This is a genomic window from Streptomyces sp. NEAU-174 (assembly GCF_052665095.1).
On the sequence record NZ_JBQTCE010000030.1, the window covers coordinates 1 to 83,006 of the forward strand.

80 protein-coding genes and 7 pseudogenes are annotated in these 83,006 nt (G+C 70.3%); 53 read left to right on the forward strand and 34 right to left on the reverse strand.

Features of this window, described 5'->3' with window-relative positions:
• Positions 1 to 331: 331 nt before the first annotated feature.
• A complete protein-coding gene (locus ACT2CW_RS47110) occupies positions 332 to 1,489 on the reverse strand; it encodes an FAD-dependent oxidoreductase (RefSeq protein ID WP_445518577.1) in 1,158 nt (385 codons plus the stop codon).
• A gap of 217 nt (positions 1,490 to 1,706) precedes the next feature.
• Entirely contained in the window at positions 1,707 to 2,504 is a 798-nt protein-coding gene (locus ACT2CW_RS47115) for a siderophore-interacting protein (protein ID WP_445518578.1), read from the reverse strand.
• Positions 2,505 to 2,717: 213 nt separating this feature from the next.
• Here ACT2CW_RS47115 and ACT2CW_RS47120 point away from each other — a divergent pair, with 213 nt between their 5' ends.
• Entirely contained in the window at positions 2,718 to 3,473 is a 756-nt protein-coding gene (locus ACT2CW_RS47120) for a helix-turn-helix transcriptional regulator (protein WP_182470154.1), read from the forward strand.
• Positions 3,474 to 3,653: 180 nt separating this feature from the next.
• Here the strand turns inward: ACT2CW_RS47120 and ACT2CW_RS47125 are convergent, their stop codons facing one another.
• Together ACT2CW_RS47125 and ACT2CW_RS47130 are read right to left on the reverse strand one after the other, a co-directional pair.
• On the reverse strand, positions 3,654 to 4,439 hold the full coding sequence (locus tag ACT2CW_RS47125; protein ID WP_445521100.1) for an ISAs1 family transposase: 786 nt from the start codon (positions 4,437 to 4,439) through the stop codon (positions 3,654 to 3,656).
• 97 nt (positions 4,440 to 4,536) lie between these two features.
• Positions 4,537 to 4,668 (reverse strand): annotated as a pseudogene (locus ACT2CW_RS47130) (hypothetical protein); the annotation flags it as partial.
• A 1,050-nt stretch (positions 4,669 to 5,718) separates the two neighbouring features.
• Between ACT2CW_RS47130 and ACT2CW_RS47135 the strand changes: the two are divergent.
• The 3 genes and pseudogenes from ACT2CW_RS47135 to ACT2CW_RS47145 all read left to right on the forward strand — a co-directional run.
• Complete coding sequence (locus ACT2CW_RS47135) at positions 5,719 to 7,077, forward strand: MFS transporter (RefSeq protein WP_445521046.1); 1,359 nt, start codon at positions 5,719 to 5,721, stop codon at positions 7,075 to 7,077.
• Between the two features lie 43 nt (positions 7,078 to 7,120).
• Positions 7,121 to 7,675 (forward strand): annotated as a pseudogene (locus tag ACT2CW_RS47140) (SDR family oxidoreductase); the annotation flags it as partial.
• An 81-nt stretch (positions 7,676 to 7,756) separates the two neighbouring features.
• Positions 7,757 to 8,446, forward strand: a pseudogene (locus ACT2CW_RS47145) (GAF domain-containing protein); the annotation flags it as partial.
• A gap of 42 nt (positions 8,447 to 8,488) precedes the next feature.
• Here ACT2CW_RS47145 and ACT2CW_RS47150 read toward each other — a convergent pair.
• Positions 8,489 to 8,747, reverse strand: a pseudogene (locus tag ACT2CW_RS47150) (IS21 family transposase); the annotation flags it as partial.
• 313 nt (positions 8,748 to 9,060) lie between these two features.
• On the opposite strand from ACT2CW_RS47150, the gene ACT2CW_RS47155 reads away from it, so the two are divergent.
• On the forward strand, positions 9,061 to 9,864 hold the full coding sequence (locus tag ACT2CW_RS47155) for an SDR family oxidoreductase (RefSeq protein ID WP_445521047.1): 804 nt from the start codon (positions 9,061 to 9,063) through the stop codon (positions 9,862 to 9,864).
• A gap of 15 nt (positions 9,865 to 9,879) precedes the next feature.
• Here ACT2CW_RS47155 and ACT2CW_RS47160 read toward each other — a convergent pair.
• Both ACT2CW_RS47160 and ACT2CW_RS47165 read right to left on the reverse strand, forming a co-directional pair.
• Positions 9,880 to 10,678, reverse strand: a pseudogene (locus ACT2CW_RS47160) (IS5 family transposase).
• A gap of 15 nt (positions 10,679 to 10,693) precedes the next feature.
• Positions 10,694 to 11,950 (reverse strand): alpha/beta fold hydrolase, encoded by a 1,257-nt coding sequence (locus tag ACT2CW_RS47165; protein ID WP_445521048.1) that lies wholly within the window; start codon positions 11,948 to 11,950, stop codon positions 10,694 to 10,696.
• A 41-nt stretch (positions 11,951 to 11,991) separates the two neighbouring features.
• Between ACT2CW_RS47165 and ACT2CW_RS47170 the strand changes: the two genes are divergently transcribed.
• Entirely contained in the window at positions 11,992 to 12,573 is a 582-nt protein-coding gene (locus ACT2CW_RS47170) for a helix-turn-helix domain-containing protein (RefSeq protein WP_445521049.1), read from the forward strand.
• A gap of 350 nt (positions 12,574 to 12,923) precedes the next feature.
• Here ACT2CW_RS47170 and ACT2CW_RS47175 read toward each other — a convergent pair whose 3' ends face one another.
• Positions 12,924 to 13,916: an aldo/keto reductase gene (locus tag ACT2CW_RS47175; RefSeq protein WP_445521050.1), complete on the reverse strand. Its 993-nt coding sequence runs from the start codon at positions 13,914 to 13,916 to the stop codon at positions 12,924 to 12,926.
• 279 nt (positions 13,917 to 14,195) lie between these two features.
• Here ACT2CW_RS47175 and ACT2CW_RS47180 point away from each other — a divergent pair, with 279 nt between their 5' ends.
• From ACT2CW_RS47180 to ACT2CW_RS47190, 3 genes are all read left to right on the forward strand, one after another.
• Positions 14,196 to 15,077 (forward strand): helix-turn-helix transcriptional regulator, encoded by an 882-nt coding sequence (locus tag ACT2CW_RS47180; RefSeq protein ID WP_445521101.1) that lies wholly within the window; start codon positions 14,196 to 14,198, stop codon positions 15,075 to 15,077.
• A 616-nt stretch (positions 15,078 to 15,693) separates the two neighbouring features.
• On the forward strand, positions 15,694 to 16,185 hold the full coding sequence (locus ACT2CW_RS47185) for a DUF2975 domain-containing protein (protein WP_445521051.1): 492 nt from the start codon (positions 15,694 to 15,696) through the stop codon (positions 16,183 to 16,185).
• Positions 16,185 to 16,406 carry a helix-turn-helix domain-containing protein gene (locus tag ACT2CW_RS47190; RefSeq protein WP_414084951.1) on the forward strand — a complete coding sequence of 74 codons (222 nt, stop codon included), beginning with the start codon at positions 16,185 to 16,187 and terminating at the stop codon, positions 16,404 to 16,406. Before ACT2CW_RS47185 ends, ACT2CW_RS47190 begins: the two co-directional genes overlap by 1 nt.
• A 23-nt stretch (positions 16,407 to 16,429) precedes the next feature.
• Here the strand turns inward: ACT2CW_RS47190 and ACT2CW_RS47195 are convergent, their stop codons facing one another.
• The 3 genes from ACT2CW_RS47195 to ACT2CW_RS47205 form a co-directional block, all read right to left on the reverse strand.
• A complete protein-coding gene (locus ACT2CW_RS47195) occupies positions 16,430 to 17,473 on the reverse strand; it encodes an LLM class flavin-dependent oxidoreductase (RefSeq protein ID WP_445521052.1) in 1,044 nt (347 codons plus the stop codon).
• Between the two features lie 80 nt (positions 17,474 to 17,553).
• Positions 17,554 to 17,964: a (R)-mandelonitrile lyase gene (locus ACT2CW_RS47200; protein WP_445521053.1), complete on the reverse strand. Its 411-nt coding sequence runs from the start codon at positions 17,962 to 17,964 to the stop codon at positions 17,554 to 17,556.
• A 49-nt stretch (positions 17,965 to 18,013) separates the two neighbouring features.
• A complete protein-coding gene (locus ACT2CW_RS47205; RefSeq protein ID WP_445521054.1) occupies positions 18,014 to 19,030 on the reverse strand; it encodes a zinc-dependent alcohol dehydrogenase family protein in 1,017 nt (338 codons plus the stop codon).
• Positions 19,031 to 19,292: 262 nt separating this feature from the next.
• On the opposite strand from ACT2CW_RS47205, the gene ACT2CW_RS47210 reads away from it, so the two are divergent.
• From ACT2CW_RS47210 to ACT2CW_RS47220, 3 genes are all read left to right on the forward strand, one after another.
• Complete coding sequence (locus ACT2CW_RS47210) at positions 19,293 to 20,237, forward strand: helix-turn-helix transcriptional regulator (RefSeq protein WP_445521055.1); 945 nt, start codon at positions 19,293 to 19,295, stop codon at positions 20,235 to 20,237.
• A 548-nt stretch (positions 20,238 to 20,785) separates the two neighbouring features.
• Positions 20,786 to 21,178, forward strand: coding sequence for a helix-turn-helix domain-containing protein (locus tag ACT2CW_RS47215; protein ID WP_037961167.1), 393 nt, complete (start codon positions 20,786 to 20,788; stop codon positions 21,176 to 21,178).
• Positions 21,179 to 21,282: 104 nt separating this feature from the next.
• Positions 21,283 to 21,693 (forward strand): VOC family protein, encoded by a 411-nt coding sequence (locus tag ACT2CW_RS47220; RefSeq protein ID WP_138913134.1) that lies wholly within the window; start codon positions 21,283 to 21,285, stop codon positions 21,691 to 21,693.
• 134 nt (positions 21,694 to 21,827) lie between these two features.
• On the opposite strand, the gene ACT2CW_RS47225 is transcribed toward ACT2CW_RS47220, so the two are convergent.
• Together ACT2CW_RS47225 and ACT2CW_RS47230 are read right to left on the reverse strand one after the other, a co-directional pair.
• Complete coding sequence (locus tag ACT2CW_RS47225) at positions 21,828 to 22,835, reverse strand: MFS transporter (protein ID WP_445521056.1); 1,008 nt, start codon at positions 22,833 to 22,835, stop codon at positions 21,828 to 21,830.
• A gap of 356 nt (positions 22,836 to 23,191) precedes the next feature.
• Positions 23,192 to 23,617, reverse strand: a complete 426-nt coding sequence (locus tag ACT2CW_RS47230; protein ID WP_138913728.1) for a MarR family winged helix-turn-helix transcriptional regulator — start codon at positions 23,615 to 23,617, stop codon at positions 23,192 to 23,194.
• Positions 23,618 to 23,862: 245 nt separating this feature from the next.
• On the opposite strand from ACT2CW_RS47230, the gene ACT2CW_RS47235 reads away from it, so the two are divergent.
• Genes ACT2CW_RS47235 through ACT2CW_RS47250 form a run of 4 tightly spaced genes read left to right on the forward strand, consistent with a single transcriptional unit; the run spans position 23,863 to position 27,644 of the window.
• Positions 23,863 to 24,780 (forward strand): SDR family NAD(P)-dependent oxidoreductase, encoded by a 918-nt coding sequence (locus ACT2CW_RS47235; RefSeq protein ID WP_164426051.1) that lies wholly within the window; start codon positions 23,863 to 23,865, stop codon positions 24,778 to 24,780.
• Positions 24,780 to 25,655, forward strand: coding sequence for an amidohydrolase family protein (locus ACT2CW_RS47240; RefSeq protein ID WP_445521057.1), 876 nt, complete (start codon positions 24,780 to 24,782; stop codon positions 25,653 to 25,655). The genes ACT2CW_RS47235 and ACT2CW_RS47240 overlap by 1 nt, the downstream gene beginning before the upstream one ends.
• A gap of 10 nt (positions 25,656 to 25,665) precedes the next feature.
• Positions 25,666 to 27,192, forward strand: a complete 1,527-nt coding sequence (menE, locus tag ACT2CW_RS47245) for an o-succinylbenzoate--CoA ligase (RefSeq protein ID WP_164426055.1) — start codon at positions 25,666 to 25,668, stop codon at positions 27,190 to 27,192.
• Positions 27,189 to 27,644 (forward strand): MaoC family dehydratase, encoded by a 456-nt coding sequence (locus tag ACT2CW_RS47250; RefSeq protein WP_086880758.1) that lies wholly within the window; start codon positions 27,189 to 27,191, stop codon positions 27,642 to 27,644. The genes menE and ACT2CW_RS47250 overlap by 4 nt, the downstream gene beginning before the upstream one ends.
• A gap of 25 nt (positions 27,645 to 27,669) precedes the next feature.
• Here the strand turns inward: ACT2CW_RS47250 and ACT2CW_RS47255 are convergent, their stop codons facing one another.
• The 3 genes from ACT2CW_RS47255 to ACT2CW_RS47265 all read right to left on the reverse strand — a co-directional run bounded on the left by ACT2CW_RS47255 (position 27,670) and on the right by ACT2CW_RS47265 (position 30,083).
• Positions 27,670 to 28,041, reverse strand: a complete 372-nt coding sequence (locus tag ACT2CW_RS47255; RefSeq protein WP_164426057.1) for a hypothetical protein — start codon at positions 28,039 to 28,041, stop codon at positions 27,670 to 27,672.
• Positions 28,042 to 28,216: 175 nt separating this feature from the next.
• Positions 28,217 to 28,870, reverse strand: coding sequence for a response regulator transcription factor (locus ACT2CW_RS47260; protein WP_445521058.1), 654 nt, complete (start codon positions 28,868 to 28,870; stop codon positions 28,217 to 28,219).
• Between the two features lie 4 nt (positions 28,871 to 28,874).
• Positions 28,875 to 30,083 carry a sensor histidine kinase gene (locus tag ACT2CW_RS47265; protein ID WP_445521059.1) on the reverse strand — a complete coding sequence of 403 codons (1,209 nt, stop codon included), beginning with the start codon at positions 30,081 to 30,083 and terminating at the stop codon, positions 28,875 to 28,877.
• A gap of 166 nt (positions 30,084 to 30,249) precedes the next feature.
• On the opposite strand from ACT2CW_RS47265, the gene ACT2CW_RS47270 reads away from it, so the two are divergent.
• Both ACT2CW_RS47270 and ACT2CW_RS47275 read left to right on the forward strand, forming a co-directional pair.
• A complete protein-coding gene (locus ACT2CW_RS47270; RefSeq protein WP_445521060.1) occupies positions 30,250 to 31,416 on the forward strand; it encodes an abortive phage infection protein in 1,167 nt (388 codons plus the stop codon).
• 39 nt (positions 31,417 to 31,455) lie between these two features.
• Positions 31,456 to 31,746: pseudogene (locus ACT2CW_RS47275) on the forward strand (ATP-binding protein); the annotation flags it as partial.
• Here the strand turns inward: ACT2CW_RS47275 and ACT2CW_RS47280 are convergent.
• Complete coding sequence (locus ACT2CW_RS47280; protein ID WP_164426259.1) at positions 31,736 to 32,485, reverse strand: CPBP family intramembrane glutamic endopeptidase; 750 nt, start codon at positions 32,483 to 32,485, stop codon at positions 31,736 to 31,738. The pseudogene ACT2CW_RS47275 and the gene ACT2CW_RS47280 overlap by 11 nt on opposite strands.
• A gap of 112 nt (positions 32,486 to 32,597) precedes the next feature.
• Positions 32,598 to 33,500: a TetR/AcrR family transcriptional regulator gene (locus ACT2CW_RS47285; RefSeq protein WP_445521061.1), complete on the reverse strand. Its 903-nt coding sequence runs from the start codon at positions 33,498 to 33,500 to the stop codon at positions 32,598 to 32,600.
• 72 nt (positions 33,501 to 33,572) lie between these two features.
• Here ACT2CW_RS47285 and ACT2CW_RS47290 point away from each other — a divergent pair, with 72 nt between their 5' ends.
• Positions 33,573 to 35,741 (forward strand): alpha-L-rhamnosidase C-terminal domain-containing protein, encoded by a 2,169-nt coding sequence (locus tag ACT2CW_RS47290; protein WP_445521062.1) that lies wholly within the window; start codon positions 33,573 to 33,575, stop codon positions 35,739 to 35,741.
• Positions 35,742 to 35,780: 39 nt separating this feature from the next.
• Positions 35,781 to 36,333 (forward strand): annotated as a pseudogene (locus ACT2CW_RS47295) (alpha/beta hydrolase family protein).
• 105 nt (positions 36,334 to 36,438) lie between these two features.
• Here the strand turns inward: ACT2CW_RS47295 and ACT2CW_RS47300 are convergent.
• Positions 36,439 to 37,266 (reverse strand): oxidoreductase, encoded by an 828-nt coding sequence (locus ACT2CW_RS47300; RefSeq protein WP_445521063.1) that lies wholly within the window; start codon positions 37,264 to 37,266, stop codon positions 36,439 to 36,441.
• A gap of 96 nt (positions 37,267 to 37,362) precedes the next feature.
• Here ACT2CW_RS47300 and ACT2CW_RS47305 point away from each other — a divergent pair, with 96 nt between their 5' ends.
• From ACT2CW_RS47305 to ACT2CW_RS47345, 9 genes are all read left to right on the forward strand, one after another.
• Positions 37,363 to 38,307 carry a LysR family transcriptional regulator gene (locus tag ACT2CW_RS47305; RefSeq protein ID WP_445521102.1) on the forward strand — a complete coding sequence of 315 codons (945 nt, stop codon included), beginning with the start codon at positions 37,363 to 37,365 and terminating at the stop codon, positions 38,305 to 38,307.
• Between the two features lie 118 nt (positions 38,308 to 38,425).
• Complete coding sequence (locus ACT2CW_RS47310; RefSeq protein ID WP_445521064.1) at positions 38,426 to 39,319, forward strand: helix-turn-helix domain-containing protein; 894 nt, start codon at positions 38,426 to 38,428, stop codon at positions 39,317 to 39,319.
• Between the two features lie 156 nt (positions 39,320 to 39,475).
• The gene (locus ACT2CW_RS47315) at positions 39,476 to 39,679 is read left to right on the forward strand and encodes a hypothetical protein (protein ID WP_164426075.1); all 204 of its coding nucleotides are present in this window, start codon (positions 39,476 to 39,478) and stop codon (positions 39,677 to 39,679) included.
• Positions 39,680 to 39,853: 174 nt separating this feature from the next.
• Positions 39,854 to 40,615, forward strand: coding sequence for a MauE/DoxX family redox-associated membrane protein (locus ACT2CW_RS47320; RefSeq protein WP_445521103.1), 762 nt, complete (start codon positions 39,854 to 39,856; stop codon positions 40,613 to 40,615).
• Complete coding sequence (locus ACT2CW_RS47325) at positions 40,506 to 40,997, forward strand: TlpA disulfide reductase family protein (RefSeq protein WP_375792256.1); 492 nt, start codon at positions 40,506 to 40,508, stop codon at positions 40,995 to 40,997. Before ACT2CW_RS47320 ends, ACT2CW_RS47325 begins: the two co-directional genes overlap by 110 nt.
• A gap of 190 nt (positions 40,998 to 41,187) precedes the next feature.
• A complete protein-coding gene (locus ACT2CW_RS47330) occupies positions 41,188 to 42,969 on the forward strand; it encodes an ABC transporter ATP-binding protein (RefSeq protein ID WP_445521065.1) in 1,782 nt (593 codons plus the stop codon).
• Positions 42,969 to 43,457 carry a S26 family signal peptidase gene (locus ACT2CW_RS47335; RefSeq protein ID WP_445521066.1) on the forward strand — a complete coding sequence of 163 codons (489 nt, stop codon included), beginning with the start codon at positions 42,969 to 42,971 and terminating at the stop codon, positions 43,455 to 43,457. The genes ACT2CW_RS47330 and ACT2CW_RS47335 overlap by 1 nt, the downstream gene beginning before the upstream one ends.
• A gap of 70 nt (positions 43,458 to 43,527) precedes the next feature.
• On the forward strand, positions 43,528 to 43,905 hold the full coding sequence (locus ACT2CW_RS47340; RefSeq protein WP_262698471.1) for a signal peptidase I: 378 nt from the start codon (positions 43,528 to 43,530) through the stop codon (positions 43,903 to 43,905).
• A 21-nt stretch (positions 43,906 to 43,926) separates the two neighbouring features.
• Positions 43,927 to 44,901 (forward strand): phosphotransferase family protein, encoded by a 975-nt coding sequence (locus tag ACT2CW_RS47345; RefSeq protein ID WP_445521067.1) that lies wholly within the window; start codon positions 43,927 to 43,929, stop codon positions 44,899 to 44,901.
• Positions 44,902 to 44,955: 54 nt separating this feature from the next.
• On the opposite strand, the gene ACT2CW_RS47350 is transcribed toward ACT2CW_RS47345, so the two are convergent.
• Positions 44,956 to 46,104, reverse strand: a complete 1,149-nt coding sequence (locus ACT2CW_RS47350) for an NAD(P)/FAD-dependent oxidoreductase (protein ID WP_445521068.1) — start codon at positions 46,102 to 46,104, stop codon at positions 44,956 to 44,958.
• A 54-nt stretch (positions 46,105 to 46,158) separates the two neighbouring features.
• The gene (locus ACT2CW_RS47355; RefSeq protein ID WP_445521069.1) at positions 46,159 to 47,559 is read right to left on the reverse strand and encodes an MFS transporter; all 1,401 of its coding nucleotides are present in this window, start codon (positions 47,557 to 47,559) and stop codon (positions 46,159 to 46,161) included.
• A gap of 131 nt (positions 47,560 to 47,690) precedes the next feature.
• Between ACT2CW_RS47355 and ACT2CW_RS47360 the strand changes: the two genes are divergently transcribed.
• Complete coding sequence (locus ACT2CW_RS47360) at positions 47,691 to 48,569, forward strand: LysR family transcriptional regulator (RefSeq protein WP_445521070.1); 879 nt, start codon at positions 47,691 to 47,693, stop codon at positions 48,567 to 48,569.
• A gap of 16 nt (positions 48,570 to 48,585) precedes the next feature.
• Here ACT2CW_RS47360 and ACT2CW_RS47365 read toward each other — a convergent pair whose 3' ends face one another.
• Genes ACT2CW_RS47365 through ilvN form a run of 4 tightly spaced genes read right to left on the reverse strand, consistent with a single transcriptional unit; the run spans position 48,586 to position 52,545 of the window.
• On the reverse strand, positions 48,586 to 49,944 hold the full coding sequence (locus tag ACT2CW_RS47365; RefSeq protein WP_445521071.1) for a dihydrolipoamide acetyltransferase family protein: 1,359 nt from the start codon (positions 49,942 to 49,944) through the stop codon (positions 48,586 to 48,588).
• Positions 49,941 to 50,948, reverse strand: coding sequence for an alpha-ketoacid dehydrogenase subunit beta (locus ACT2CW_RS47370; RefSeq protein WP_445521072.1), 1,008 nt, complete (start codon positions 50,946 to 50,948; stop codon positions 49,941 to 49,943). The genes ACT2CW_RS47365 and ACT2CW_RS47370 overlap by 4 nt, the downstream gene beginning before the upstream one ends.
• Positions 50,945 to 52,036 (reverse strand): thiamine pyrophosphate-dependent enzyme, encoded by a 1,092-nt coding sequence (locus ACT2CW_RS47375; protein WP_445521073.1) that lies wholly within the window; start codon positions 52,034 to 52,036, stop codon positions 50,945 to 50,947. Before ACT2CW_RS47375 ends, ACT2CW_RS47370 begins: the two co-directional genes overlap by 4 nt.
• Positions 52,033 to 52,545 (reverse strand): acetolactate synthase small subunit, encoded by a 513-nt coding sequence (ilvN, locus tag ACT2CW_RS47380; RefSeq protein ID WP_445521074.1) that lies wholly within the window; start codon positions 52,543 to 52,545, stop codon positions 52,033 to 52,035. Before ilvN ends, ACT2CW_RS47375 begins: the two co-directional genes overlap by 4 nt.
• A gap of 209 nt (positions 52,546 to 52,754) precedes the next feature.
• On the opposite strand from ilvN, the gene ACT2CW_RS47385 reads away from it, so the two are divergent.
• From ACT2CW_RS47385 to ACT2CW_RS47400, 4 genes are all read left to right on the forward strand, one after another.
• Positions 52,755 to 53,216 (forward strand): Lrp/AsnC family transcriptional regulator, encoded by a 462-nt coding sequence (locus ACT2CW_RS47385; RefSeq protein ID WP_182472916.1) that lies wholly within the window; start codon positions 52,755 to 52,757, stop codon positions 53,214 to 53,216.
• A gap of 106 nt (positions 53,217 to 53,322) precedes the next feature.
• Positions 53,323 to 54,645 (forward strand): MFS transporter, encoded by a 1,323-nt coding sequence (locus tag ACT2CW_RS47390; RefSeq protein ID WP_445521075.1) that lies wholly within the window; start codon positions 53,323 to 53,325, stop codon positions 54,643 to 54,645.
• On the forward strand, positions 54,642 to 55,412 hold the full coding sequence (locus ACT2CW_RS47395) for an SDR family NAD(P)-dependent oxidoreductase (protein ID WP_445521076.1): 771 nt from the start codon (positions 54,642 to 54,644) through the stop codon (positions 55,410 to 55,412). The genes ACT2CW_RS47390 and ACT2CW_RS47395 overlap by 4 nt, the downstream gene beginning before the upstream one ends.
• Positions 55,413 to 55,474: 62 nt before the next feature.
• Positions 55,475 to 56,905 (forward strand): amidase, encoded by a 1,431-nt coding sequence (locus tag ACT2CW_RS47400; RefSeq protein ID WP_445521077.1) that lies wholly within the window; start codon positions 55,475 to 55,477, stop codon positions 56,903 to 56,905.
• Between the two features lie 7 nt (positions 56,906 to 56,912).
• Here ACT2CW_RS47400 and ACT2CW_RS47405 read toward each other — a convergent pair whose 3' ends face one another.
• Positions 56,913 to 57,701: a FadR/GntR family transcriptional regulator gene (locus ACT2CW_RS47405; protein WP_164426098.1), complete on the reverse strand. Its 789-nt coding sequence runs from the start codon at positions 57,699 to 57,701 to the stop codon at positions 56,913 to 56,915.
• A 125-nt stretch (positions 57,702 to 57,826) separates the two neighbouring features.
• On the opposite strand from ACT2CW_RS47405, the gene ACT2CW_RS47410 reads away from it, so the two are divergent.
• A complete protein-coding gene (locus ACT2CW_RS47410) occupies positions 57,827 to 58,642 on the forward strand; it encodes a polysaccharide deacetylase family protein (RefSeq protein ID WP_445521078.1) in 816 nt (271 codons plus the stop codon).
• A complete protein-coding gene (locus tag ACT2CW_RS47415; protein ID WP_445521079.1) occupies positions 58,639 to 59,358 on the forward strand; it encodes an SDR family NAD(P)-dependent oxidoreductase in 720 nt (239 codons plus the stop codon). Before ACT2CW_RS47410 ends, ACT2CW_RS47415 begins: the two co-directional genes overlap by 4 nt.
• A 39-nt stretch (positions 59,359 to 59,397) precedes the next feature.
• Here the strand turns inward: ACT2CW_RS47415 and ACT2CW_RS47420 are convergent, their stop codons facing one another.
• Entirely contained in the window at positions 59,398 to 60,165 is a 768-nt protein-coding gene (locus tag ACT2CW_RS47420) for a FadR/GntR family transcriptional regulator (RefSeq protein WP_445521080.1), read from the reverse strand.
• Entirely contained in the window at positions 60,162 to 61,622 is a 1,461-nt protein-coding gene (locus tag ACT2CW_RS47425) for an amidase (RefSeq protein ID WP_445521081.1), read from the reverse strand. The genes ACT2CW_RS47420 and ACT2CW_RS47425 overlap by 4 nt, the downstream gene beginning before the upstream one ends.
• A gap of 153 nt (positions 61,623 to 61,775) precedes the next feature.
• Between ACT2CW_RS47425 and ACT2CW_RS47430 the strand changes: the two genes are divergently transcribed.
• From ACT2CW_RS47430 to ACT2CW_RS47465, 8 genes are read left to right on the forward strand one after another with little or no spacing between them, the layout of a single operon-like run.
• Positions 61,776 to 62,849, forward strand: a complete 1,074-nt coding sequence (locus ACT2CW_RS47430) for an isocitrate/isopropylmalate dehydrogenase family protein (protein ID WP_445521082.1) — start codon at positions 61,776 to 61,778, stop codon at positions 62,847 to 62,849.
• 5 nt (positions 62,850 to 62,854) lie between these two features.
• Entirely contained in the window at positions 62,855 to 64,381 is a 1,527-nt protein-coding gene (locus tag ACT2CW_RS47435; protein ID WP_445521083.1) for an ABC transporter substrate-binding protein, read from the forward strand.
• Positions 64,382 to 64,397: 16 nt separating this feature from the next.
• On the forward strand, positions 64,398 to 65,348 hold the full coding sequence (locus ACT2CW_RS47440) for an ABC transporter permease (protein WP_445521084.1): 951 nt from the start codon (positions 64,398 to 64,400) through the stop codon (positions 65,346 to 65,348).
• Complete coding sequence (locus ACT2CW_RS47445) at positions 65,345 to 66,223, forward strand: ABC transporter permease (protein WP_198549071.1); 879 nt, start codon at positions 65,345 to 65,347, stop codon at positions 66,221 to 66,223. The genes ACT2CW_RS47440 and ACT2CW_RS47445 overlap by 4 nt, the downstream gene beginning before the upstream one ends.
• The gene (locus ACT2CW_RS47450; RefSeq protein WP_445521085.1) at positions 66,220 to 67,272 is read left to right on the forward strand and encodes an ABC transporter ATP-binding protein; all 1,053 of its coding nucleotides are present in this window, start codon (positions 66,220 to 66,222) and stop codon (positions 67,270 to 67,272) included. The genes ACT2CW_RS47445 and ACT2CW_RS47450 overlap by 4 nt, the downstream gene beginning before the upstream one ends.
• The gene (locus ACT2CW_RS47455) at positions 67,265 to 68,146 is read left to right on the forward strand and encodes an ATP-binding cassette domain-containing protein (RefSeq protein WP_086880790.1); all 882 of its coding nucleotides are present in this window, start codon (positions 67,265 to 67,267) and stop codon (positions 68,144 to 68,146) included. The genes ACT2CW_RS47450 and ACT2CW_RS47455 overlap by 8 nt, the downstream gene beginning before the upstream one ends.
• A complete protein-coding gene (locus ACT2CW_RS47460; RefSeq protein WP_445521086.1) occupies positions 68,143 to 69,636 on the forward strand; it encodes an aldehyde dehydrogenase family protein in 1,494 nt (497 codons plus the stop codon). Before ACT2CW_RS47455 ends, ACT2CW_RS47460 begins: the two co-directional genes overlap by 4 nt.
• A 5-nt stretch (positions 69,637 to 69,641) precedes the next feature.
• Complete coding sequence (locus ACT2CW_RS47465; RefSeq protein ID WP_414081386.1) at positions 69,642 to 70,439, forward strand: SDR family NAD(P)-dependent oxidoreductase; 798 nt, start codon at positions 69,642 to 69,644, stop codon at positions 70,437 to 70,439.
• 89 nt (positions 70,440 to 70,528) lie between these two features.
• Here ACT2CW_RS47465 and ACT2CW_RS47470 read toward each other — a convergent pair whose 3' ends face one another.
• Both ACT2CW_RS47470 and ACT2CW_RS47475 read right to left on the reverse strand, forming a co-directional pair.
• Complete coding sequence (locus ACT2CW_RS47470; protein WP_445521087.1) at positions 70,529 to 72,796, reverse strand: arylsulfatase; 2,268 nt, start codon at positions 72,794 to 72,796, stop codon at positions 70,529 to 70,531.
• A 115-nt stretch (positions 72,797 to 72,911) separates the two neighbouring features.
• Complete coding sequence (locus tag ACT2CW_RS47475) at positions 72,912 to 73,892, reverse strand: formylglycine-generating enzyme family protein (protein WP_445521088.1); 981 nt, start codon at positions 73,890 to 73,892, stop codon at positions 72,912 to 72,914.
• Between the two features lie 224 nt (positions 73,893 to 74,116).
• Between ACT2CW_RS47475 and ACT2CW_RS47480 the strand changes: the two genes are divergently transcribed.
• From ACT2CW_RS47480 to ACT2CW_RS47510, 7 genes are all read left to right on the forward strand, one after another.
• Positions 74,117 to 74,674 carry a UTRA domain-containing protein gene (locus ACT2CW_RS47480; protein ID WP_445521089.1) on the forward strand — a complete coding sequence of 186 codons (558 nt, stop codon included), beginning with the start codon at positions 74,117 to 74,119 and terminating at the stop codon, positions 74,672 to 74,674.
• A gap of 77 nt (positions 74,675 to 74,751) precedes the next feature.
• On the forward strand, positions 74,752 to 75,174 hold the full coding sequence (locus ACT2CW_RS47485) for a phosphonate C-P lyase system protein PhnG (protein WP_445521090.1): 423 nt from the start codon (positions 74,752 to 74,754) through the stop codon (positions 75,172 to 75,174).
• A complete protein-coding gene (gene phnH, locus ACT2CW_RS47490; protein ID WP_445521091.1) occupies positions 75,171 to 75,944 on the forward strand; it encodes a phosphonate C-P lyase system protein PhnH in 774 nt (257 codons plus the stop codon). Before ACT2CW_RS47485 ends, phnH begins: the two co-directional genes overlap by 4 nt.
• On the forward strand, positions 75,941 to 77,290 hold the full coding sequence (locus ACT2CW_RS47495; RefSeq protein WP_445521092.1) for an alpha-D-ribose 1-methylphosphonate 5-triphosphate diphosphatase: 1,350 nt from the start codon (positions 75,941 to 75,943) through the stop codon (positions 77,288 to 77,290). The genes phnH and ACT2CW_RS47495 overlap by 4 nt, the downstream gene beginning before the upstream one ends.
• The gene (locus tag ACT2CW_RS47500) at positions 77,287 to 78,117 is read left to right on the forward strand and encodes an inositol monophosphatase family protein (RefSeq protein ID WP_445521093.1); all 831 of its coding nucleotides are present in this window, start codon (positions 77,287 to 77,289) and stop codon (positions 78,115 to 78,117) included. The genes ACT2CW_RS47495 and ACT2CW_RS47500 overlap by 4 nt, the downstream gene beginning before the upstream one ends.
• A complete protein-coding gene (locus ACT2CW_RS47505) occupies positions 78,114 to 78,677 on the forward strand; it encodes an HD domain-containing protein (RefSeq protein WP_445521094.1) in 564 nt (187 codons plus the stop codon). Before ACT2CW_RS47500 ends, ACT2CW_RS47505 begins: the two co-directional genes overlap by 4 nt.
• A gap of 252 nt (positions 78,678 to 78,929) precedes the next feature.
• Positions 78,930 to 79,889 (forward strand): alpha/beta hydrolase family protein, encoded by a 960-nt coding sequence (locus tag ACT2CW_RS47510; protein WP_445521095.1) that lies wholly within the window; start codon positions 78,930 to 78,932, stop codon positions 79,887 to 79,889.
• Between the two features lie 58 nt (positions 79,890 to 79,947).
• Here the strand turns inward: ACT2CW_RS47510 and ACT2CW_RS47515 are convergent, their stop codons facing one another.
• From ACT2CW_RS47515 to ACT2CW_RS47525, 3 genes are all read right to left on the reverse strand, one after another.
• Positions 79,948 to 80,238, reverse strand: a complete 291-nt coding sequence (locus ACT2CW_RS47515; protein ID WP_445521096.1) for a hypothetical protein — start codon at positions 80,236 to 80,238, stop codon at positions 79,948 to 79,950.
• Positions 80,235 to 80,519, reverse strand: a complete 285-nt coding sequence (locus ACT2CW_RS47520) for a hypothetical protein (RefSeq protein WP_445521097.1) — start codon at positions 80,517 to 80,519, stop codon at positions 80,235 to 80,237. Before ACT2CW_RS47520 ends, ACT2CW_RS47515 begins: the two co-directional genes overlap by 4 nt.
• Positions 80,520 to 80,761: 242 nt before the next feature.
• Positions 80,762 to 81,178, reverse strand: a complete 417-nt coding sequence (locus tag ACT2CW_RS47525; protein WP_445521098.1) for a nuclear transport factor 2 family protein — start codon at positions 81,176 to 81,178, stop codon at positions 80,762 to 80,764.
• Between the two features lie 100 nt (positions 81,179 to 81,278).
• On the opposite strand from ACT2CW_RS47525, the gene ACT2CW_RS47530 reads away from it, so the two are divergent.
• Both ACT2CW_RS47530 and ACT2CW_RS47535 read left to right on the forward strand, forming a co-directional pair.
• The gene (locus tag ACT2CW_RS47530; protein WP_445521099.1) at positions 81,279 to 81,725 is read left to right on the forward strand and encodes a MarR family winged helix-turn-helix transcriptional regulator; all 447 of its coding nucleotides are present in this window, start codon (positions 81,279 to 81,281) and stop codon (positions 81,723 to 81,725) included.
• A 53-nt stretch (positions 81,726 to 81,778) separates the two neighbouring features.
• Positions 81,779 to 82,009, forward strand: coding sequence for an e9imm peptide (locus ACT2CW_RS47535; RefSeq protein ID WP_445516656.1), 231 nt, complete (start codon positions 81,779 to 81,781; stop codon positions 82,007 to 82,009).
• 9 nt (positions 82,010 to 82,018) lie between these two features.
• Here the strand turns inward: ACT2CW_RS47535 and ACT2CW_RS47540 are convergent.
• Positions 82,019 to 82,950, reverse strand: a protein-coding gene (locus ACT2CW_RS47540) for an IS5 family transposase (RefSeq protein WP_445516655.1) whose coding sequence is annotated in 2 segments (ribosomal slippage) — positions 82,019 to 82,570 and positions 82,573 to 82,950 — 930 coding nt in all. Because the reading frame shifts where the segments join, the coding sequence is not laid out codon by codon here.
• Positions 82,951 to 83,006 lie beyond the last annotated feature (56 nt).

Below are 83,006 nucleotides of genomic sequence, written 5' to 3' on the forward strand. Positions count from 1 at the left end.
GGGTTGTCGGGGTGGGGGTAGGTGATCAACTGAAGGAAGCGGTTCGTGTGATGACGGAGGTGTCTGACGCCTCATCACAACGAACCGCTTCCGGATGCCATCGTCGCTGATTGCCGCTGTGTCCCGCCACCTCGACCACGATGCGGGCTCCCCGACGACCCCGACCGCCTGCTGGAACTTGCCGACGTCCTCGACATGCTGCCCGATCCGCGCCGTCGACAGGGCCGCCGTTACCGGCTCGGCCGCCCAGCGCTGTGGCCCGCCTCACCGGCTGGACCAACACCGCCCACCCCAGCGACCAAACGCCCTCTCACACCGCCCTCTTAGCGTTTTACTTGGCGAGTGAGTTGGCCACAATGGTGGCCAGTTTCCGTGCGGAGGAATCGGCGGACAGCAGCTGTTCGGTGCCATGTTCGATGGCCTGGGCCGTCTCGATGGAGCGGGGGAGCATGGTCTTCTCGTAGACGCGGATGGCGTCGTCGACAGTGGCCGCGTTCGCGAGGGCGAGGGCGAGTTCGCCGGCGTCAAGCATGGCGAGGTTGACGCCGGTGCCGAGCGGGGGCATGAGGTGGGCGGCGTCGCCGAGCAGGGTCACCGTCGGGTTGTGGTCCCAGGTGTGCGGGACAGGGAGCACGAAGATCGGGCGGTGGATGTAGAGGCCGTCGTTTTCGCTGATCATCTGGCGCATGCGGGGCGACCAGTGCGCGTACTCGTCGCGCAGCACGGCGCGGATGCCATCGGTGTCCTCGGCGGTCAGCCCCTTGGCGCTGATCCAGTCGACCGGAAGGCGTTGGATGATGTAGACGCGGATCTGGTTTCCGCTGTTGCGCTGGGCGACCAGGCTACGTTCGCCATCGGCTGCGTGGGCGATGCCCAAGCCGACCAGCTCGGCGATCTCGGGGTGTCGGTCGTCGACGTCGGAGAACCATGCTTCCAGGAAGCTGATCCCGGTGTACTCGGGGATGGCGGTGGACACGGCCGGACGTACCCGGGAGAAGGCGCCGTCGGCGCCGATGACCAGATCGGTCTCGACGCTCGTGCCGTCGGCGAAGTGCAATTGCCGCGGCCCATCGGTGGGTCCGCTGATCGTGTCGAGGGAGCGGCCCCAGCGCACAGTTCCCGTCTCCAGGGAGTCGAGCAGCAGGTTGCGCAGCTCACCGCGGTCGATTTCCGGCTTTAAGAGTTCGTCGGCCGCCGGGACTTGGTGGGACGTGATCGCGCCGGTCGGGTCCATCTGTCGCATTTCCTGCCCTTCGGGACGGGCGAGAGCGAAGAACTCGTCGAGCAGGCCGGCTTCGCGCAGGGCGACCTGGGCGTTGTCAGCATGCAGGTCGAGGGTGCCGCCTTGGTTGCGGGAGTCGCGGCCCGGGTCGCGGTCGTAGACGGTGGCCGCGATGCCGCGCTGCTGGAGGATGCGTGCGCAGGTCAGTCCGCCGGGTCCGGCGCCGATGATGCTGATCCTGGCGTTAGCGGGTTCTGGGGACTTCATGGAAGTTCCTTTCTGTCGGAGAAGATGGAGTCACCGGGCGAACAGGGCGGGGCGGCGGCACTCAGAGGTCGCCTCGGTCATGGAGGTGCCTCGTGAACAAAACCAACCCGCGGAGGGCACGTCGCTGGGCGACGATGGGCGACAGAGCGAGATCTGCCACCGGAGTGGGGTGAAAAGGGCGGTCCACGCGGGCGGCCTCGACCGAACGCACCGGCCGTCATCCCGGAGTCGCCCTGCCGTGCCGCCAGTAACCGACGAAAGTGATGTCGGACTTGTCGACGCCACGCTCATGGACGAGGTGCCGCCGCAGTGTCGTGGGCAGGTGATTCTCACCCGCCACGAAGGTGGCGAAGCGCCCGGCCGGCAGGGCGGCCTTCATCACGGTGTCGAGAGCGTAGCGCCCCGGAAGTCCGGGGCGGCCGTCGCGCGGAAGCCAGTGCACGCTGACGTTCTGTGGCGTGTTCAACTGCTGGATGTCCGCGCTGCTGGGTACCTCGAGGAACACTTCGCTGGGCAACGCGCCCTCGTCGGAGTCCAGGATGGACAGGATGGCCGGCACCGCGGTCTCGTCCCCTACGAGCAGTTGCCATTCCACGCCATGGGGCGGACTGTAGGTGGCTCCCTCGTCGAGGATGCCGACCGGTTCGCCGGAGCGGGCGCCCCGCGCCCAGGTGGAGGCCGGACTGTCCCCTTCGTGGAGCACGAACTCGATGTCCAGTTCGGTGCGGTCGGGCCAGAAGTGCCGGGCCGTGTAGAAACGGACGTAGGGGCGTACCGCCTTGCCCGTCATCATGTATTGCGCCATCCATGTGGCGTCGGACCGGGAGGGCAGCCAGAGCCGGCCCTGGCCGGGCCGCCGGAACAGGAGCCTGAAGGCCTGGTCGACTCCGATCGGCCGGAAGTCCTTGAGGTCCTCTCCGCCCACGGTCACCAGCAGGAAGTTTCCCGGCCTCCACTCCTTGCGCACGACTTCGACCGACAGCATCCGACGGCTGACGGGCTTAATCCGGTTCATGGTGACGTCCTCTTCCCATGCATCGACGCCGCAACGGGAGATGGGTACGCACCACGCCCGGGCATCAAGTCAGGCATGCCTAACCGTAGAATGACGCTTGTGCGCATGGTGGCCATGCGATACCCCGGAACGGCCAGACCGTGATCGGAGCACGGGGCGAACGGGACTGCTGGGCTGGGACGGGACGGATCGGCGGATGGAGAGATGAGCGTCATGGCCCAGGCGACAGCTCTGGACGAGGGAGCCGCCTCTCCGATCCTGAGCATCGATCACCAGCATGCGCATCCGCCCCTCCAGGTGGCACCCCATACCCATTCGGAGCCGATGCTGCTGTGGGCGTCGACCACTTCCGTCACCCTGCGCACGCTCTCGCACGACTGGCTGGTGCCTCCGGGGCACGGCCTGTGGATTCCCGGCCGTGTCGAGCACACGGGGACGACACGGCACGCCGGTGAACTGTGCGTCATCCGGTTCATGGCCACGCACTGCCCCATCGACTGGACGCAGCCCACCGGCGTCGCCGTCGGGCCGCTGCTTCGTGAGCTCATCCGATACCTGCGGGCCGAGCCGGACGCGGCGAGCCGCCGGCATGCCGAAGCTCTCCTCTTCGAGGTCCTCATGCCGCTGCCGACCCACTCGATCCAGGTGCCCATTCCCGCCGAACCGCGCTTGCGTACGATCACCGAGCGACTCATTGACTCGCCCGGAGATCAGCGAGAACTGGCGATGTGGGCGGCGGAGGTGCACAGCGGGGTGCGTACTCTGTCACGGCTCTTCCTCGCCGAGACGGGGCTGACCTTCTCGCAGTGGAGGACTCGGGTCCGTGTCCGCGCCGCAGTAGGCCATCTGGCGACCGGCGCGTCCGTCAAGGCCACCGCGCGGGCCGTGGGATACCGAAAGCCCAGCGCCTTCATCGCCGCCTTTCAGCGCGTGACTGGGCAGACGCCCGGTACCTACGGGGGCGAGTAGGAGCCATGCAGCGAGTGCGGTTTGGTGTCACATGATGTGACGCTCGGGTTGAGCGGGTTGTCAGCTGTGCTGGGCTTGGTCCCCTTTGACGGACATCATCCTTCTGGAGCGGCAGCCACTGATCTTCGATGTCCGCCAAACGGGATCAAGTCCAGGTGTGGGCCCAAGGCGCCTGCGTGCTCACCTGCCGGGTTGGATGAGGTCGAGTGCATGGTCGGGGTGTGACGTGTAGTAGTCGGTGGCGTGGGCGGTGTTGGTCCAGCCGGTGAGGCGGGCCAGGGCGATCGCGATGTTACGGAAAGTGGGCATTGCGCGGGGCGTGTTCCCGGTCCGGATCTTGGAGGCGTCCTCGGCGAGGGTGGTGTCCCGGACGTGGTGATGGGCTTCGACGTGCCAGTGCTCGCGCACCGCTCGGGCGAGCTGAGCGTCGGTCGCGGAGAACGCGTCGTGGCTGGTGACGGCATAGACGTGCTCGATCTGGATCTTCCCGCTGTGCAGGTCGCGTCGGCGGCGGGTTACCTTGATCGCCTGGGCGGCGTGCGGGAGCCGCAGCCGGCGCGAGACCCGGACGGCTTTGAGGCGGCGGATCTCATCACGGCCGTGCCCCTTCTCCCGGGTGGCGTGGCCGAGGGGGACCTGGTTCCAGGGCAGCGACTTGAGGAAGTCGTGCAGCTTGGGATGGTTGTCCTTCACGATCGCGATGTAGTCGGCCTTCTTCTCCTCGACGAGGAACTGCGCGTGAGCGTGCTGGGTGTGCAGGGCGTCGAACGTGACGGTGCGGCCGACCAGGTCGAGCGGAGCGAGAAGAGGCTTGAACTCGCTGTTCTCGCCCTTCTTCCCGGCGACCTGCCGCTGGTTCAGCGTCGCGCGTTCGCCGTGGGTGACGGCTGCCAGTAAATGCACCGCCTTCGTCGCCGCAGTGCGCGATCCGCGCAGGCTCTTGCCGTCGACGGCGATCGCGCACAGTCCTTCGTCCTAGTCGGGGCGGGTTGCAGTGTTCTGCAAGCCACGCACCCACCGCCGCGTCCACCGCGTCGCCGTCCAGACGTGCCAGGAGTCGGCCGAACGTGGTCGCCCGCGGTGCGGCCCGCAGCCCCAGGCGGTGACGGACCTCGTCGGGCAGGTAGGCGGCATGCCTTGCGATGGCAGCGAGGGTGGTGGCGCCGGCGAGTACGGCGATCGTGCACAGTGCCAGGACCGGGCCGAGCCGGTAACGGCGGCCCTGTCAACGGCGCGGATCGGGCAGCACGTCGAGGACGTCGGCAAGTTCCAGCAGGCGGTCAGGGTCGTCGGGGATGGAGCCCGCATCGTGGTCGAGGTGGCGGGACACAGCGGTAATCAGCGACGATGGCATCCGGAAGCGGTTCGTTGTGATGAGGCGTCAGACACCTCCATCATCACACGAACCGCTTCCTTCAGTTGATCACCTACCCCCACCCCGACAACCCGCCCTCACCCGGCAGTTCAGGGCATCTCACCGCCCGAGAGCGCACGAGCCCTGACCTGTCGATAGGGGGAAGAGATCGCTTGCGTGTCCCTGGGTATGTCTCCGAGACCTCCGCAGATCGCACCCGGAGGCCGCTCAAAATTGGTAGCAGGCGGCCGTGGAATCGGCCAACAGCAGGGCATTGGATTCGGCCTGATGGCTCATCAGCTCTCGTCCTCACAGGAAATCCGCAGGTCACGGGAGGGTCATGGGCACAGGCATGGCGGGGCGCGGGGCGTGGCGGCGACCTCGCTGCCGCGCCGGGAGTGGGCACCTGCGTGCCACCGCCCCGTGCCACACGCATATGACGGGCGATGAACTGGGCTTTGCCGTACGAGTGGCGGACGCGCGACGACACGCCACCGGGCGGCAGAGCGCACGGGAGCCCGGCGAGCGAGCGGGCCGGGACCGCGTCGGTGATGGCCGAACACCTCACCTGGCGTCCGTATCGGCTTCCGCGCCTGCCGGAACGAGTTGGCAAGCGGTTCGGTGTCGGTTACGGTGAGTTCCTCAGCCGCCCGGTGAGCGGCGGCCCGCGTTGCCCGCCCCATGCGATGCGGCGTTCTGCGGCATTTCCACGGACGTCTCCACTTCTCCGGGTCCCGCATCCCCCTCCTCAAGCAGCGGCGCCCCCCTGCCCAGGGGCGCCCTCTGGCTGCGCCTTTCCCCTCCGCCAACAGCACCGCAACCGCCGCACAGCCGTACGGATGTTCCCAACCACGCTGCCACCGCAGCGTGCGGAAGGAGGCCGGGGTCGCAGTGACATCGACACCCACCACCAGACGATGGGCCCTGCTGGCCATGTCCGTGGGCGTGTTCTGCATCCAGCTCGACGCGTTCGCCCTGAACCTGGCCCTGCCGCAGATCGGCCGCGACCTCCACGCGGGAGGCGCCGGCCTGCAATGGGTGACCAGCGCGTATCTGCTGTCCACCGGGACCCTCATGCTGGGTGCCGGACGCCTCGGCGACCTGTTCGGACGGCGACGGCTGCTGATCCTGGGCCTCGCCGTCTTCGGCGCGTCGTCCCTGGTCTGCGCGCTCGCCCCGGCGCTACACGTCCTGGTCGGCGCCCGGGTGGTCCAGGGGGCGGGGGCCGCGATGATCACGCCGGTGGGTCTGTCCCTGCTGACGAACGTCTACCCGAGCGAGCTGCGGGGCCGCGCCACCGGCCGGGCGCTGGGCATCGGCGGAATCGCCACCGCCTGCGGCCCGTTCATCGGCAGTGCCCTCACCGACGCGGTGTCCTGGAGGGCGGTGTTCTGGCTCAACGTCCCCCTCGCCGCGCTCGGCGCGGCATGGGCCTCGCGTACCGCCGAGAGCTATGACACCAGCGTGCCCCGAAGGGTCGACTGGCGCGGGCTTGCCACCGCGACAGCCGCGCTCGTCACCCTTGCCGTCGTCGTCGATCGCGGCCGCCACTGGCAGTGGCCCGTCATCCTGGCCGGCCTGGCCGCCGCGGCGGCCATGCTGGCCTGGTTCGTACGGCTTGAACGGGTGGCGGCGAGCCCGCTGGTCGAGCTCACGCTGTTCCGCAACGGGCCCTACGTGGCGCTGACGCTCGCCGGGGCCGTCGCCAATACCGCGACCGTCATGTTCCTGTTCGTCGTACCCCTGACGCTCCAGGGGCAGTGGGACCTGTCCGTCGCCGTGGCGGGCATCGCCTTCCTCGCCCCGGCACTGGCCATGGCAATCGCCGGTCCGATCGCCGGCCGTATGCCCCCACCCGCCGCGGTGCGCGTGATGACCGTCTGCCTGGGCGCGGGAGCCCTCGTCCTCGCCTGCCTTGCCCGGGCCTCATCGCTCGATGCGTATCTGATCGCGGCCGCTGCGGGCGGTGCGGTTCTCGGAACGGCCAACTCGCTGACCCTCGTCGCCACTCAGGGGGTGATCAGACCGGAGCGGGCCGGGGAGGCGTCCGGAGTCACCAAGACGGTCATCACGGTGGCGGCGGGCCTCGGCGTTGCCCTGGCCGGGGCTGTCGCCGACCAGAAACGCGGCGTGGGTTCCGAAGCGGCCTCCGACACCGCGTTGCAGATCACCGCCCTGGGGTGCGTGGCCACCTGTGTGATCCTCGCCGTGTGGCTCGGGGCCCATGAGCGACAGCGGCAGAACGCGTGAGCCGAGCGGGGCAGTGTGGTGAAAGCCTTGGACAGTGTGAGACATCGACGGCCTCCCCACCACCAACGACATCGTCGTCAACAATGCCGGGCTCCAGCACATCGCGCCGCTGCACGAGTTCCCACCGGACCGCTTCGCCCTCATCCAGAAGATCATGGTCGAGGCGCCGTTCCATATCATCCGGCGCGCCCTTCCCCACATGTACGCGCGGGGGTGGGGCCGCATCGTGAACCTCTCCTCCGTACACGGCCTGCGCGCCTCGGCCTTCAAAGGCGCCTACGTGACGGCCAAGCACGCGATGGAAGGGCTGAGCAAGGTCGCCGCCCTGGAGGGGGCGCCGCATGGTGTGACGTCGAACTGTGTGAATCCCGGATACGTCCGCACCCCCTTGGTCGAGGCCCAGCTCGCCGACCAGGCCCGCTCGCACGGCATCGCGGAGTCGGAAGTACTGGAGAAGATCATGCTGGAGCGCAGCGCCATCAAACGCCTCATCGAGCCGGAGGAGGTCGCCTCCGCGGTGCTGTGGCTGTGTTCCGAGAACGCCGGTTTCGTCACCGGCGCCTCGCTGCCGCTGGACGGTGGCTGGACCGCGCGCTGACCGTCCCATGACCCGAATCGTCATACCCGCGGGTGCGCGCACATCGAGCCGCGCGCATCCGCCCTCCCCGAGGTTCGTTCCATGTCACAGACCACTTTTTCTTACACCGCCGCCCTACGACGCCTGATGGAGTTGCTGGCCACGGACGCCTCCGCCGAAGTTAACAGCGGTGGCCACGCGCGCCCGCGCCGACGGCATCGACGACCACGAACTGAAGGAGATCGACCGGGCCGTCTCCACCGCCCTCGGGGTCCGGCAGGTGCTCCATCGCCAGCGCCGCCGCGAAGGCGAACTCACAGCGCTGTTCGACACCGCCGGCGACCTGGCCGCCCTGCGTGACCTCGACGCGGTACTGCACTCGATCGTGCGGCGCGCGCCAGAACCCTGTTGGGGACGGACACCGCCTACCTCACCCTGGTGGACGAGGCCGCCCAGGACACCTTTATGCGGGTCACCGACGGCTCGGTCTCGCTGGCCTTTCAACAGCTCAGGCTCAAGCTGGGCGAGGGCCTGGGCGGGCTGGTGGCCCAGACCATGCGTCCCTACGCGTCCCCGGACTACCGCAGAGACGAACGGTTCCAGCACACCCAGACCATCGACCATGGAGTCCTGGACGAAGGTCTCGTCGCCATCCTCGGCGTGCCGCTGCTCCTCGGCTCGGGCACGGCCGGCGATCACCATGTCATCGGTGTTCTGTTCGCGGCCGACCGCGACCCCCGCGGCTTCTCCCCGGACGAGGTGGCCCTGCTCAGCTCGCTCGCCGCGCACGCCGGCGGACGGGCGTCGTGGTGAACTACGCCTCTGTCGTTCTTTGCGGACGGTCGCCTCGCTTCCGCCCTTCGTCTCGGGATCCGCCGGCAGACAGGTGCGGATGGTCATGCCGTAGTGTCGCCCGACCTCGACGATGTCCGGGTTGCGGACCGCGATGTTCGTGATGTCCTCGGTCGTGACGGTCTTCTCGTTGTCCGTGAGCGCGTAGGTGGGGACGCCGTACGTCGTCCGCCGATGCGCGGGCCCTCGCCCCAGCCCAGTGCAGCCAGAGCGCCGGTTCGGCGATCCAGGACCGGCAGACGGGGAATATCCACTGGCCGCCGTCAACCAGGCAAGGGGGCTCTCACAGTACCTGGATCACCAGGGTCTCCCAGACGTCCAGGACGCCTGTCAACCTGCTTGAGTCGGTTCCCAGCTACACAGAGGAGAAGTAATGGATCCACGGGAGGCGCGCACGGCGGCCGCCCGAGAACCCGTCCCAGGGGCCCTGAACGAAAGCGCCGACAACACTCCATGGACACGCGCTGGAGCTTTACCCCCATCAGTTCAATTCCGCTGCACCGGACGCGCGACCGTGTCAGCACATGCTTCCACGACAGAAGGAACGAAGACCAATGGCGGACAGCCAGTTCACCACTCACGCAGACCTTTTCGATCTGAGTGGGAAGTACGCACTTGTCACTGGCGGCACCAGGGGCATTGGGATGATGATAGCGCGCGGCCTTCTCCAGGCGGGCGCCCGCGTCATTATCAGCTCACGTAAGGCAGACACGTGCGCGGAGGCACAGCATCTACTGTCCGAATTCGGCGACGTTCAAGCAATCCCCGCCGACCTGTCCAGGTACGACGAGTGTCAGCGCCTCGCTGATCTCGTCAAGGTCGACTCGGAACGCCTGGACATCCTCGTCAACAACGCGGGAGCGATGTGGCGCGAGCCGCTGGAGACGTTCCCGGACGAGGCCTGGGACGCGGTGATCGACCTCAACCTCAAGTCTCCGTTCTGGCTGGTGCAGGCGCTGCTCCCCGCACTTCGCAGGGCGGGCACCGCCGATGATCCCGCGCGGATCATCAACATCGGCAGTATCGCCGCCATCCACGTCGCCGAGTCGCCCAACTACTCGTACGCCAGCAGCAAAGCGGCACTCCACCAACTCACCAGAGTGCTTGCCAGGGAACTGGGCCCACAGCATGTCACGGTGAACGCGGTAGCCCCAGGACCGTTCCCGTCGCAGATGATGGCGTCCACGCTCGATGCCATCGGCGACACGATCGCGGCGAAGGCCCCTCTGCGCCGGATCGGCCGCGACGACGACATGGCAGGTATCGCCGTGTTTCTCGCCAGCCGGGCCGGGTCCTACCTCACGGGCACCATCATCCCGATCGACGGCGGCATCGCCACGACCGCATCAGGTACCTAGGAGCTGTCCGGCCGATCACGTGCGGAGCCAGATGACCAGGGCGGCTGCGGTGACTGTGCCAAGGAAGACGTAGCCGCGCTTGTCATAGCGGGTGGCGACTGCCCGGGAGTTCTTCAGCCTGTTGACGGCCCGCTCGACGGTGTTGCGTTTCTTGTAGCGGTCCTTGTCGAAGCCTGGCGGCCGTCCGCCTTGTGATCCTTTGCGCAGGCGAGTGGCCTTACTGTCGGTCTTCTCCGGGATCGTGTGCCGGATTCCTCGTTGTCGCAAGTACTGGCGGCAGGGACCGTTGCTGTAAGCCTTGTCCGCCCTGACGCTGTCGGGCTTCTTGCGGGGCCTGCCCGCTCCGGGGCGGGGCACCCTGATCCTTTCCAGCACCGATGTGAACTGGGTGCAGTCCGCCCGTTGTCCCGCAGTGACTATCAGGGACAGCGGGCGGCAGAGGCCGTCGGCACTCAGATGGATCTTGCTGGTAAAGCCGCCGCGCGAGCGGCCCAGGCCCTCATTTCGTTCGCCACCAGTGCCAGCCGACCCACCAGACTTCGCCATGGCCTCTCGATCTGGTGTTCTACCTCCTCAAGCGTTCCCTGGTGCCGTCCGCCGACCATAACCGGTGCCAGTCATAGATCGTCTTCCACGGCCCGAACCGCTCGGGCAGATCGCGCCATGGCACCCCGGTCCGCACCCGGTGAAGGATCCCGTCGATCACCTGTCGGTGATCTCGCCAACGCCCGCACCGCCTGTTGCTCACCGGCAGGTGCAGCCTGAGGCGTTCCCACTCGGCATCCGTCAGATCGCCGCGTTCATGCCGTCCCATAGGGCATGCCCTCCCCTACCGTCGCGCCAGCCAGGTCGCGATCTCCTCCACCACCGCGGGGTCAACATGTCCTGGCCGCGCGTACTCGGCCGGCGTGGGTTGGCCGGTGCCGGGAAAGAAGAGGTGGTTGGCCTCCTCGTGGATCCTGATTGTCACCTCGGGCCGGTGCTCCAGGGCACGCTGCCAGCCTGTCAGGTCGTCGGCGACGGTCACTTGGTAGTCCCGCCCGCCCTGAAGGATCAGCATCGGGCAGACCAGTTGAGCTGCCGTGGCCACCGGGTCGTAGGCGCGCAGATCGAGCCAGTAGGCGGCGGAGAGGCCAAGCGGCAGCAGGCTTGACGGCGTGGCAGGCGTAAGTTCCGGGTCCGCCACCGACGCGGCCTGCTGGACCAGTGCCGACACCGCCTCCTCCGCGCTCGGGCCGGGGGCGAGCTCCGCGAGATAGCGGGCCACCCGGACGGCCGCCTCATGCATCGGCTGCGTGTCCGCGGCGAGCAGCACCAGGCCCGCGATCGATGGGTCGGCGGCCGCGATCCGGGGCGCCACCTTGCCGCCCATGCTGTGCCCGAGCAGGTGGATCCGCTCCGGTGCCACCTCGGGCTGCTGCTGGAGCAGCCGGACGGCAGCGAGTGCCTGGGGCAGGTACTCGTCGGCCATGGTGAAGTCCGATGGCAGACGATCCGGGTGCACGAAGGTCACCTTGTCGAAGCGCAACACGGCCACCTGCCGGGAGGCGAGCCCCCAGGCGAGGTCCTTCAGCGGCTTGTTCGGGCCGCTGCTTTCGTCCCGGTCGAAGGCGCCGCCACCGCTGAGCAGCACCACGGCGGGCCACGGTCCGGAGCCGACGGGCAGGCTGAGCGTGCCGGGGACCGCGAGCGGCCCGGTACCGAGCAGGACGTCCCGCTCGGTGAACCGGTCAGCATCCGCGTAGTGCGGCGGCTGCCACTCGGCGCCACCGTGCGGATCGAGTCTCAATCCGTGCAACAGACCGTCGTCGCCCACCGACGTGACCACGGTGAAGCTGCCGTTGGCGCAGGTCACCGGGATGCGTACGCGCGCCAGGCCAGCCTCACCAGCCTCGGTCACCGGCTCCTCAATCACTTTGACCCCGCCCTGTCCGGCAGCCTCGGCCGTCCACGCGAGCCGCAGCGCCTCGACGGAGACCGCGGCCCTCAGTGGGGGCGCGAACAGCCCTACGATTTCGCCGAACCGCTCCGCCCGCAGCAGCGTGGCAACGCCTCGCGCTGCCTCCAGTACCCCACCCTCAGTCATTCTCATATTTGAGAAAGGTAGCAGTCGTGAGAAAGTTGGGCATGAACTCTCTGGATCTGCTCGCCCACCCCATCCGGCTGCGGATCGTGCATGCGATGGGCGGAGGAAGGCTGCTGACCACCGCCCAGCTCTGCGCACGCATCCCAGAAGCCTCCAAAGCCACCGTCTACCGGCACATCGATCTGCTGGTGGGCGGCGGGGTCCTGGAGGTGGCTGAGGAGCGCAGGGTGCGCGGCGCGGTGGAACGGCACTACCGGCTGCGACAGGACCGGGCTGTGATCGGCTCTGAGGTGGTCCGCACGCTAACCGCCGAGGACCACCGGCAGGCATTCGCCACCGCAATGACCGCCCTGCTGGCCGAGTTCACCGCCTATCTCGACCGCGACAGAGCTGATCCTGTGGCCGATCGGGTGGGTTATCGGCAGCATGCACTCTGGCTCAGCCCGGCGGAACTGGAGGAACTGATCGGCGAGCTGCGTGCGGCCATCGCTCCAAAGCTTGCCAACCAGCCGAGCCCCGAACGAGCGCAATACCTGCTCAGCCCCATCCACTTCCCGCTAGAAGCCCCTCAGGCGGAACCCGAGCGGCCGACGGCAGAAGCCGAGCAGGAGACAGACACATGATCGGCCGGACAGCTCCTAGGCGTCGGCGCGAGGCTTTGCCGGCGGCCGACGGGCCCTCGTGAACACCTCCAAGTCGGGTCTCAACGCAGGCGTCGGGGTACCCAACGACCGGGAGCATACCTGCGAGTCTGGCTCGAGACCCAGGACCTGTTCCACGTACGGGCCACCCGCCGCGACGACGACATCAGCACGACCGACGCCGGCACCCGGCGCGCGGACGAGGTCATCGCCGAGCTCCCGGCGCGGTCGTGGCGGCGGCTCTCGGTGGGTGCGGGCTCCCATGGCCCGCGGGAGTACGCCTGAGCCCGGGTCCCGATCCGCATCTGCTGGGCGTAAGCGCCGTTGCGGTATTAGCGGCCGAACACCGACTTCAACCGTTCGGGGACGCGCTCACCCTGGATCTGGATTTGGGCCGCGGCCGCCTCGATGCGTTGCAGGTCGCCGAACGTCAATTCGACATCGAGCGCTCCCAGGTTCTCTTCCAAGCGATGCAGTTTGGTTGTGCCGGGGATCGGCACGAACCACGGCTTCTGCGCCAGCACCCAGGCGAGAGCGATCTGGGCTGGTGTGGCTCCCTTGTCGTCGGCGATCTGTTGCAGCAAGTCGACCAGTGTTTGATTGGCCTGCCGCGCTTCAGGAGTGAAACGCGGCAGCATACGGCGGAGGTCGTTGTCGGCCAGCGATGTACGGGAGTCGATGGTGCCGGTCAGATAGCCCTTGCCCAGCGGGCTGTACGGCACTAGACCGATGCCCAGCTTCTCCAAGGTCGGAATGATCTCGGCTTCGTGGTCTCGCGTCCAGAGCGAGTATTCACTTTGCAGCGCCGCCACAGGCTGCACGCGGTGGGCTCGGCTAATCGTCGCCGCACCGGCCTCCGACAAACCGAAGTGCTTGACCTTACCTTCGGTGATCAGCTCCTTGACCGTGCCTGCTACGTCTTCGATGGGCACGTCGGGATCGACGCGGTGTTGGTAAAGAAGGTCAATGCAATCCGTTTGCAGACGCTGGAGCGAGGCCTCGGTCACTCGACGGATCTGCTCGGGCCGGCTATCGAGCCCCGACGCCGGGGTCGGCCCGTGCTCTCCGTGCTTGAGACCGAACTTGGTGGCAATCACCACCTGGTCGCGGACCGGCGCCAGCGCCTGACCGACCAGCTCTTCATTGGTAAAAGGGCCATAGACTTCGGCAGTGTCGAAGAACGTCACGCCGCGGTCAACCGCAGCCCGCAGCAGCCTCGTCATCTCGGCCGGGCCCGGGGGCGGACCGTAGAAGAAGCTCATGCCCATGCAACCGAGTCCCAGGGCTGAGACTTCGAGGTGCTGTCCAAGCTTGCGTTTCTGCACTGGAAAATGCTCCTTCGGTACAGGTCATCTGACCCATTGCTCCCGCTGTTCAGCCGGAACCGGTCACAGCAGGTTAGGCCCGCCTTGCGGGCGGCGGGGAGGCCCGCCTGGTACAGGTACTGTCGATGCCACCCTTGTCCGGCGGGCTGACACTCTGTCCAATCCGTGTTCCTCGCCAGTCGGGCCGGGTCCTGCCTGACGGGCACCAGGTAGCCTTCGGGGTACCAGCAGAACCTCCCTTCGCCTGCGGACAGGGCCTATGGTGAAGGGGTGGCCAAGATCGATCTACGCACTGAGATCAAGGAATTCCTGAGCTCGCGTCGCGCGCGGATCGCGCCCGAGCGGGCCGGACTGCCCGCCTACGGCGGCAACCGCCGGGTCAAAGGTCTGCGTCGCGAAGAGGTAGCTCTACTAGCAGGGGTCTCGGTCGACTACTACGTGCGTATGGAGCGCGGCAGCCTCACCGGCGCCTCCGACGGGGTGCTCGACGCGTTGGCCTCTGCCCTGCAACTTGACGAGGCCGAGCGCGATCACCTATTCCACCTTGCGCGGCAGTCCAGGGCGCCCAGCGGTCCACGCCGCCGGCGACCCGCCGTGACGGTGCGTCCGGCGCTTCAGCAGGTGCTCGACGCCATCACCGATGCGCCGGCTTGGATTTGCAACGGCCGTTATGACGTGCTGGCCATGAATCAACTTGCCCGCGCGCTGTATTCACCGGTGCTGGCCGACACGCGACGGCCGGCGAACACCGCGCGGTTCGTGTATCTGGACCCCGAAGCGGCAAAAACGTTCTTCATCGACTATGACCGAATCGCCCGCGATGTGGCCGCGAAGCTACGCATGGAAGCCGGCCGCAATCCGCACGACGAGGAGCTGATCGCCCTAGTCGGTGAACTATCAACACGCAGTGAACTATTTCGGCAGCGGTGGGCATCTCAGGACGTTCGGCTCCACCGGTCCGGACGCAAGCGTGTGCACCATCCGGTAGCGGGCCGGCTCGACCTCGACGTCGAGTCGATGGAGATGCCTGCCGAACCCGGCCTGCTTCTGAACGTCTACACCGCGCCCGCCGGCACGGCGACCGCGGACGGTCTGGCCCTATTGGCGTCGTGGGCGGCTAGCCAGGAGAGGCTGGCGACCGAGATTCAAGCACTCAGCTGATATTCCAACTTTTCAGTCCGTCTGAGTCAGCGCTGAATGATCGGTCCAGGCGGGCGGGCCACCCATCTGGATCGGTGGTGTCGGCGAGGCCGCGATGCGCCGGGTCGGTCGCAGCGGGGTCGGCCGGCTCGGGTTCGACGGGCTGCCGGCCGCTGCGTCGATCAACGGTCGGGGCGAGGGCGCCGACCGCCTGTGGTCGATCGCGCGCCCAGCGGCATAGGACGCCGGCCGATGGATGAGTCATCCCAACTTCCAGGACGATTGGGATAGTTCATCCACCAGTAATTCGAGGTTGGTTCACACGCCATCCCAGGCTCCGAGTCTGTCACAGCCAGCGCAGGTCAGCGGCAGCTCGAACGGCCCTGAGCCTGGCTCAGCCCGAGCGCCGCGGCAAGATCCTGCGTGGAGCAGGTACGGACCGCGGCCAAGTGGTCGAGCATGGCCAGACCGCGATCCAGGGCCCCGGAACCCGGCCCGAGAGCGGATGTGGTGGTGACGGGCGAGGTCATACAGCCTCCGCAGGTGAAACTCGGTATCAGTCATTGAGACTGCCAACCCTTGATGTATCTATCGATACTCGATAGATTTCCATCGCAAGTCGATGGAAGGATGAGGCATGGGACAGCTGGCAGTGCGTGCGCTTCGCGCCGTGCTCGTGGCGGTGCTCGCCGGCACCGTGTTCGTGCAGGCATTGATGGTGTGGGTGTTGGTCAGCGGGAGCGATCCGGAGGACGGGTCGCTCCCGCTGACCCCGCTGCGCGTGATCACGGTCCTGGGCATGGGCTCGGCCCAGGTCGCCCTGGTCAGCGTATGGCGACTGGTGACGATGGTGCGACGCGGAACCGTGTTCTCCCATGCCGCCTTCCGGTACGTGGACGCCGTGATCGGCGCGATCCTGGCGGCTGCCCTCCTGTGGTTCACGGTCACCGCCATCAACGCGCCGGGCCAGCGGGACGACCCGGGCGTCACCGTCATCATGAGCGGGGTCGGCGTGGCCATCCTGGGGGTCGCACTCATCGTCCTCGTGCTGCGGATGCTGCTCGCCCAGGCCGTCGCGCGCGACGCCGAAGCGGCAGAGATGCGGGCCGAGTTGGACGAGGTGATCTGATGCCGATCGTCGTCGACATCGACGTGATGCTGGCCAGGCGGAAGATGTCCGTGGGCGACCTCGCGGACCGCGTGGGGATCACGCCCGCCAACCTGGCGGTGCTCAAGAACGGCCGCGCCAAGGCGGTGCGTTTCACGACGCTCGCCGCGCTCTGCGAGGTGCTCAAGTGCCAGCCGGGCGACCTGCTGCGCTGGGAGGCCGAGGACGCCGCGAGCGAATGACGTCCCCGGGCGGGCGGGGCCGCTCAGGCGAGGAGTTTCACGAGCTGGGCCATCTCGGTGGGCGGGTCGATCACCGGCTGGATGAGGAGTTCGTCGATTCCGGCCTGTTCCAGGGCGGTGATGCGGGTGAGGAGGTCGTCGCGGGTGCCGACCAGGGCCAGGGTGTTCATCAGCGAGGGCAGGATCAAGTCGCGGTCCTGCGGTGCGATGCGTCCGAGGTAGTTGGGGTAGAGCTTGGTGTGGCGGTCCGGTGCGATGGGGCTGGTGCCGCGCCGGTCGAGGAGCCGCCGCACCGCCTCGCCTTCCTCAGGGCCGAGTTGCTCGGCGAAGGCGGGTGTGTCGGCGGCGAAGGCCAGCAGCGACATGACGAGGTGGCCTGTGGCGTCCCGGGCCGGGGCGCCGTGGGGGTCCTCGTCCTCGTCGAGGAGGTGGAGCGAGGTGATCACGTAGGAGTCGGGGTCGTGGGGTGTGCCTTGGGCGGCGTTGCGGCGGGCGGCGTGCAGCGCGTGCCAGGCGGTGGGGTCCAGCAGGCCGAAGGAGATGAGGCCGGTGCCGCGGCGGCCGGCGACGGCGGCGGCCTTCGGCCCTTGCAGCGCGGCCACGACGAACTCGATCGGGTCGGCGGTGTTCACATGCGCCCCGCTGTGCAGGAACCGGATGTCGCGGACCCGGTCACCTTCGCGGTACTCGGTCGAGCGTCCGGCGCACAGGTCCTGCAACGCGGTGGTGAAGTTCTCCAGCCTGGCCGCCGTGGCCGGTCGCATGCCCAGGGTGCGCCGGGCGGTGTTTCCGGTGCCGACCCCGCAGATGATCCGGCCCGGTGCCAGGGCGTTGAGGCTGGCCAGCCCGCTCGCGGCGGCCGGGGCCGAGCGCAGCGCCGGTGAGGTCACACCGATGCCGAGCCTGATGCGGCGGGTGGCCTTCGCACACAGGCTCAAGGCGACGAAGGGGTCACCGTGGACCATCGGGGTGTCGTAGGCCCAGAAGCTGTGCAAGCCCAACTCCTCGGCCCGCACGGCGAGGTCCTCCACACCCGGGTGCGCGGCGACAATGACACCCGTACGCATCAAGACCTCCAAGGTCGATGTGCCGTCAGTCTGCCACGCCCTGTCTACGGCGGGACTCGCACAGCGCCAATCGGCCGGTGTCAGTCGGTGGGCGGAGCCGCGGCGTACTCGTCGTCCGTGACGGGGGTCAGCCAGTGCACGACATCGTGGTCGGCATCGGCTTCGTTGATGGCCAGGTGGACCATCAGCCGGTTCGGCGCGGCACCGTGCCAATGCTCCTCGTCGGCCTCGAACAGGACGCGGTCGCCGGGGCGGATGACCTCGATGGGTCCACCGCGGCGCCGGCACAGACCGATCCCCTCGGTGACGAAGACGGTCTGGCTCAGCGGGTGGCGGTGCCAGTGGGTGCGGGCCCCGGGCATGAAGTGCACCAGGGCGGCGCTGACCCGGGACGGGGCGGGGGCCGCGGCGACGGCGTCGATGTAGACCTCGCCGGTGAACCAGTCGGCGGGCCCCTTGACGGTGTTGATCGAGCTTCGGGTGATCTGCAAGGTCGTTTCCTTGTCCGGTCAGTGTCGGGCTTGCGGTGTCGGGCTTGAGTCAGGGTTTGAGGAGGGTCTTGATGGCGCGGCGTTCGTCCATGGCCCGGTAGCCCTCGGCGACCTGTTCCAGGGGCAGGGTGAGGTCGAAGACCTTGCCCGGGTCGATCCGGCCGGTCAGGACGCGCTCGATCAGGTCGGGCAGATAGCGGCGCACGGGGGCGGGGCCGCCGCGCAGGCCGACGTGGGAGAAGAACAGCTCCTGGCCGTCGACGGCCACCTCGTGCGGGACGCCGACGAAGCCGACATTGCCGCCGGGCCGGGCCGAGTGCAGGGCCTGCCGCATGGCCTGGGCGGTGCCCACGCACTCCAGGACCGAGTCCGCGCCGATCCCGTTCGTCAGCTCCTTGATCCGGGCCGCGCCCTCCTCGCCGCGCTCCGTCACGATGTCGGTGGCGCCGAACTCGCGGGCGAGCCGCTGCCGGGGCTCGTGGCGCGACATGGCGATGATCCGCTCCGCGCCCATCTCCTTGGCCGCGATCACCGCGCACAGGCCGACCGCGCCGTCGCCGACGACGACGGCGGTGGAGCCGGGCCCGACCTCGGCGGCGTCGGCGGCCCACCAGCCGGTGCCCATGACGTCGGAGACGGCCAGCAGGCCGGGCCAGTACTCCTCGCCCGGCACCTCGTCGGTGGCGACCAGGGTGCCCTGGGCGTTGGGTATGCGCACGTACTCGGCCTGGCAGGTGCTCATGAACTCGCGGTTCAGGCAGCTCGACTGGAAGCCGTTACGGCAGTTCGCGCAGGTGTTGTCCGAGGTGGCGAACGAACCGACGACGAACTGACCCGGCTCGACCGCGGTGACCTCGGCTCCTGCCGCTTCCACGAAGCCGACGTACTCGTGCCCCATGGGGTGCGGATGCCCGGTCGGCTCCGCGCCGCGATACGGCCACAGGTCCGAGCCGCACACACAGGTGACGGCGGTGCGGATGATCGCGTCGGTCGGCTTGAGGATCTTCGCGTCGTCCACGGTCTCGAAGCGCACGTCGCCGGGGGCGTGGATCACTGCTCCGCGCATGAAGGAGGCTCCTTACCTGCTGAGGTGTCCGGTACCGGGGTGTACCGGAACCGGACACCGCTGTGCGATGGCCGCCCCGGTGCGGCGGCGAAGCTGCCGCCCGCGGCCCGGGACCGAGCGCTGTGCCCGCCCGCTCTCACGGGCCGACGTCAAGCGCCACGTCACCCAGGAAAACCCCATCCCGCGCGGGCAACGAGGCACCAGTGAGAGGTGTACTGCTGGTACATCGCTCCGGTGGCGTACACGTCGTACGGTCGGAGGCATGGACCACCGTGCGGAGGCCCGCGAGTTCCTGACCTCGCGGCGAGTGAAGATCACCCCGGAGCAGGCCGGCCTGCCCACCGGGTCCCGGCGGCGCGTGCCGGGGCTGCGCAGGAGCGAGGTCGCCGCGCTGGCCGACATGAGCGTCGAGTACTACGCGAAACTGGAGCGCGGCAGCCTCGCCGGCGCCTCCCCGGCCGTCCTCGAAGCCGTCGCCCGCGCGCTTCAACTGGACGACGCCGAACGCGCCCATCTCCTGCACCTGGCCCAGGCCGCCGACGGCTCCGACGCCCTCACCCGCCCCCGGCGCCGCACCGCCCGGCAGTGGACCTTGCACCGCAGCCTGCAATGGACGCTGGACGCGATCACGGCGGGGCCCGCCATCGTGAGCAACGGCCGGATGGACATCCTGGCCGCCAACCCCCTCGCCCGCGCCTTCTACACCGATCTCTTCGCCAACGCGGACAACCAGCGGAATCTGGCCCGATTCAACTTCCTCGACCCGGCCTCCCGCCGGTTCTACCCCGACTGGGAGCTGTTCGGGGACATGGCGGTGGCCATCCTGCGCCGTGAGGCCGGCCGCGACGCCCACGACAAGGGCCTGCAAGACCTCGTCGGGGAGCTGTCCACCCGCAGCGAGGACTTCCGCATCCGCTGGGGCGCCCACGATGTCCGACGCCACGGGACCGGCACCAAGCGGTTCCGCCACCCCGCGGTCGGCGATCTCACCCTCGCCTACGAGGCCTTGGACCTGGCCGCCGAGCCCGGACTCAGCATGACCATCTACACCGCCGAACCCGGCTCCTCCTCGGAAGAAGGACTGCGCCTGCTCGCCTCCTGGGCCGCTACCGAAGGCGTCAGCCCGCCGGCGGAGCACCCCGCGGCTGAAGCCGCCGCCGAACTCCATTACAGCGCACTACTCTTCTTGGAGAGGATCCATACGTAGTACCACTTTCCGCTCTTCATCACGTGAGGGCTGTTTTCAACCCTGCCGTAATGGCTCCCCAGAAGGTCCCTGCGGTGGTGAATCCCTGCACCTGGTCTTCGATCTCCAGACGTAGTTTGGTCAGCTACGAAACCCTCTGTATGAGTCGAACTCCCCTGTAGTGATCTTACTGAAGTCTTTGAGGGTGACACCGTCAATGAACGGCAGGTCGATCTCCAGGACAGGGCGGATGAGCCGATCCTTGACCGGGTTCGACTCCGATGGGTCGATCAGCCTTCATCCCGGACCCTCCGCAGCTGTGCGTCGAAGAGTCTTTTCCCGTAAATCTCGGCTACCCTTACTGGGTCTTTACGGACACTCGAAGGAAGTAGGCGGAAAACCTTCCGCATTCGACGTGCGACGGCTGCGTCGCCAACTGCCTGTCCGTAGTTCAGCACTCGCCCAAGTGTGGCCGCGTCCGGCTTTCAGTACAAGGCAAGTGTGCCGCCGGAGCGGGGCATGGCCGAGCCGTCGGTGTCGGTGTCGGTGGACCGTGATGTGATGACACCGTGAGCCGCGCCGCTGAAGAGACCAACCGCCGCATGCTGCGGGCCCGGGACGCCATGGACCGCGACTACGCGCGGCCGCTGGACGTCCCGGCCCTGGCCCGGATCGCGCACGTGTCCGAGGCGCACTTCACCCGTACCTTCCGGGCCACGTTCGGTGAAACACCGCACCGCTATCTCCAGCGCCGTCGTGTGGAGCGAGCGATGTTCCTGCTGCGGGAGACCGACCGCAGTGTGACGGACATCTGCTTCGACGTCGGCTTCGGCAGTCCGGGCACCTTCAGCCGTACGTTCCGCGACATCGTCGGCCGATCGCCGCGGGCCTACCGCAAGGAAGCGGTGGCCACGGGCGTGCCGACGTGCTTCACGATGGCGTGGACACGACCGAGCGACTGACGACCATCGGCCGTATCCGTACCGTCCCGTCCCGGTGTCAGCCGCCCGCCGACTGAGCAGTTTCGGATAAGTTTCCGTCCGGTCCGCTCGGTAGCGTGAGGCCCATGTTCAACGCCATCACACATTCGCAGATTTACGTCCTCGACCAGGACGAGGCCCTCGATTTCTACGTCGGCAAGCTCGGCCTGGAGGTCGCCGCGGACGTCAACTTGGGCTTCATGCGCTGGCTCGCCGTCAGCGTTCCCGGTCATCCCGAGCGGCAGATCCTGCTGGAGAAGCCGGGCGCTCCGGCGATGTCGGAGGAGACGGCCGAGCAGGTCCGTGAGCTGGTGACCAAGGGGGTGATGGGCGGCTGGCTCATCTTGACCACCCCCGACTGCCGCAAGACCTACGAGACCCTGCTGGCGCAGGGCGTGGAATTCACCGAGGAGCCCACCGAGCGCCCGTACGGGATCGACTGCGGCCTGCGTGACCCGTTCGGCAACCGCCTCCGCTTCACTCAACCGGCGGCCTGAGACCCTCCGGCGGGCCATGGCTGATTCACGGCCACGCCGGATTCCGAGGTGTCCCGTGGGATGCTCCCCCCGCACCCGAGGGCCGCACCCGAGGACCGTGCCCTGGGACGTTGATGACGACGGCGGTTGCCCGCTCACGGGCTGGGTGCGGGATGGGCCGTGCGGGCGGCGGGCGTGACGAAGGACGCGGCCACCACGAGTATCAGGACCACCAACAGCGCGTTCCGGAGTCCGAACTGCTCGCCGAGATGGCCGAGCGAGGGCGGTCCCACGAGGAAGGCGACGTAGCCGACGGTGGCGGCGAGGGAGACCCTTGCGGCCGAGTTGTCGCCGGAGTCGCCGACCGCGGAGAGCGCGACGGGAAAGCCCAGGGACGCGCCGACGCCCCACAGGACGGCGGCTGCCGCCGCGACAGCCTGATTGTCGACCAGGATCACGAGTGCGATGCCGACCGCGCCGACGACCGCGCTGGCGCACAGGGCGGCCGCGCGTCCGTAGCGGTCGACGAACCGGCCGCCCACGAAGCGGCCGACAGTCATCGAGGCCGCGAAGACCGCGTACACGGCCGATCCGAGCGCGGGGTCGAAGCCATGGCCGTCGACCATGACCAGCGGGAGCCAGTCGTTCGCCGTTCCCTCGGCCATGGCGAGGGCGAGGATGATGCCGCCGAGGAGCAGCAGTCTCGGCTCCCTCCACACCGCGGGGCGCGCGGAGGCCCGCGCGTGCGTGCCGTCGCCGCTGCCGGTTCGTCGGCCCACCCCGGCGGGAACGCATCGGATCATCGGCACCAGTACGGCCATCACCACCACGGTGACGACGGCGAGATGCCACAGGACGGGGAACGAGACGGCGGTCAGAGCCATGCCGGCGACCGCGCCGACCACCGTACCGAAGCTGTAGAAGCCGTGCATCGCGGAGAGGGTGGACCGGCCGAGCAGCCGTTCCACCTCCGCGCCTTCGACGTCGAGGGCCACCTCGCCACCGCCCATCCCGAGGCCGATGAGCCCGAGCCCGAGGGCCACGACCACGTCCGCGCCCGCCGCCGCGCCGAGGCCGATGACGCCGGGCCCGCGGCGGTCGCCAGCGTTCCGGCCGCGATGAGGGGCCGGGCGCCCCAGCGGGCCACCAGCGGTCCCGAGCACAGGATGCCGACCATGGATCCGACCGAGAGTCCGAACAGCACCAGGCCCATGCGTCCGGTGGAGGCTCCGAGCAGGTCGCGCACGTCGGGGGTGCGCGTCACCCAGGACGCCATGGCCAGGCCGGGCAGGAAGAACAGGGCGAATACGGCGGTCCGACGTCGGCCGAGGCTGACGGTCGTCTTCACCCGCGTCGAACAGGTCCGTCAGCTGGGACCGTGCCTGTGACGGCGTGCCCGCCACCGCGAGCTGACGTGCCCACGCGTCCGGCAGGGTCCGGACGAATCCCTGCGGGCTGTCGCAGCGCGAGCGCAGGGAAACGAGTTCGTCGCGGAAGGGCCCGTTCGCCGAGTGAAGCGTCAGGCGAGCCCGTTCCCGGCGACGCGCGCCAGGAGCGTGTGCAGCGCCTCCCGTTCGGCGGGGGCGAGCGGGGTGAGCAGTTCGTCGGTCACCCGCCGGCCCGCCTGATCCGTGTCGCGGAGGAACGCGCGGCCGTCCTCGGTGAGGACGACGATCCGGCTGCGGCGGTCGTCGGGGGCGGGGCGGCGCTCGGCGAAGCCGAGCTTCTCCAGGTCGTCCACCAGGCCGACGATCGCGCTGGGGTCATAGCCGAGCCGCGCGCTGAGCTCTCGCTGCAACGCGCCCTCGCAGGTGGCGAGATAGCGCAGCACGGCGTAGTGCCGCAGCCGCAGCCCCGACTCCTGGAGGAAGGTGTTGAACAGCTGACCGGAGCGCAGACCGAGGCGGTACAGCAGATAGCCCGTGTCCGCGTGCAGCTCCCGCATCCACGGTTCGTCCGCGTCGATGGGGGGCGGGGTGTCGGTGTGCCGGCGGGCGATGGCGGGCTCCCTGGTCTCGGCCCCGGGGCGCCGGTCTCGGCTCCCGGAGGGGTGGGTCTCGTGTGCAGAGTCCAGCATGACGCACCCGAGGTCGACAACAACTGTTGACGACAACAATTATTGCGCTTAGCTTCGATCTCGCCGCCGCACCCGGCGCGGCACAGACGCACCCCATGCGAAGGGACCCGCTCGTGCCCACCATCGATCTGACCGGCAAGGCCGCCGTCGTCACCGGCAGCGGCCGGGGTCTCGGCCTCGCCTACGCACACGCCCTCGCCGCCCACGGCGCGTCCGTGGTCGTCAACGACGTCGACGAAGCCGTGGCCGAACGGGCCGTCAAGTCCATCACCGAGGCCGGTGGCACCGCCGTGGCCGAGGTGGTCCCGGTCGGCTCCGCGGAGGCCGCGGACCGGCTGGTGAGCCGTGCCGTCGAGGAGTTCGGCCGGCTCGACGTCCTGGTCACCAACGCGGGCATCCTGCGCGACAAGGTGCTGTGGAAGATGACCGACGAGGACTTCGACGCGGTCATCACGACCCATCTGCGCGCCACCTTCACCTGCGGACGCGCCGCCGCCGTGCGCATGCGCGAGCAGGGTGAAGGCGGCACACTCGTCCTCGTCGGCTCCCCGGCCGGGCAGCGCGGCAACTTCGGCCAGACCAACTACGCGGCCGCCAAGGCCGGAATCGCCGCCATGGCCCGCACCTGGTCCATGGAGCTGTCCCGCGCGAACATCACCGTCAACGCGATCGTGCCGGTCGCCGCCACCGCGATGACCGAGACCATTCCCGCCTTCGCCCCGTATGTGGAGGCCCTGAGGAACGGTGAACCGCTGCCGGACTTCCTGCGCAAGGGCGAGGGATTCGGGACCCCGGAGGACTGCGCCGCCCTCGTCCCCTTCCTGGCCTCCGACGCCGCCCGCGGCATCACCGGCCAGTGCGTCGGCATCGGCGGCGACAAGGTGGCGCTCTGGTCGCATCCGCAGGAGATCCGGGCCGCCTACGCCGACGGCGGCTGGACCCCCGAAGCCCTCGCCGCCGCCTGGCCCACATCGGTCGGCGCCGAGCCGCAGACGGTGGGCATCCCCGCGCCGAAGACCCCGGAGGCGTGATGGACCTGGAAAATCTGGTCGCCATCGACGTCCACACCCACGCGGAGGTGTCCTCCAAGGGCCACTCCTCCCTGGCCGACGATCTGCACGACGCCTCCGCCGGCTACTTCAAGGTCGAGGGCAACCGGAAGCCCACCCTCGAGGAGACGGCCGCCTACTACCGCGAGCGGCGGATGGCCGCCGTCATCTTCACGGTGGACGCCGAGTCCGCCACCGGTACCGAGCCCGTCCCGAACGAGGAGGTGGCCGAGGCCGCCGCCGCCAACGCGGACGTGCTCATCCCCTTCGCCTCCATCGACCCCTTCCGGGGGAAGGCGGGTGTGAAGCGGGCCCGGCGGCTGGTCGAGGAGTACGGTGTGAAGGGCTTCAAGTTCCACCCCAGCATCCAGGGCTTCTTCCCCGACGACCGCTCGGTGGCGTACGGCCTGTACGAGGTGATCGAGGAGACCGGCACCATCGCTCTCTTCCACACCGGCCAGACCGGCATCGGCGCCGGTGTGCCCGGCGGGGGCGGGATCCGCCTCAAGTACTCCAACCCGCTCCATGTGGACGACGTGGCCGCCGACTTCCCGCATCTGAAGATCATCCTGGCGCATCCGTCGTTCCCCTGGCAGGACGAGGCGCTGGCGGTGGCGACCCACAAGCCCGGCGTGCACATCGACCTGTCCGGCTGGTCGCCGAAGTACTTCCCGCCGCAGCTTGTGCAGTACGCCAACACGCTGCTGAAGGACAAGGTCCTGTTCGGTTCGGACTTCCCGGTGCTCACCCCGGACCGATGGCTGGCCGACTTCGACAAGCTCTCCATCAAGGACGCGGTCAGGCCGAAGATCCTCAAGGAGAACGCGGCCCGGCTGCTCGGGCTGACCACACCGTAAGGGGTGCCAGATGCGCAACGAGGGACTGGGGTCATGGCCCGCACGCCGGGCCCGTAAGACCCCGCACCGCACCGCCCTGATCCACGGCGAGCAGTCGACCGACTACCGCACCCTGCACACCCGCACCACCCGCCTCGCCCACGCCCTGCGCGCCCGGGGCGTCAGGCGCGGCGACCGCATCGCCCATCTCGGCCCCAACCACCCCGCCTATCTGGAGACCCTGTTCGCCGCCGGTCTCCTCGGCGCCGTCTTCGTCCCCCTCAACACCCGGCTCACCGGCCCCGAGATCGCCTACCAGCTCGCCGATTCCGGCGCCAAGGCCCTCATCCACGGCGCCGCACACGCCGGGCTCGTCGCCGGACTGCCGGCCGGCACCGATGTACGGATCCGCGTCGAGATCGGCGACGCATACGAACAGATCCTGGCAGCCGCGCCGACCGAGCCGATCGACGAGCCGGTCTCCCCCGACGACACCTGCCTCATCATGTACACATCGGGGACGACCGGCCGCCCCAAGGGCGCGATGCTCAGCCACGCCAACATCGTCTGGAACGCCGTCAATGTGCTGGTCGACCACGATCTGTTCGCCGATGAGCGCGCCCTGGTGTCCGCCCCGCTGTTCCACACCGCCGGCCTGAACATGATCACCTTGCCGGTGCTGCTCAAGGGCGGCACCTGCGTCCTGGTGGAGTCCTTCGACCCGGGGACGACCCTCGATCTGATCGAACGGCATCGCATCACCTTCATGTTCGGAGTGCCGACGATGTTCGGCCAGGTGGCCCGGCATCCCCGCTGGGCGAACGCCGATCTGTCCTCGCTCCGCATCCTCACCTGCGGCGGATCGCCCGTGCCGACCCCGCTCATCGCCACCTACCAGGAGCGCGGGCTCACCTTCCTCCAGGGCTACGGCATGACCGAGGCCGCGCCCGGCGCCCTCTTCCTGGACGCCGAGCACGCCGCCGACAAGGCGGGCTCGGCGGGCGTACCGCACTTCTTCAGCGACGTACGGGTCGTACGGCCCGACCTCACCCCGGTCGGCATCGGCGAGACCGGCGAAGTGGTGGTGCGCGGGCCACATGTGATGTCCGGCTACTGGGGGCTGCCCGAGGAGACGGAGGCCGCCTTCGCGGGCGGCTGGTTCCGCAGCGGGGACGCGGCGCGGGTCGACGAAGACGGCTATGTGTACATCGTCGACCGGATCAAGGACATGATCATCTCCGGTGGCGAGAACGTCTACCCCGCCGAGATCGAGGACCTCCTGCTCGCCCACCCGGACATCGCCGAGTGCGCGGTGATCGGTGTCCCGGACGACAGATGGGGCGAGGTGCCCCGCGCGGTCGTCGTCCCGGCGGCGGGCGCCGAACTCGACCCGGAGCAGGTGCTGGCATCGCTGTCCGGGCGGCTCGCCAAATACAAGATCCCCAAGTCGGTGGTGGTGGCGGACGAACTTCCGCGCACCGCCTCCGGCAAGCTCCTCAAGTCCCGGGTGCGCGACCGCTACGGCACCCCCGCCCCTGAACAGGAAGCCGATTCATGACCATCACCGTCAACGGCCTGGACGAACTGAAGAAGCTCGCCGACGCGGACCTCGGCACCAGCGAGTGGATCGAGGTCACCCAGGACCGCATCGACACCTTCGCCGATGCCACCGGCGATCACCAGTGGATCCACACCGACCCTGAGCGTGCGGCCCAGGGCCCCTTCGGCGCGCCGATCGCACATGGCTATCTCACGTTGTCCCTGTTCATCCCCCTCTTCACCCAACTGCTGGACGTACGGGGTGTGACCACCAAGGTCAACTACGGTCTGGACAAGGTGCGCTTCCCCGCACCGGTGAAGGCCGGATCCCGCATACGGCTCGTGGCCCGGCTCACCTCGGTCGAGGACGTACCCGGCGGCGTCCAGATCACCGTCGACGGCACGATCGAGGTGGAGGGCGGCACGAAGCCCGCGGCCGTGGTGCGGAGCCTTTCCCGCTTCTACGTCTGACTCCGGCCGCCGCTCTACGTCCGACTCAGGCGGCGAGCACCTGTGCCACCGCCCTCGCGGGCAGACGCGACGCCGGGATGCGTACCGGCGCGACCGGGCCATGCGCGGGCCATACGCGGTAGGTGGTCTTGGCCGGATCCACCAGGGGCTCACCGAGGGTGATCCGCCCCTGGGAGTACAGCCTGTCGCATACCGGGGTGGGCAGCGCGACATAGCAGCCGCCCCTGTTGGTGACGGAGTCGTACGGCTGCCAGTAGCCGTACCGGCGTCGGCCGCTCGCGTGCACGGTACAGAACACCGGAGTGCGGGAGTCGGACATGACGCGGAGAACACCGGCGTCGGCAGCCTCGAACGGGACCTCGGAACGGGAGCGGGACGAGTAGAGGACCGGGGACATCAAGGCTGCCTTTCCGAGGGGCCGGGGCTCAAGATCAGCTACCCAATTAAAGCAGTTATTGGATCTCGATGGCACAACTCCCGTTCAAGCGGCGGGGCTTGCCGCCGCCACCCTCGGCGCACCGGCGGACGCCGCCGGTGGCGCAGCCCGGCGGTCGGATCCGTACGCCCTCGGGTCAGGGTCGCGGATGGGCGTCGTGGGTGAGGAGGGCGAGCTGGACACGGTTCTCGAGGTCCAGTTTGGCCAGGGCGCTGGAGAGGTGGGCCTTGACCGTGCCGAGGGAAAGGTGCAGGCGGGTGCCGATCTCGGTGTTGGACAGGCCCTCGGCGACCGCCTCGGCCACCTCGCGCTCGCGTTCGGTGAGCAACGCCAGCCGCTGCCGGGCGAGTTCGGCGCGGTCGTCCGGCCCGACCGCCGCGTGCCGGATGAGGGCACGCGCGGCGGACGGCGACAGCGCGGGCTCGCCGCAGGCGGCCCGCCGTACCGCCTCGACGATTTCCTCGGGCACGGCGTGCTTGACGAGGTACCCGGCGGCGCCGGAACGCATCGCCTCCAGCACCAGGCCGTGCTCGTCGAAGGTGGTCAGCACGATCACCTGGGGTGCCTGGGCACCGCGCCGGGTGAGCTCGCGGGTGGCCGCGAGGCCGTCCATGACCGGCATCCGGATGTCCATCAGGACCACGTCGGGCGCGTGTTCGCAGACGGCGGCGGCCACCTCGGCGCCGTCCGACGCCTCCCCCACGACCTCGATACCGCCCGCCCCGCGCAGCATCATCTTCAGCCCGGTCCGCACCAGGGGGTCGTCGTCGGCCAGCAGCACTCGGATCATGGCGTCACCTCGCGGGCCACGGTAGCCGGGCGCGCAGCGTGAAGGCGCCGTCGGTGGCGGTGTGGTCGAGGGTGCCGCCGTCGAGACGGACCCGTTCGGCGAGCCCGGTCAGACCGCCGCCGGTGCCCGGGACCGCCCCCTCGGCGCGTGGCGCGGCGGGCAGCCCGTTGCGGACCTCCACCGTGAGCCCGCCTCCGGGCCCTCCGGTCAGACGTAGGCTGACGGGCGTGCCAGGCGCGTGCTTGCGGGCGTTGGTCAGGCCCTCCTGCGCCACGCGGTAGACGGTCCGGTGCATTTGTCCCCGCAGGTCGCGGACGGCGTCGGCGGCCAGCTCGGTACGGAAGTCCACCGGCTGGCCCGTGGCACGGGCATCCGCGACCAGACCGTCGATGTCCGCGATCCGTGGCAGCAGCGAGACCGGCTCTCCGTCGCCCTCCGCCCGCAGCAGGTGCAGCACCTCCTGCAACTCCTCCACGGCCTGGTGCGCGTTTCCCCGGATCACCTCGGCGCTCTCGGCGACCTCGGCGCCGCTCAGCGCGGGTCCGGCGCCCGCCTCCGCCTGCCGGGTGCGGTAGGCCAGCGCGCCCGCGTGCACGGAGACCAGGGAGATGCGGTGCGCCAGCACGTCGTGCATCTCGCGGGCGATGGCCTGGCGTTCGCCGCGGCGGGCGTCGGCGAGCCGGCGCTCGTCCTCGGCGCGGGCCCGCTCGGCGTCCACGCGCAGCCGCTCGACGAGCAGCCGCCGGGACCGCAGGGCGTTGCCCGAGGCGAAGGCGGCCAGGAGGTAGGCCAGCGAGAACGCGGCGTCGAACCACAGGTCGTCAGCTGTCCCCGACAGCAGCAGACCGGAGGGCACCATGCACACCACATACGCGCCGAGCATCAGCAGCGCCCGCCGCCAGCGGAGACGGAGCGCGAGATTGGTGACGATCATCGCGCCGGCAGGCAGAGCGCTGGTCGCCAGCGCCACCGCGGGCAGCCCGATCAGCGCGACTACGAGCGGGAAGTCACGCCGCCACCACAGCGCACAGCAGGCCACGAGCCCCAGCAGCGGGTCCAGTTCCGCCGCCCACCCCGGCAGATCGCCCTGCTCCTTCACCACGCCGAGCACGACCATGCCGAGGAAGACGGCCGCGCAGAAGAGTCCCGCGTCCACCGCCCGGTCGCGGCGGGTGTGCCCGGCCGGGAGGGCGGGGTCGAGCGCGTTGGTCATGAGATGAGGGTATGCGGGCCGCGCAGGGCGGCACATCGGCCGACCGGCCAGGGGCCCCTCGGCCATCGGTCCAACTCCCGCCATCTCCCTGTGGACGGTCGGCGAATGGTGCCGACCCGGGTGGTCCCCGCAGGCTGCTGTCATCCGGAAGACGGGAGAGAACGACATGGGTGCGGTCCAGGTCAGCAGGGCGCGGTTGCTGCGGCTCGCGGGGGCGGTCGCCGTCGGCGCGGCACTGCCCGCCGGGTACGCCGCCGCGGCGGAGTGGCACGACAGCACACGCGCCCCGGCCGATCGAAAGCGGGCGGGGCGCGCCCGGCCTGGCGGGGTGCGCTATCGCGGGGTCGTCTACGAAGTGGGCGAGGGCGAGACGCCGGCGACGGCGTGGAGCGCGGCTCGTACCCGGGCCGACCTGCGGGCGATCCGCCACCAACTGCACGCGGACACGGTGAAGATCACCGGCGATGGCGTCGAACGGCTCACCCGCACCGCGGCCGAGGCGGCCGAGAGCGGTCTGCGGGTCTGGCTGGAGCCGACCCTCGGCGATGTTCCCGCCGCGGACATCCTCGACCACCTCGCGGAGACCGGACGGTTCGCCGAACGGCTGCGCCGGCAGGGCGTGCGGGTACATCTGAACGTGGGGTGTGAGTTCCTGCTGTTCGTCCCCGGGATCGTGCCCGGTGCCACCGCGACCGAGCGGATCGAGAACCTCGTCAAGGGCGACTACGACCCGGTGAAGACCGCCCGGCTACTGCGCCGCTTCACCGCACGGGCCGCCGCCGTCGGCCGCTCGGTCTTCCGCGGGCCGCTGTCGTACGGGGCCGCGCAGGACGAGGACGTGGACTGGGGCCTGTTCGACCTGGTGTGCGTCGACTACTACGGCTGGTTCCCGAACCGCGCCGGACACATCAAGGAGCTGCGTACCTACCAGCGCCATGGCAAGCCGCTCGCGATCACCGAGTTCGGCTGCTGCACCTTCGAGGGCGCACCCCGCCTGGGCGGTATGGGCTGGGACGTCGTCGATTACGACAAGACGCCGCCGCGGGTCAAGAAGGGGCTGGTGCGCAGCGAGCACACCCAGGCGGCGTATCTGACCGATGTGCTCGATGTGTTCGAGTCGATGAACCTGTACGCGGCCATGGCCTACACCTTCGTCACGCCCGACGCCCCGCACCGCCGCGAGCCGCGACTCGACCTGGACATGGCCGCCTACAGCCTGGTGAAGGTGATCCGGGACCGTCCGGCGGAGCCGGATTCCCCCTGGCACTGGGAGCCCAAGGAATCCTTCCGGGCCCTGGCCGGCGAGTATGCCCGCCACCGACGGCGCCCCTGAAAGCCGTGGGCCAAGGGCCGCGGCCGCTGTTCACACCTTCAGGGCGACCTGGCATGTGTGACGGAACTGCTGCTCAGCGAGCTGGTCACCAACGCCATCCGCTATGCGAACGGCCCCATCCAGGTGCGGCTGCTCCACGACCGCGCCCTGATCTGCGAGGTGTCCGACACCAGCAGCACCTCCCCGCACCTGCGCCACGCGGCCACCACCGACGAGGGCGGGCGCGGCCTCTTCCTCGTGGCCCAACTCGCCCAGGAGTGGGGCACCCGATACACCGACCACGGCAAGACCATCTGGGCCGAGCAGTCTCTCGAGACACTCATGCGGTGATCGAGCGCTCGCAGGATCCGCCGCCCGCGCCGTACCGGCGCAGCAGCCACAGGCCGTACGCCAAATGGAAGGCGTACACGCCCGCCTGCCACCAGTCCGGGGCCGAGCCGGGAGAGCGGATCTGGAAGAAGTCGTCGAGTCCGTGGACGGCCGCCATCGGCCAGATCGAACCGATCGCGTAGCGCAGTGCGGCGCAGGTGAAGCCGAAGAATCCGGCGGACAGCATCTGCCACAGGGTGTCGTCGAGCGGGTCGCCGAAGAACAGGAAGTTCTGGATGTGGCCCGCTCCGAAGAGGACGGCGACGCCGACGGCCGCGCGCACCGGGCCGAGTGGGCCGAGGGTCTCCTGGACCAGTCCCCGGCTGTACATCTCCTCGTTGACGCCGACCCACAGCAGCGACACCAGGCCGCTGACGACCACGGTCGCGCTGCCGTCGAGGCCGGCCGCGGAGTACGAGCAGGCGACCAGCAGCATCGGCGCGGCGAGCCACCAGCGGCGCGGGCGGCCGAGCGTGGCCACCCCGGAGACACGCAGCCAGCCCCACCGCCACAGTACGAACCACACCCCCGCCGCGCAGATGGCGTTGACCACGGTGGCGCCGAGGTCCGGGTACCAGGAGGGCGCCAGTGGAGGCAGGATCACCTTGGCGAAGAGCAGCAGCACGGTGTGCCATGCGAACGTCAACTCCACCGCGCCCCACAGTGGATGACGGATGACGTGGTCCTTCCACGACTGCATCACGGGGACGAGCGTAACCGCGGGCGCGGCGAAGGGAACGCGGAGCCTTCGGTGGTCGAGATGATCTGGTCCTGCTTTGCCACTCCGGGCTGGATTTTCGGCACCGGGCTTCCTACGCCGGGCGGGACCGGCGGGCGCGGTAGGCCCGTTGGCGGCAGGCGTCGGAGCAGTAGGTACGGGGGCGGCCGGTGGAAGCGGGGCGGGAGACGGGGTTGCCGCACTGCGGACAGGGAGTTCCGTAACGCCCTGAGGTTTCGTCACGACCATGGGGCTGGTTCCGGACGAACGTCTCGATGCTGTCCAGCACGAGCCGGAGGCCGAACTCGAAGCCGCGGTCGCGGGGGTGACGCAGGGCACCCGCGGCGCGAAGGCTCGCCACCACCGGATAGCGCGCCGGGACGAAGACGGCGTCCCAGAAGTGGGTGCGGGCGGCCCACCACTGCTCGTCGGTCAGGCCGGAATGGCGCTCGACGGCGGCCGCGTCGAGGGCGTCGCGGGCGGCGCCCCGCACATAGGCGTCGACCAGGTCGAAGACATGGACCAGCGCCGCCGGGGGCAGACCGGTCGCGGTGAGCACCCGCAGAACCGATTCGTACCAGGCGAAACCGTGGGGGCCCAGGGCAGGACGCCCGGCCGGGAGGCGCAGGATCCAGGGGTGACGCTGGTAGAGCCCCCAGTCGGCGCGGGCGGACAGCTCCAGCCGGGTCCGCCAGTCGCCCGGCGCGGCATCGGCCGGCGGGACCTCGCCCATCACGGCATCCGTCATGAGGTCGAGCAGCTCGGCCTTGCCGGGCACATACCGGTAGAGGGACATCGTGGTGCAGCCGAGCCGTTCGGCGACCCGGCGCATGGACACGGCGGCAAGCCCTTCCGCGTCGGCGATCCGGATGGCGGTGCGCACGATCTGGTCGAGGGTGAGGGCCGGGCGCCGACCTCGGTTCGGGCGCTCGCCCAGGCCCCAGAGCAGTTCCAGGCCGCGCACGGCGCTCGTTTCCCCGCTGTGGCCGGATTCCATCCGCCCTCACCCCGCCCAACGTTGACCAGCACTCAGCGTATGCGTACAGCATAAACAATGACATCGCACCGAATGACTCGTTCAACCATGGTCCTCGTCTGTCTCGCCGCCACCCTCTCCGGGACCCTCGCCGCCGGGCCACGGGACCGGGCGGTGGCCCTGTCCCGGGAGCCGGTCGGCACGGACCCGTCCTGGCGGCGACAGGTGCTGCGCGTCCCCGGCACGTTCGTGCGGCCCACATCGGTGACCGCCGAGGGCGACGGTGGCACCGTCACCGGCGCCGACGGAGTGTTACGGGAGGGCGGCGCGGCCGCGGTCCTCACCACGACCGCGCCGCGGGGCGCGCGACTGGTGATCGACCTCGGCGTACTGGCCGGGGGCTACGTCGAGTTGGGGATCCGGCGGGCGTCCGGCGCGCCGATCAGAGCGTCGTACGCGGAGGCGCGCCAGTACCTCGGCCCGGAGGGGGACGCCGATCCCGATCCCGACGGCTTCTTCCACGGGGGCCGGTCCCTGGGCACCGACGACGACCCCGACGGACGTGCGGACGTCTACGCCCCGCCGCGCGGATCCACCGTGCTGCGCAGCCCCGGCCTGCGCGGCTCCCAGCGGTACGTCGCGATCACGCTGGACGGGCCCGGCTCGCTCGCCCTGGACTTCGTACGGGTGCGGCAGACGGCCTTCCCCGGCGCGTACGACGGGCACTTCCTCTCCAGCGACCCGGTGCTCAACCGTGCCTGGTACGCCAGCGCCTACGGACTGGAGCTGTCCACGGCCCGTGGGCGTCGTACCGCCGTGGGGCGGCCGTGGGTCGTCATGGACGGCCCCAAGCGGGACCGGACCGTGTACGCGGGTGACGTCCAGCTCGTGGCCCTGGCCGCGTACCAGCAGGATGGCGCTTACCGCCGCGTAGTGCGCGACACCATCAACCTGTTCGCCTGCCAGCAGCGGCCCGACGGCACGCTTCCGGCGACCAGCCTGATCGATGTGCCGTGCGAGCCCGGCGACCCCGGCCCGCCGGACGGGTCACCGGCCGGGTTCGAACCGCCGGGCGCGGCCGGGCAGGTCAGGCTCGACAGCTTCACCCTCCTGTGGGTCGTCAGCGTGGCCGACTACCTGCGCTTCACCGGGGACAGGGCCTTTGTGCGGCCGCTCCTGCCCGTCGCACGCCGCGCCCTGCGGTTCTTCGGCGAGCACGCCCCGAACGCTGACGGCGGGCTGTTCCGGACCGCCGATTACGACGGGCTGCCCGCCCAGAACTGGCACACCCCGGACCGGGCCGCCGGCGTCGACGCCACCACCAACGCCGCCTACTACGCGGCGCTGCGCTCACTGGCCCGGCTCGAGCGGTCCGTTGCGGGCGACCGGGGCGCCGCGGCAGCGCTCGACCGCCGGGCGGACCGGGTCCGAGCCGCGCTCCTCACCAGGCTGTGGGATCCGGCGGCCGGGGCCATGAGGCTCAACACCGACGACCCGCGCCGCGACCACACCGCCGATGCCAACGCCGCCGCCCTCGCCTTCGGGGTGCTCGACCTCCCGCGGGCCCGGCGCGCCATCGCGTACCTGGACACCCACCTCAGCGGCCCGTACGGCACGCTCACCACCCGGCACCCGGACAACCCCTATATGACGCGGTACATCTCCCCGTATGTGCTGGCCCAGGAGAGCCTGGGCCGGTTCCGCCACGGGGACGGCGCCGGAGCGCTCGGGCTGATCCGCACCGCATGGGACCACATGATCCGCACGGGTCCCGGAACACCGTGGGAGGAGGCCGGTGCCGACGGGCAGCCGGCCGTGCCCCGGCCCGGCACCTCACTGGCCTGGGGCGGACACGTCGGCATGGCCCACGCCTGGAGTACCGCGGTGCCCGCGCTGTCGATGAACGTGCTCGGCGTCCGACCGCTCGCCGACGGCTACCGCAGGTGGGCGGTGGAGCCCGAGCCGGTCGATCTGCGCTGGGCACAGGGCGACGTCCCGGTGCCGGCGGGCGCGTTGTCGGTGCGGTGGCGGCGCGGGGCGGGCGACGACTCGTTCGTCCTCACCGTCCGGGCACCGGACGGCACGGCCGGACGGGTCGCGGTTCCCCTCCTCCACAAGGACCGCACCATCGCCGTGAACGGCCGGATCGCCTGGCGCGACGGCCGCCCGGTGGGGGAACCGGGCCGGGGCGCCCACCGTGTGGGCGATGCAGTGGTCTTCGAAAGGGTGTGTGGAACCGCCACCTTCGCCTGGGCGGGGTAGGGCCCGCAGTTCACCGCGGAGACGTCGTCCGGCGGTGTGATGGAACGCGACTTCACCGTCGGTGAGGTCGCCGGTGTGCTCTGGTCCCCCGCGTCCGGCCCCGAGCACGCGCCGCTGGTGCTCATGGGGCATGGTGGCGGCACCCACAAGAAGGCTCCGGCGATGTGGGGCCGTGCGGAACGCCTCGTCGCCGGCTGTGGTTTCCACGTCGCCGTCATCGACGCGCCCGGTCATGGCGGCCGGCCGCGTACGGCGGTCGATGAGCGGGAGATCGCCGCGATGCGGCGCGCGATGGCGGGTGCCGCTGGTGGCGGCCGATCCCAGGATCACCGCCGCTGTCTTCGGCATCTTCTGGCACGACTTGGCCGAGACGGCCCAGCGGGTCACCATTCCCATCGAGTTCGTGCTCCAGTGGGACGACGAGCACATCCCGCGCCAGTCCGGTCTGGCGTTGTTCGACGCCTTCGCCTCGAAGGAGAAGACGTTGCACGCCAACGCGGGCAGGCACAAGGAAGTGCCCAGGTTCGAGGCCGACAGCGCGGTCCGGTTCTTCGCCCGCCATCTCGGCCGGACCGTCACCTCACCGGCCTGATACGGCGGCCATCGGCGTCCGGCCACGGGCCGGGCGCACTGGGCTGGTACGCCGCCCAGTGGGAAACCGACCACATCCCCCAACGGTGAACGCCCGAGGTGGCGTCTACCGCGGATAGGCGGTGTCGCGCGCGGTCTTCTCCCAGGTGGTGACGTCGGAGCGGATGGCGTCGAGGTGGGTGAGGACCGCGTCGACCGCGTCGCTGCCCAGGGGCAGCCGCAGCGGCGTGGGCTCGGCGTTCAGGGCGGCCAGGATCGCCGCCGCGGCCCTGGCCGGGTCGCCCGGCTCCGCGCCCCCGGCGGTCCGGGTCATCCGCCGGGTGGGCCCGACCGTCTCGGCGTAGTCGGCGATCTCCGCGCTGGCGCCGGTGTTGTCCATCAGGCTGGTGCGGAAGGCGCCGGGCTCCACGATGAGCACCTTGATACCGAGCGGGCGCACCTCCTCCACCAGCGCCTCCGAGAATCCCTCCAGGGCGAATTTGGTGGCGCTGTAGGCGGAGAATCCGGCGAAGGACATCTGGCCGCCCATGCTGCTCATCTGGACGATCACACCGGAGCGCCGAGCCCGCATGGCGGGTAGCACGGCCCTGACCAGGGCGGCGGGCCCGAAGACATGCAGGTCGAACAGCGAACGCAGCTCAGCGTCTGTGGTCTCCTCGGCCGCGCCGACATGGCCGCGCCCCGCGTTGTTGACCAGGACGTCGACCCTGCCGTGACGGCTCACCACATCCCGCACGGTGGCCTCGATCCCGGCGATGTCGGTGACGTCCAGCGTCAGCGCCTCCACCTGGTCGGGGTGCGCGGCCACGAGATCGCTCAGCGCCTCCACACGGCGTGCGGTGGCCACGACCACGTCCCCGGCGGCCACCGCGGCCTCGGTGATCGCCCGGCCGAAGCCACTGTTCGCCCCGGTCACCAGCCAGACCTTGCCCATCGGACATCCCTTTCACTCAAGTGTTGTGCTCTCCGGGGTCGACTCTCGCGGAGAAGTCCTTTGCGCGTCCAAGACACGCTGTGATAACCGATGGTTATGGATGTGCATGGGAGAGATCTCCGGTACTTCACCGCCGTGGCCGAGGAGTTGCACTTCACCCGCGCGGCCGAGCGGCTGTTCATCTCACAGCCGGCGCTGAGCAAGCAGATCCGGATGCTGGAGCGTCAGCTCGGCGCGCCGCTGTTCGTACGGGACGGCAGAAGTGTCCGGCTCACACCGGTGGGCACCGCGCTGCTGCCGCACGCCCAGCAGGTGCTCGCCGCATGGGACGCCGCGCGGGACGCGGTCGAGAAGGCCAAGGCCGGGCAACGGGCGACCCTCGTCGTGGGGATGAGCACCAGCCCGGGCCGCGGCGGTCTGCTGCCGGGGATCAGGTCCCGGTTCACCGACGCCCACCCCGACGCCCTGATGAAACTGCGCCAGGTGAGCTGGGAGGATCCGACCGCGGGTCTCGCGGACGGCTCAAGCGACCTCGCCTTCGTCTGGCTCCCGATGCCCGATCCGGACCGCTACACCTGGGTGGTGGTGGCCCAGGAACACCGTCTGGTCGCACTGCCCGAGGAACATCCCCTGGCCGCCCGGGACACGGTCGACTTCGCCGACCTGCTGGACGAGCCGTTCCTCGCGCTGCCGCCGAGCGCCGGTGCGCTCCGGGAGTACTGGCTCGCCACGGACGCCCGTGGCGGCCGGCCACCGATTATCGGCGCCGAGATCGCCAGTACCGAGGAGACGTACGAGGCGCTGGTCGACGGGCGCGGGGTCTGCCTGCTGGCCGGCGGGAACGCGCCGCTCATCACCCTGGGCGGCGTCGTGACCCGGCCGGTGCGCGGCCTCTCACCGAGCCAGTACGCACTCGCCCGGCGCGCCGATGACGACCGTCCACTGGTGCTGGACTACATACGGGCCTGCCGGCAGGCCACCGGGCAGTGCACAGCCGGAGCCTGGCGTGGAGTCCGACGCCTGGCCGGACGGCGGCCGTAGTCGGTGCACTGGCTCGGCCCCGCCGGCCGCATTGGCCTGATCCCTGCGGTCCCCCTGTCCCCACGCCGGACACGATGGGCCTTATGTGACCGATCCACGGACACGAGGGGGAAGCAAAATGAACAAGAAGCACTCGCCGAGGACCTTATCGAGTGCGGCGGATTCACGAGAGCTGATCACCAGGAAACCCGGCGCCGCCGCGCGCGAGCATGTGCTGGGATACCGGGGCTTCCGGTTCGGGGCGCGGCAGCCCCGATGTCGGCTGCTGGTGCCGGACGGTGTGGTGAAGGTGATGCTCGGGTTCGGCGAGCCGGTACGGATCGCCGACGCGGTGGATCCGCGCCAGTCCGTCACCGGAACCTCAATGATCAACGGCTTACGGGCCACCGCCACGCTGGGCGAGCACACCGGCCAGCTGTCCGGTGTGACGGTCATGCTGACGCCGATCGCGGCCTTCCGCTTCTTCGGCATGCCGATGGCCGAGCTGGCGGAGCGCAACCTGGACCCGGCCGATCTCCTCGGCCGGGAGGCGGGCCGTCTCCTCTGCCGCCTGTCCGAGTGCCGCGACTGGACATCGCGCTTCGCCCTGCTCGACGCGGTGTTCGCGGCCCGTGCCCAGGCCGGGCCGGAGTGCGCGCCCGAGGTGGTCTGGGCATGGCGGCGGCTGGGACGCACCCACGGCCGGATACGCGTGGCGGACCTGGCCACCGGGACCGGATGGAGCCGCCGTCGGCTGGAGCGGCGGTTCCGCGAACAAGTCGGCCTGCCACCGAAGCAGTTCGCCCAGGTGCTGCGGCTACAGGAGGCGCTGCGCCTACAGGACGGCGGTCTGCCGTGGGCGGAGGCGGCGGCCCTCGCGGGCTACTACGACCAGGCCCATTTCACCCGGGCCTTCAAGGACCGGGTCGGCTGTACGCCGGGCCGGTTCGGAACCCGCCGGGCGTCCTCCAAGCCCGGCGACCCGCTGGACTTCCTGCCCGATCAGGTCACCAGCGTTCTGCTCGCCGAGTGAGGGCCGTGCGCCCCCGGCGTCGCATTCGTACAAGACATCCCTCCCACCGGATCGCGATGGTGACGGAGTCGGCAGACGCCGTCTGCCGGCTCGACCCCACATCGGCCCGCGCCCAGTCCACGGAGCCGGGCCGGACTCGACGGAAGGAGGGTGGACATGTACAGGACGCTCACCACGATGGGCAGCAGGCTGCTCGGCCTGTTCGTTCCCCAGGTGGAGGCCTCTGCCGTGCAGGTGAAGCAGTGCTGGCCGCAATGCTGGCAGTGCAACCGGCAGTACGGCGGTCCGTGCGGCTGCAACGCCCGGTGCTGCAAGAACTCGGCCGGAGGCTTCGACTGCGCCGGTTGCGTGGGCTGCTGACACCGCGCGGGGCCACGCCGACCGCCGTCCGCTCCTGGGCGACGGTGTACGCGGCGCACCGCTGAACGACAGCGGGCGGGTGGCCCCCGAGTGGCCAACGGGGGCATTCGGGGGCCACCTTCACGCTCACCCCGCATCCCTACCTCGATTGAAGGGGTTGCCGTGCAGTATCTGGTGATCGCGGTCCGGGCCATGATCGGCGTGGTCTTCCTGATCGCCTTCCTGAGCAAGTCGGCGGGCCGGGGCAGGTTCGCGGCCTTCGTGGAATCGCTGCCCGCCATGGGGGTGGTCCCAGCGCGGCTGGTCGGACCCGCGGCGGCGGCCGTGGTCACCGCGGAGGGCGCGGTCTGTGCCCTGCTCATCCCGCCCTCGGACGGCGCCACCATGGCCGGACTGGCCCTCGCGGCGGGGCTGTTGAGCGTCTTCGCGGCGGCGATAGCCCGCACGATACGGCGGGGAACGGGCGCCACCTGCCGCTGCTTCGGGGCCTCGGCGGCCCCGCTCGGCCGCCGCCATCTCCTGCGCAATGTGCTGCTGACCGCCATCGCGGCGGCGGCCGACCTGATGACACTGGCCGACCCGGCGCCGGCGACGGCGACGGGAGCCCTCGTGGCGACGGCCGCCGGGCTCGTCGTGGGTGCCCTGGTGACCGTACTCGACGACCTGGCCGAGCTCTTCGCCCCGTCCAGGGCCCGGCGGATCCCCGATTCGACGCGCGCACACACCATCCGAAGGCCATCCGGGATATCCGGGACATCCGGGAGGAACCATGCCAGTCCTGATCAGCGCCGTGGTGCTCGTGGGGGCACTGTGTTCGCTGGACCTGATCCTCACCCTGGGCGTGATCAAGCGCCTGCGGGAACACGGCGAGCTGCTGGCGGCGAGGGCCCTCGACCGGCCACGCTCGGCGATCGAACTCGGCGAGCGGGTGGGTGAGTTCACCACCCACACCGTGGACGGCGAGCCGCTGAGCCGCGCCACGATGACCGGGACCACCTTGGTGGGCTTCTTCACCCCGACCTGCGGGCCGTGCAAGGAGCAGCTGCCGAAGTTCCTGGAGTACGCCCGTACGGTGCCCGGCGGACGCGATCGGGTGCTGGCCGCCGTGGTGGGCGATGAGGACCTGGCCGCGCCCATGGTCGCCGAACTGCGGTCGGTGGCGAAGGTCGTGACCCAGACCCGCAACGAGGAGCCCATGGGCGCGGCATTCGAGATCATGGCCTTCCCCACGGTGCTCATGGTCGCTCCGGATGCCGAGGGCGAGGTCGTGGTCACCGACGACGCGGTGGACCTGTCCCGGCCGGCACTTCCGGTGTGAGTACCGTGCGCGGGCGAGGCGGCCACGAGGAGTCGGCGGCGGACACCGCCTGCGCCCCTGCGGGTGCCCCGGGCGCGGGGGGGGGGGGGGGGGGGGGGGGGGGGGGGGGGGGGGGGGGGGGGGGGAGAAACACCCCCCCCCCCCCACCCCCCCCCCCCCCCCCGCCGCCCCCGGCACCCTGCTGCTCCACATGGGACTGTCGCTGCTGGTGAGCGCGTTGCCGGTGGTGACGGCCTGGTTGATGAAGCTGGTCATGGACGACCTGGCGAGCGGTGCACCGGGGACGCTGCTGCTGCCCGGAACGGCGATGGCCTGCCTCGGTGTGACGGCGGTGGTGGCCTCGCAGGCCATGCGTTACGCGCGGGCGGAGCTGGACCGCCGGGTGGGACTGGAGATGCAGGACCGGCTGTTCGCCGCCGTCGACGGCTTCGTCGGGCTGGGCAAGTTCGAGAACCCGCACTTCCTGGACCGGCTGCGGCTGGCCCAGCAGGCGGGCCACGAGACGGCCACCCATGTCGCGGAGAGCGTCCTGGGTGTCGTGCGCGCCGGGGCGACCATCGGTGGCTTCCTCGGCTCGCTCCTCCTCGTCAGCCCCGCGATGGCCGGGATTCTGCTGGTGGCGGGGGTGCCCGTGCTGTGGTCGGAAGTGGCACTGGCCCGGCGGCGGGCGCGGATGCTGTGGGAGGTCGGGCCGGTCGAGCGGCGGGAGTTCTTCTACGCCGATCTGCTGTCGAGAGTGGAGGCGGCCAAGGAGGTCCGGCTCTTCGGCGTCGGCCCGTTTCTGCGCGAGCGGATGCTGATGGAACGGCGTACGGCCAACGCCGCGAAGCGGGCCATGGACCGGCGCGAAATCGCCGTGCAGACGGGGCTGGGCGGACTGGCGGCGCTGGTCTCCGGCGGTGGGCTGCTCTGGGCGGTCCTCGCGGCGCGTGGCGGGGCGCTGTCGGTGGGCGATGTGACCATGTTCGTGGCCGCCATCGCCGGTGTGCAGGGGGCGCTGGCCTCGCTGGCGGGCGACGCCGCGCAGGGCCAGCAGACGCTGCTGATGTTCGACCACTACACGGCGGTGACACAGGCCGCCTCGGACCTCCCGGTCGCGGACCGGCCCCGCCCGCTGCCGGCGCTGCGCCACGGGATCGAGCTCCGGGACGTCTGGTTCCGCTATTCGCCCGATCTCCCGTGGGTGCTGCGCGGCGTCGACCTGTACATTCCGCAGGGCCGTGCGCTGGCCCTCGTCGGGCTCAACGGGGCGGGCAAGTCCACTCTGGTGAAGCTGCTCTGCCGGTTCTACGACCCGACGCGCGGCGCGATCCTGTGGGACGGCGTGGACATCCGTGACGTCGATCCGGCGCGGTTGCGGGAACGCGTGGGCGCGGTGTTCCAGGACTATATGCAGTACGACATGACGGCGGCGGAGAACATCGCGCTCGGCGACCTCACCGTGCTGGCGGAACGGCACCGATCGCGCGAGCGGATGCGCGAGGCCGCCCAACGGGCCGGGATCGACGGCCAGTTGGCCGCACTCCCCCGGGGCTACGACACCTTGCTGACCCGGATGTTCTTCACGGAGGAGGACAAGGGCAACCCGGAGACGGGCGTGGTCCTCTCCGGCGGTCAGTGGCAACGGCTGGCGCTGGCGAGGGCATTCCTGCGCGACGCGTCCACGCGACGCGAACTGATGATCCTCGACGAGCCATCGGCCGGACTCGACGCGGAGGCGGAGCACGAGATCCACGCGTCCCTGCGGAGCGAGCGGAGCACCCGTACCAGCCTGCTGATCTCGCACCGGCTCAGCGCGCTGCGGGACGCGGACGTCATCGTCGTGCTCAAGGACGGACGGGTCGCCGAGCGGGGGGACCACACCCTGCTGATGGCGGCGGGCGGCGAGTACGCGCGCCTCTTCACCCTCCAGGCCGGTGGCTATCAACTCTCCGCCGGGGAGTCTCCGGTGGCGCCGGAAGAGGCCGTGTGATGGATCCGATGGTGCTGGGACTGGGGGTGGCCCTGGTGACGGCTCTGGGGACGGCTCTCATCTCCGGAACGGTGCTGCGGCGGACGCTCGTGGTCGTGACCGTACGGGGCGGGAGCATGGAACCCACGTACCGCGACGGGGAGCGAGTGCTGGTGCGGCGCGGCGGGCGGTGCGCGGTCGGTCAGGTGGTCGTCGTACGACAGGAGGACGGCGGACTCCCGTCACCGGCCCCGAACCGAGCGGTAGCGGCCACCGGTACCGCACGAGAGTGGATGATCAAGCGTGTGGCGGCGGTGGCGGGCGACCGGCCGCCACCGGGAGCTCTCCCGGAGCCGTACGCCGCCGGTGGCCCCGTCCCGCCCGGGGCACTGGTCCTCCTGGGCGACAACACCCACAACAGCTACGATTCCCGTGAGGCGGGCTACTTCCCCACGGCACACGTCCTGGGCACCGTCCTCCGGCCCCGCCCTCCGGCCGACGTACGATGAGGACGCCACCGCCACGGGGACCGTGGTACCACCCGAGGACGCACACGAGGAGCTGCTAGCGTCCGGCACCGTGAGCGACAGCGTGTACGTGGGCAAGGCGGGCAAGGACGCGGCACTGGACCGGGGGTGGCTCCTCGGACACTTCAAGGACGCCGGCGATCCGCGCCACAGCGAGGCCGTGGAGATCAAATGGGGCGTCCACCCCCGTGGCGACGAACGGGCGGAGTGGGTGAGGGGCGAGGAACGCACCGCTCTCCTGGTTCTCATCAGCGGCCGTTTCCGCGTGGAGCTCCCCGGCCGCGACGTCCTTCTGGAAGAGCAAGGTGATTACGTCGTGTGGGGACACGGAGTCGACCATTCGTGGTTCGCGGAGGAAGAGTCGGTGGTGCTGACCGTCCGATGGCCGTCCGTGCCCGGTTACGCGGTGGCGGAGAGCGGAGAACGGTGAAGCGCGACCTCGGAGCCGACCATGACACATGATCCCGACGACAGACTCGCTTCGGCCGGCCTGGGCCTGCCCGAGGCCACGGGCAGCCGGAGGATGGACTGGGCGGCGATGCCGCGCGAGGCCACGGCTCGGATCGGTCAGCTGCTCGGCAGCCCGGTGGCCCACGCGGTCAGCCAGCGCGGCGGGTTCTCCGAAGGTCTCGCCGCACGAGTGCGGCTGGAGAACGGCAAGCGTGCCTTCATCAAGGCGGCCAGCTCGCTGATGGCACCGGCGGTGGCGGACTTCCACCGCCGGGAGATCGCCGTGTCCGAGCGGCTTCCCGGGGCGGTGCCGGCGCCGCGGCTGCTCGACGCGTACGACGACGGCACCTGGGTCGTGCTGGCCTTCGAGGAGATCGAGGGACATCTGCCCGCCCAGCCGTGGCAGCGGAAGGAACTCGACAGAGTGCTCGCGGCGGTCACCGATATGGCGGAGGTCCTGACGCCATCGCCGGTGAACGAGGCCGGCTTGGGCAAGCCGCGCCTCGGAGGGTGGTCGGCGATGGCGGACGACGCCGCTGTCAGGGGCAAGGTCGAGGAGCTGTCACCGTGGGCGGCCCGCCATTTCGACCAGCTCATCGCCCTGGAAGAGAACGCTTCGCTGGATGGCGCCACTCTCCTGCACGGAGACCTGTACCCGTTCAACATCATGCTGACCGCGGACCGTGTCTTCGTCGTCGACTGGCCGCACGCCTGGATCGGCCCCCGCCACTGTGATGTGGTCACCCTGGTGTCAAGCGCCTCCCTCAGCGGCGTGGACCCTCGGCCGATCGCCGAGAACCACCCGCTGACCCGCGATCTCGACCCCGCCCGGATCAACGAGGTGCTCGCCCTGCACGCCGGTTTCCTCCTGCGGACCGCAGCCTCGGCGGGGCCCGGCGCCGATCCCAACATCGTGGCCATGATGACCGCATTGGGTCTCGCCTCACTGCGCTGGCTGCGCGGTGCTCAGCCCTAGGCATACCGGCAACCGGGCGGGGCGGGCCCGTCCGGTCGCCCCGAGCCGCGTGGCTCATTCACCGAGCGCTGTGAACCGGGTCGCCCGATAGGGGTCCAGCACATCCACCCGGACGTCGTCCAGGACCTCCGTGGCCAGCAGTTGCGCAAGACAGGGGCCGAGGGTGATACCCGCGTTCGTGGTGACGCTGTGGACGTTGTGGTACAGGGGGCTGCGGCCGATGACGGGAAGGCCATCGGCGGGAACGATACGGCGTCCGACGGTGACCTTCTCGATCTCCGCCCGCCGCAGTGGCGGCAGCACCGTGGCCGCGTCGGCCAGGAGCCCCTCGCCGTCCAGCCCCGCCGGGTCGGAGACCGGTGTGCCGGTGTAGTGCTTGGCCAGCACCACCCGCCCGTCCGTGCGCTGGATGGCGTGGATGTCCGAGGCGAGCAGCACCCGCTCCAGGAAGGGCGGCAGCGGGGCGAGATGGACGATCGTGCCGGAGGAATCGACCAGCGGCACGGTGACGCCCAGCGGATCCAGCAGTGCGGGCGAGTCAGCGCCACAGGCGACGACCACGTGATCGCACTCGATCCGCCCGCTCGAGGTGACCACGGCGCGGGCGCGGTCACCGGCGCCCTCGACAGCCGTGACGTCGGCGCCGTAGCGGAAGTCCACCCCGAGCCTGGTACCGGCGTCCACCAGTGCGGCGACGGCCCTGGCGGGGTCGACGGAGCCCTCGTCGGGTGTGAAGAAGCCGACGGCGTCGTCGGCGACGACGGCGCCGGGGAGCAGTTCCCTGGCCCCGGTGGCGGTAATGGCACGGGAGGGGCTGCCCCAGGTCAGCCGTCGGCGCAGGTCGCTGCGGAGAAGGTCGTGTTCCGCGCCGTGGCCGGGTGCGAGCTGCACCGTCCCGCCCCAGCGGACGGCCAGGGCCTCGCCGAGCTCGTGGTGCAGCCGCCGCCAGGCGCCGAGCGCGAGACGGTGCAGTCCGAAGTAGTGCCGGGACGTGCCGTCCGACAACGAGGTGCCGTTGCGGAAGTACGTCTGGTTGGTGAGCCAGGCGAAGGCGGCGGACGTGGCCCCGGCCGCGGGGCCCTCGCGGTCCAGGACGGTCACGCGGGCGCCGCTCAGGGCGAGCTGCCTGGCCAGCGCGGTGCCGAGGATGCCGGCGCCGACGACCACCACATGGGCGGAGGCAGGGGAAGGGAGGGGTGGCATGAGTCTCCTTGCGCGTTGTGGTCTGTCTGCGGTTTCGGGGGGCTGTCAGGTGGGCTATGGGGCCGGTTGGCCGGGCCGCGTGGTGTCGGCCGGCTGCCGCGGCCCGTGGCCCCGCTCCTCGGCCCCGCTCGCCTGGGCGAGGCTGAGCCGGCGGGTTTCCGGCGCCATGCGCCACGAGACGGCGAGCCCGGCCATTCCGATGCCCGCCGCGATGTACAGGCCGGTGCTGGTGCCCCACCGGTCGGTGGAGAGGGGCAGGAGGAAGGTGCCCGTGGCCGACCCGATGCGGCTCACGGCGGTGGCCACACCCATGCCCGTGCCGCGCAGATCGGTGGGGAACAGCTCATTGGGGTAGACGAACTGGAGCGCGGCGCCGGCCGCCTCGGCCAGGTTGAACACGATGAACAGCGTGATCACCAGCCCGCTGGTGGCCCAAGGATTGATCCCGAGAACCAGCAGCGCCACGGTGAACACGGCCGTGGAGACGAGCAGCAGCGTCCTGCGGCCGAGTGCGTTGATGACGAGCATGCCGAGGGCGGTGCCCACGATCGCGAACGACTGCACCAGCACGCTGGCCCCCAGCGCGTTGTCGACCCCGAGCGAGGTGAGCAGCTGCGGCTGGAAGGTCTTCACCGCGAACGAGGGCGCCACCTGGCAGACCCAGAAGATCGAGCAGAACGCCAGCATCGGCCCGTAGCCGCGGCGGAACAGCTCGCCGATGCCGTTCAGCGCCGGGCCCTTCCGTACGGGGGCCGCTCGCGTCTCGGCGGCCAGCGCGTCGAAGTCGGCCTGCGGCCCGAGGTGTTCGGCGACGACCGCGCGCGCCTCGTCGATACGGCCGACGCTCAGCAGCCAGCGCGGGGACTCCGGGGTGCCCAGCCGCAGCAGCAGGAAGACGAGCGAGGGGACGGCCGCACTGGCCAGCATCCAGCGCCAGGCTCCGTCACCGAGACCGGCCATCAGGTAGCCGACGGCGTAGCTCGCGGTGAAACCCACCCATAGGACCAGCACCAGCGAGGCAAGCACCGGCCCGCGCAGCCGCCGGGGCAGGAATTCGGTGGCCAGGGCGGTGGCAATGGGGTAGTCGGCGCCGAGCGCGACCCCCATGACGAAGCGCATGAGGAACAGGGACACGGCGTCCACGGCGAAGAACTGGAGCGCGGAACACACCACGAACACCAACAGGTTCACGGTGTACATTCCGCTGCGTCCGAGCCGGTCGGTGAGCGGGCCGAAGATCAGGCCGCCGAGGAACATGCCCATCAGCGCCGAGGCACCGATGAGTCCCTCGCCCAGCGGGCCCATTCCCAGGTCCGTGGCGATGGTGGGCAGTGCCACCGCGACGATGCCGAGCAGATAGCCGTCGCAGAAGGGGCCACCTGCCGCGACGAAGGCGACCTTGCGGTGGAATCGGCAGGTGGGCAGGTCGTCCAGGGGGACTTTGGGCGTGTCCACGGTGTCTCATCTCCCCATGGGAATCGGCAGTCGGATGTGACGTAGGTCTCCGGCCGGTGGACACACGTTAGGTCGGGCTTAAGATGCCTGTCACGCTCAAGTTTTCGAGACCGAATATCGACAGGATCGATATGTTCGTCGTAGAGGAGGTCGAGACTTTCCTCGCGATCGCCCGCTCGGGAAGCCTCGCCCAAGCCGCCCGGATCGTGCACACGTCCCAGTCGACCGTGAGTTACCGGCTGGAACGGCTGGAAAAGCGCCTGGGGCGGCGTCTTGTCCTCCGGGCGCGGGGAGCGAAGGGGATCGGGCTGACGGTCGCGGGTGAGCGCTACCGCGAGCTCGCCGAGCAGTGGGAGCGGCTCGTCGGCGAGGCCGCCCGGATCCGCGAGGCGCCGGACGCGGCCCTGGCCGTGGGTGGCGCCGACGCCATCAGCATCTATGTGTTCGACTCGCTCGTCGGAGAGCTGCGCACACGGCTCCCCCAGTTGCGGCTCACCCTGGAAAGCGGGCGCAGCACAGCGCTGTGCGACCGGGTCGTCGCCGGCCATCTCGACGTCGCCTTCGTCTTCTACGAGCCGGTCCACACCGACCTTCGGGTGCGGCCACTCGCGCGGTATCCGATGCTCGCCGCCGTCAACTCACCATCGATCGACGACGAATACCCGGGAGTGGCCGGGGCGCTGCCGCTCTCCGCGCTGTCCCGGTCGAACGAGATATACCTGCCCTGGGGCCCCGACTACGACCTGTGGCGGGAGCGGAACCTGCTGCGGGAGCCCGCCCACACCGTCACCATGGTGCATACACTGCCGCCGCTGCTGCGCACCCCGGACTGCTGGACCGTCGCACCCTCCTTCATGGCCGACGACCTGAAGGCGCGAACGGGATGCCGTGTCATCCCGCTGCGCGACGGGCCACCGGACCGGACCATCTACTGGGTGGAACACAAGCGCCGCCGGGCCGACAACACCACGGCGTTGCGAGCCCTGGAAGACCTGCTCACCCGGCGTTGAAGGGCTGGTCGGCCGATCAGCGGTGAAGGACCATCAGGTCCGGCCGCTCGAGGAAGCGTGCGATGTCGCGCAGGACGAGCGAACCGAGTTCGCCGTCGACGAGACGGTGGTCGAACGACAGGGCGAGGGTCGTGGTGTCGCGCAGCCGTATGCGTCCCTTGTGCTCCCACGGCGTTCGCCGCACCTGGCCGAAGCAGAGGATCGCCGCCTCGCCGGGGTTGAGGATCGGTGTTCCGCCGTCGATGCCGAACACACCGATGTTGGTGATCGTGAACGTCCCGTTCCTCATCCGCTCGGGTGGCGTCTTGCCGGCGCGGGCCTGCTCGACGAGGTCGGTGAGCGCCAGGGCGATCTCACGCAGGGAGAGTCGCTGGGCCGCGGCGATGTTGGGGACGATGAGCCCTCGCGGTGTCGCCGCGGCGACACCGAGATTGACGTCGGGGTACTGGACGATCTCACCGGCCTCGGCGTCCCACTTCGCGTTGATCCCGGGATGCCGCGCGATGGCGGTCAGCGCTGCCTTGAGGACGAGACACAGCGGTGTCAGGCGCACCCCGTCGAACGCCTTGTCGGCGCGTGCCCGCTTCAGCAGTTTGAGGGACCGCGTCACGTCGACGGTGACCCATTCCGTGACGTGCGGAGCGGTGAAGGCGCTCTTGACCATGGCATCCGCGGTGTGTTTGCGCACTCCGCGAATCGGTGTGCGCACCACGTCGTCACGGGTGGGGTCTGGGGCGTTCGACGGGGTTGCCCGCTTCTCGGCGAGGCGGTGGACATCCTCGCGGGTGATGCGTCCCGACGGGCCCGTGGCGGTCGCCAGGGTCAGGTCGACTCCGAGGTCGCGGGCGAGCTTGCGCACCGGTGGGGCCGCGCGGAACTTCCCGTTGGACGGTGTGACGACCGGTGGCGTGGGCTTGCTCTTGCGCGGGCGACGCGCCGTCCGGGCGTGGGCCGGCCCATAGCCGACCAGGACGGGTTCGCGGGCGGGGGCGGACGGCTGCTCGTCCCCGGCGCCGTCCGGGGCGGGTGGAGCGGGCGGATCGGCGGACTCTTGGATTGTGGCATCGGGTTCGGACCCCGTCCGCGGGGCGGTGTCGTCCTCGACCTGGAACGCGATGATCGGCGCGCCGACGGCCACCGCCTCGCCGGCTGCACACAGGATCTCGGTGACGGTCCCGGCGTAGGGGCTGGGCAGTTCCACCGCCGCCTTCGCCGTCTCGATCTCCACGATGATGTCGTTGACGCCGACTCGGTCACCGGGTGCCACGCGCCACTCGAGGATGTCGGCTTCGGTGAGGCCCTCGCCGACGTCGGGGAGGTGGAAGTGCTTGGTGACGGGCATCGCGTCCTCCGGGAGGTTCGCCGGGTGGTTCACGGGGCACACACCCGGTCGACGGCGTCGAGAACTCGATCGAGGTCGGGCAGGTAGTCGCCTTCGGCTCGGGCGGGCGGATAGGGGATGTTGTAGCCACCGACCCGTTCCACGGGGGCCTCGAGGTCGTAGAAGCAGTGCTCCATGACCGTCGCGGCGATTTCCGCGCCCAGGCCGACGTTGACGGGCGCCTCGTGGACGACTACGACGCGTCCCGTCTTCGACGCCGAGCGGCACAGTTCGGTGGTATCGAGCGGCGACAGCGAGCGGAGGTCCAGGACTTCCAGCGAACGGCCCTCGGTGGCGGCGACCTCGGCCACGCCGAGCGCGACCGCGACCGCGGGCCCGTACGCGACCACGGTGGCGTCGGTGCCCTCGCGCAGGATCCGGGCGCGCCCCAGCGTGTCGCCGTCCACGGGGCGGGCGAGGTCGACCTCGGCCCGGTCCCAGTAGCGGCGCTTCGGCTCGTAGAAGATGACGGGGTCGTCGCACGCGATCGCGGCGCGGAGCATGTCGTACGCGTCCTGGGGATGGCCGCATGCCACGACGCGCAGGCCGGCCGTGTGGCAGAAGTACGCCTCATTCGACTCGCTGTGGTGCTCGACCGCGCCGATCCCGCCACCCACCGGGATCCGGATGGTGACCGGAAGCCGCAGCAGCCCGCGGGAGCGGGCCCGCATCTTCGCCAGTTGGCTGACGATCTGGTCGAAGGCGGGGTAGACGAAACCGTCGAACTGAATCTCGCACACCGGTCGGTACCCGCGCAGGGCCAAGCCGATCGCCGTCCCGACGATTCCCGATTCGGCCAGCGGGGTGTCCACGACACGGTCGCCGAACTCGGCGGCGAGGCCATCGGTCACCCGGAACACGCCGCCCAGGGAGGCGATGTCCTCGCCGAGCAGGACCACCCGCTCGTCGTCGCGCATCGCCTGCCGCAGGCCCTCGTTCAGCGCGCGTCCGAGCGTGGTCGCCGTGGTCGTGGTGGTGGTCGTGGTGGGCGTGGTCACAGGAAGGACTCCAGATACGTCTCGAAACCTTCGCGTTCGCGTCGCAGGGCTTCGGTCTCCTGGCACAAGGTGTTGCGGAAGGTGTCGCTCAGGGACGGCTCGGGAAGCGCACGGCACTCCCCGCGCGTCCGCGCCGCGAGCTCCTCGGCTTCGGATGCGACCGTGGCGAAGTAGTCCTCGTCGGCCCAGCCGCGGGCCGTGAGCAGAAGGCGCACGCGTTCCACGGGGTCGTGTGCCTCCCACCGGGCGAGCTCGGCGTGGTCGCGATAGCGCTTGGGATCGTCCGAGGTGCTGTGTCCGGACATCCGATACGTGTGCGCTTCGATGAGCCCGGGTGCTCCGCCCGCCCGGACCCGCTCGACCATGGCTCGGGTGGCGGCATGGACGGCCAGTACGTCGTTGCCGTCCACGGACACCGCGTCGAGTCCGAACCCCTTCGCACGTTCGCTCAGCGAGCCGGCGTACTGCTTGCTCGCGGGTGTCGAGATCGCCCATCCGTTGTTCTGGCAGAAGAACACGATGGGTGCCGATGTCACCGCCGCCCAGTTGAGCGCCTCGCTGGCGTCCCCCTGGCTGGACGCGCCGTCACCGAAGTAGGTGAGCACGACGCTGTCGGCGGCGTCGTACCGCACGCCCATCGCATAGCCGACCGCGTGCAGTGTCTGCGTGGCCAGCACAAGGCTGTAGATGTGGAAGTGATATCGCTCGGGGTCCCATGAGCCATGGCTCGCGCCACGCCACTGCGACAGCAGTTCCGTCGGTGAGATCCCGCGGCACAGGGCCGCCACGTGTTCGCGGTAGGACGGGAAGACCCGGTCGTCCGCTCGAAGAGCGCGGATCGACCCGGCCTGGGCCGCTTCCTGACCCAGGGACATCAGCCAGAGTCCGAGCTCACCCTGACGCTGTAGGGAGTACGCCTCCTGGTCGAAGCGGCGCCCGAGCACCATGTCGCGGTACAGCCCGCGTACCAGTTCACCGGTCACGTCGAGCATGCCCGCGGCCGCCCGTTCGTTCAGCGTCCCGGCGGGATCGACCAACCGCAGGACGTCGTCGGCGCGGGCCGCCACGGGTGCCGAGTCCGTACTCATCGCTGCCCCCAGGTGTGGCCACGGTCCACGGCGGTGTCCTTCCGGAGCGGACGCGGGATCCGCAGCGGCGCGGCCATCACGAGTTCCCGGATGGTGAAGCCGGAGAGCGCTTTGACGAGGTCGTCGACACGGGCGGGCTCCGCCGCGGTGAAGACGGTGCAGCGAGTCCGGTCGGCTTCCACGATCTCGGCGGAGAACGCCCGGGCGATGGCGACGGCCTCGGCGAGCCGGCCTTCGGGGAAGGTGACCGTGACGAATGCCCCGCGCCGGTTGTGCGACATGTCGTCGGAGAGGCGGATGACCTTGACGACGTCGGATGAGCGGTTCAGGAACTTGACGAGTTGCTGCACTCTGATGTCGTCCGCCGTGTCCACCTCGATAGTGATCCTCCGCAGCCCGTCGACGGGCGCGGCGATGTCCATGGTGACCACGTCGAACTGGCGATGGGCCAGGATCGAGGCGATCCGGGCGACCGCCAGGGGCGTGGCGAGGACATCGAGTCGCAGCACGGCACCGGCCTGGTGCCTGCCTGGCTTCACGGTTTCGGAGGGGGCAACGTGTGTTGCCGGTTGTGTCGACGGTGACATGCGGGACACGGTGCCAACGGTCCGATCCGTCCACAACGAAAGTGTGCTCGGCGATGCGGAACACGCTCCTCCTGAGCAGTCCAGCCGGGACAGAAGTGAGCGTTGGGGGAAGTACTGCTTACACTTTCGGCATGTCGGCACCCGTACATCTCGACTCGGTCGATCTGCACATCCTGGAGTTGTTGCGAGCCGACGGGCGGCGCACCGTTCGGGACATCGCACGCCTGGTGAAGCTCTCCCCGGCACCGGTCCGCCGGCGCATCGCACGCCTGGAGGAGTCCGGGATCATCACCGGCTACACGATCACCACGGACCAGGCCAAGCTGGGTCAGGGCCTTCAGGCGGTCACCGAGCTGCGCTTCACGGGCGACACCGATATCCACGACATCGTGGAGTTCGCGTCGACACTGCCGGAGGTCGACGAGGTGCTGACGCTCACCGGCGATGTGGACGCGCTCGTCAGATTGCATGTCGACAGCGTTGATGACCTGCAAAAAGTGGTCAATCGTCTACGTCGTAAGGGGGTTGGTGTGCTTCAGACGAAGACGCTGATCGTCATCGACTCCTGGCAGCGTGGAGCTCCCGTGCCCTGAGGTATTCGGGGAGCCGCGGCCCTGGACACACCTGGCTCGGTGACCTACTTTGCTACTGGTCCGACCAGTAGCTAGGTCGCATAAACCACGTCACAGGGAGGCTCCCATGCCCGCGACCGCCAGACCCCCGAACGTGGCGCATACCGATACCGTGCCGTCCGGCCACAGCTCGCGCCGTGCGGTCGTCGCCGGTGGCATCGGCAACTTCATCGAGTGGTACGACTACGGCGTCTACGCCGCGCTCAGCCCGGTGATCTCGTCACTGTTCTTTCCGAGCGAGTCCACCGTGGCCTCGACGCTGTCGACGTTCGCGGTGTTCGGCGTCGGCTTCGTGGTCCGGCCGCTGGGCGGGCTGTTCTTCGGGCAGCTCGGCGACCGGCGCGGCCGGCGTACCGCACTGGCGTGGGCCCTGATCCTGGTGTCGGCGAGCACTCTCGGCATGGGGCTGCTGCCCACGTACGCGGCCGCCGGGATCGCGGCACCGTCGCTCCTGGTGCTGCTGCGTCTGCTCCAGGGTTTCTCGGCCGGTGGGGAGTTCACAGGCTCGGCCACGGTGATGACCGAGAACGCCCCGGTCGGCCGACGCGGCCGGGTGTCGAGCTGGCAGCAGTTCAGTGTCATCACCGGGACACTGGCCGGGGTCCTGGTCGTCACGGCGATCACCAACCTCGGCTCGGCCGACGCACTGGAGAACGGCGGCTGGCGCATCCCGTTCCTGCTGTCGCTTCCACTGGGCGCGATCGGCTTCTACATCCGGTTCCGAATGGCGGACACGCCACACTTCCAGGCCCTGCGGGAAGCCGGTGAGGTGGCCGAGCGACCGGCCACCGAGGCGGTGCGAACGCAGCGCGGCGCGATGTTCACCGCGTTCTTCTACACCGCGCTGCCGAACATCGGCTTCTACACGTTCCTGACCTACACCCCGACGTTCCTGCACAACGAGGCCGGTCTGAGCCTCGGCGACGCCTATCTGGCCAATGTCCTCGGGATGATCGCCTACGCGGTGCTGACACTGGTCATGGGACGGGTGTCGGACAGGGTGGGCAGGCGGCCGATCCTGATCGCCCACGCCGCCGTGTTCCTCGTATCGGCGATCCCCATCTACCTCTTGATGTCCCACGGCTCGTTCTGGGCCGCGCTGGTCGCCCAACTCCCGGCGATGCTCATCATGGCGTGCTACTCGGGTCCGGGCACGGCGGGCCTGACCGAGTTGTTTCCGACCCGGCTGCGCTACTCCGGCATGGCCCTGCCGTACAACCTGAGCTCGGCGATCTTCGGCGGGACCGCGCCCTTCATCGCGACCGGTCTGATCGCATGGCTCGGCACCCCGCTCGCGCCGGCGTTCTGGGCGATGGCCGCCGCGATCCCGACACTGATCGTCTATCTGCGGATGCGCGAGACGGCCTTCGAACCGCTGCGGGACCGATGAGCGCCGGGACGGGAAGGCCCGCCGTAGTGGTGACCGGCTCGTCGTCGGGGATCGGGCGGGCGTGCGCCCTCGCGCTCGCCCGCACCGGCTGGGACGTGGTCGTGCACGGCCGCGACGCGGACGGCGACCTGGCGCGGGCCGAGTCGGAGGTGCGGGCCGAGGGCCGTGGCTGCGTCGCGGTGGCGGGCGATGTCGCCGACCCGGCGACCGCCCGGGCGCTCGTCGAGGCCGCGGAGTCGGCCTTCGGACGCCTCGACGGGGTGGTCAGCAACGCGGGGACCGGCATGACCCGCCCGTTCCTCGACATCGACGACGCGGGCTGGCATGAGCTGTGGGCGGTGCACGTGGAAGCCGCCGCCCGGCTGCTGCGCGCCGCCCACCCGCTGCTGGCCGTCCGCGGGGGCGCGGTGGTGGCGATGTCGAGCCTGGCCGCGGGCCGGGCGCTGGACGGCCGGACGGGGTACGGCGCGGTGAAGGCGGGTCTCGAGGGACTCGTCCGCCAGCTTGCCGCCGAGTGGGCCGCCGCCGGGATCCGGGTGAACGCGGTCGCCCCCGGCACGATCCGCACACCGCTGGTCGAGCGCAACTTCGCCCGCGGTCTGCTCGACGAGCGGGGCGTCCTCGGGCGTACTCCGCTGGGCCGCCTCGGGTCGCCCGGCGAGGTCGCCTCCGTGGTGCGCTTCCTGCTCTCGGCAGAGGCGTCCTACGTCACGGGTCAGACCCTCGCCGTCGACGGCGGCTGGTCGATCTTCGGCGGCTGGTCATGACCGCCCCCGGTCATTCCCGAACCACGACCGGTCATTCCCGAACCACGATCGGAGTGAACACCTTGGCGAGCGCCCCTGACGTACACCAGGACACACAGCAGAACGCACAGCGGGACGTACGGCGGACGGAGCGGGCCCGGTCCGCCGTGACGGCCACCCGCGAGAGCCTGGACCGGATCCGCGACCGCGATCCCGGACTGCGTGCCTTCCTCACGGTCTGCCCCGAGCGGGCGCTCGCCGATGCCGAGGCGGCCGACGCGGCACCGGATCCCCCGGGGCCGATGCGCGGGATCCCCTTCTCGGTCAAGGACACCTATCCGACCGGCCAGGTCCGTACGACGTTCGGTTCCGCGGTGTTCGCCGAGCACGTGCCGGACCGGGACGCTCCCGTGGTCGCCCGCATCCGGCGCGCGGGGGGAATCCTCGTCGGCAAGACCAACACCTCCGAATTCGCGATCTACATCCGCACGGTCAACGAGCTCCAGCCGGAGACGCTCAACCCGTGGGACCCGGCCCGCATCTGCGGCGGGTCCAGCGGGGGCGCCGCGGCCTCCGTCGCCGCCGGTCTGACCCCGGTCGCCCTGGGCAGTGACGGGGGAGGATCGGTGCGCGTTCCGGCGGCCCTGTGCGGTGTGGTCGGGCTCAAGCCGTCGCGTGGGGCCACGCCGGCCGGTGGCGGGTTCATCGGCACCCGCCGGTTCTCCGTCCCCGGCCCCCTGGCGTTGCGGGCCGCGGACGCCCGTGCGATGTGGCAGGCCATGCGCGGGCCGTGGGACGCCGAGCGGAGCACGCGCACCTTCGTCGACCGCGACGCCGCGCTCCGGTCCGCGCACACCGGGTGGCGTCTGCGCTGGGTCGCCGACAGTGGCCGCGACGCCGCACCCGAGGTGGTCGAGGCGGTCCGCTCCGCGGTGGGACGGCTCGCCCTCCTCGACGGCGTCGAGGTGGACGACAGCCGACTCGGCCTGGACACCCCCCGGTTCGCCGAGCCCTTCTACGACGCCATGATGGCCGACCGGCTGGCCACCGGAGGGGCCCGGATGATGGCCGACGCGGCCTCGCGCCTGCTCCTCTCCGGCTACGCACGCCACCACTTCGAGCGGGCGGCCGAGGTCAGCGGCGCGCGGTACTCGGAATCGCTGGGCCGCGCGGACGCCGCCGCTGACCACCTCGACACGCTGCTCGACGGCGTCGACTTCCTGGTGACGCCCACCACGGGGGTGATCGCGCCGGAGGGCGCGGGCGGTCCGGCCGACGCGCTGCCCGAGGTCGCCCGCCGCGAGCTGGTCGCGTACACCTTCCTGGCCAACTACACCGGCTACCCGGCGATCACGGTGCCGTGCGGAACGGTCGCGGGGATGCCGGTGGGGCTACAGGTGCTGGGTCGCCCGGGGGCCGAGGACCGGCTGCTGGACGTGGCCGAGGCGGTGCAGAGCCATGTCTTCCCGCCTCACCCCGCGCCGTGGCCGGCGCGTTCGGCCACGGCCGGGTGAGGTGGGCTCAGTGGTCGCGCGAGTTCCGTACATCCGGCTGGTCACGCGAGTCCCGTACATCCGGCTCGAGCAGCACCGCGAGCCGGTGCCGCTGCTCCTCGTCGAGGGCGCCGGAGTAGGCGTCGTACAGGGTCTGGCTGGCCAGCCGGGCCGCGGTGTCGCCGTCGCGCCCCGCGATCGCGGCGAGGATACGGCGGTGGTCCGCGATGAACTCCCGCCGCATCCGCGACGCACCGGCCGCCGGGCCGACGGCCCCGGCCACCAGATCGAGAGTGGCGTCCTGGATCACGCCGCCCACCATGCCGAGCACACGGTTCCCCGCCGCCTCCCGGACGACCACGTGGAAGCCGTCGTCCGCCGCGGCGAAGGTGGCGGCATCGGTGGCGGCCTCCATCGCCTCGATCGCCGCCTCCATCCGCGCGAGGTGCTCATCCGTCCGCAGGTGCGCCGCGAGCCGGTTGGCGGCGGCTCCGGCGATGATCCGGTACTGGACGAGGTCCACCACCGGAATCTCCTCCATCCGCACCGCGCCCCGCAGCATCCGGGTCAGGCCCGGGGTCACCGAACCGCAGACCTCGGGCCCGCTGCGGCTGCCCGGACTGGTCCGCACCAGGCCCATGCTCTCCAGGATCCGCAGCGCCTCGCGGACCGTGGACCGGCCCACCCCGAAGTCCTCGACCAGCGTCCGCTCGGGCGGCAGGAAGTCACCGGGGGCGTACTCCCCGGCGTAGATCGCCGACTCGATCTGCTGGACGACCGCCTCGAAGGCCCGCTTCTTGTCTACCGGCGTGAACATCGCTCCCCAGTCCCGTCGTCCCCCGGGCCGCGCCCCACACGGCCACATACTCAACCTAGCAGCTGTTCAGACCACACCTTCGCCAGGGACGGACGTCCCGTACGGATCCAGCCAGGAGCACATCGATGACCACGCCCGTTCTGCTGACCTTCGACATGGACGCCGAACTCCTCTGGACGGCCCGCGACCCGGCCGGAGCGGACAAGCCGGTCTGGGTGTCCCAGGGACACTACGGCCCGAAGGTGGGGCTGCCCCGGATCCTCGCTCTGCTGCGCCGCTACGACATCACGGCCACCTTCTTCGTCCCCGGCCAGGTCGTGGAGCGCTACCCCGCCCAGATCGAGGCGATCCTGGAGGCCGGGCTGACCATCGAGCACCACAGCCACACCCACGCCTGGTCGGAGACGCTCGGCGAGGAGCAGGAGGCCGAGGAGTTCCAGCTCGCCGCGGACGCCATCACGCGGGCGACGGGCCGCGCGCCCCAGGGCTGGCGCTCACCCGCCGCGGAGCTGACCCCGTACTCGGTGAAGCTGATGGAGGAGCACGGCATGCGGTTCTCCTCCAACCTCTTCGACTCCGACTCGGCCCATCTGCTGGACACGCGCGACCGCACGACCGGCATCGTCGAGCTCCCGTTCGCCTGGGCCCTCGTCGACACCCCGGTGTTCATGTACACCAACCGCGTGGCGGGGCGGGTGATGTCGGCGCCCTCGGCGGTGCTGGAGACCTGGACCCGGGAGTTCGACGGCCTGGCCGAGGAGCCGGGGACGCACTTCATGCTCGCCATGCACCCACAGATCATCGGACGGCCGTCCCGGATGTGGGTCCTGGAGCAGACGGTCCGGCATGTGCTGGCCTCCGGGCGCGCGGAGTTCCTGTCCTGCGCCGACTACGCCGAGCGCGTTCGCCCCGGGCTCCTCGCCGAGCGGGACGCCGCATGAGCGCCGGGGTCGCCCCGGGCGTCGCGGTGGTCACCGGGGGCGCCAGCGGGATCGGTGCCGCCGTGGTCGCGCGGCTGCGGGCGAGAGGCACCGCCGTGGTGGTGGCGGACCGGGCCCCGGCCGCGGGGCAAGAGCCGGTGGACGTCACCGACGGCGCGTCCGTCCACGCGCTCGCCGAACGGGTCGCCCACGCCCACGGCCGCCTTGACCTGCTGGTGCACTGCGCGGGTGCGGTCGCCGTCGGAAGCGTGGACACCGCGTCCGGAACGGCGGAGGAGGACTGGCACCGGGCCTTCGCCGTGAACGTGACGGGAGTGTGGACGGTCAGCCGGGCGCTGCTGCCGCTCATGGGCGAAGGCGGGGCGATCGTGGTCGTCTCGTCGGCCGCCGGGGTGCGGCCGATCCCCGAGATGGCCGCCTATGTCGCGTCGAAGTCCGCGGCCGTGGGACTGAGCCGCTCGATGGCCCTGGACCTCGCTCCCCGGGGCATCCGGGTGAACTGCGTGTGCCCAGGTCTGGTCGACACCCCCCTGGCCAGGGCGGCTCAGGAGCGGCGTTCACCGAGCGAGCGCGGACGCGTCGACGAGTGGCGCGGCTACCTGATCGGCAGAGCGGGCACGGCCGAGGAGATCGCCGAGGCGGTGGTGCTGGCGGGGACCAACGGCTACCTCACCGGAGCCACCCTCGCCGTCGACGGCGGCCGATCGCTGCACTGAGGGAAGCGGCTCCCTGGCCGGGCGGGCGGCGGCGGGGGGTCAGCTCTCCTCGTCCTCCACGAGCGCGAGCAGCAGCCCCCGCTCGTTCTCGGGGACGTAACCGGCGTAGTACTCGTAGAGCTTGCGCCGTGAGATGCGTGCCGCCGCCTGGCCGTCCCCCGCCCGGATCGCCTCGAGCACCTCCTGATGGTGGCGGAGCGACTCCCGCATCAGCGCCGCGCTGTTGTGCGCATGGGCGACCTTGTCCGAGATCAGCCCGAGGACCGCGCCCCTGACCACCTGGTTGCAGACCTCGATGAGGGAGTTGCGGCCGGCCACGGCCACCGCCTCGTGGAACGCGACGTCGGCCTTGCTGAACTCTTCGTACCCTTTCTCGATCGCCTCCGACATGACGGCGATCGTCCGTTCCATGGCGGACAGTTCCTCCTCGGACCGCAGCCGGGCCGCCAGCGAGCTCGCCGACCCGTCGAGGATCATGCGGAACGAGATCAGCTCGGCCATCGACACGTTGTCGAACTGGACCAGCCGGGTCATCTGCTTGGTCAGGCCGGCCGATGAGAAGGGCAGGATCTCCGGGCCGTTCGGGTCGCCCGGGCGCGAGCGGACGAGGCCGTCGCTCTCCAGCACCCGCAGCGCCTCGCGCACGGTGGGACGGCTGGCCCCGAACTGCGTCACCAACTCCCGTTCGCTCGGTAGCCGTTGCCCCGGCTTGAGGTCACCGCGCACGATCGCCTGCTCGATCTGCTCGACGATGCGCTGGTAGAGCCGTACCGGAGAGACCTGCCGGAACTGTGCCCCGTCGCTCAAGGCTTCTCCCCTTCGGGCGTGGTCCATGTCGTCTGCTCCCCCGTGAGCGCCCCATCGGCGTCGTCCGGCCAGCGCGGGACCGCCTCGGCAGGCCGGTTCCGTTCGTACCACGCCGCCGCCCTCAGGACGCCGAGATCGTCGAAACGGCGGCCCGCGATCTGCACCCCGATGGGCCTACGGTCCGCCGTAAAGCCGCAGTTGACGGTCGCGGCGGGCTGGCCCGACATGTTGTACGGCGCGGTGAAGCCGATGTGGGCCATGGTCTTCTCGTCCCCCGCGAAGGGCATCGGCTGCTCGGCGGGAAAGGCCGCCACCGGCGCCACCGGCGAGAGCACCAGATCGTACGGGAGCGTCGCCGCCACCGTCCGCGCCTGGATGCCCATGATCTGCTGGTAGCACTGGAGGACCCTCGCGCCCGGCACATCGGCGCCCCCCTGACACCACCGGATGATGTGGGGGTGGACGCGCAGTCCGGCCTCTGGCTCCAGGGCGCGGAAGTCGTTCCAGGACCGCACCCGCCAGAACAGATCCAGGTCGTCCAGGAGCTCCTGGGTCATAAACGCCCCCACCGGCTCCACGACGGCTCCCGCCGCCTCGAAGACCGCGGCGGCACGGTTCACCGCGTCGAGGATCTCGGCGTCGCACGGCTCCCCGCAGCCGGCGTCCAAGTGCACTCCCACCCGCAGTCCGCGCACCTCGCCGTCCAGTGCCGACCAGTCGATGTCCTCCGGCGGCAGGCTCGTCCAGTCCCGGGGATCGGGTTGGCTCAGGACCCCCATGAACAGGGCCGCGTCCGCCACCGTGCGGGTCATGGGTCCTGCGGCACGCCCCAGGTACGGGGTGTCCAGCGGGATCCTCCCGTAGCTGGGCTTGAGCGTGGCGAGGCCCAGCCAGGTGCCCGGCAGCCGGATCGACCCCCCGATGTCGGTGCCGACGTGCAGCGGGCCGTATCCCCCGGCGGCCGCGGTCCCCGCGCCGGAGCTGGAACCGCCCGTCGTCCAGTCGGGGTTCCAGGGGCTGCGCGAGATGCCGTGCCGGCTGGAGACGCCCGAGGAGAGCATGCCCCAGTCCGGCATCACGGTCGATCCGAGTACCACCCCGCCGGATTCGAGGACGCGCGCGGTGATGGGCGCGTCCGCCTCGGGGACGACCGGTTCGGTCCCCGCGTTGCCCGAGGGCATCGGGACGCCCCGACGCGCGACGTTCTCCTTGAGCGTCACGGGCACGCCGTCGATGGGCCCGAGCGGTTCCCCCGCCGCCCACCGGGCCTCGCTGGCCAGGGCCGCCTTGCGGGACTCGTCCGGATCCCGCACCCAGAACGCGTTGAGCACACTCTCGCGCGCCTCGATCACCGACTGGACGGCATCGTGGACCTCGACCGGCGACAACGTGCGGTCGGCGAATCCGGCGGCCATCTCGACGGCCGACATGGCGGCCAGGCCCTGTTTCGTGAGCACTCGCACACTCCTTACTCCCCCGGCTACCGCCGGTCGGTGCCACCCTCGCGATGCCTGAGGGCGTTCGGACCCTTGACAAGTACAGCTTCAATCGCCACGGTACCTGCCAAGTGAGCTTACTGGTCAGGCCAGTGATAACGGAAGGTGGCGTCCATGACGCGGGACACCAAAGTCGTGCGGCTCGCGGTCATTCCAGGAGACGGAATCGGCCCGGAGGTCGTCGCGGCGACCGTGCCCACGCTCCGGGCGGCACTGGAGGCCGACGGACACCGGCTCGACGTGACCTCGTTCGACTGGGGAGGTGAGCGGTTCCTCCGGCAGGGCGCGGCCATGCCGATCGACGCGGCCGACCAGGTCAAGAAGGCGGACGCCGTGTTGTTCGGCGCCGTCGGACGTCCGGATGTGCCGGAGCACGAGCTGGTCTGGGGCCTGATCATCGGCCTGCGGCAGCAACTCGACCTCGCCGTGAACCTCCGCCCGGTGCGTGCGTTCCCCGGTGTGCCCACCAAGGTGCGCGACACCGACGGCGTGGATCTGGTGATCGTTCGCGAGAACACCGAGGGCGAGTACGTCGGTGCCGGCGGGGTGGCGCACGCCGGCAGCGGACACGATCTGGGCATCGAGGTCGCCGTGCACTCCCGTCGCGCCATCGAGCGGGCGGCACACCATGCCTTCGCCCTGGCCGGCCGGCGCTCGGGGCGCCTGTGCCTGGTGACCAAGTCCAACGCGATGCGGTACGGCTATCCGCTGTGGGACCGGGTGGTGCGCGAGGTCGGCGAGCAGTACCCGCGGGTCCAGCTGGAAACGGTGCTGGTCGATGCGATGGCCGCCCGTATGATCCAGGCTCCGCGCTCCCTCGACGTACTGCTCGCGAGCAACCTGTTCGGCGACATCCTGTCCGACCTCGCCGCGGTGCTCGCCGGTGGTATGGGCATGGCGCCCAGTGCCAACGTCCTGCCGGGCGCGGATGTGCCGGGCATCTACGAACCCGTCCACGGCTCCGCACCCGACATCGCCGGAAAGGGCGTGGCGAATCCGGTGGCGTGCATGCTCTCCGGTGCGCTGCTGCTCGACGACCTCGGGCATGATGGCGCGGCGCGCCGTATCCGCGACGCGGTGGCGGGCACCTTGCGAGATACCAGGCACCACACGGCCGATCTCGGTGGCAACGCCACTACAGCGGATGTGGCATCCGCCGTCCTCCACACAATCGAAAGCCAGGGTTAGCACATATGAAACAGAACGCGCAGCTCACGCGGCACACCGGGACGGTCGCAGCCACGCTCGCATGCCTGCTGGTGGCAGGCTGCTCGGCAGGGTCCACGACGGACGGGGACAGCAGCGGCAGCTCCGACAAGAGCGACCTGAAGATCGGCCTCAACGCCGAACCGGCCAACCTCGACATGACCAAGACCGCCGGTGCCGCCATTCCGCAGGCGCTGCTCTACAACGTCTACGAGAACCTGGTGAAGCTGGACCAGTCCGGGAAGATACAGCCCCAACTGGCCACCTCGTGGAGCCTGTCCAAGGACCGCAAGACGTACACGTTCCAGTTGGTGAAGGACGCCAAGTTCAGCAACGGGCGACCGTTCACGGCCGAGGACGCCAAGTTCTCCATCGAACGCGTCAAAACGGCGTGGACGATAGCGCAGAAGGGCCAGATGAGCGTCGTCGACACGGTGCGGGCGGTCTCGCCCACGGAACTCAAGGTCACCCTGAAAAAGCCGAGCAACGACTGGCTGTACCGGATGACCACCCGCGTCGGCGCGATGTTCAGCCGGACCGGCGTGGACAAGCTGGCCACCGATCCGGTGGGCACCGGCCCGTACGAGGTGAAGGAGTGGAACCGCGGCGACTCGATCACGCTGGCCCGCCGTGATGACTACTGGGGGCGCACACCGCACTTCGCGTCGGTCACCCTGAAGTACTTCAAGGACCCGACGGCCATGAACAACGCGCTGCGCTCGCGTGCCATCAATGTGATCGGCACGATGCAGACCCCGGAATCGCTGGACCAGTTCCAGAACGACCCGCAGTACAAGGTCATCGAGGGCACGACCAACGGTGAGGTGCTCCTCTCCCTCAACAACGGCTCGGGTCCGCTGAAGAATCTCAAGGCCCGCCAGGCGGTCCGCTACGCGATCGACCGCAAATCCCTGCTGGAGACCTGTTGGGGAGGCCGCGGCAAGCTCATCGGCAGCATGGTCCCTCCGACCGACCCGTGGTACCAGAACCTCAACAACGACTATCCGTACAACCGCGGCAAGGCCAAGAAGCTCCTCAAGGAGTCCGGCGTGGCCGGCCAGACGCTGCGGCTGCGGGTTCCGACGCTGCCCTATGCCACCGCGTGCGGCACCGTGGTCAAGAGCCAGCTCGAACAGGCCGGGTTCAAGGTCAAGTTCGATCAGCTGGAGTTCCCCGCCGCCTGGCTGTCCACCGTGTTCAAGAACGCCGACTACGACATGTCCATCATCTCCCATGTGGAGCCCCGCGACATGCAGACGGTGTTCGGGGACAAAAACTTCTACACCCGCTACGACAACCCTGAATTCCGCGCGTTGCTACAGAAGGCGGACCAGGGCACCCAGAAGGAGCAGATCACCTACATGCGGGAGGCTGCCCGGCTTCTGTCCAAGGACGCCGCGGCCGACTGGCTGTTCCTTCAGCCGAACCTGATGGTGGCGAACAAGGGCATCACCGGCCTGCCGGTGAACGCCGTCTCCGAGTCGCTGGACCTCACCGGCCTGGGCCGGTCGTGAAAGGCGGCCTGAATCAATGATCGTCCGTCTAGTGCAGCGGATCGCGATCCTCCTGGCCAGCCTCGTCGTGAGCTCCGTCCTGGTGTTCGCGTTCATGGCGATATTGCCAGGGGATCCGGCCCGCGTCGCCCTCGGCACCAGCGCGTCGGATTCGGCCGTGGCGCAGTTGCGCGAGCAGTTCGGGCTCGACCGGCCGCTCGTGACCCAGTACCTGAGCTGGGTACGCGGACTGGTGACCTTCGACCCGGGGACCTCGTACGTCTCACACGCGCAGATCGGCCCGCAGATCGCCGACCGCCTCCAGGTCACCCTGTGGCTCGTCGGCGCCGGGATGGTGCTCGCCTGCATCCTGGCGATCCCCATGGGCACGCTCATGGCCGTGCGGCACCGCAGGCCGTCCGGGCTCATCCTCTCGGCCCTGTCCCAGGTCGGGGTGGCCGTCCCGGCATTCCTCGCGGGCATCCTCCTGATCACCGTGTTCGCGGTGGGGCTCGGGTGGCTGCCGGCGAACGGCTGGACGCCCCCGGCGCAGGATCCGGTCCAGTTCCTCAAGCAACTCGTGCTGCCCGCGCTGTCCCTCGGATTGGTGCAGGGAGCAATGCTCACCCGCTATGTCCGCAGCGCCGTGCTCGACGTCCTCCGGGAGGACTACCTGCGCACCGCTCGTGCCAAGGGACTGCGCCCGACGCAGGCGCTGCTGCGGCACGGCCTGCGGAACGCGGCGGTGCCCGTGGTCACCGTCCTGGGGTTGCACCTCGCCACACTGCTGGTGGGCGCCGTCGTCATCGAGAGGGTCTTCGTCATCCCCGGGCTCGGGAGCCTGCTGCTGGACAGCGTCTCCAACCGGGACCTCATCCTGGTGCAGGACGTGGTCATGATCATCGCAATGGCGGTGCTGCTTGTGAACTTCCTGGTGGATCTCATCTACTTGGTGATCGACCCGCGGCTCAGGGTGGGTGCGTCATGAGTGCTCTGGACACGGAAGCCGCCGTCGCGTCCGCGGTGCCCGACGGCCGGCGGCGGCGCCGCGCGATCACGGGCAGCCTCCTGGTGGGCGGTCTCATCGTCGCGCTCGTGCTCGGCATGGCGCTGCTGTCCTTCGTATGGACCCCGCACGACCCGACCCTGGTGAACCCCTCGGCGCGGCTGCAAGAGCCTTCGGCGGAGTACTGGTTCGGCACGGACAAATTCGGCCGCGACGTGTTCAGCCAGATCCTGATGGGCTCACGCACCACGCTTTTCGTCGGCTTCGTGGCGGTAGGGGTGGCCGCCCTGGTCGGAGTGCCCCTCGGCATCGTCGCCGGAATGGCGCCCCGCTGGTTCGGCGAGCTGCTGATGCGCGGCAACGACATGCTGCTCGCCTTCCCGGCGCTCCTGCTGGCCATCATGTTCGCCGCCGTGTACGGCGCCAGCACGCTGGTCGCGATGGTCGCCATCGGCATCGCGTCCATCCCCAATTTCGCCCGACTGATCCGCGGCGGCACGCTCCAGGTGATGCAGACCGAATACGTCATCGCCGCGCGCGCGGCGGGCCGCGGGCCCTTCGCGATCGGCCTGCGGCACGTCCTGCCCAATGTCAGCAGTCTCGTCATCGTGCAGGCGTCGGTCGGTTTCGCCATCGCCGTACTCGCCGAAGCCGCGCTGTCGTTCCTCGGCTTCGGAACCCCGCCGCCCACACCGTCCTGGGGCCGGATGCTCCAGGAGAGCCAGGAGATGCTGTCGTCCGCCCCTCGGCTCGCCGTGTTTCCGGGCGTCGCGATCGCGGTGGCGGTGCTCGGATTCAACCTGCTCGGTGACGGCCTGCGTGACCGTTTCGACCCCAAGCTGGAGGACCGCCGATGACCCCGGTACCTGAGACGGGACCGGCCCCCGCAGCCCATGACGACGTGCTGACCGTGCGGAACCTCGACGTCGCGGTGGGCGGGCGCAAGCTCGTCGAGGACGTCGGCTTCACCATCCGGGCGGGCGAACGGGTCGGCCTGATCGGTGAGTCCGGGTCGGGCAAGTCGCTGACCGCGCTGAGCGTCATGGGCCTGCTTCCCGAGGGGCTGCGGGCCTCGGGTTCGGTACGGCTCGCCGGAGTCGGCCATGACCTGGTGGGTGCCGACGAGGCGCGGATGTCCCGAGTGCGGGGCAAGGAGCTCGCCATGGTCTTCCAGGAGCCCATGACCGCTCTGAACCCCACGATGCGGGTCGGGCGGCAGATCGCCGAGGTGCTGCTGATCCACCGGACCAGGCCCGACCGCGCGTCCGCCCACACCGCCGCCGTGGAACTCCTCGCCCAGGTGGGGCTTCCCGACCCGGAGGCCGCCGCACGGGCCTATCCGCACCAGTTCTCCGGGGGCCAGCGGCAGCGGGTGGTGCTGGCCATCGCCCTCGCGAACGACCCCGCGCTCCTGGTCTGCGACGAGCCCACCACCGCGCTCGATGTCACGGTGCAGGCGCGGGTGCTCGACCTGGTCGTGCGAGGTGTCCAGGAGCGCAGGTCGGCCATGCTCTTCATCACCCACGACCTGGCCGTGGTGGCCACCGTCTGCGAGCGGGTCATGGTCATGTACGGCGGGCGGCTGGTCGAGTCCGGCCCGGTCCGGGAGGTGTTCACCCGGCCCCGGCACCGCTACACACAGGGTCTGATCGGCGCGTCGGATCTGACCGTGGTCGACGACCGCGGCCGGTTGGCCACGATCCGCGGGTCCGTTCCGCCGGCGGGCCGGTTCCCCGCCGGATGCGTGTTCAGAAACAGATGCGAGCACGCGACCGACGTATGCGCCACCCGACCGGAATGGGTCCCGACCGGGCCGGACTCCGGCTACGCCTGCTTCCACCCGGTGCCCGGGAGCGGCGCGCACCGGACCGGCACCCCCATGAACCAGGAGGCCGGCCGTGGCTGAGCAGCCGACCAGCGCCCCCCTCGCGCCCGGGCCGCGGACCGGCCCCGTGGACGCCATCAGCGTCCGCGACGTCACGCGCGTCTACCAACGGCCTCGTACCTCACTGCGCCGTTCCAGCCCGCCGGTGCACGCCCTGCGCGGCGTCAGCTTCGCCGTCCCCCAGGGGCAGCGGTTCGGCATCGTGGGCGAGTCGGGGTGCGGCAAGTCGACCCTGCTGCGGATCCTGGCCGGGCTCGACCGCCCGACCAGCGGCAGCGTCGCGATTGACGGCCGGGACATCACCGGGCTCCGGGAGAGACAGCTGAAGTTCGTCCGCGAACGGCTCCAGCTCGTGTTCCAGGACCCGATGAGTTCGCTGGACCCGCGCATGCGCGTGGGTGACATCGTGGCCGAGCCACTCGTGGCACAGGGGCATGGGGACCGCCGGGAGCGGGTGGCCGAGTTGCTCGAGGCCGTCGGCCTGCGAGCCGACGCGGCGAACCGGTATCCGCACCAGTTCTCCGGTGGCCAGCGGCAGCGCATCTCGATCGCGCGCGCCCTCGCCCCCCGCCCGAAGATCATCGTGGCCGACGAGCCGGTGAGCGCCCTGGACGTGTCCGTACGGGCCCAGGTGCTCAACCTCATCGCCGACCTGGTCGACGAGTTGTCCCTCACGCTGGTCTTCGTCTCCCACGACCTGTCCGTGGTCCGCCATGTGTGCGACCGGGTCGCGGTCATGCACGCCGGGCAGATCGTGGAGACCGGGTCCACGGAGCAGGTGTACGAGGACCCACAGCATGCCTACACACGCAGGCTGATCGCCGCCGTTCCGACGCTGGGCAAGGCACTGTCCGGAGTGTCGGCGGCCGACCTCAACCAGGAGTACCGACCGTGACGACCCATGCCGAACCCGACACCGGCGAAAGCCCCGTGGTGGGGCAGTTTCCCGAGGGGCTTCCCATCGGCGACCGCTGGGTGGCGGCGCCCGCCGCCGAGGACGTCCGCTTCCCCTACGACGGGACGCTCGTCGCGCGGGCGCCGGTCGGGGACACCGCCCTCGCACGCCGCGCACTGGACGCGGCCGTCGCGGTCCGCGAACGGGTCGGGCGACTCCCCTCGCACACCCGCAGAGCGGCACTGCTCGCGACGCACGAAGCGGTCGCCTCCCAGCGTGCCGACTTCGAGCGGCTCTTGGTCCTGGAGACCGGCAAACCGCTGGTCGACTGCCGTGTCGAGGTGGACCGAACCCTGCTGACGCTGCTGACGGCGGCCGAGGAAGTGGCGCGGCTGCACGGGGAAACCGTGCCGCTGGACCTGCTGCCGTCGGGCGAGGGACTGCTCGGCTTCTGGACCCGCAAGCCGATCGGCGTGGTGGTGGGCATCGCGGGGTTCAACTACCCACTGCTACTCGCCGCGCACAAGATAGCGCCATCGCTGGCCGCCGGTTGCCCGATCATCGCCAAGCCCGCCCCGCAGACGCCGCTGGCCACCCTGTGGCTGGTGCACCTCCTGCGCGAGGCCCTGCGCGCGGGTGGCGCGCCGCAGGCCGCGGTGCAGTTGGTGACCGGCGGGCCCGAAGTGGGCGCCGCGCTGACCACCGACCGCCGGATCGGGGCGGTGTCCTTCACCGGTTCGGCCGCCGTGGGCCACCGGATCGCCCGGGACGCGGCACCCACCAAGGTACTGCTCGAACTCGGCTCCAACGCCGCCCTGGTGGTGGCCGCCGACGCCGACCTCGACGCCGCCGCCGACGCGGTGGTGCGCGGCGGGTACTACGCGTCGGGCCAGGCGTGCATCAGCGTGCAGCGGGTCATCGTGGTGGACGCCGTGCGCAAGGAGTTCGTGGCCCGTTTGACGGAGCGAGTGGCCCAGGTGGCGGTGGGCGATCCCCGCGATCCGGCGACGAGGGTCTCGGCACTTATCGACAAGCGCTCGACCGAGCGGGTCTGCGCGTGGCTCGAAGAGGCGGTGGAGGCCGGGGCGTCGCTGGTGGCCGGAGGCAGGGTCGCCGACGGGGTGCTCGAGCCCACCGTGCTGCTCGACGTGGACCGCGCCCTCCCCGTCTGGGAGGAGGAGATCTTCGGCCCGGTGGTCGCGGTACGGTCCGTCCCCGATCTGGAGACGGCCTTCGACCTGGTCAACGACTCGCGCTACGGACTGCACGCGAGCGTCTACACCAGCGCCCTGGACACGGCGTTCACCGCTCTCGACCGTCTGGAGGTGGGCGGAGTGGTCGTCAACGAGGTTCCCGGCTTCCGTTCCGACGTCATGCCGTATGGCGGCGTGAAGGACTCCGGTGCCGGACGGGAAGGCCCGAGGTTCGCCATCGAAGAGCTCACTGTCACCCGTATGGCAGTGATCCGCCCGACGACACGGAAGCCGTGAGGACCATGCACACAAAGGACCGCACCGATGCGGTGGACGCGTACTCCCGCCTCTTCCGGCTCGACGGCCGCAAGGCCGTCGTGGTGGGCGGGGGCAGCGGAATCGGCCGGGAGAGCGCCCTGGCCCTCGCCGCGCACGGCGCCACGGTGGTGTGTGCCGACCGCGACCTGACGGCGGCCGAGGAGTCGGCGTCGATGGGGCCGGGGCTTTCGGCCTATGCCCTCGACGTGCTCGACGGCGACGCGGTCGCGCGTGCCGCCGCGGAGCTCGGACCCGTCGACGTGCTCGTCTTCACCGCCGCGACGAACGTGCGCAAGCTGCTGCTCGACTACACGGCGGAGGAATTCGAGCGGGTCGTGTCGCTCAACCTGCGCGCATCCTTCGACCTGGTGCGGGCGTTCGGCCGTGGCATGGCCGAACGCGGCAGGGGAAGCATCATCGGCTTCAGCTCGATCCGCGCGGTGGCCGTCGAGCCGGGCCAGGGGGTGTACGCGGCCACGAAGGCCGGGCTCGTCCAGCTGCTGCGGACCGCGGCGGCCGAGCTGGGCCCGTCGGGCGTACGGGCGAACACCGTCGCCCCGGGCGTCGTGGACACACCGCTGACCGCGCAGATCAGGGCCGTGCCGGAGTGGTCGGATGCCTATGCGACCAAGAGCGCCCTGGGTCGCTGGTCCCGTCCCGACGAGCTGGCCGGCGCTGTCGTCTACCTCGCGTCGGACGCCTCGTCCTTCGTCACCGGGAGCCAGCTCTTCGTGGACGGGGGCTGGACGGCGATCGACGGGCGCTACACGCCGCCCAGCTGACTGGACGTCGGGCCCAAAGCCCCCGCCCGGCAACGGACGAGCCGTTGCCGGGCGGGGGCTTCTTCACGTTCTTGGCGAACGGGAGCGGGTCAGTCGATCCGCTCGAAGGGTTCCGTGCTCTCCTCGTCCGGCGCGACCGTGAAGACGAGCTTCTCGAACCCTCCGGTGAACGCGAACTCGCCCTCGTAGCTGGGTGAGGAGGGCGACAGGGTGTCCCGGCCGACGTCGAGGCCCTGCCATCCGAAAAAGTGCGGGAGGACCTGCGGAATGGCCTCGGTGCCGACCGGCTTTCCCGACACGTACAGGTGTCCGACCCCCTGCCTGTCACCGGTCTTGACGAACTCGAAGGTCAGCTCCGCCGGGCCGGTCGGGAGTTCTTCCGTCGAGGTCACCGCGTACCGGGTGCCGAGGAAGTTGTACTCGTAGACCAGCCGGTTGTCCTTGACGTACAGGACGTATCCGCTGCTGATGTTGCCCAGGGACACCAGGACGCCCTCGTCCGAGGTGGCGTCCCGGTCGACGAACGCGGTGATGCGGTGCGCGCGGTTCATCACCGGTGGCACCGCGGCGCCGGGCAGATGGGCCATGCCGGGGTAATAGGTGAAGGTGGTGCGCTTGCGCGGAGAGCCGGGACGCGGAATCTTCGCCCGGAGGGCGAATCCCTGGTCGTCCAGCGGCAGCACATCGTACTTCCCCGCCTCCACCCAGAAGCGGGAGATCATCTTCTGGAGTTGCTCGGGCCGCTCTTGCGCCAGGTCGCGGCATTCCGAGAAGTCGGTGTCGTGGTGGTAGAGCTCCCACTGATCATCGTCGAAGGACGTTCCGCGCTGGTGGAAGGCGACGGCCTTCCAGCCGTCGTGCCAGATCGCGCGGTGCCCGAACATCTCGAAGTACTGGGCTTCCTTGCGCGTCGGCGCGGTCGGCTGGTCGAAGGTGTAGGTCATGCTGACACCGTGTATCGGCATTTGCGGGATGCCGTTGAAGACCTCAGGAGCCTGTAGACCGAGCAGTTCGAACAGGGTCGGGGCGATGTCGTTGACATGGTGGAACTGCTGCCTGATCTCGCCGGTGCGCGGCAGTCCCCGGGGCCAGTTCACGATGAGCGGGCAGCGGACACCGCCTTCGTGGGTGTTCTGCTTGTAGCGCTTGAACGGCGTGTTTCCCGCCTGTGCCCAGCCCCAGGGGTAGTTGGCATGAGCGCGCGTGGTGCCGATCTCATCGATCCGCACGAGCATCTCCTCGAAGTCCTCGGAGATCCCGTTCTGGAAGGCGGTGGGGTTGAGCGAACCCTTCTGCCCGCCTTCCTGGCTGGCTCCGTTGTCCGAGAGCAGGATGGTGATGGTGTTCTCCATCTGGCCCACCTGCTCCAGGAACTCCATGAACCGGCCGATGTGGTGGTCGGTGTGGTCGACCATCGCCGCATAGGCCTCCTGGAGGCGTGCGGACAGCTTCTTCTCGTCGTCCGACAGCTCGTCCCAGGGAAGGACCCCGGGGTTGTGCGGCGCCAGTTCGGTGCCCTCCGGCAGGATGCCCCGTTCGATCTGGCGGGCGTGCCTGGTGGCGCGCTCGACGTCCCAGCCGTGGTCGAACCGGCCCCGGTACTTCTCCAGGTATTCCTGGGGAGCCTGGTGCGGGGCGTGCGCCGCGCCGAACGCCAGATACATGAAGAAGGGCTTGTCCGGAGTGACCGACGTCTGGTCGCGGACGAATTCGATCGCCCGGTCGACCAGGTCCTCGCTGAGGTGATAGCCCTCTTCCGGACTCTTCGGCGGATCCACCGCATGGTTGTCGTAGAACAGCTCCGGATAGAAGCTGTCCGTCTCGGCTTCCAGGAATCCGTAGTAGCGCTCGAATCCGCGGGACAGCGGCCACTGGGTGTACGGACCGGACGCGGTGGTCTGCTCCATCGGCGCCAGATGCCACTTGCCCACGGCCATGGTGTTGAAGCCGTTGTCGCGCAGTACCTCGGGCAGTATCGCGGCGGCCTTGGTGATCTGTCCGCGCCCGCTGGGGAAGCCGGTGTCGAAGTTGGACAGCATCCGCATGCCGACGGAGTGGTGGTTCCGGCCGGTCAGCAGGGAGGCACGGGTCGGCGAACACAGCGTGGTGGTGTGGAAGTTCGCGTAGCGAAGGCCACCGGTGGCGAGGGCGTCCATGGCCGGCGTGTCGATGTCCGAGCCGAAACAGCCGAGATCGGAGAAGCCGACGTCGTCGAGCACGATGACCACGACATTGGGCGTGTCCTCGGGAAGCGTCTGCTGCTCGGGCCACCACGGAGTCGACTCCTCGTAGGTGGTGCCGATCTTGCCTTGAAAAGTGCCGCTCATGGACGGCGAATGAGGAGATGTGTTGGTCATCCAGGACGCTCCTTGGCGTGGACATTTCGATCCGAGGACGCTCCAGTTAACTGGTCTTACCAGTATGCCGTGTAAGTCTCACCCGCTCCCGAAGTGGTGTCAACCAAAAGCGCGGTCAGCGGGCCGGGGGCGGATCCGCCGCGCAGCGGAATCCCATGTGGCCGGTGCTGCTGTCCGGTGTGTTGGACGTGCGCGCGGCGACCCGGTAGCGGTTGCAGTACGACGCGTGGCACAGATAGGAGCCGCCGCGGATCACCTTCGCCTCCCCGGTGGGAGGTCCGGCCGGGTCCCGGCGGGTCTCCGGGCGGTCGGCCGCGTGCCATGTGGTGCTCCACCAGTCGGAGCACCATTCCCACACATTGCCGGATGTGTTGTACAGGCCGAAGTTGTTGGCTCGGTAGGTCTTGACCGGCGCGGTTCCCAGATACCCGTCGTCACCGGTGTTGACCTGCGGGAACTGCCCCTGCCAAATGTTGCAGCGGTGCTGCCCCCGGGGCAGGAGCTCATCCCCCCACGGGTAACGGGCGCGCTCCAGACCGCCACGCGCCGCCATCTCCCACTCCGCCTCCGTGGGCAGCCGTTTGCCCGCCCACGCCGCGTAGGCGGCCGCGTCGCGCCAGGAGACATGGACGACGGGGTGGTTCGACAGCTCGGTCCATGACGACCCCGGCCCGTAGGGGGCCCGCCAGCACGCCCCGTCCACCGCGAGCCACCAGGGCGCCTGCGCCACCGTGCCGTCGCGCACCATGCGCCGGGCCTCGGGGTGGACGAGTGCGTAGAACACGAAGGACCAGCCGTGGCGCTCGGCGTCGGTCCGGTAGCCGCTGCTGCGCGTGAACGCCGCGAACTGCCTGTTGGTGACGGTGGTCGCGTCGATGAGGAACGGCGACAGCCGCACCTCCCGCACCGGGCCCTCCCCGTCCTCGGGGAACGCGTCGGCGTCGTCACCCCCCATCGAGAACGTCCCTCCGGGGATGCGCAGCATGGCGCGCAGCCCCTGCGCCCGGTCCCGCTCCGGGGCCCGGACCCCCACGGCGGACGCTTCGGGAATCTCCTCGCCGCCCCCGGACGTGGGGGCACAACACGCGCCTGACATCGCTCCTCCGACCGCGGGCCGCTGTTTCCCGCCCGGCTGACCACACATTCTCCGTCGGATCGAGCCTACGGCCCGCCGCGCCCGCCCCGACCGGCGGCCGGGGCGGGCGGCGGTACGGCCGGAGCCCATCGCGAAACAACTGTCCCGGTTGTTCACGTTCCCGGTTCGGACTCGTTGGGCGTCGGCAGGTTGTCCGGACGAGTGGGCCGCTCACAGTTCCCGGTGTGAGTGCGACCAGGTATCTGGAGATCGCGGAGCGGTTGTCCGCCGAGCCGGCCGAGTGTGCTCATGGCACACGGGTGGCCGGCGAGGCCGAGATCGCCCGGCGGTTCGGCGTGGGCCGGGCCGCCGCACGGGCGGCCGTGCAGGAATTGGAGCGCCGGTTCGTCGTCCGCCGGATCCAGGGGTCGGGCACCTTCGTCAACCGGCGGATCGACTACGTCATCTCGCGCAGCGTCCCGCCGTCGTGGTCCGCCACGATCGCCGCGGCGGGCGCCACGCCCCGGGCCCTGGTCAAGTCGGTGCGCACGATCCCCCTGCCCGCCGAACTGGCGGACAGGTTCGAGCGGCCGGCCGGCTCGCCGGTGCACGAGGTGGTGCGCGAGTTTTACATCGACGACCTCCTCGCCTCCTGGGTCCATGAGTGGATCCCGGTGGCCGAAGTGCCCCATCTGGACCTGGCCCTGCACGCCGTCGACTCCGTCGACCAGGTGCTCCGCCAGACGGTGCGGGTGCGGCCGACGCGGGCCTGGTGCCGGGTCAGCGTCGACCGAAGACCGTAGGGCCGTCGCCGACGTGGCCGTCACACCGCAGAGAGTTGTCACACCGCGATGAACCAGGAGAATTGGTGACATACGTCATGAGCAGGGAGCGTCGCTGTGCCCTGCTGGCCGAGGCCGAGAGGGCCGAACTGATCGAACTGGCCGATGCCTGCATCGCCGACGGCGCGCGGGTACGGGTGCTGGTCGGGCCCGAGGTCGGCTGCGTGACCGCGCAGGTCCGCGAGCCGGTCCTGGCGCAGCGCTTTCTGCTCGGTGACGTCCTGGCCTGCCGGGCCGAGGTGGAGCTCGCCGGCCACCGCGGCTGGGCCATGCGCCTCGGGGACGACCGCGCCGCCGCGCCGGCCGCCGCGGTGCTCGACGCCGAGGCGCAGTCCGGTCGCCCCCGGACCGCCGAGATCGACGCGCTGTGCGAACGGATCGCGGCGCGCCGGGAGCGGCGGGAGGACCAGGAGTGGGCGGAGCTCGCCCCGACCGTCGTCGCATTCGAGGAGCTGACGTGACCGCCCTTGAGATGGTTCCCGCCGCGGACGCCGCCGGGACCGCGGAGCTGGTGGCCGCGGCCAAGCTGCGCCCCGCCCAGGCGCAGGGCGTCTTCCGCGCCGTGCTCGACGCCCTGGCGCGGCCGGGCACGGTGACCCGGTTCCCCCCGGACGTCATCGGCGTGGTGCCGTCCGCGCTGCTGCCGGTCCTCGCGCTCGCGGACCTCGGCACCGGTGTCCACGTGCTGGAGGAGAACGGCTCGCGGCGCTGGTCGGACGTGGTGCGCGTGGCCACCAACGCGCCCGCGGTGCCGCTGGAGAAGGCCCGGCTCGCCGCCGCCGTACGGCCCGTCGCGGCCGAGGAGATCCCGCGGCTGGCCCGGGGCACCGCCGACGCGCCGGAGGACGGCGCCGTGCTGTGTCTGCCGGTGACCGCGCTGGAGGGCGGACCGTCCGCCTGGCGGCTGTCCGGGCCCGGCGTACCGGGTGAACGGGACATCGCCCCGCAGGGTGTGCCCGAGGGGTTCGTGGCGGCGCGCGCCGAGGCCGTCGGCGGTTTCCCGGCGGGGGTCGATCTGCTGCTGGCCACGCCCGACGGCCGCGTCATGGGCCTGCCGCGCAGCACGACCGTCACGATCGTGGCCTCGCTGGCGGGGCAGGGCGTCGCCGTCCTCGCCGTCTTCCACGACATGGACGCCATCCGGCGGCTGGCGTCCCGGGTGGTGTTCGTCGGCGACGGCCGGATCGCCCGGCAGGGCGCGCCGGATCAGATGCTGGAGGCGGCGGCATGAGCACGGGATTGGTGAGCAGGGGGCCGGCCGAGGCGCCGGCCCAGGGCTGCACGCTGGGCGGCCCGCCCCGGGACTACGTGCTGGGGCACGTACGGGCGGTGCTGCCGGACCGGGTGCTGGACGACGCGCTGGTCGCGGTCCGGGACGGCAGGATCGCGGAGGTCGCACCGCACCCGGCCGGTGTGGAGGCCGACGTCGACGGCCAGGGGATGCTGTGCCTGCCCGGTCTGGTGGATGTGCACAGCGACGGTCTGGAGAAGGAGCTGCTGCCGCGCCCCGGGGCCGAACTGCCCCTGGAATTCGCGCTGTTGTCCTTCGAGGGCAAGCTGCGCGCGGCCGGTGTCACCACGGCGTACCACGGCGCGGCGTTCGAGGAGAGCGGCGGGCGCGGTCTGCGCCGCACCCTGGAGAACGCGCGGCGGATCTGCGCGGCCGTGGAGAGCCGTGGCGACGAGGGCCTGGTGGACCACCGGATCCTGCACCGGCTGGACGTCCGCTGCACGGAGGGGCTGGCCGGGCTGCGGCAGCGGCTGGAGCGGATCGGTGGCGCCTTGCGCGGACCGGTCCTGGTGTCGCACGAGGACCACACCCCGGGCCAGGGGCAATATGCGGACCGCGGCTACTACGAGCGGTATCTCGTCGGTACCCGAGGGGTCACCGAGGACGAGGCCCGCGCCTATGTGGACCGGCTGATCGAGGACCGGGACGGCCGGCTCGACGTCCGCGAGAAGGCGCTGGACTGGCTCGGCGAGCAGGCCCGCGCGGGCCGCATCCGGCTGCTCGGCCACGATCCCAGCTCGGCGAGGGAGATCGGGGAGCTGCGGACGCGGGGCGGCACGGTGGCAGAGTTCCCCACCACGGTGGCCGCCGCGGAGGCCGCGTACGAGCACGGCATGCCGACGGTGATGGGCGCGCCCAACGTGCTGCGCGGCCACTCGCACAACGGCAACGCCTCCGGCCGTGAGCTGGTCGGGCGCGGCCTGGTCACCGCGCTCGCCTCCGACTACCTGCCGTCGGGGCTGCTCTCGGCGGCGCTGCTGCTCGCCGAGGAGGGGCTGGCGCCGCTGCCCGCGGCGGTCGGCCTGGTCACCGGCGGCGCCGCGGACGTCGCCGGTCTCCCGGACCGCGGCCGGCTCGAGGCGGGTCTGCGGGCCGACCTGGTGCTGGCCGAACCGGGCCGCCCCTGGCCGGTCGTGGCGGCCGTGCTGCGCGCGGCCTCGGAAGCGGATTCGGAAGCGGACTCGGCATCGGGCTCGACGTCGGGCGCGGCGTCGGGCGCGGCGTCGGGCGCGGCGTCGGACTCGGAAGCGAATTCGGGAACACACTTGGGAGGTGACGCGGCATGAGCGGCCGGATCCCCTGGCCGGTGCCCGAACCGCACCTGCCCTCCGGCGTCCACCCGGCGCTGGCCGCGGCGACCCGCGCCGCCACGGACGCGTTCCGCGCCGCGCGCGAGGCGTACGACCGGGCCCAGCTGGCCGAGAAGGTGCAGGTCGGCGCGGACGGTACGCCCACGATGCGGCTGGACATCCTGGTGGACACCGCGATCGCGGAGGTGGTGAACGCCCACCGGATCAATCTGCTCAGCGAGGAACTGGGCAGCATCGACAACGGATCCGCCGTGACGCTGGTCACCGACCCGGTGGACGGCACGGCGAACGCCGCCTCGGGTGTCCCGCTGTCCGCGTTCGCGGGTGTCATCGCGGTGGACGGTGTGCCGACCGAGGCGCTGACCAGTTGGCTGGACACCGGGCGCTGCTGGCACACGGTGGCGGGTCAGCCGTCGGCGTACCGCACGAACGGCCGTACGGAGCTGGACGGCGCGGCGGTGAGTCTGCTGAGGCCCCAGCCGCACATCGCCGACGCCTGGTGGCGGGTGGCGACGCGGGCGGCCAGAATCCGCATCCTGTCCACGAGTTGCCTGGAAGCGGTGCTGGTGGCCGAGGGGTCGACGGATGCCTTCGCCGACGCCGGCTCCGACACCCACCGGATCGTCGACCTGGCGGCCGCGATGGTCACCGTCCCGGCGGCGGGCGGCGCGGTGATCGATGTGTACGGCCGCCCGCTGGAGATCGACCCCGACCTCACCCGCCGCTGGTCGGGTGTGGTCGCGGCCACGCCGCGGCTCGCGGAGGAACTGGCCGAGACCATCCGTGGAACGGAGGACCGATGACCACCCCTGCCCCCCTCGACCCGCTTACGGGCGAGGAACTGACCGCGCTTCTCGACGGCCTCGCGGGCCTGCCGTACGGCGGGGAGGCCGTCGACCAGCGGACACACGCGCTCCAGACGGCGTGGCTCGCGATGGACGCGGGCGCGGACGACGAACTGGTGGTGGCCGCGGCGTTGCACGACATCGGCCGGGCCCGGCCGGTCCGGGCCGAACACCCGGGCCTGCCGCACGAGGTGGCGGGCGCCGAGTTCGCCCGCCGCCGGGTGAGCGCACGGGCGGGGTGGGTCATCGCCCAGCACGTCCCCGCCAAGCGCTATCTGGTGGCGACCGACGCGGCGTACCACGCCCTGCTCAGCCCGGCGTCGGTCGCGTCCCTGAAGGTCCAGGGCGGCCCGATGGACGAGCGGGAGATGGCGGAGTTCGCGGCGCATCCGCTGGCCACGGACGCGGTCGCGCTGCGCCGCTGGGACGACGCGGCCAAGGACCCGGACGGCCCGCGGCTCGCGATGCCGACCCTCCTGGCGGCCCACGCCCGCTGCATGGCGGCGCGGCGGGCCTGAGGATGGTCGCGTCCCTGGGGGCAGGCCGAAACGGCCTGCCCCCAGGGCCATGCGGCTGGCGTCCCGTGTTCCGTGGATGGCGGCTGAACTGCCTCACGGTCACCCCTTTGACAAAACGGAACGTCGCTCCGTACATTAATCGGAACGACGATCCGTTTTCGGCGCTGTCCGGGACCGGACGTTCCTGATCGCCTCACCCGCCCCGGCGAACGAGACCGGCGGCAGAGGCCATTGAAGGGATATGCGCACATCATGAGTGAATCGACATACGCGGCCGACGCCTTCGGCTCGCCCACCCCCGTCCTCTCGGTCGGCCCGGTGGTGCTGCCGGCTCCCGGCCGGGCCGTGGACCTGGAAGTGCGCGTCTCCGCGCCCGTGACCGGGAGCGGCCTGCCGGTCATCCTCCTCTCGCACGGTCAGGGCTACTCGAACCACCTCTCCTCACTGAACGGATACGCGCCACTCGCCAACTTCTGGGCCGCACACGGCTTCGTCGTGATCCAGCCCACCCATCTGAGCTCGCGGACGCTGAGCCTGGACCCCAAGACCCCCGGCGCACCGCTGTTCTGGCGATCACGGGCCGAGGACATGACGCGCGTCCTCGACCAACTCGATGTGATCGAGGACGCCGTGCCACAGCTCCTCGGGCGCGTCGACCGGAGCAAGGTGGCCGTGGCCGGGCATTCGATGGGCGGGCACACCGCGAGCCTGCTGCTCGGCGCCCGGCTCACCGATCCGGACGACGGAACGGAGGTGGACCTGACCGAGCCCCGGATCACGGCGGGTGTCCTGCTCGCCGCGCCCGGCCGGGGTGGCGACGCCCTCACCGAGTCCACGGCCGGGAACTTCCCCTTCTTCCTGACCACGGACTTCTCCAAGATGACCGCACCCGCGCTCGTGGTCGCCGGCGACAAGGACGCCTCTCCCCATCTGACAGTCCGGGGCCCGGAGTGGCACACCGATCCGTACTTCCTCTCCCCCGGCCCCAAGTCCCTGCTCACGCTGTTCGACGCGGAGCACGGACTCGGCGGGGTCTCCGGCTATGACGTCGCCGAGACCACCGACGAGAGCCCCGAGCGCGTGTCCGCGGTCCAGCGGCTCACCTCGGCCTACCTCCGCACACAGCTCACCCCCGGGGATTCCGCGTGGCAGACGGCGTGCGACGCGCTGGCGGCCGACCCCAGCCCGCTCGGACGAGTCGAATCGAAGTAGCCCGGGATCAGAAGGAGCCCGGGATCAGAAGGAGCCCGGGATCAGAAGGAGCCCGGGATCAGCGGAACCAGACCAGTACGGGGACCCGGATCTCGCGGAGTTCGGGGAGGACGACGTATTCGAAGACGACCGGTTCGCCGCCGATCTGCAAGCTGTACCGGGCGCCCAGGTCGTCCATGGGGTCGCCGGGGGGCTGTCGGTCGCGGTCGATCGCGCCGCCGACTTCGAGAGCGAGGGCGCTCAGGAAGTTCACCACCTTCTTCGAGAGGTCCGGTGGCATGTCGAGCAGCGTCTGAGCGGGGATCTCCTCGGTCCACGCCGTCCAGCCGCCGCGCGGCCGGGGGCTCATCGGGTGATTCCCTCCAGCCGGTCGGCGAGGTCGTCCACGGAGACCAGACGGGTGCCGGCGGTGGCGTGCGAGCGGCTCTCCGCGGCGCCGGGGGCGCGGTCGAGCATGGCCGCCTTCCACCACTTGCGCATCACACCCGGAACGGTTTCCTCCTCAGCGGCCAGCACCTCGGCGTAGAACTGGGCCCGGTTCGCTCCGGTCAGCGCGTCACCGATGCCGTTGATCGTGTTCGGGATCGCCGGGATCCTGCGGTCGGTGGGGTGTTCGGGCTGTGCGCTCATCTCCGAGTTCCCTTTCCCGCATCGGGTACGGCGGTCGGCGGCCCCCGGTCGGGCCGCCTTCGCTCAGGTCATTCTCCCGCAAGACGCGCGCCCCATGGGGCGTAGTGGGAGATCAGGGTAGCCGGTGGGCCGCTGCGCCGTTGGTACGGCCGGTGGCCCGCTCCCCCGCCGGGCGGTTCGGCCGCGCCACCGTACGGCCCGTGGGGCCCCGTACCGCCGCGGTGGTACGGGGCCCCACGGCGTCAGCGAGCGCTGCCCAGGTTCCGGTCGGCGTCGGCGCCCTCGAGCATGAGGGTGGTCTCCTCGATGCGGCGGAACCGCCCGTCGGGGGCGAACTCGGCGAAGAGGTAGACCTCCGTGCGCACGGTGGAGCCGTCGGCCTTGACGACGTCGATGACATGACGGTCCGCGTAACGGTCGCCCTGCGCGAGTTCGTCGAGGACCTGGACCGATCCACGGGACACGACCGTGCGCAGATGGGCCATGTGGGCCATGAACTCACCGCGGTCGTCCCAGCGGCCATCGGTGCGCTGACGGTAGTCGGGGGCGAAGTGCCGGTCGACGGCCTCAGCCAGTTCGAGACCGGGCGTGAAGAGCAGGTCGGTGAGGGCGGTGACGATGTCGGTACGGGAGGCGGGGGTGGAGGTGGCAGAGGCCATGACGGTGCCCTTCGGTTTCGGAGATCGAAAACTGCGTGCGTCGAGCACGCATCCGCACCGTATCGCATATTGCGTGCGTCGCGCACGCTAGTCTTGGGTCATGCCGAACGATGTGGGACACGAGATCGCCGACGCGCTGGGAACGCTGCTCAAGCGCAGCACCCGCGAACAGATCTACCGACGCCTGACCGAGGGCCTGGGCGAGGCCGTGGACGAGGTGACCTATCCCGTGCTCAGCGGACTCGCCCGCACGGGTCCGCGCAGCGCCGCCGGTCTCGCCGACGAGATCGGTCTCGACCGCTCCGGTGTCACCCGCCGTGCGACCCGCTTGGAGGAAGCAGGTCTGCTACGCCGCGAGCCCGACCCCGCCGACCGGCGCGCCACCCTGCTGGCCCTGACCGAAGCCGGGCGAGCGGCGCTCGAAACGACCCGGCAGCGCCTCGCCGCGCAGATCGAGGACTCCCTCGCCTCCTGGCCGCCCGGCGAAGCGCGGACCTTCGCCCGCCAGCTGCACCGCTTCGTGGACCACGGCCCCTTCACCGCCTAGGAGCTGTCCGGGCGATCACGCGTCCCGCTAGGGTGACCCGGTGGAGGGACTTGATGAGTGCTGTGGAGATGAGTCGCGTGGAGGCGGTCGCGCTCGTGCAGCGGATCATGCAAGCGGACTACGCCTCGGACGACGAGGTGGACGGCTGGCTGGATCGGCTCGACAGAGCGCTGGCATGCCCGTCCGGTCATGTCAGCGGCTTGATCTTCTGGCCACGGGAGCCGGAGCTTTCTGCTGATGAAGTAGTCGATCAGGCCCTGGCGTATCGGCCGATCGCTTTGTGAGGTCGCTGGTCAACTCCGAAGCCAGATAAGCAGAGCCGCGCTGGTTGTAGTGCCGAGGAAGACGTAGCCGCGCTTGTCATAGCGGGTGGCCACGGCTCGGTACTGCTTCAGTCTGTTGATCGCTCGTTCGACGGTGTTGCGCTTCTTGTAGCGCTCTTCGTCGAAACCGGGTGGCCGTCCGCCATGTGAGCCTTTGCCCAGGCGGGCGGACCGGCTGTCGGTCTTCTCCGGGATCGTGTGCCGGATGCCTCGGCGCCGCAGGTATGCGCGGCACGGGCCGTTGCTGTATCCCTTGTCGGCCGCAATGCTGTCGGGCTTCGTGCGGGGCCGGCCCGGACCGACCCGCGGAACGCGGATCTTTGCCAGCACCGTCTGGAACTGGGTGCAGTCCGCCCGTTGCCCCGGCGTGATGAACAGGGACAATGGACGGCACCGGCCGTCGGCGCTCAGGTGGAGTTTGCTGGTGAACCCGCCCCGCGAGCGGCCCAGTCCCTCACCTCCTGCACCACCTCCGCCAGCCGGGCGAGCAGGCTCTGCCACGGCGTTTCGCCCTGGTGTTCTGCCGTCTCGGCCCCCTTTGATGCAAGTGTCGGCGGCGGTTCGGTCCGGGCACCGGCCGCGTGCTGGTGGGCCCGCACGATGGTGGAGTCCACCGAAATGTCCCAGTCGATCTCGCCCGCGGCATCGGCAGCGGCCTGGACCTGTTGCAGCAGGCGCTCCCACGTGCCGTCGGCCGACCACAGCCGGTGGCGTTCATAGACGGTCTTCCACGGCCCGAAACGCTCGGGAAGATCCCGCCAGTGCACCCCGGTCCGCACCCGGTGCAGAATCCCGTCGATCACCTGCCGGTGATCCCGCCACCGGCCACAACGCCTATTGCTCACCGGCAGGAACGGCCGCAACCGTTCCCACTCCGCATCCGTCAGATCACCCCGCCCCATGCACACAACAACGACTCAGGCACAGGGCAGTCACATGATCGCCCGGACAGCTCCTA

Excerpts from the sequence above, each read along its gene's own strand:
- ACT2CW_RS47305 (WP_445521102.1), top strand. The coding sequence starts at position 37,363 with ATGGATGTGCATGGGAGAGATCTCCGGTACTTCACCGCCGTGGCCGAG.
- ACT2CW_RS47505 (WP_445521094.1), top strand. The coding sequence starts at position 78,114 with ATGACCACCCCTGCCCCCCTCGACCCGCTTACGGGCGAGGAACTGACC.
- ACT2CW_RS47155 (WP_445521047.1), top strand. The coding sequence starts at position 9,061 with ATGGCGGACAGCCAGTTCACCACTCACGCAGACCTTTTCGATCTGAGT.
- menE (WP_164426055.1), top strand. The coding sequence starts at position 25,666 with ATGCGCAACGAGGGACTGGGGTCATGGCCCGCACGCCGGGCCCGTAAG.
- ACT2CW_RS47415 (WP_445521079.1), top strand. The coding sequence starts at position 58,639 with ATGAGCGCCGGGGTCGCCCCGGGCGTCGCGGTGGTCACCGGGGGCGCC.
- ACT2CW_RS47165 (WP_445521048.1), bottom strand. The coding sequence starts at position 11,950 with ATGACTGAGGGTGGGGTACTGGAGGCAGCGCGAGGCGTTGCCACGCTG.
- ACT2CW_RS47495 (WP_445521092.1), top strand. The coding sequence starts at position 75,941 with ATGAGCACGGGATTGGTGAGCAGGGGGCCGGCCGAGGCGCCGGCCCAG.
- ACT2CW_RS47520 (WP_445521097.1), bottom strand. The coding sequence starts at position 80,519 with ATGAGCGCACAGCCCGAACACCCCACCGACCGCAGGATCCCGGCGATC.
- ACT2CW_RS47535 (WP_445516656.1), top strand. The coding sequence starts at position 81,779 with ATGAGTGCTGTGGAGATGAGTCGCGTGGAGGCGGTCGCGCTCGTGCAG.
- ACT2CW_RS47270 (WP_445521060.1), top strand. The coding sequence starts at position 30,250 with ATGGGTGCGGTCCAGGTCAGCAGGGCGCGGTTGCTGCGGCTCGCGGGG.
- ACT2CW_RS47335 (WP_445521066.1), top strand. The coding sequence starts at position 42,969 with ATGGATCCGATGGTGCTGGGACTGGGGGTGGCCCTGGTGACGGCTCTG.
- ACT2CW_RS47190 (WP_414084951.1), top strand. The coding sequence starts at position 16,185 with ATGCCGATCGTCGTCGACATCGACGTGATGCTGGCCAGGCGGAAGATG.
- ACT2CW_RS47315 (WP_164426075.1), top strand. The coding sequence starts at position 39,476 with ATGTACAGGACGCTCACCACGATGGGCAGCAGGCTGCTCGGCCTGTTC.
- ACT2CW_RS47430 (WP_445521082.1), top strand. The coding sequence starts at position 61,776 with ATGACGCGGGACACCAAAGTCGTGCGGCTCGCGGTCATTCCAGGAGAC.
- ACT2CW_RS47435 (WP_445521083.1), top strand. The coding sequence starts at position 62,855 with ATGAAACAGAACGCGCAGCTCACGCGGCACACCGGGACGGTCGCAGCC.
- ACT2CW_RS47260 (WP_445521058.1), bottom strand. The coding sequence starts at position 28,870 with ATGATCCGAGTGCTGCTGGCCGACGACGACCCCCTGGTGCGGACCGGG.
- ACT2CW_RS47255 (WP_164426057.1), bottom strand. The coding sequence starts at position 28,041 with ATGTCCCCGGTCCTCTACTCGTCCCGCTCCCGTTCCGAGGTCCCGTTC.
- ACT2CW_RS47210 (WP_445521055.1), top strand. The coding sequence starts at position 19,293 with ATGGACCACCGTGCGGAGGCCCGCGAGTTCCTGACCTCGCGGCGAGTG.
- ACT2CW_RS47290 (WP_445521062.1), top strand. The coding sequence starts at position 33,573 with ATGACTCGTTCAACCATGGTCCTCGTCTGTCTCGCCGCCACCCTCTCC.
- ACT2CW_RS47360 (WP_445521070.1), top strand. The coding sequence starts at position 47,691 with ATGTTCGTCGTAGAGGAGGTCGAGACTTTCCTCGCGATCGCCCGCTCG.
- ACT2CW_RS47470 (WP_445521087.1), bottom strand. The coding sequence starts at position 72,796 with ATGACCAACACATCTCCTCATTCGCCGTCCATGAGCGGCACTTTTCAA.
- ACT2CW_RS47310 (WP_445521064.1), top strand. The coding sequence starts at position 38,426 with ATGAACAAGAAGCACTCGCCGAGGACCTTATCGAGTGCGGCGGATTCA.
- ACT2CW_RS47265 (WP_445521059.1), bottom strand. The coding sequence starts at position 30,083 with ATGACCAACGCGCTCGACCCCGCCCTCCCGGCCGGGCACACCCGCCGC.
- ACT2CW_RS47240 (WP_445521057.1), top strand. The coding sequence starts at position 24,780 with ATGGACCTGGAAAATCTGGTCGCCATCGACGTCCACACCCACGCGGAG.
- ACT2CW_RS47530 (WP_445521099.1), top strand. The coding sequence starts at position 81,279 with ATGCCGAACGATGTGGGACACGAGATCGCCGACGCGCTGGGAACGCTG.
- ACT2CW_RS47250 (WP_086880758.1), top strand. The coding sequence starts at position 27,189 with ATGACCATCACCGTCAACGGCCTGGACGAACTGAAGAAGCTCGCCGAC.
- ACT2CW_RS47110 (WP_445518577.1), bottom strand. The coding sequence starts at position 1,489 with ATGAAGTCCCCAGAACCCGCTAACGCCAGGATCAGCATCATCGGCGCC.
- ACT2CW_RS47220 (WP_138913134.1), top strand. The coding sequence starts at position 21,283 with ATGTTCAACGCCATCACACATTCGCAGATTTACGTCCTCGACCAGGAC.
- ACT2CW_RS47350 (WP_445521068.1), bottom strand. The coding sequence starts at position 46,104 with ATGCCACCCCTCCCTTCCCCTGCCTCCGCCCATGTGGTGGTCGTCGGC.
- ACT2CW_RS47405 (WP_164426098.1), bottom strand. The coding sequence starts at position 57,701 with ATGTTCACGCCGGTAGACAAGAAGCGGGCCTTCGAGGCGGTCGTCCAG.
- ACT2CW_RS47195 (WP_445521052.1), bottom strand. The coding sequence starts at position 17,473 with ATGCGTACGGGTGTCATTGTCGCCGCGCACCCGGGTGTGGAGGACCTC.
- ACT2CW_RS47500 (WP_445521093.1), top strand. The coding sequence starts at position 77,287 with ATGAGCGGCCGGATCCCCTGGCCGGTGCCCGAACCGCACCTGCCCTCC.
- ACT2CW_RS47515 (WP_445521096.1), bottom strand. The coding sequence starts at position 80,238 with ATGAGCCCCCGGCCGCGCGGCGGCTGGACGGCGTGGACCGAGGAGATC.
- ACT2CW_RS47115 (WP_445518578.1), bottom strand. The coding sequence starts at position 2,504 with ATGAACCGGATTAAGCCCGTCAGCCGTCGGATGCTGTCGGTCGAAGTC.
- ACT2CW_RS47285 (WP_445521061.1), bottom strand. The coding sequence starts at position 33,500 with ATGGAATCCGGCCACAGCGGGGAAACGAGCGCCGTGCGCGGCCTGGAA.
- ACT2CW_RS47465 (WP_414081386.1), top strand. The coding sequence starts at position 69,642 with ATGCACACAAAGGACCGCACCGATGCGGTGGACGCGTACTCCCGCCTC.
- ACT2CW_RS47510 (WP_445521095.1), top strand. The coding sequence starts at position 78,930 with ATGAGTGAATCGACATACGCGGCCGACGCCTTCGGCTCGCCCACCCCC.
- ACT2CW_RS47525 (WP_445521098.1), bottom strand. The coding sequence starts at position 81,178 with ATGGCCTCTGCCACCTCCACCCCCGCCTCCCGTACCGACATCGTCACC.
- ACT2CW_RS47280 (WP_164426259.1), bottom strand. The coding sequence starts at position 32,485 with ATGCAGTCGTGGAAGGACCACGTCATCCGTCATCCACTGTGGGGCGCG.
- ACT2CW_RS47390 (WP_445521075.1), top strand. The coding sequence starts at position 53,323 with ATGCCCGCGACCGCCAGACCCCCGAACGTGGCGCATACCGATACCGTG.
- ACT2CW_RS47205 (WP_445521054.1), bottom strand. The coding sequence starts at position 19,030 with ATGCGCGGAGCAGTGATCCACGCCCCCGGCGACGTGCGCTTCGAGACC.
- ACT2CW_RS47475 (WP_445521088.1), bottom strand. The coding sequence starts at position 73,892 with ATGTCAGGCGCGTGTTGTGCCCCCACGTCCGGGGGCGGCGAGGAGATT.
- ACT2CW_RS47410 (WP_445521078.1), top strand. The coding sequence starts at position 57,827 with ATGACCACGCCCGTTCTGCTGACCTTCGACATGGACGCCGAACTCCTC.
- ACT2CW_RS47485 (WP_445521090.1), top strand. The coding sequence starts at position 74,752 with ATGAGCAGGGAGCGTCGCTGTGCCCTGCTGGCCGAGGCCGAGAGGGCC.
- ACT2CW_RS47450 (WP_445521085.1), top strand. The coding sequence starts at position 66,220 with ATGACCCCGGTACCTGAGACGGGACCGGCCCCCGCAGCCCATGACGAC.
- ACT2CW_RS47185 (WP_445521051.1), top strand. The coding sequence starts at position 15,694 with ATGGGACAGCTGGCAGTGCGTGCGCTTCGCGCCGTGCTCGTGGCGGTG.
- ACT2CW_RS47300 (WP_445521063.1), bottom strand. The coding sequence starts at position 37,266 with ATGGGCAAGGTCTGGCTGGTGACCGGGGCGAACAGTGGCTTCGGCCGG.
- ACT2CW_RS47395 (WP_445521076.1), top strand. The coding sequence starts at position 54,642 with ATGAGCGCCGGGACGGGAAGGCCCGCCGTAGTGGTGACCGGCTCGTCG.
- ACT2CW_RS47375 (WP_445521073.1), bottom strand. The coding sequence starts at position 52,036 with ATGAGTACGGACTCGGCACCCGTGGCGGCCCGCGCCGACGACGTCCTG.
- ACT2CW_RS47330 (WP_445521065.1), top strand. The coding sequence starts at position 41,188 with ATGGGACTGTCGCTGCTGGTGAGCGCGTTGCCGGTGGTGACGGCCTGG.
- ACT2CW_RS47445 (WP_198549071.1), top strand. The coding sequence starts at position 65,345 with ATGAGTGCTCTGGACACGGAAGCCGCCGTCGCGTCCGCGGTGCCCGAC.
- ACT2CW_RS47345 (WP_445521067.1), top strand. The coding sequence starts at position 43,927 with ATGACACATGATCCCGACGACAGACTCGCTTCGGCCGGCCTGGGCCTG.
- ACT2CW_RS47120 (WP_182470154.1), top strand. The coding sequence starts at position 2,718 with ATGGCCCAGGCGACAGCTCTGGACGAGGGAGCCGCCTCTCCGATCCTG.
- ACT2CW_RS47385 (WP_182472916.1), top strand. The coding sequence starts at position 52,755 with ATGTCGGCACCCGTACATCTCGACTCGGTCGATCTGCACATCCTGGAG.
- ACT2CW_RS47230 (WP_138913728.1), bottom strand. The coding sequence starts at position 23,617 with ATGCGGGAGCTGCACGCGGACACGGGCTATCTGCTGTACCGCCTCGGT.
- ACT2CW_RS47440 (WP_445521084.1), top strand. The coding sequence starts at position 64,398 with ATGATCGTCCGTCTAGTGCAGCGGATCGCGATCCTCCTGGCCAGCCTC.
- ACT2CW_RS47170 (WP_445521049.1), top strand. The coding sequence starts at position 11,992 with ATGAACTCTCTGGATCTGCTCGCCCACCCCATCCGGCTGCGGATCGTG.